The following is a 115,343-nucleotide window of genomic DNA, read 5'->3' on the forward strand; positions in this document are numbered from 1 at the left end:
TATTACGGTCATTTGTTTAATGCCAATGATTCTACAAAGTTCTTTTGGAATCCCATTCTCTTTGGGTGGTACATCATTACTAATCGTAGTTGTCGTTGTTATGGACTTTATGGCTCAGCTACAAGCGCACTTAACATCTCATCAATATGATAATCAAACATTAATGAGAAAAACGACTGCTCATCCTAAGGGATAAGCGCACTTAGAGGTTTCATCATGAAAGTACAAGCTTCTGTAAAGAAAATTTGTGGTAGCTGTAAAGTTATCCGTCGTAATGGGGTTATTCGCGTAATTTGTAGCGCAGAACCTCGTCATAAGCAGCGTCAAGGTTAATCTAATCAAGACCTGTTGATTTCAGTAGGCGAATTGGGTTAATATCCGCCCCTCAAGATTTTGTGGGGCGGTTGATTATCTCTACTGCCTTTTTGGAGAAAGTGAATGGCTCGTATTGCCGGTGTAAACATTCCGGATAACAAGCATGCTGTTATCTCCCTCACTTACATCTTTGGTGTCGGTCGCCATACTGCTAAGAATATCTTAGCTACAGTTGGTATTACTGAAACTACTAAGATCCGTGAGTTGGACGATGCTCAGCTTGATGCGATTCGTGCAGAAGTTGCTAAGGTTCCTACCGAAGGTGACTTGCGTCGCGAAATTTCCATGAACATTAAACGTTTAATGGATTTGGGTTGCTATCGCGGCCTTCGCCATCGTCGCAGCTTGCCTGTCCGTGGTCAACGCACCAAAACTAACGCACGTACCCGTAAAGGTCCGCGCAAACCGATTAAAAAGTAAGATTTCTGGAAGCTAAAAGATGGCTAAAGATACTCGCACACGCAAGAAGGTCACTCGTACCGTCTCTGAAGGTGTTGCACACATTCACGCGTCTTTTAATAACACCATTGTTACGATTACTGATCGTCAAGGTAATGCATTGGCTTGGGCCACCTCTGGTGGACAAGGCTTCCGTGGTTCACGTAAATCAACTCCGTTTGCTGCTCAGGTAGCTGCTGAAGTTGCTGGTAAAGCAGCTTTAGATTACGGTTTGAAAAATCTGGATGTCCTTGTAAAAGGTCCTGGTCCAGGTCGTGAGTCTGCGGTTCGTGCATTAGGCGCAGTGGGTTATAAAATTAACAGCATTACCGATGTGACGCCAATTCCTCACAACGGTTGCCGTCCACCTAAAAAACGTCGCGTGTAAGGAGAAACATTCATGGCTCGTTATATTGGTCCAAAATGCAAACTCTCTCGCCGCGAAGGGACAGACCTGCAACTTAAATCTGGCGTTAAACCTTTTGACGTCAAAACTAAAAAAGCTAACAAAGCACCTGGTCAACATGGTCAGGCACGCGGTGGTAAGCAATCTGAGTATTCACTACAATTACGTGAAAAACAAAAAGTCCGTCGTATTTACGGTGTGTTAGAACGTCAATTTAGTAACTACTATAAAGAAGCAGCTCGTGTTAAAGGCGCAACAGGTGAGAACTTGTTGAAATTGCTTGAAAGCCGTCTTGATAACGTTGTTTATCGCATGGGTTTTGGTTCTACACGTGCAGAAGCTCGTCAGTTAGTAAGTCACCGTAGCATTACTTTGAATGGTCGTCGTGTAAACATCGCATCTATTCAAGTTAAAGCTGGTGATGTAATTGCGGTTCACGAAGGTGCTAAACAACAATTGCGTATTAAAAACGCGATTGAGTTAGCTGCACAACGTGGTATTCCAGCTTGGATCGATGTTGATCATTCTAAGCTTGAAGGTACGTTTAAAGCTGCACCAGATCGTGCTGATTTACCTGCTGAAATCAATGAAAGCTTGATTGTAGAATTGTATTCTAAATAATCCTTGAGGTAGCAATAATGACGCGTACTGCAAACGAGTTTCTAACTCCGCAAGCGATCAAGGTCGAAGCGGTTAGCGGGACCTCGGCAAAAGTGATTCTAGAACCTTTAGAGCGTGGTTTTGGCCATACTCTAGGTAATGCTTTACGTCGCATTCTATTGTCTTCTTTACCTGGCGCTGCTGTGGTTGAAGTAGAGATAGAAGGTGTCGAGCACGAGTACAGTACTTTAGAAGGCTTGCAGCAGGACATCGTCGAGCTCTTGCTGAACCTAAAAGGATTGTCTATTAAGCTGTTCGATCAAAATGAAGCATATTTAACATTAGAGAAACAAGGTCCTGGCGAAATTACTGCTGCTGACCTTCGTTTACCTCATAATGTTGAAGTGGTTAACCCAGAACATTTGATCGGTACTTTGAGTGCTTCAGGCTCATTAAAAATGCGCTTGAAGGTTGCTCAAGGTCGTGGTTATGAAACATCTGATTCTCGTTTCCCTGAAGGTGAAACACGTCCTGTTGGTCGTTTGCAATTAGATGCTTCTTATAGCCCGATTAAGCGTGTTTCTTACACCGTTGAAAATGCGCGTGTAGAACAACGTACCGATTTAGATAAACTGGTAATCGACCTCGAGACAAATGGTACGGTTGATCCTGAAGAAGCAATCCGCAAAGCGGCAACAATCTTGCAACAACAAATTGCAATTTTTGTTGATCTTCAGAAAGACCAAACTCCAGTTGCTCAAGAGCCTCGTGAAGAAGTTGACCCAATCTTGCTTCGCCCAGTAGATGATCTAGAGCTTACTGTTCGTTCTGCTAACTGTTTGAAAGCAGAAAATATTTACTACATTGGTGATCTTGTTCAACGTACTGAAGTTGAGTTGTTAAAAACTCCTAACCTTGGTAAAAAATCGTTAACAGAGATCAAAGATGTTTTGGCATCGAAAGGCTTACAACTCGGTATGCGTCTTGAAAACTGGCCACCAGCTAGTCTTCGTATGGACGACCGTTTTGCCTATCGTAGCCGTTAATTAAGTAGGACTATCACCATGCGTCATCGTAATAGTGGTGTGAAATTAGGCCGTACAAGCAGCCATCGTAAAGCGATGTTCCAAAACTTGGCTAATTCTTTATTTGAACATGAGTTGATCAAAACAACTGTTCCTAAAGCTAAAGAATTACGTCGTGTTGCTGAGCCTTTAATCACTCTAGCAAAAAACGATACTGTAGCAAATCGTCGTTTAGCATTTGCTCGTACTCGTAATGCTGCAACTGTAGGTAAATTATTTACCGTACTCGGCCCTCGTTACAAAGAACGTAACGGCGGTTATCTACGTGTTCTTAAAGCGGGCTTCCGTGCTGGTGATGCAGCACCGATGGCTTACGTTGAGCTAGTAGATCGTGAAGTGAATACTTCAGCTGAATAATTGATTTTATTCAAAAAAGACCGGTTTTATACCGGTCTTTTTTATTTTTGATAATTACTAAAATTATAAAAATGTCCTCAAGTGACATAAAAAAACGGATAAACGGTCAAACTTGACATTGTGTATTGTCAAAATTGTGCTTTAATAAACTTATATTCTCAACAATGGGTATAAAAATAAAATGGAAAAGCAAGTTGATATTTTAATCATTGGCGCAGGTATCTCAGGAATTGGAGTTGCTGCCCATTTATCAAAAAATTCTCCACAACGCCAATTTGAAATTTTAGAGCGTCGTGAATCTTTTGGTGGAACATGGGATCTTTTCCGTTATCCAGGTATTCGCTCAGACTCGGATATGTCTACATTTGGTTTCAATTTTAAGCCGTGGTGCAAAGCGAATGTATTAGCTGATGGTGCTTCTATTAAAGGATATCTAGGTGAAGTTATTGATGAATATAAATTAAAAGAAAAAATTCACTTTGGTCATCGTGTACTTTCTGCTAATTATGATTCTGAATCAAAGAAATGGCAGGTTGTAATTGAAGATAGCAAGAAAAAACAACAGACTTGGATTGCTAATTTTGTTGTAGGGTGTACTGGTTACTATAATTATGATCAAGGATATGCGCCCTCTTTCCCAAATCAAGAAGCATTTAAAGGGCAACTCATTCACCCGCAGCATTGGCCTGAAAATTTAGATTACACAGGTAAAAAGGTCGTTATTATTGGTAGTGGCGCAACAGCGATTACTTTAGTACCGGCAATGGCGAAAGGTGGGGCTGGTCATGTAACGATGTTGCAGCGTTCACCAACGTATATTGCTAGTGTACCGTCTATCGACTTTATTTATGAAAAAACGCGTAAATTTATGTCTGAAGAAGCGGCGTATAAATTTACCCGTGCGCGTAATATTGGTATGCAGCGCGCTATTTATGCATTGTCTCAAAAACATCCAAAGACTGTACGTCGTTTACTCTTAAAAGCAATTGAAGTGCAGTTAAAGGGTAAAGTTGATATGAAGCATTTTACACCTTCATACAATCCTTGGGATCAACGTCTATGTGTGGTACCTGATGGTGACTTATTTAAGATTTTGCGTGAAGGTAAAGCGAGTGTAGAAACAGATCAAGTTGAGAAATTTACTGAAAAAGGTATTTTACTTAAATCTGGTAAACATCTTGATGCGGATATTGTGATTTCTGCAACTGGCTTGCAAGTTCAAATTATGGGTGGGGTTAAGGCTACTATTGATGGTAAAGCTCTTAATTCATCTGAACATATGCTTTATAATGGCGTGATGTTGAGTGATGTGCCAAATATGGCCATGATTATTGGCTATGTAAATGCATCATGGACGCTTAAGGTCGATATCGCTGCGGAATATATTTGTCGCTTGTTAAACTATATGGACAAAAATAGTTATGATGAAGTAGTTCCGTCTGGTGATAAGACTGAAATGGAAGAAGATACTGTAATGGGTAAATTATCTTCAGGTTATATCAGTCGTGCGGCACATGAACTTCCAAAACAAGGTAAGCATGCTCCATGGCAAGTCACTAATAACTATTTAGAAGATAGAAAGTCGCTAAAAAATTCAAAATTTGAAGATGGTGTTCTACATTTTCATAAACGTTCAGAAACAAATGAGCGTAAGCCAAAACTAGTATCTTAATAGATATTAGATAAATAAAAGGGGCGTAATGCCCCTTTTATATTGAATTTATTAAAGTGTTCTAGAGATTAATTCTTTCATAATTTCATTGGTACCTGCATAAATTCGATTTGCTCGGTGATCTATGTAGGCACGCGCAATTGGATATTCAAGCATGTAACCATAACCACCATGTAATTGAAGACAATCATCTACAACTTTTGAAAACATGTCTGAAATTTGATATTTAGCAGCTGCAGCAGCTTCCACACTCAATTTTTCTTCAAGTTGTAATTCCATACAACGATCTAAATAAGTACGGCAGAAATCTATTTCTGTTCTCAATTCAGCAAGTTTAAAACGCGTATTTTGAAATGCACTAACAGGTTTGCCAAATGCTTTACGGTCTTTTGTATATTGGACAGTATGTGCAAATGCAGCTTCAGCGCCTGCCTGACAAATAATAGCGACTAGCATTCGTTCCCAAGCCAATTCTTTCATGAGCATGATAAAGCCCATGCCTTCCATACCTAAAAGATTTTCTTTAGGAACACGAACGTTATCAAAAAATAATTCGCACGTATCTTGGCCTTTCATTCCAATTTTATTAAGAGGCTTACCTTTGCTAAAACCAGCTCTGTCTGCTTCAACAATAATAAGTGATAAGTTTGCTGAACCTTTGTCGTTATTACCCGTTTTACAAACGACTATGACCATGTCACATAAGTAGCCATTGGTAATGAAAATTTTAGAACCATTAATGACGTAATCATCACCATCAAGTACAGCTGTGGTTCTCACTGCTTGTAAATCAGAACCAGTACCAGGCTCAGTCATGGCAATAGCCGTGACCACTTCTCCGGTTGCCATTTTTGGTAACCACTTTTGTTTTTGTTCTTCATTACCAAAGTTATTTACGTAATTGGCAACAATATCTGAATGCAAAGAAAAGCCCGTACTAGAGTCCATAGCATAAGCTTGCTCTTCAATTAAGATCATACTGTACAAACGGTCTACTCCAGACCCACCATATTGCTCTGGCATTGTGGTGCAAAGAAGACCTAATTCTCCAGCCTTATTCCAAAGATCTCGATCAACATGTTGCTGTTTTTCATATTTTTCAATATTGGGAACGACTTCCTTTTCATAGAATTTACGTACTGTCTCGCGGAAAGCTTCATGCTCTTCGTTAAATAGTTTTCTCGGTAACATATTTGGAATAGGACGGATGGCACCAGATTGCATTTGTATTTCTTCCTTGGTTCAGGTGTGATGTTATTTCCTTAAACATACGGAAGCATTTCATGGCGAACAATGTGATGAATGCTCAATTATGAGTACAAGATGATAAATTTGGTCAATTTGATATTTTTAGCGATCTTTGCAATGTGATCAGGTAAACTAGGCGCACTATCAACGCAGATGGGGAAATAAATGTCTGATGAAATGACCTTGGAAGAACGTAAAGTAATTTATCGAGCACGCCGCGGCTTAAAAGAAATTGACGTCTATTTTGACCCTTATGTAAAAAACTATTATCTAACTGCGGATCCGGCAGAGAAGGCCTTATTTGCAGAATTAGTCGAACAAGAAGATCCAGATTTGCTAGATTGGTTCATGGAAGTTTCTGAACCTCCACGCACAGAGTTACGTGAATTTATTTATAAATTAAAACAGTACGTACATGGCTAAACTGTTTTGATAAAAGAATTGAATTTTGAGCTGAAATATAGTCGTTTCTCGATAATATTTCAGCTTTTTATTGGCTTGTGTTTAGCAATCCTATTTTATCAATTGTTACCACCTATGTGGTGGCTATTTAGTCTGATCCTTTTATCTATTAGCTTTCTATTGTTTTTAAAACAATCACGAATTTCTCAAATTGCATATTTAGATCAAAAATCTTGGTCAGTTGTTTATCTTCCTAAAAAAGTGATTCACCGTGTAGAAATTAATAAAATAATTGATTATCAGCTATTTATGGTTGTTTATTTTGAGAGAGTACCTGTGAAAGTAGTCATAATCTGGTTTGATCAACTTCCTTTGCGGTATTGGAAAAAGTTAAAAGTCCTACAGAAACTTCATTAATTGTTAGACAATTCTACATTTGTATATTTATTTAAAATTATAAAAAACAATGATTTAATCTTTATTTTTTTGCTTGTGCTCAGGATTGTCTAATTAAAATATAGAAAAAAGCTAAGGAAATACAATTGTCTGACAATTTCACCTATGGGTATCTATTTGATCGGTTAAAGTACAAACACCAACGTAAAGTGTGTCGGAGGTCTCAAAATGGAGATGCCAACATGGTCGTTCTTGGTCATTGCCATCATTCTGGCAGTGGTGATAGGAAGAGCAGGAACTTTACTCAGGGAACATCTTAACAAAGTTAATTTTAACAAAGTTAAGAGACAGAGGATGCAAGGTCGTCGATCAGTCAATTATTAAATTGGTTAGTCGATTAATTTCATCAAGTGTCCAGTTTATAACTGGGTGCGATTGTAGTAAGGAGGTCTCTCATGGAGATTTCAATGTGGATGTTTCTGTTAATTGCAGTAGTTATGGCTGTGGTAGTAGGAAGAGCAGGAACTTTACTTAAGGATTATATAGAACAAAAATAATATAAGCCGTTAAAAGCTTATCTCAGTTAATAAGTAGCATGTGCTGAACCGTCGCAATGCTACTTTTTTTTGCCTAAAATTTCTGTTTCCCAGAAAAACTGTCAATTTTATCTGCTATGAAGTGTGTCAAAGTATAAGCGCTACAATTAGAGTAATTACTCTTTTATTCAAGATATGCATCTGCTAATGTACATCTGAAAAGGAAAAAACAAATTACATAGAGGACAGGAAGATGTCTAAAGTCCAAAAAATAAGCCAAGGTTTGGCGATGAGTTTTCTTGCAGCTTCAGTTTTATCAGGTTGTTCATACGTCGTGAAAACCGGAGCAAATGTTGCTTTAGGTTTTACGGAAAAGCACGTCGTTCCGCCTATTCTGGCAATGCAAGATGCTGAAATGGTTTGTAATACTGGTAGTGCCTTAACACCAGCAATCATGTCTACTAAAGGTATGGGTGCAGATCCAACGCGTGTTGCGGTATTAATGTATGCAGCTTCAGGTGTATGTGCTGAAAATCAAGCATTAGAACAGGAATTACGTTATTTGCGTGCATCAAAAGCAGGGCAAGTAACTGAAGCTCAAGATGCACGTATTGCACAAAAGCGTTGGGCAGCAATTGCTGCTGAGCGTCAATATACAGGCTATAAGTTGTTCGCTGATCGTTGGGAATCTAAATATAAATACCATTTAGGTGATTCTTGTCCAACGATGCGTAGTGACACTGATCAAACAGTTTATTTACTTGGAATGATTAGTGGCCTTCAGGCTGTGACCAATGATATTAACTCTGGTGGTGCAGTCAATGTTCCAAAAGATATCGCTGCTATTGTAGAGCGTGGCATGGTCTGTCTCGATAATGAAAAATTCTGGGGAGCACCTAACGCAACGCGTGCTGTTATCTGGACTTTATTACCTGGGGCAGATGAAGGTAAACCTGATCCATACCAAACATTAAAGCAATCAGTGCAAATTGGTGAGCAAAAAGGTGTTCGCTTATCTCATGCGTTATATGCGGTAGCTGCTCAAGCAAGTGGTGATGATGCAAAAATTCGTGATGCATTAAGATCCTATGCTGCCTCTCAAGCTGATGATAAGCCTGTTAATCCGAACTTTAAGTTAATCGATAGTATGGCAGGTCTGATTGTACGCGGTATTTCTGACCGTTACTGGACTGAGCATACTGGTGTGCGTACTGGAGATGATGGTATGTCACATTTCTGGGATGATAAGAACGAAGGTGCAGCAGAGCTAGATGAGTTATTTGATGGCGGAGCCGCATCAGAAGCTCCTGCAGATTCATCTGCTCCACCAGCAGCACAGTAAACATATTTGAAAGACTAACTTCTTGCGAGTCTATTGTTAAGTTCTACAATAATTGTAAGAAGTTTAATTTCAAGGAGTGTGCCATGAAAGATCATGTACTGAATAATAAAGTGCTTTTGGTCGCAGTGTGCATTTCCATATCTGCATGTCTACAAGTATTTCCTGATACTTTTATTTATTGGCGGGAAAGTTTACTTGGTGAATTCTGGCGTTTATGGACTGCACATTGGGTACACGTAGGGTGGATTCATTTCCTTTTAAACATGATGGCTTTCGCCTGTTTACCGTTTATCTTTCCGCACACCAAAGCGTGGCATCTTTTAAGTCTACTTTTACTGTTGCCACCGTTCATTAGCTTGGTCTTCTATTTTTATTTACCTTATATCGAGGCATATGCTGGTTTGTCAGGTGTTTTACATGGGCTATATACAGCAGTTGCTTTAGTTTACTTGCAATATCGTAAAGAGCGGAATTTTGCTTTTCTGGTCTTAGGATTAATTATTGCAAAACTGATATGGGAAAATACTTTTGGACAAACAGGAACTGCCCAGTTAATAGGGAGCCCAGTCTTAACTGAAGCTCACTTATATGGAGCAATTGGTGGAGCAATCTTTGGGGGCTGCTATTGGCTTGCTCAAAGATTAAAAAAGAAATATTGACAATACAAACTGTTAAAAAAGTGATTTTAGTCATTCTTTATTAACAAAGTTTGATGCAAATTTGATCGTTGAATAAAGGGATTGGTAGAAGGGGGAAGGAATTAACCCCTGACCAAGAAAATTGCATGACTCAAGCTCCTGTTTTTCAGGTTTTTGAGAGAACAAAATTGGAATATTTATGCAAGAACATCAAGAAAAAAGATCTGGATTAGGTCTGTTGGGTTATATCTGGAACGAATGGATCTCAACATTCGTCATCCTCATTCTACTATTAATGACACTAATCATTGGTACCGGGGAGATGATCCACGGGCAATTATTACGTATCGGGGAACGTCTTTATGGTGATCCTGCGATAGGCATGCAATATTCATTTTTGCGTGCTGAACCTGAAAAGCCAACTTGTGATCGACATCCAAATATCGATGCACAAGTAAAAGAACAAATGAAAGCGAATGCATCTGATGATTTTTCGAGTTTCTTTGGTGCCGCATCTGAAAGTGATGTCCGTGCATCGCTTCTCGCAGCGCAGCAACAATGTGACGAGAAATATCAGGCATATGACAAGACAATTAAATATATCGAAGCTAACCCTGGTGTGCGTACTTACCGTGCCATCGAGACTGGTTTCTTTGGTATTTTTAAATTTGGTACAGAAAACCGCGCAATTTTACTGATCTTTATGGTTCTAATTTCTGCGATTACTGCATCGTTAAAATTTCACCATATTGGCTTACGTAATCCAGCAACAAAAATCGATTACAAAGTCTATTCAATCTTTATGGTGATTGGTAATGCGTTACTCAGTTTCTCTGTAATTAGTCAGTATCGTTCAGTCATTAACTCTGGTGTGACACCTACTTATGAAACAGTAACTATTTACTGGATTTGGATGATTCTATTCGTTGTTCTGACTTTAATTAGTCTTTATCAACTATTTTTTTCACCACCAGCAAAACGTGAAGGCGGTAATATTGGTTTAGCCTTATTAAGTGTACCTTTATATGCTTACATGGCTTTGATTACGGGCATAGTATTCACATTCTTTATGGATTATCCAATGGGGCAAGGGATTTACCTTGGCTTATTGGTTGAGTTCTCAGGTATTTTCTTAAACCTTGCCTTGTTTATTTGGGCAGGTATGCTTTTAACTCAAACACGCGTTATGGACTTGTTCCTTAATGTGCTTCGCCCATGGAATTTGGCACCAGAAACCTTAACATGGTTAATTCTAATTGCAGCTGCGGTACCGACGGCTTATACAGGCGCGTCAGGTATTTTCGTTATTGCAGCAGGTGCAATTATTTATAAAGAAGTCTGGAATGCGGGTGCTCGCCGTCAATATGCATTGGCTGTATCTGCAATGTCTGGTTCTTTAGGTGTGGTAGTACGCCCATGTCTACTGGTTGTTTTAATTGCAATGCTTGACAGTCGTCATGTAACGTCCGATGAGTTGTTTGGCCATGGTGTCTATGTATTTTGGTTAACAGCATTTATTTTCTTGGGTGTTTCATTACTCTTGGCTGAAGAGAAGTTCCGTGTAAATTCACCAAAAGTTGCGATTCCGGGCATGATGCGTGCCTTTGTACCTGTAATTCCATACATTCTGATCACTGCTGTTGTTCTTGCTATTTATAAATATGCGCTAGACACAGGAATGAATGAATTTACTGCCCCAGTAATTTTGCCATTAGTTCTGATCGCAATGATTTTGTATGACAAATTGGTCGCTACAAAAGAAACTCCTGCGATCAATATTCATGAGGCGATTGTTCGTGAACACGAACAGAAATCACCATTCCTTCGAGCGCATGATCCGCATAGTTCTCAATTCCGTCTTGGTTTTGGTGGAGCGCTTCGTTTTGCAACTTCAGAAACTGTAGGCCATATTGGTGCACTAATTATTCTGATGGCATTGTCTGCAAGTGTTGGTGGTTTAATTGAACGTTCTGAAGTGGTTGAATTATTGCCGACTCATTTAGGCAGTATCTATATATCACTAGCATGTATTGCACTGTTACTTGCTATTATTGGTATGTGTACAGATCCATTTGGTGCTGTAATTTTAGTTGCTGCAACCATTGCGCCTGTAGCATACGAAAATGGCATCCATCCAATTCACTTCTGGATGATTGTGTTGGTTGCATTCGAATTTGGTTATGTAACTCCACCAGTTGCCTTGAACCATCTACTCACGCGGTTGTCCGTCGGAGATGATGAAGTGAACGCTGCTGATGCTGAAGCGAAAGAGAAATATACAAGCTTCTACTTCCGCTATGAGCGCTGGTTGCTACCAATTATTGTCTTGTTCTCATCACTGGTATTGGTTACTTATGTGCCATATGTATTTAAGTTATTCGGTTGGTATCATTAACTTAAATTAAAGTATCAGTTATATAAAAAGCCTTCCTAAATGGAGGGCTTTTTTATTAAGAGCATTCAATAAATTTAGGAAAAAGAATGGCTGGAGTTATTAATTAAAATAAAAAAGCTAAAGTTATCTATCTTTAGCTTTTTTATTTCCCATTGAAAAACTATTGCTGTTTGAGCTGAGCTTCAAGCAACTTAACTTGTTCTTCTTTGAGTTTGGTTAATTGATCAGCATCAGCATGCTGAGCTTTTAAAGTTGCTTCCTGATCTTTTAGCTGGCGATGGATGTCATCGAGTTTAGACACTTCTTCTTTTGCTAAAGACTCTTGAGCTGGTACAGGCTGTTTGAGTACATCTTCATTCACAAGCTGTTGTGAACTTGCAGCTTCTGCTACGGGCTCTGAACTTGGTAACGGATCAGTAGTTTTAGCAGGAGCGGGAGTCGAAACAGGTTGAGGATCAACCATTGGTACGGATGACTCGGTTTTTTTGAAAAACCATTGTGCAGCTAAAAAAAGCACTACAAGAATGCTTAAGCCCCCAATTAAAATCCACAATAGTTTTGAGTTTTGTTTTCTTTGTAGTGGCATCTCTAAGACCTTTAGTCAGGACGACGAGGCTTGAACTGTATTACTCCAACTTCATCAGGTACAGCGGGTGCTTCAGGCTCATCAATATGAGTCGGACGATTTTCACTATAACCGCATTCGATACATTCAATCCATTCGTCTTCAGCGGTGGTTAGCATGACAATCCGATCTGTTGCTTCACATTTTGGACATTTAGCCCCAGCAATGAAACGTTTTTTCATCTTTATCACCCTAACCACACGATCAATTTAGGCCCATAGTTTAAGCGGTTTTACTGTCATTCGTCCAACCTTGATGACGTAACAGTGCATCAATTTTAGGTTCACGGCCACGGAAACTCACAAATGCTTCAAGTGCAGTATCTTTACCACCCACTGCTAAAATTGCCTGACGGAATTCTTTACCAGTTTGAGTGTTGAAAATACCTTCGTGTTCAAAACGATCAAATGCATCACTCGCTAAAACTTCTGCCCATTTGTAAGAGTAATAACCTGCCGCATAACCACCAGCAAAAATATGACTGAAGCTATGCTGGAAGCGGTTGTAGTCCACAGCTGGAACAACTGCGTACTGCTTACGAATATCATCTAAGGTCTGCTGAATTTGCTCACTATTTAAAGCAGGTGTTTTAGTGTGAATAGTCAAATCAAACAATGCAAATTCAAGCTGACGTAAAGTTTGCATACCAGACTGGAAGAATCGCGCATTTAATAAAGCATCGAGTAATTCTTGTGGCAAAGTTTGTTTGCTATCGATGTGTTCACTTAATACATCTAGGCTTTCTTTATCCCATGACCAGAATTCCATGAACTGGCTTGGTAGCTCTACTGCATCCCAAGCAACACCATGAGTTCCTGCAACTGAAATATTATCTACTTCGGTTAGCATGTGATGTAAACCATGTCCAAACTCATGGAATAAGGTGATTACTTCATCATGGGTGAGTAAAGCAGGTTGATCACCTACTGGAGGCGTGAAGTTACACACCATGTAGCAAATTGGTTTTTGTAAACCATGAACAGTTTGCATGCGTGAGCGGAAACCATTCATCCACGCACCGCCACGTTTACCCGTACGTGCATAGATGTCAAAGAAGAAGCCACCAATCACTTGACCTTGGTCTTCTAATTCAAAATAACGTGCATCTGGATGCCAGACTGGTGCTTGTCTTTCGATGATGCTAATACCATATAAGCGCTGCACGATCTGGAATAGACCCTGAATGACTTTAGGTGCAGGGAAGTACGGTTTTAATGCTTCTTGCGATAAGTTGAATTGTTGCTGTTTGAGCTTTTCAGAATAGTAAGTACTATCCCAAGGTTTAAGTTCGTCAACACCATCTTGTTTGGCAATCTCTTGAAGTTCAGCAACTTCTTGAAGAGCAGGGGCACGAGCATGCTCAGCGAGATCAACTAAAAAGTCATGTACCGTTTTTACATCTGGTGCCATTTTGCTTGCAAGAGAATATTCAGCGTAGTTATTGAAACCAAGTAACTTCGCCATTTCCTGACGAAGACTTAAAATTTCTTCCATAATTTTGCTGTTATCAAACTCAGTTTGTTCAGACTGATCAGATGCACGAGTGACATAAGCTCTGTAAAGCTCTTCACGCAAAGCACGGTCATCTGCATACGTCATGATTGCAAAATAAGCTGGGAAATCTAGAGTTGCTACAGCTTGATCGAGTTCACGTTGTTTACCGTATTGTTTTAATAACTCAACATTACTTTCAGGAAGACCTTTTAGCTCAGTTTCTGTAAGCGGTTTAAAGTATGCTTGTGTTGCATCAAGTACATGGTTAGAAAAATCAGAAGAAAGCTGTGAAAGGCGAGCAGAAATATCTGCATAGCGTTTTTTCTCTTCACCCTCTAAAGCCACACCAGAAAGTTTAAAATCACGTAAAGCAAGTCGAATAGCACTTTGTTGGGCTGGACTAAGAGACGTATAACCCTGACCATCATGGATATGCTGATAAGTTTGATAGAGCGCCGTGTGTTGACCAAGTTGAGTGTAATATTCACTCAAAGCTGGTAATAACGATTGATAGACTTCTCTGGTTTCAGCATTGTTCATCACCGCATTTAAATGTGATAAAACACCCCATGATTCACTGAGGTTATTTTCAAGTGTATCGACTTGTTCAAGTACGGCAAGTTGTTGAGCGGTATCGGTAGGTACAGCGGTAAGTGTATTTAAAAATTCTTGGCCTGCTTGAATCGCTTGTTGGATGTCTTGTTTTAAATTTTCTAATTTAATTTCATCAAAACGCGGGGTTGGTAAGGTCGCTTGCTGTAAAGTCATTGCTGTTAGCCACATTATTTTTTAAACATGTTATTAGATGTAGGTCCTCTCAAGCCAGAAATCAAGTTTAATGTGCAAAATAAGCTTTTTAAAAAGAAATAAGTCCCAAATCGGGACTTATTTCTAGGCTGGTAACATCTAGTGTTTAATTATTCAGCCTTTGATTTTGCATTGGCCTTTTTCTTTTTAGGCTTGGACTTTTTCTTTACTTTTTCTGGTTTACTTTCGGCTTTTGCAGAAGGTTTTTTACCAGACTTTTTAGTATAAGAACTCGCCTTGGCTTTTTCTTTCTTTTTGTGAACAGGTCTTTCGCCATCGCTACTTGTTGGTTTACTGAAAACTTCTTCAGTTGCCTGTGAAGATGTTTTAGTTGTGCGTGGAGCTCGGCTACGAACGACTCTTCCAGCATGTGTGACTTGTTGAAGAAGCTGGAAGTCAATTTTACGTTCTTCAAGATTTACGCCAGCCACCTGAATTTTAACTTCATCGCCTAAACCAAAGACTTGACCACGATTTTGACCTACCAGATTTTGGCTCGCTTGGTCATAAATAAAGAAGTCATCGCCCAGTTGGCTAATATGGATCATGCCATCGACATATAGATCTTTAAGTGTAATGAATAAACCAAATTCGGTTACTGCACTTACGATACCAATAAACTCGTCACCCAAATGCTGTTGCATGTAGTGACACTTCAACCAAGTTGTTACGCTACGAGAAGCTTCATCTGCACGGCGTTCAGTTTGAGAAAAATGTTCACCAGCATCATCAAGCGCAGCACCAGAGAGAGGATAAGGCTTTTGTTTCAAGTGTGCCTTAATAGCACGGTGTAACAATAAATCTGGGTAACGGCGGATTGGCGAAGTGAAATGGGTATAGGCTTCATAAGCCAAACCATAGTGTCCCGCATTTTTTGCGCCATAATAAGCTTGCATCATTGAGCGTAATAAAACGGCATGAATACTTGGTGCATCAATACGGTCTTTGGTCGCTTCAATAACTTTTTGATAGTCTGCTTGAGTTGGTTGATCAGGGAAGGGTAGACCAAGCAATTTCACAAAGTCTTTTACTTTCTGAATACGTGAAAACTCTGGAGCTTCATGCACACGATATAACATTGGAACATCATGTTCTAATGCATATTCAGCTGCAGCAACGTTAGCAAGTAACATACATTCTTCAATGAGCTTATGTGCTTCATTACGTGTACGTGGCAAAATTTCTTTAATCCCGCCCAGCTCATCAAAAGTCATGTACGTTTCAATGGTTTCAAATTCCATTGCATGGCGATCAGCACGCAAGTTTTTCAAAATTTGATAAAGCTGGAAAAGTGTATTTAAAGATTTATGAACATCACGATCTTTTGGAATCGCATCTGTTGCGCCTTCAAAGTATTGCGCTACCTGGGTATAGGTCAAACGTGCTTTTGAGTGCATAACCGACGGATAAAAATCGTAACCAGTTACACGGCCTGAACGAGAGAGCTTAAGGTCACAGACCATACATAAGCGGTCTACATGAGGGTTCAGAGAACACAAGCCGTTTGACAAAGCCTCTGGTAGCATTGGTAATACGAAGTGTGGGAAATATACCGAAGTGCCTCGTTCTTCTGCTTCTTCGTTGAGGGCTGAGTCTAAGCGTACATAATGGCTAACATCGGCAATTGCGACGACAACGCGGTAACCACCACCCGGACGTTTTTCTGCATAAACTGCATCGTCAAAATCTCGAGCGTCTTCACCATCAATTGTAACTAATGCCAAATCTCTTAAATCAATACGACCTTCACGGTCTTGAGCAGATGGTTCTTTAAAACTTTCTGCTTCTTTTAATACCTGATCTGGAAATTCATATGGCAAACCAAACTCAAGAATGGTTTGTGGAATGATAATTTCTGTATCAGCTTTGTCTGCCATAGACTGAATAATATGTGCTGTTGAAAACTCTTCACGGGTTGGATAGCTATCAATTGCAACACGTAGCATATCGCCAACATTCGCCCCAGCATGTTTTACGAGTTCTTTTTCTAAAGGAATAGGCTGATGCTGATTAGGATTGTTGGGTTGAATAAAATATTCACCCTCATGAACTGACAATTTACCAATTAATTGTTTAACACGATGCTGTAAAACTTCTGTGATAAAACCCCAAGGTTTACCTTTACGGTCTACTGAAGTCTGGCGCACTCTAACTCGGTCACCATTAAATACTAAACGTAGTTCACGTTCAGGAAGTAAAAGATCAGTTTGACCATCAATATGTGCTGTACCTAAACCTTTACTATTAATATAAACAGTTGCTTCATATGTTGGTTGATCTGCCACCAACTGAAATTTAAAACCGTCTTTCATGATTTGACCATCACGAACCATAGCACTTAAACGATGACTTAATGCTTCGATACTTTTTTGGTCATGAATATTAAAATGATCGACAAGCTCTGCATGAGATTGTGGTGTTTGCAACTGTTCCAACGTATCTAAAATCAGAGTACGGCTTGGAATAGGATTGTCATAACGTTCAGCTTCAGCTTTCGCTTCAGGGTCAGCCCAGTTTTTTGTCATGTCGTTTTGTTTCACGCTTGGCAGATAAGTTTAGCATAAGCCATGCAGACCCGAACTGCACGTTCAGGTTTGCAATAATGTGTTATGCACTACAGTATTTTGATGAAGAAATAATATCTATCTTAACAAGCGTTTGATCGAAAAAGACGAAAATAATGAGGAAATTGCTTAAAAAATAATTCATTGAACTAAAAAACAAGAAAATTTCAGTATGATGACTTGAACAATGTGGTTTTAGTTTGTATTATGGCGGCTCGTTCCGGTGAGGTGGATGAGTGGCTGAAATCACTTCCCTGCTAAGGAAGCATACCTATTACTGGTATCGAGGGTTCGAATCCCTCTCTCACCGCCATTTACTTAATGCGCTCATAGCTCAGCTGGATAGAGCACTTGGCTACGAACTAAGGGGTCGGGAGTTCGAATCTCTCTGAGCGCACCAAGTAAAACAGAACGAATCGCTGAAAGGCACACAAGTTACGCGCTCATAGCTCAGCTGGATAGAGCACTTGGCTACGAACTAAGGGGTCGGGAGTTCGAATCTCTCTGAGCGCACCAAGTAAAACAGAACGAATCGCTGAAAGGCACACAAGTTACGCGCTCATAGCTCAGCTGGATAGAGCACTTGGCTACGAACTAAGGGGTCGGGAGTTCGAATCTCTCTGAGCGCACCAACTTGAAGAATTAACCGCTTTTATAGCGGTTTTTTTGTGCTTATTTTTTAGTAATTTTAATAAATCTAAATTTATAACTTTTTAATTATATTAGAGATAATCATAAATGAACCTAGCTTTATTTGATTTTGATGGCACCATCACTCATAACGACACATTCAGCTTGTTTCTTAAATTTTCTTTAGATAGAAAAACACAACTCGTCGGTGGTATTCGGCTTGCACCCTATATAGCTGGCTATAAACTTGGTTGGGTAACGGATAAAACCATTCGAACTAAGCTCTGCCAAGTAGGATATGTGGGTTATGACGCGAATTCTCTAAAAGATATGGGACAAGAGTTTGCTAAAAAGATACTTCCTACATGTGTTCGTGAAAATGCTTTGGAGCGTATTCTCTGGCATAAACAACAAGGTGATCAAATTGTTGTTGTATCTGCATCATTAGGTGTTTATTTAGAAAGTTGGTGTCATTCTTTAGGTTTAGATGTTATATGCAACCAACTTGAAACACATAATGGTATTTTAACAGGCCATTTTATTGATGGTGATTGTGGTTATTTAGAAAAAGTAAATAGAATAAAAAATAAATATGATTTAAGCCAATACCCGACCATATATGCTTATGGTGATACTCCTAATGATTATGCAATGTTGGAATTAGCACATAAAAAGTATTATAGATGGCAAGAGATTGATTAGTATTAAATTAATATTTGAAACTATATTAAATCAGAAAGCCACTTATAAAAGTGGCTTTCTTTTAATGATATTAAACAGTATGGAGCGAATTATCTAAGAAGTTATCAGTAAGTAATGACTGAGGTACGATAGTATGCGTTGTATTTGTTACGGTAGATACTGTAGAAGTTACTCCACCGGGTAAGCTGCCAGTTGTTAATCCACCAAGTAAATTAGAAATGACATCTAAGCCACCTTGACCAGTCACTCCACCAGTTAAGCTACCCACGATATCCGTTACGATACCAATAGGATTTTCTGTGCCACCAGTAACGCCACCAGTTAAACCGCCTAGAAGGTCAGTCACTCCACCGAGTGGACTATCACCGCTAACACTACCAGTTAAACCTCCAAGAAGATCAGTTACTACGCCAAGAGGGCTATCACCACCAGTAACTCCACCAATAGTGCCTGTTACACCGCCAAGGATTTCTGTTAATAAACCAGTTGCAGTAGAGCCATTAGTAATAAGTGTACCGATAATACCAGTCGCTGATTCAGTTGCACCTTGAATATCACCACCGACTAAGTCAGATACAACTTCAAGAGCACCATTTACTGTGTCGCGAGAAGTTTCGAAAGTTAGTGTGCCGAGGTCAGCAATTTCAGAAACAGGATGTTCTACTTGTGGAAGAATACCGATAATCGTATCCGCTACGGTATCAATACCAGTGTTGATAATTTCAGTTTTTAGGCTTTCAACACCTTGAAGAATATCGATACCACCTTGAACTACGTCGATCACCGGAGAGATTGGAGATGTTCCACCACCGATACCGCCCGTTACGCCGCCGATGATGTCAGTTACGACTTCAAGAGGGTTACCACCAACGCCGCCCGTTACGCTGCCGATGATGTCGGTTACAACTTCAAGTGGGTTGCCACCGACACCGCCTGTTACACCGCCGATGATGTCAGTCACAACTTCAAGCGGGTTACCGCCAACTCCACCCGTTACGCCACCCACTACATCGGTAACACTTCCTACAACACCAGTGATAATACCAGCAGCAGTTGTACCATTATTGATAAGTGTACCCAGAATACCAGTTGCTGATTCAGTTGCACCTTGGATATCTCCGCCAACTAAATCAGAAACAACTTCAAGAGCGCCGTTTACCGTGTCGCGAGAAGTTTCGAAAGTTAATGTGCCGAGGTCAGCAATTTCAGAAACAGGATGTTCAGTTTGTGGAAGAATGCCAATGATTGTGTCGGCAACAGTGTCGATACCTGTATTAATAATTTCAGTTTTTAGGCTTTCAACGCCTTGAAGAATATCGATACCGCCTTGAACTACGTCGATTACTGGAGAGATTGGAGATGTGCCGCCACCGATACCGCCCGTTACGCCACCGATAATGTCGGTTACAACTTCAAGTGGGTTACCACCAACGCCGCCTGTTACACCACCGATGATGTCCGTCACCACTTCAAGCGGATTACCACCAACGCCACCAGTTACACCGCCCACTACATCGGTAACACTTCCAACTACACCAGTGACAATACCTGTAGCAGTTGTACCATTGTTGATAAGTGTTTCAACAATTCCAGTTGCTGACGCAGTTGCGCCTGAGATATCTCCACCTACTAAATCAGAAACAACTTCAAGAGCACCGTTTACGGTGTCGCGAGAAGTTTCAAAAGTTAAGGTACCAAGGTCAGCAATTTCAGAAACAGGATGTTCAGTTTGTGGGAGTACTCCAATGATTGTTCCAGCAACAGTTTCAATGCCAGTGTTGATAATTTCAGTTTTTAGACTTTCGACACCCTGAAGAATATCGATACCGCCTTGAACGACATCAATGACAGGGGAAATTGGTGATGTTCCGCCAGTCACACCACCTGTTATGCCACCAATAACACCAGTGACTACTTCAAGGGGATTGCCGCCAGATACGCCTCCAATCAAACCACCAGTTACACCACCCACAACATTGGTTACTGTTTCTAATGGATTTGTAGAACCGACAGTACCAGTTACAGTGCCAACCACATCAGAAACTAAGCCTGTTGCAGTATGCGTAACCGTATTAGTTACTGTAGAAATAACATTTGAAAGTAAGCCTGATGTTGAAACATGTGCATCAACAGAAGAACCCGTGTTTACAGTGGTATTTACCGATACAACATTACCCAAGTCTTGAGTAACTTTTGAGATCGAAGATACGAGATTTTTTAGTAAAAACATGTTGGTCTATTTCCTATATAATTATGTATTTTTAAGTAAGTATTATTTATTGCGCTACATAATTAATGAGATGTATATCTCAATAATTGGAATTTAGTATTGGTTAGATATCAAAAGCTGTCAATGTGTATTTTTAGTCACATTTTTTAATATTAAATAATATTTAAAGAAATAATAATTCATTTAATTTAGACGTAAAAATAATAATGGTTTTTATATAATATTTTTTTAATTAATTATATTTTTTCTTATATTTCCACTTATTTGAAGCAGTATATTAGATAAATTTTACTTAGGTCTATAATGTTAGGGCTTAGCTAGAAATATATTATTTCTATAATGTTGAGTGAAATGGTCGACTTTAGCTTTTAGGTATGTGGCGAAATACGTCAAAAAGCCTATAAAACTTATTTGAAAAAAAATATTTCAAATACATCTTAGGTAAGAAAGTCTTCAATAATTTTAGCTACTATTTTATGTAAAAGAGGGGTGTGGCTAAGAACTAGACGGTTGATGACAGAAAGATGAAAAAAGGCTTCCTAAGCCTTAAAAAATGCGTATAATGCGCAACATCAAGTACGCGCTCATAGCTCAGCTGGATAGAGCACTTGGCTACGAACTAAGGGGTCGGGAGTTCGAATCTCTCTGAGCGCACCACTTGAAGAATTAACCGCTATATATAGCGGTTTTTTTGTGCCTATTTTTTGTCATTTCTATTAAAAGCCGGTGCTCGTGGCAACCAGCTTTGAAAGAGTTAAAAAGTAGAAAATTAGCCAAATGTTTTAAAACGATTTTCATCTTCAATAAAAGCTTTTTCTCCGGCTTCGGCTTCGATTGAACCAAATACCAATTGAGCTCTTAATTTCCAATGAGCAGGAACATTAAAAGCAGCATTAATTTTCTCATCAATGATTGGATTGTAGTGTTGCAAAGAAGCTCCAATACCTTGTTCAGCCAGTACGTTCCATACTGCAAATTGTGCAATTGCTGTTGAGTGCTCAGACCATATTGGAAAATTATCTGCATATGCTTCAAATTGCTCTTGTAGACCTTTAATCACATGTTGGTCTTCAAAAAATAAAACTGTACCTGTACCTGCCGCAAAACTTTGAATTTTCTGCTCAGTTCCAGTTAGGGCTTCTGCTGGAATAATCGTTTTTAATACATCTAAAACAATATTCCAGAAATTTTGGTGGGACTGATCAAATAAAATCACAACGCGAGAAGACTGGGAGTTAAATGCAGATGGGCTATGTTTTACAGCCTCTTGAATTAATTTTTCAATTTCAGTTGGGGACTGTTTTAAGTTCTTTCCTATTGAATAAATTGAACGACGTTTTTTAATTAATTCTAAAAAGCTTGGTTCATTTGAAAGGTTCGTCTCTTGAGTGGTTTGCGTAACCACATCTTTTGAGACAGTTGCTTTTTGATTTAAGCCAAATAATTTTGCAAAAAAAGACATGAGACATTCCACTAAGAAGGTGATGCTCTTATTGTAGAAATTTTAAAAAGTGAAATAAGCTCAAAAAATATGAATCTACGTTCCATATATGCAACGAAAAATATTTTGCAACTGAACTATAACTGCTTCTTTTAAACAAAACAAAAAATAGCCTTTGATTCATTTTAAAGCTGAAATGAATATGCTCTAATAGTTTCGATTTATTGAGTATTGATGCATTGCAATGACTGAGCAAAAAACAGCTTTATCTTTACGTTACTATTTGAATTTAGAAGAATCACAAGATGGATTTTCGTTAGTAACATTTGGGAAAAAACAATTTACCCGTTTTCTAACACCTGCGATTAGCATTGCAATTATTATTTGGGGACTTTATTTAGGTTTCTCTGGGGTTGGCCGATATTATGTCGGATTAGGTTTGTTTTTTCTGGTGATGCAAGGGCTGATGCGTTATTGGCTTTTACCGATGTTATTTAAACGTCAATTTGTTCGTTACCAGTTCGGAAAGAGTGAGCAGGGAATCGACCTTTATCAAGATTATTTTGAGCTTTATTCCAGTGAGCGTAAGCAAGTAGTGCAATATGCGGATGTGCAAACCTTTGCTAAAGGTAAGCTGACGTACATGCTTGAGTTAAAAAACAAAACTGTAATTATTGTGCCAAAGCGCGCATTTGCACAGGTTTCAGATCAAACGATATTTGAAAATACATTTAAGAAATAAATTATTGGAATTATTAGCCGCAACAACAAAGGAAGCCTCATGAATACACGTCCTTCAAAAATCGTTTGCGTAGGCAGAAGCTATGCTGATCATGTCAAAGAATTAAATAATGCTATGCCTGACAAGCCTATATTATTTATTAAACCACCTAGTAGTTTAATTGGTTTAAATGACGGTATTTCCTGGAATCCAGCTTGGGGCAGTTGTCATTTTGAGTGTGAATTAGTTTTACGTATTGACCAGCCTTTAAAAGGTGAAACAGATCCTGTAAAAGCATTAAAAGCGATTGGTGCGGTGACATTAGGTCTCGATTTAACAATGCGTGATTTACAGAATGATCTGAAAAGTAAAGGTCATCCATGGGAACGTGCAAAAGCTTTTGATGGTGCTTGTGTATTGGCTGATTGGGTAGATTTGAGCGAAATTACAGATTGGCAAGAGACCAAATTCACTTTCCATATTAATGATGAGTTACGTCAAGATGGTAATACGGCATTATTAATGTTTACCATAGGTGATCTATTAGCTGATATTAATCAGGTCTTTTCACTAGAACCGGGTGATGTAATTATGACAGGTTCACCTGCTGGTGTTGGGCCATTACACTCGGGTGATCAGTTAAAAATGACATTAAAAGGTGCAACGCAAGATTTTGTATGGAAAACTTTTGTGAAAGCATAAGCTATTCCTAAATTTCCCAATAAAAAAACCTATTATTTTTCAATAATAGGTTTTTTTATTGTCTAGAAGTGGAAGATATTTATATTAATAAATCGTTATTTTTCTATTTCTCTTCAAAAACTGTTGAAAGAGGAATAGAAAGTTTTGCAGCCAAATAATCATTAGATTCAATGAGCGCTGGTCCAATTTTTTCCATCCATTCATCGTCATCATGCACATTTTGGACATCTTGACGTAAAGGCAATGGGTACGGAAGGGCTGTGAAAAAACTCCAGAAATCAACTTGGGATAAATTACGCGCTAGAACATATTCATCTTTATCGGTGCGTTTAACTAAATTTTGTTCTTCTAGTAAAAGCACATAAGCAGGCCAGCGACCAATTTCTCCACGGCCTAAAATTTCTAAAGCTTCTTTATCACTTACACTTTCACCCAGCTTTTGCTTTTTATAAAACAGCTCAAGAATATCTAATAACATTAGAACAGGATGTCGTTTTTGTTCTTTACCTGAGTGAAAAGCAGTTAAAGCAAAACTAACTTCTACACCCAGTAAAATAATATTCCATGAAAGAAAGATCCATAACAGGAAGATAGGTACCGCTGCAAATGCGCCGTAGATCAGTTCATAGCTGGTGAAATTTGACATTACGAAGCTGAATAGGTTTTTGAGAATTTCAAAAAGTACAGCACTTAAGCAGGCTGCTATACCGGCTGCATAAACTGGCACTGTTCGATTCGGAATAGTCCAATACAAAATAAAAAAGCCAACAATGGTCAATAAGAAAGAAATTAACCAGAGTATGAATGATCCATCAAGTTGATATCCTGCAAAATTATTGCTGAGAATATTCATAGAAGCGACAGTCGAGGAAATGACGAATGCACTTCCTAAGATAATGGGACCTAAAGAGATGATGGTCCAGTAACGCATAAAACCCATAATGCCACTACGAGTTTCTTTTACGCGCCAAATGCGATTAAAGACGGTTTCAATTGAGGTCAGCATTAAAACGGTAGTGACGAATAAAAACAGCACACCAATAACGGTCAGGTTGCTCGATTTCTCTGTGAAAGCGTTTAGAGCTTTATCAAATGCAATAGTGCTCTTAGGTAAAAAATTACTATAGATTAAATGTTGGAGCTGTTGTCTTGCAGGTTCTAGCGCTTTAATTGAAGAGATAATAACTAAAAAAACCGTTAACATCGGCACAACTGCGAATAGTGTTGTATAGGTGAGGGAACCAGCTTGTTCACGGCACCGATCAGCTTCAAAACGTTTAAATACATATAAAACGAACTGAAACCAGGTTTTATTATAAAAAGGAAGCTTACTTAAAAAACGTTGTAACATGCGTTGTCTATCCCGATTTTTTTAATCATCATGTTGGGCGATTAATAGCTTATCAAAGTATGAGCTGAAGAACTCAAATCGTAGATTAAAGCAAAATAATAACTTATAGAATTAAAGTCGTTCTGTAAGTTTACTATGCGCTATAGAAAAAATTGTAGCCATAATCTTTTCAGAAAAGTTGACTTTCTGTTGTGTGATCATAAGATTCATCAAAAGTTGATGAACCTTTTACTCAACGAATTTGAGAAATTTGCTCGTGTTGCCTTTAACGCTAAACAATCAATCAACTCTAGAATTTCATAAAATTGGTTTCGCCAAAAAAATAAAAAATACCGTATAGTGTTCTTTTTAACAAAATTTATGAAACCGATGCAACCTTACATTCTTGTACTCTATTACAGTAAATATGGTTCTACTAAAGAAATGGCGCATTTAATTGCCAATGGTGTTGAGTCTGCGGGTATGTCAGTGAAAATTCGGACAGTGCCAAATATTGCTCCGGTCGTCACGGTAGCTGAACCAAGTATTCCAGCAGAAGGCGATATCTACTGTACGTTAGATGATCTAGCGAATTGTGCAGGTCTGGCGTTAGGTTCCCCAACTCGCTTCGGCAATATGGCAAGTGAAATGAAATATTTTTGGGACCAAACGACGAGTCTTTGGCTCAATGGAGCATTACATAATAAACCTGCTTGTGTTTTTACTTCTTCTGGATCAATGCATGGTGGGCAGGAGAGTACTTTACTCACGATGTTGCCGCCGTTATTTCATCACGGGATGATGATTCTGGGATTACCAAATGCAATTCCAGCTTTATCTAACACTAAAACAGGTGGAACACCGTATGGGGCAAGTCATGTAAGCGGACCCCGCCATGACCAGAGCTTAAGTCAGGATGAAAAGATTTTGTGTGAAGCTCAAGGTAAGCGTTTGGGTGAAGTTGTTAAAAAGCTGGTGGTTTCTCTTTAAACAGCCAAAAAAAAGAGCGGATATCCGCTCTTTTTTATTTGCACAATTTATTCTTTTACAAAAGTAACTTTACCATCTGTAAGAGAAAGAACACGTGCTAATGACTCAACTCGGTAGCCTTTTTCAAGCAATAAATCACGGCCCGGTTGGAATGATTTTTCAATCACAATACCAACCCCCACAACTTCTGCATTTGCTTGGTGAATTAAATCAATTAGTCCTAATGCTGCTTGGCCATTCGCCAAGAAGTCATCAATAACTAATGCTTTATCAGTTGAATGAAGGTGTTTGTTTGAAATCGCAATCGTGCTTTCCGTTTGTTTAGTAAAACTAAATACTTTAGAGCGATATAAGTCATCTTTTAACGTCAATGACTGATATTTACGAGCGAAAATTACAGGTACACCAAGTTCCAAACCTGCCATGATTGCAGGTGCAATACCTGATGCTTCAATGGTAATAATCTTGGTAATCCCTGCATCTTTAAAGCGAGCGGCAAATTCTTTACCAATCTGCTGCATTAATACAGGATCAATTTGGTGGTTTAAGAAAGCGTCGACTTTCAAGACTTGATCAGATAGAACGATACCTTCTGTTAAGATTTTCTGTTCTAGTGCGTGCACGGGAGAATCCTCTAGACGGATGCTTTTAAAGCAAATGCGTATTTTAAAAAGCATCCGAAAAAATGCAAGCTTTAATTCGTTTTACCTGTATAACTTGTTAATAACAGGCCATAAGAAGTTTTACCATCAACATGGCTGACTTTAACTGGTAAGTAGTCCAATTTAGGTGCTAACCAGAAAATAGTATTACGGTCTGGTTTGCCATGTTCTAAAACAACTTTTACGGTATCGAATGTGCCATAAGAAGTTTTAATTTTCTCATTACCTTGTTTTACAAAACGGCGATTTTCAACTTCTTTTGCATCGGCAAGAGGGTATGAAGTTTTAAGAGAACCATTTTTTAAATCTTCACGCACTTGTAATTCTGCATTTAACTCATCAAGTACACCAGCCTGCCAAGCAAATGAACGAGCTTTATCATCTTTCTTGGTAGAAATAGTTTTGCTGTTTGGATTAAAGTTAATATTCATAGTGTTGTTATGAATCAAAATTTTGCTGGTACGGCTAAAACTTTGAGATCCAATTTTACCATTAGCAAAACTAAATTTACTTGTTTCACTTGCTGAAGCAATTCCACCTGCTTTTGCCGTGAAATTATAAGTCCAATTATTACCTTGCTGGCTTAAGGTACGTGTAGCCGAACCCATACCTTTATTATTATAAGTGAACTGATAATTTGCCTGAAATGGGCTCATGGCAAGTGCATGGCTTGAGAAACCTGCAAAAAGCAAAGTTGTTGAAATACCTGTTGCGATGCCAAACGATTTCAGAAATTTTGTTGCCATAAGTAAATATCCTTGTACAGACTGAAAGTCAGTGCTGATGCATCTATAACTTAAACATATTATGCCTGTTGATCATGGAGAAAAAATCAGGATTTATGCTAAATGTGTAATCTATTTGTGTTTTTTGGCAGTTAATTCATTTTTATTCATAACATCGCTATACATCTTTTTGCTGGATTGGTGTGATTTCAGAATCTTCTAATTCATCTTCAAAATCATCGTCCTGATCACGGTAAAGTAACGCAGCTAAATTCACATTTCCAAATACGACTAACTCAGCCTCACGAACTCGTGCGTAATTTACATGCACCTTACTTAATGTCTCGATAATACTGGCTTTTTTACCAAACCAGCGATTGAGATCAAGGAATATGAGTTCATCACGTTCTTCTGCTACATTAAAACGTTCCAGAATCATTCCTAAAGGATCTTTTTTCAAAATTTTATGGTAGTAAAAAACCGCGGCTTTTACGGCAATCATCTGCCAAAAGTTTTTATATTTCGCTTCAATAATTTGTGTATTACTAATTTGTTCAAAAACTAAAAGCTGTTGTTCTTGATTAAATTCCATCTGAATCAGCTTTAAATCAACAGATAGTGTCGTCTCTAGGCCTTTTACATGCATGGTTGCATATAACCTTAACCAGTCATGATAAAGATCCGCGTGGAGGTCATCTAGAAATTCAACATTATTGGTGACATAACGTTGTAAAGTGGCATTCAGAAAGGTTTGTGATAACGTAAAATCTCTTTCTTCTTCAATGAATGCTTCTGCTTTTTGGTAGACCTTTTTAAGGCGTCTGACTAATGAGGAAAATAGCGTTTGCATAAAAGAACTTCCAGAAGATAATTTACTTAAGAACCAACACAATCTTTATTATGATAAAAAACGAGTTTTGATATTGCAGTGTAACAAATTTAATTGATACATTTTGACAAAATGAAAATGGATAAAACTCTATATTTGAAGTGAATCACACTTTTATCCAGATTTGAATATCAGTTTATATTTTATTCGGTATTAAACCGTGGGGATAAGGCATTTATATGCTTTTAAGATTATGTTGAACAAAAGAAGTCTATCCATAGAGCCTTTTTACCATTGGTGGCAAGACCGAGTCTTTATTGCTGCAACAATATTAGCAATCTTACTGCATGTTTTTGTGTTGCTCATCCACTTTGCCATGCCTAGCCCATCAGAGCAATCTACTAAAGAAATTGCAATTTCAATTCGATCAAGCAATGAGCCAGTTCAGCAGGCAGATTTTTTAGCACAAGCGGACCAGCAGGGTTCGGGCACATTTCGTGAAGCCCATCGGACCTCTAGTGATACTCCAAATCTGATGCCTAATGATGCTTCAACTGGAAATGCAGAGTTAGAAAGTTTGCAAAAGGTTCAGCAACAAAGAGAGCTTAAATTTGAAGAAAAAGTCTTAATGACTGTTTTGAGTTGGCAAAAACAAGCTGATGCGAGTCAAAGGAAAAAAGAACTAGAACAATTACAAAGTCAATTTCAGGCAAAAGCTGCGATGGTGGCGAGTCTTGAAGCACAATATTTACAACGTAGACAAGATTTCAGTCGGCAACAAAAAATCAAAACAGTAGATGGAATTCAAGCGAAGAAAGATGCTTCGGCTGCTTATTTAGATAAGTTCCGTGAAAAAGTAGAGTTGTATGGTAATCGCTATTATCCAGAAGAAGCCAAACAACAACAACTAAGAGGTGAAGTCCGTTTAATGGTGATTTTGAATGCTCAAGGCGGAATTCGTGCAATTCGATTACTTGAAAGCTCAGGGCATTCAATACTAGATGAAGCAGCTAAGTCTTCAGTACGTCGCGGCGCACCATTTGGGCATTTCGATGCCAATATGAAAGATATTTCTGAATTACGTATTGTACGTACGTGGCGTTTCGATCCGGCTCAAGCAGAATTTGAAGTACATTAATAAAAAATGTGGATAAGTCTTAGCTTATCCACATTGATTATAATTAATTAGACAAAAGGCCATTTGAATATAGACTAGGTTTTTTATCTAATTAAGAATGATTAGATCTGTTCTTGGTAAGGATTTTCGATATTCAGCTTTGCTAGAATTTCGACTTCAATCCCTTCCATTTCCTCTGCATCTTCATCACTGGTTTCATGGTCATAACCAAGCAAATGTAAAACACCATGTACTAATAGATGTGCAAAATGATTTTGGGCAGTTTTTTTCTGTTCTAATGCTTCTTGTAATACCACTGGAATACAAATAACTAAATCACCTAAAGGTAAGGCATCAAGCATTGGTAAAACTTCTTCAGGAATATCACTCGGAAAAGATAAAACATTAGTTGGTTTATCTTTCTCTCTATATTGCAGATTAAGTTGTTGGCTTTCTGCTAAATCGACACAAGCAACGCCAATTTCGCAATCTTCTTTATAGCCAACGTGGCGTAAAGTTGTCTCAATAATTTTTTTGAGTTGAGCTCGTTTGAGCTCTAACTCAGGTGATTGAAAGTCTTGTTGTAAACTTAAACTGATTTTCAAAATAAATCCTTAAGCATCTTGATGTTGCAAGTCTGCTGCTGTATCGTTTTCAGCAACTAATGCCTCTTGACGTGCTTTGCGTTCAGCACGTGCTTCAGCATTAAGACGCTGTTGTTCACCATCCCATCCTTCATACGCTTCAACGATTTTTTGAACCAGTTGGTGACGTACAACGTCACGGGAATGGAAACGGGTAATATGAATTTCTGTAATATTTTCGAGTACGCGAAGTGCGTGTGCCAAACCAGATTGTTGGCCTCGAGGTAAATCTACTTGGGTAATGTCACCTGTAATCACTGCACGAGAGCCAAAACCTAAACGAGTCAAGAACATTTTCATTTGTTCTGGTGTTGTGTTTTGAGCTTCATCCAAAATGACAAATGAATGGTTAAGTGTGCGCCCACGCATATATGCAAGAGGCGCAACCTCAATGACTTGACGCTCGATTAACTTAGCAACTTTTTCAAAGCCAAGCATTTCGTAAAGTGCGTCGTAAAGAGGACGTAAATAGGGGTCAATTTTCTGAGTTAAATCACCAGGTAAGAAACCCAGCTTTTCTCCAGCTTCTACAGCAGGACGTACAAGTAAAATCCGCTGGATTTCGTTACGTTCTAGCATGTCTACGGCGGCAGCAACTGCTAAATAGGTTTTACCTGTACCAGCAGGGCCTACACCAAAAGAAATATCGCTTTGTAAAATACGTTGTACATAACGTTTTTGATTGGCACCACGTGGATTAATGCGGCCTTTTCGGGTCTGGAAATAGACATCAAGCGGCGCATCGTGTTCATCCATTTCGTCACCAACCAACTCGAAATTGCGCTCAGTTTGTGACGATTGAATGAGGAGGTGTAATAGATCAGCACTGATTTGCTGGGATACCTCAGACTCTTCGTAGAGTCGTTGCAATAATGCTTCGGCTCTCCCAACAGCATCTATTTCACCATCTATGTGAAAAACATCTCCACGATGAGTAATTTTGACATCTAAACGCTGTTCAATTTGCTTCAGGTGCCCATTATAGGCACCTAGAATGCTCTTTAAACGTTCCATTGAAATTTCAGGAAATGTTACGGTACGTCGAATCGCTGCAGTCAAGAGAAAACCTTTCAGTAGACTTTAGAATACCTCTACATTACGCCACGTCAGGTTCAAGATTCAAGAGCTCACCGTAAACAAAATTTAAAGTTTTAATTTCAGTAATCTCGATCTCTGCAAAACGGCCAACCCAAGTTGCATCACCAACGAAAGTGACTAGACGTGTATTGTCAGCAGTACCAATTAAAATATTAGGGTCTTGATCAGATACTTTTTCAATAAGTACACGTTCAATTTTACCTAACATGGCATCTGTTTTTTCAATACTAGACTGCTTAATGACTTTCTGAACTTGAGCTAAACGCTCTTTTTTAACTTGCTCAGGTGTGGTGTCTGGCAAGTCCGATGCAGGTGTACCTGGGCGTTTCGAATAAACAAAACTATACGAGTGATCGAAATCTAAATCTTTGATAAATTGCAATGTTTCTGCAAAATTTTCATCAGTTTCACCAGGGAAGCCAATAATAAAATCACTTGATAAATGCATGTCTGGACGAATTTTACGTAGCTTTGCAATTTTATCGATATAAACATCAATCGTGTGATTTCGCTTCATTGCCTGTAAAACGTCATTCGAACCACTTTGAACAGGTAAGTGTAAATGTGACACCATTTGAGGTAAATCTTCATAACACTGAATTAGCTCATCAGAGAACTCAAGTGGGTGCGATGTTGTATAACGTAAGCGTCCAATACCCGGAATTTCTGCAACGAGTCGTAACAATTCAGGGAAAGTACAGATGCCACCTTCGAAGGTTTCACCACGATAACCATTTACATTTTGACCAAGAAGCGAAATTTCACGGACACCTTTTTCAGCAAGGCCTGCAATTTCTGCAAGTACATCGTCTAAAGGTCGAGAAACTTCTTCACCGCGTGTATATGGAACTACACAGAAAGAACAGTATTTAGAACAGCCTTCCATAATAGAAACAAATGCTTTAAAGCCTTCTACGCGTGGTTCTGGTAAAAAGTCGAACTTTTCAATATCTGGGAAAGAAATATCAACGAGTTTGATTTTGTCTTTTTTAGGTTTTTCTACTTGAGCATTATGTTGATCAAGCATTTGTGGTAAACGGTGTAATGTTTGAGGGCCAAAAATCATGTCTACATAAGGCGCACGTTTTTGAATATTGTCGCCTTCTTGAGAGGCAACACATCCACCGACACCAATCACAAGATCTGGATTTTTGTCTTTTAGTTTGCGCCAGCGCCCTAATTCACTAAATACTTTTTCCTGTGCTTTTTCACGGATAGAACACGTATTCATGAGCAGGATGTCTGCTTCATTAGGGTTACTCGTTAAAATGTAACCGTGAGAGTCCCCTAAAAGGTCTGCCATACGGTGACTGTCATACTCATTCATCTGACACCCTTGAGTTTCAATATAAAGTTTTTTTATTGAAACATCAGTGGTGTGCGTTGGCTGGGTAACAGTGTTTTCTGAGGCAGCTTTGGCACCATTGGGAATGAAGGTTTGAACCGTCATGCAGGCTCCTAACAGATCGATCTAAAAAAGAATAAATTTGCCCAAAATGGGTCAAACCATTCATTATAGCAGTATTTGGACCGAACCGATAACAGTAAACCTTTAGAACGTGACACCGTTTTTTTTAAGTAAATTATGTGAATTTTAATGATGTTGAATCATAGAGTTACATAACACAACAAAAGAAAGCACGAAGACTAATTAAACTATGCTTTGAAGGTGAATAGTCAGGGTTTAACACATTTATGAGACCAAGTAGAAAGAGCTCATCAATCCATAGTCGTGTAATGAAAAATAAATATATGCATCGTAGCTGGTTAGGAGCTATGTGTTTACTTGGTTGTTCATTTACCTATGCTGCCGAAGAGCAGTTCAATGATGCGTTAAATGCTGCAAATAGTGGCAATACCGCTTTATTAGACCAATATCAGCTTGCTATGCAAAATGATGTATTGGGGTACTATCCAGAATATTGGAAACTCAATACCAATCTTGGCTTTCAACCTTCAGCTTCGATTGTAAGTTTTGCTCAACGTTATCCTCAATCAGCAATGGCTGAGAAATTAGCAGCCGATTATGTTGAAGAAAAAGTTAAACAAGCTGACTTCGCATCTGCACAACCTTTACTATCTTATGTCACCAATCCAGATCAAGCCGAAAACTGTGCATTGGCACAGGTGAGAGCCAAAACCGGTGATGCATTAGTTTTTGCTGAATATAAAGATGTATGGTTAGCCACCGAATCGCAACCTGAATCTTGTGTGGGTCTAGGACGCTTGATGTTATCTAGCCCATTAATGAGTCAGCAAGATAAGCAACAGCGCCTTTGGGTGCAGTTACGTTCTGGTTTAACAGGGCAGGCCCTTGCTACGGCGCAGACTTTAGGTATGAATCTGTCTTTGGCTCAGCTTAATCAAATTCAGGCTAACCCACTCAATTATTTGTGGAGTGCGCCTAAAACAAATGATACGGACTATGCTTATTTGATTTTTGCATTAGGTCGTTTGGCTAATAATGACTTACCTAATGCTTTTTCGAACGTACAACGTGTCGCTCAAGGTACACCAGAGAATATACAAAAGTATTTATATAGAACGGTCGCTTATATTGGTGGCACCACGGTCATGAAAAATAATTTCAATCGTGAAGTTCTTCAATATTTTGATGCAAGTTACGGTTACCCTCTAAGCCCTGAAGAGGCTGAAATTTATGCGCGTCAGGCAATTCGATTTGGTGCGTGGGAAAGTTTAATTCGTGCTATTGATGCTATGAGCGTGACACAAAAACAAGAAGATCGCTGGCAATATTGGCTTGCTCGTGCAACAGAACAGCGCAATGACAGTAATTCAAAAAATACTGCGCAACGTATTTATAAGAAATTAGCTGAAAGTGGCGATGACTATCACAACCTGTTAGCTAAAGATCGTTTGGGTGAACGTTATAATCACCAACCTTATGATGACCAGCCAACAGCAAGTGATTTAAGACGTTTAGATCAGAATGTTCACTTTAATCGTGCTTTTACTTTAAGACGTATTAATGCAAATCCAACTTATACCAATCGAGAATGGAACTGGGCCGTTCGACAAGCTTATCTTCAACATGATGATGGTGTGTTGTTAGCTGCTGCAAAGCGTGCTCATGATATGGGATGGTATGACCGTGCGATTTACGCAGCAGATCGTACAACAAATAAACATAATGATACGTATCGCTATGTGACCCCCCATAAGACTAATGTCGTAAGTCATAGTTACAATGCAGGAATTGATCCAGCGTGGGCTTATGGTTTAATGCGACAAGAAAGCCGATTTGTTACCTCTGCACGCTCTCACGTTGGAGCGGGTGGACTTATGCAAATTATGCCCGATACGGCAAAGTTGATTGCACGTCAAATGGGCGAAACCTATAATCCAGCGGCATTAAATGAAATGAATACCAATATTCGATATGGTACATTTTATTTGTCGATGATTCAGGGACAATTAAGCAATAATCCAGTTTTGGCAACGGCAGGTTATAATGCTGGACCTAATCGGGCAAGACGTTGGCAACCGGACTTTCAATCAATTTCGGCTGATCAATATACAGAGACAATTCCATTGTTAGAAACCAGAGACTATGTCAAGCATGTTATGACGAATGCAACACATTATGGTGTGATATTAGGGCAAGGGGCTCAATCATTATCACAACGTATGAAAGTCATTCCAATGCGTACATCGCCTTAAGTTTAGGTGGTTGATGATGGATCTTCTTTTAATTGGCATATTCAAGTTTTAATTAAATGAAATATAGATATTTGGAACTTCGTTCAATTTTGCAACTTGCATGGTGGCTTATCTGTGCAGGGGTAGGATTGATGAGTTCCGTTTTGCATGCCGAACCTGTTAATTTACAGGGATATGTTATGCACGTACAAATGACACCTGCCGCATGTGCGTTAGATCCCTCTAAACAAAAACAACGTAAATGTCTTGAAGGATATTCACTGACAATTACGGGCCTTATGCCAGAAACAAATCAGACTGATTGTTCAACAGAAAGTTCGGCAGCTCTTTCCCCATTGCAAGCCAAAGTGGTAGCTCGGGTCATGCCTGACAACAATGCGCGTGTACAGCTTTGGAAAAGTGTAGGGGGATGCGTTCCTATGAATGCAAGTCAATATTTCCGGACAGTCATTAACTTTGCTGAACGTTTAAAAATTCCAGCTAGCCTTACCAGCTCGACAAATGTTGAAATTCAACAGTCGGCCTTGAAACAGCAATTTACTCGTCTTAATCCGAGCTTGCCTCAAAATGGTATTCGTTTGACTTGTCAGTTATCACGTTCAGATGTTGTTTTAACGGAAGTGAAGGTGTGCTACACGGTAAAAGGCCAATATAAACAATGTGCAAATCATGTTGTATCGAATTGCCCTGGTGAAATCACGATTAAAGGTAGTTACTAAAGGTAACTATCATTTCTTAAAAAAATGCTGACCATACATTGAATCTATTTGTAAAGATTAATTTGTATTTTCTATCAGACTTTTGGTGAAAATGAGTCGCTTTTACATGCATCTGCCACATCTTTAGAGTACAATCTTTGCCGTTTATGATGATTTGGTTAGATGGAATTCCTATTTAGCCCGATTAAGGACACTCATTGGAGACAATTACATGAAGCAACCCGTTCGTGTTGCCGTGACTGGCGCTGCAGGTCAAATTGGTTACAGCTTATTATTCCGTATCGCAAGCGGTGAAATGTTAGGTAAAGATCAACCTGTTATTTTACAATTGCTTGAAGTTCCAGTTGAAAAAGCTCAACAAGCGCTTAAAGGCGTAATGATGGAACTTGATGACTGTGCTTTCCCTTTATTGGCTGGTATGATCGGGACTGATGATCCGAAAGTTGCATTTAAAGATGCTGACTACGCTTTATTGGTAGGTTCTCGTCCACGTGGTCCTGGTATGGAACGTGCTGACTTGTTAAAAGTTAACGGTGAAATTTTCATCGGTCAAGGTCAAGCATTAAACGAAGTTGCTAGTCGTGACGTTAAAGTATTAGTTGTAGGTAACCCTGCAAACACTAACGCTTACATCGCTATGAACTCTGCTCCAGATCTTCCAGCGAAAAACTTTACTGCTATGTTGCGTCTTGACCACAACCGTGCGTTGACTCAAGTTGCTCAAAAAGCTGGTGTTGCAGTTGCTGATATCGAACACTTAACAGTTTGGGGTAACCACTCTCCAACAATGTATGCTGACTACCGTTTTGCAACTGCAAATGGCGAAAGCTTAAAAGACAAAATCAACGATGCGGCATGGAACAAAGATGTGTTCCTTCCAACTGTTGGTAAACGTGGTGCTGCGATTATCGAAGCACGTGGTTTGTCTTCTGCTGCTTCTGCTGCTAACGCTGCAATTGACCATATGCGCGATTGGGCACTTGGCACAAACGGCAAATGGGTAACTATGGGTATTCCATCTGACGGTTCTTATGGTATTCCAGAAGGCGTTATGTTTGGTTTCCCTGTAACAACTGAGAATGGTGAATACAAAATCGTTCAAGGTTTAGAAATTGATGAATTCAGCCGTGAACGTATCAACTTCACTCTAAATGAGCTTGAAGAAGAACGTGCAGCAATTGCTGACATGTTGAAATAATTTATCTTTTTGATAAGTTAAAAAAAGCACTCTTTTTAGAGTGCTTTTTTATATTTAATCATTTGAAACAAAACACAAAAAACAACAAGAAAATATAAACATTATCATGCATATAAAAAGGTTTTATTGTTAGATTAGTTAATAGATGATTTAAAACAAGTTATAGGAGAATAACAATGTTTGAACAGCAACCTACTTTAGAGCTTTTATTTGATCAGCTGGGTTTAGATTCAGATGAAGCAAGCATCGAAAACTTTATCAAAACACATCAATTGCCTGCTGAACAGAAATTACATGAAGCCTCTTTTTGGTCAAAAGGTCAAAGTGATTTTTTAAAGAGCCATTGGGAAAAAGATGATGAATGGATTGTGGTAATTGACGAACTTAATGAACAACTACATGAAGATAGTGTGAAAAAATAAACGAATAAAACAAAGGCCTGTTTTATATTCAATATATAAAACAGGCCTAATTACATTATCTGTTTAATGTGTCTTTACTTTTAATTTATCCTTATACCATGGCTCATGACGTACAAGGTCAAATACAGGTTGGCCATGAAGCAATTCAAGATCACATGTAGACGTTGATAAATATTTAGTTAACCAATGGCGTGTCAATGCCGACTCTTGTCGAGCGGCTGACGCATAAGCCAAGAAGAAATAAATATCAGCATGTTCATGATGTGCTAATGGCTTCAAAATTTGTTGAGTAATCAACGCAAAACGTTTTTCTTTATTAAGTTCAAAATAAAGCATATACGCTTTGGCCAAGTGTAGAGACAAATTAAGATATAAGCTCAAAGGCATTTCTTCATATTCCATACGAGCTTGTTCAAGCAAAACAATCGCTTCTTGTAGAAAATGAAGTTGTTCTTGGCGAACACGACTTAATACGACAAGTTGCATGCGTAACTCGGCACGCTCCAAAGCAAGTTCAGGCGTATTTTCAGTCAAATAAAGTTGGTCTGTTTCACCAATTCGGTTCACAATTGTTTTGCTTTCAATAGACATACGCCATTACCTTCTTTAATCAATAGCTTTTATATCGGGTTCATTTACCAAATTTAAAGAGTAACCATTAAACCCAAATCGAATTTCCGCTACGAAGCCAGGCTGTGATAGAGAGTCTTTGTTGTTTTGAAGTTAATACTTCATGTAATAAATTGCTTTGAAATATTACAAGTCGATTTGGCTCTGGATTAACGATATGCCACTTCTCATTTTTATCTTGCAGTCGTAATTGACCACCCCAATCTTCTTGCCATTCTGGATGTAAATAATAAACGGTTGAGATAATGCGATCATTTTTTTGCTGAGGATTGTCTCGGTGTAAAGCATAAAACTCACCCAAACCATAACGGGCGAAATGAGCTTCCACTTCTTTAATTCCTAAATAGAATGCTTGATTTAGATTTTGTGAAAAAGAAGTTAAGGTTTCAATATGTTGCTGAGCAATAGGAAGTTGATCATTAATCCAGAGAATATGATCGCTACGGATATTACTCATCACGCCGTTTTGAATACCAGCTTCTCTAAATTCATCAATATGATGGCTACACTCGTTAGCGACTTGAGCGCGATATTGATCCGAATAGGCTTGATTAATAATCGCAAAGCCATGCGTATTTAAATCATCTAGAATTTGATCCAGATCCCATGAGTCCGGAAGCGGGTGAGAGAGCATATAACCTCGAGTAGATCGTAAAAATATCAAGCCGCTCTATTTTAGATGATCACAACCTTACGAAAGAATATTTTTTTCATGTTAAACTATTTGTTGAATTGAGGAATTAAAGTCAACATGAATTACCGTCACCATTTCCATGCGGGCAACTTTGCAGATGTTATGAAGCATGTGCTTTTGCTACAGCTTCTCAACCGTTTAAATGCTAAAGATAAACCTTATCGTTATATCGATACGCATGGAGGTGCAGGAAAATATGATTTATCTCTGGCGCCTGCACAAAAGTCTGGAGAGTTTCTTACAGGCATTCACCGTCTAGTTCAAATATCTGAAATGGAAAAGCGTCAGGCACCTGAAGCAATCCAACAATATTTGAAGTTGGTAGAACAGCTACGTTCTGAAGAAGGCAAAGGTAGTTATCCAGGTTCACCATGGTTTGCTTTACAAGGCATGCGTGAAATTGATAAAGCAACAATTTTTGAAATGCAACGTGATGTCTTTCAACAATTGCGACACAACATTTATGATAAACGTGCAGGTTTACATGAGCGTGATGCCTATGAAGGGTTGCTCGGCGTAATTCCGCCAAAAGAAAAACGTGGTTTGGTCATGATTGACCCACCTTACGAATTAGAACGTAAAGATTTTCCGCAATTAGTTGAACTGTTACAACAAGCTTATAAGAAATGGCCAACAGGCGTTTTTGCAGTTTGGTATCCAATTAAAGACCGAGCGATGATTGAACGTTTTGAAAAGAAAATGTTTAAAACAGGAATTCGCCGTCAGTTGGTCTGCGAAATTTGTGTATGGCCAGATGACACACCTGTAGGTTTAAATGGTTGTGGTCTATTAGTGATTAACCCACCTTGGCAGTTCTCTGAACAAGCTGACCAGGCTCTACAGTGGTTATTCCCGCATCTACGCATGCAAGAAACTGGTGGTCACGCTGCTGTTCGCTGGTTAGTAGGTGAGTAACAGTTAACTTAAATCAATGCACATGTTTGGAATAGAAAATAATGACAAATGCGCCTAAACCAGAGCAAGATTTAACTCATAATGAACATTCATTTGATGGGATTACATTCGAAGTGGTTGAAGAAGAGGATAATCCGGAAGGACAAAAAGTGAAGCGCCGAGGTATTTATCTTTGGCCTAACTTAATTACGACAGCCGCTTTGTTGTCTGGTTTCTATTCCATCATTGCAAGTATGAATGGGGATTTTACCCAAGCTATTTATGCCATTTTTATAGCAGCGCTTCTAGATGGTCTAGATGGCCGAGTTGCTCGCGCGATTGGTGCACAAAGTGCTTTTGGCGAGCAATATGATTCTCTTTCTGATTTATTAGCTTTTGGTGTGGCTCCGGCAATGCTGATGTATAGCTGGAGTTTGCATGATTTAGGCCGTATCGGGTTAGCATGTTGTTTTGTTTATACAGCATGTGCAGCTTTCCGTTTAGCACGTTTCAATGTACAAATTGGTGTTGTTGATAAGCGCTATTTTATTGGGATTGCAAGTCCACTCGCTGCCATTATCATTATTTCCCTTGTGTGGGTTGCTCGCGATTATCCTTTTATTTTTGATTTACGTGATATAGCGATTAAATCCATTAATGCTGTAATTATGGTTGTTGTGGGGTTGCTCATGATTTCCAATATTAAGTATTACTCTTTCAAACAAATGGACCGTAAACGCGTTCCCTTTGTAGTTATGTTGCCAGTAGTACTGATTTTTGCAGCAATCACTTATAATATTCCAATGGGCATTTTGACTGTTTCAATTCTCTATGCTCTTTCTGGTTTTGTTACGACACTATTTGCACGTAAGAGTAACGAAACAATAAAAACATAAAATAGAAGAGGTTCAGTATGCCTAAGTTGATAAGTCAAATTAATCAATTACAGCAGCTGGGCCTGAATGCTAAAGAGGGGGTTGTATATCAGCCTTCTCGCGGCTTTTTTAAAATAGTTTATCAAGGCTTAATTCTTCCAAATCTTCCTGCTCCACTGCGTTACTTTAATTACATTAGTCTAGTTGGGCAGCCACGAATTCCTCTTTGCTATAACGCTCACACCATTACGACTTCGGCAATTGATACTGCAACTGTGCTTGTAAGTAATAGCCAACATAGTGTGGGACATTTAAAAACTTATTCTATTCGGCGGCAGTGCCAGTTTGACTCAGAACAATACAAGTTTGATAAAACAGACTTGATTGAGTGGAAAATCCCAAAGATCCATCTTCAGAGATTAGACCTAGAAATGGGTTGTAATCTTATTATTCATATTTCAGAAAATATCTCCAATAATTCTGCATTGCAGTGGGGTGTTTCTGACTATTGGTCAACACTATGTTTATGTGAAGGTGAAGTTTTTTATAAAGGGCAAAAGTATCAAGTTGAAGGGTTGGGACGATTTAAACACGCAAGAGCCCTACATTTACCATTCTTATCTTTATGTTTCTACACATGCCAAATTATCAATTTAAATGAAACGACTCAGCTTGCATTTTCACAAATAAGAAATCAGTGGAATATCATCTTATGTTCAAGATTAGATATTCAAGAATTTGGGAAGCCTGTTGAGAGCTTTACTGAAGATGTAAATTTACATATCCATCGCGTTTATCCAAAAGTTAGAACACCGAACGGTAAAGAGATGTATTTACCCAGAGAATTTTCTTGGCAGTGTAAAAAAAATGGAAAAATTATTTTTGAACTCTATGCACAAAGCCGTGGTGACTACAAGTTTGGATTAGCTGCTGGATATGTAGGAAGCTTTCAATACCAATTAAGTTGGAATGAACAATGTCTGCAAGGTGAGGGTGGATATTGTGAATATATTGATTGTCGCCCACTTAGGTGGCAGGAAAAGAATCAAGACGAGAAAATTTTAGATAAATTGATGCTTTTACAGCCATGTTTATATAAAAAATGATTATTTTTAGCATTTTTGGTTAAAAAGAGAACTGTCATTTCACAAATATCAAAAAAGGTATTGCAAAGGGATGTTAATGGTCTATAATGCACATCCATCGGCGGTGATGCAGATAAGAACTTGTTGAAAAACAGTTACTTGGAATTAGATTGGTTACTTTAAGTGATGAATTTGATGAGAAGTTGGTTTTGAGATTAAGTTTTAAAAATATCGAAATTACCTGTTGACTTTTAAGAGATTAAGAGTAATATAGCCGACCTAGCTTGCTGGTGACGAACCAGGAAGAAGATCATTAAGAGAATTGAAGAACAACTTGTGTGGATTTTTACTGATTGATTGATCGAAATATTATCATTGATTGATTGGTTTAAATTACTCGAAGTTTATTTGAGCGAAATTTAAGTCAGAAAATTGATGAGCCAGAATTGGCACCTTGTCTTTAATAAGGTGCAAAATGATTTTTAACTGAAGAGTTTGATCATGGCTCAGATTGAACGCTGGCGGCAGGCTTAACACATGCAAGTCGAGCGGGGTGATGGTGCTTGCACTATCACTTAGCGGCGGACGGGTGAGTAATGCTTAGGAATCTGCCTATTAGTGGGGGACAACATTTCGAAAGGAATGCTAATACCGCATACGTCCTACGGGAGAAAGCAGGGGATCTTCGGACCTTGCGCTAATAGATGAGCCTAAGTCGGATTAGCTAGTTGGTGGGGTAAAGGCCTACCAAGGCGACGATCTGTAGCGGGTCTGAGAGGATGATCCGCCACACTGGGACTGAGACACGGCCCAGACTCCTACGGGAGGCAGCAGTGGGGAATATTGGACAATGGGCGGAAGCCTGATCCAGCCATGCCGCGTGTGTGAAGAAGGCCTTATGGTTGTAAAGCACTTTAAGCGAGGAGGAGGCTACTCTAGTTAATACCTAGGGATAGTGGACGTTACTCGCAGAATAAGCACCGGCTAACTCTGTGCCAGCAGCCGCGGTAATACAGAGGGTGCAAGCGTTAATCGGATTTACTGGGCGTAAAGCGCGCGTAGGCGGCTAATTAAGTCAAATGTGAAATCCCCGAGCTTAACTTGGGAATTGCATTCGATACTGGTTAGCTAGAGTGTGGGAGAGGATGGTAGAATTCCAGGTGTAGCGGTGAAATGCGTAGAGATCTGGAGGAATACCGATGGCGAAGGCAGCCATCTGGCCTAACACTGACGCTGAGGTGCGAAAGCATGGGGAGCAAACAGGATTAGATACCCTGGTAGTCCATGCCGTAAACGATGTCTACTAGCCGTTGGGGCCTTTGAGGCTTTAGTGGCGCAGCTAACGCGATAAGTAGACCGCCTGGGGAGTACGGTCGCAAGACTAAAACTCAAATGAATTGACGGGGGCCCGCACAAGCGGTGGAGCATGTGGTTTAATTCGATGCAACGCGAAGAACCTTACCTGGCCTTGACATAGTAAGAACTTTCCAGAGATGGATTGGTGCCTTCGGGAACTTACATACAGGTGCTGCATGGCTGTCGTCAGCTCGTGTCGTGAGATGTTGGGTTAAGTCCCGCAACGAGCGCAACCCTTTTCCTTATTTGCCAGCGAGTAATGTCGGGAACTTTAAGGATACTGCCAGTGACAAACTGGAGGAAGGCGGGGACGACGTCAAGTCATCATGGCCCTTACGGCCAGGGCTACACACGTGCTACAATGGTCGGTACAAAGGGTTGCTACCTAGCGATAGGATGCTAATCTCAAAAAGCCGATCGTAGTCCGGATTGGAGTCTGCAACTCGACTCCATGAAGTCGGAATCGCTAGTAATCGCGGATCAGAATGCCGCGGTGAATACGTTCCCGGGCCTTGTACACACCGCCCGTCACACCATGGGAGTTTGTTGCACCAGAAGTAGCTAGCCTAACTGCAAAGAGGGCGGTTACCACGGTGTGGCCGATGACTGGGGTGAAGTCGTAACAAGGTAGCCGTAGGGGAACCTGCGGCTGGATCACCTCCTTAACGAAAGATTGACGATTGGTAAGAATCCACAACAAGTTGTTCTTCATAGATGTATCTGAGGGTCTGTAGCTCAGTTGGTTAGAGCACACGCTTGATAAGCGTGGGGTCACAAGTTCAAGTCTTGTCAGACCCACCATGACTTTGACTGGTTGAAGTTATAGATAAAAGATACATGACTGATGATGTAAGCTGGGGACTTAGCTTAGTTGGTAGAGCGCCTGCTTTGCACGCAGGAGGTCAGGAGTTCGACTCTCCTAGTCTCCACCAGAACTTAAGAGAAGTTCGGATTACAGAAATTAGTAAATAGAGATTTAGATCTTGGTTTATTAACTTCTGTGATTTAAGTATCACGGTATTAAGCATGACCTGACGAAGGCGTGTTTATTCATTAACAGATTGGCAAAATTGAGTCTGAAATAAATTGTTCACTCAAGAGTTTAGATTAAGCAATTAATCTAGATGAATTGAGAACTAGCAAATTAACTGAATCAAGCGTTTTGGTATATGAATTTAGATTGAAGCTGTACAGTGTTTAAGTACACGGACAACAGATAGTAGCGATGAAGAATCGCACGGACAACACTCACTTGTAAGTGTTGACGACTGTTTGGGGTTGTATAGTCAAGTAATTAAGTGCATGTGGTGGATGCCTTGGCAGTCAGAGGCGATGAAAGACGTAATAGCCTGCGATAAGCTCCGGGGAGGCGGCAAATATCCTTTGATCCGGAGATTTCTGAATGGGGGAACCCACCTACTTTAAGGTAGGTATTGCAACATGAATACATAGTGTTGCAAGGCGAACGAGGGGAAGTGAAACATCTCAGTACCCTTAGGAAAAGAAATCAATTGAGATTCCCTTAGTAGCGGCGAGCGAACGGGGATCAGCCCATTAAGTTATGTGTGTTTTAGTGGAACGCTCTGGGAAGTGCGAACGTAGAGGGTGATATTCCCGTACACGAAAGGGCACACATAATGATGACGAGTAGGGCGAGGCACGTGAAACCTTGTCTGAATATGGGGGGACCATCCTCCAAGGCTAAATACTCCTGACTGACCGATAGTGAACCAGTACCGTGAGGGAAAGGCGAAAAGAACCCCTGTGAGGGGAGTGAAATAGATCCTGAAACCGCATGCATACAAGCAGTGGGAGCCGACTTGTTCGGTGACTGCGTACCTTTTGTATAATGGGTCAGCGACTTATATTCAGTAGCGAGGTTAACCGTATAGGGGAGCCGTAGAGAAATCGAGTCTTAATAGGGCGTTTAGTTGCTGGGTATAGACCCGAAACCAGGCGATCTATCCATGAGCAGGTTGAAGGTTGGGTAACACTAACTGGAGGACCGAACCCACTGTCGTTGAAAAGCCAGGGGATGACTTGTGGATAGGGGTGAAAGGCTAATCAAGCCTGGTGATAGCTGGTTCTCCCCGAAAGCTATTTAGGTAGCGCCTCGGACGAATACCATAGGGGGTAGAGCACTGTTTCGGCTAGGGGGTCATCCCGACTTACCAAACCGATGCAAACTCCGAATACCTATGAGTACTATCCGGGAGACAGACTGCGGGTGCTAACGTCCGTAGTCAAGAGGAAAACAATCCAGACCGCCAGCTAAGGCCCCAAAATCATAGTTAAGTGGGAAACGATGTGGGAAGGCATAGACAGCTAGGAGGTTGGCTTAGAAGCAGCCACCCTTTAAAGAAAGCGTAATAGCTCACTAGTCGAGTCGGCCTGCGCGGAAGATGTAACGGGGCTAAAACTATGTGCCGAAGCTGCGGATTTGACTTTTAGTCAAGTGGTAGGGGAGCGTTCTGTAAGCCGATGAAGGTGTATTGAGAAGTATGCTGGAGGTATCAGAAGTGCGAATGCTGACGTGAGTAACGACAAAACGGGTGAAAAACCCGTTCGCCGAAAGACCAAGGGTTCCAGTCCAACGTTAATCGGGGCTGGGTGAGTCGACCCCTAAGGCGAGGCCGAAAGGCGTAGTCGATGGGAAATTGGTTAATATTCCAATACTTCTGTGTAATGCGATGAGAGGACGGAGAAGGTTAAGTCAGCCTGGCGTTGGTTGTCCAGGTGGAAGGAAGTAGGCATGCATCTTAGGCAAATCCGGGGTGCTCTATGCTGAGATCTGATAGCAAGCTGTACTTGTACAGCGAAGTGGCTGATACCATGCTTCCAGGAAAAGTCTCTAAGCTTCAGTTACACAGGAATCGTACCCGAAACCGACACAGGTGGTCAGGTCGAGTAGACCAAGGCGCTTGAGAGAACTCTGCTGAAGGAACTAGGCAAAATGGTACCGTAACTTCGGGAGAAGGTACGCTGCTGACGGTGATGACCCTTGCGGTCTGAGCTATTGGCAGCCACAGAAACCAGGCCGCTGCAACTGTTTATTAAAAACATAGCACTCTGCAAACACGAAAGTGGACGTATAGGGTGTGATGCCTGCCCGGTGCTGGAAGGTTAATTGATGGGGTTAGCGTAAGCGAAGCTCTTGATCGAAGCCCCAGTAAACGGCGGCCGTAACTATAACGGTCCTAAGGTAGCGAAATTCCTTGTCGGGTAAGTTCCGACCTGCACGAATGGCATAATGATGGCGGCGCTGTCTCCAGCAGAGGCTCAGTGAAATCGAAATCGCTGTGAAGATGCAGTGTACCCGCGGCTAGACGGAAAGACCCCGTGAACCTTTACTGCAGCTTGACATTGAACTTTGACCTTACTTGTGTAGGATAGGTGGGAGGCTTTGAAGTTGGAACGCTAGTTCCAATGGAGCCGTCCTTGAAATACCACCCTGGTAATGTTGAGGTTCTAACTCTGCCCCGTAATCCGGGGCGAGGACCATGTCTGGTGGGTAGTTTGACTGGGGCGGTCTCCTCCTAAAGAGTAACGGAGGAGTACGAAGGTGCGCTCAGCGTGGTCGGAAATCACGCGTAGAGTATAAAGGCAAAAGCGCGCTTAACTGCGAGACCCACAAGTCGAGCAGGTACGAAAGTAGGTCTTAGTGATCCGGTGGTTCTGTATGGAAGGGCCATCGCTCAACGGATAAAAGGTACTCTGGGGATAACAGGCTGATACCGCCCAAGAGTTCATATCGACGGCGGTGTTTGGCACCTCGATGTCGGCTCATCTCATCCTGGGGCTGAAGCAGGTCCCAAGGGTATGGCTGTTCGCCATTTAAAGAGGTACGCGAGCTGGGTTTAGAACGTCGTGAGACAGTTCGGTCCCTATCTACCGTGGGCGCTGGAAATTTGAGAGGATCTGCTCCTAGTACGAGAGGACCAGAGTGGACGAACCTCTGGTGTACCGGTTGTGACGCCAGTCGCATCGCCGGGTAGCTATGTTCGGAAGGGATAACCGCTGAAAGCATCTAAGCGGGAAGCCTACCTCAAGATAAGATTTCCCTAGGACTTTATGTCCTCTAAAGAGCCGTTCGAGACTAGGACGTTGATAGGTTGGATGTGGAAGCATAGTGATATGTGAAGCTGACCAATACTAATTGCTCGTGAGGCTTGACTATACAACACCCAAGCAGTTGTATATAAAGCATCAATCGATTCATTAATATGCAAAGCAACTTGATTTAGTTATACGCTTAGCTAAAATGAACAAATAAAGTAAGATTCAATCAGCCCATCTGTAAAGATTTGGAAAACGCATCGGCACATTAAGACCAATGCAAGTATCCATACCAGTTGTGCTGGCGACCATAGCAAGAGTGAACCACCTGATCCCTTCCCGAACTCAGAAGTGAAACCTCTTAGCGCTGATGGTAGTGTGGGGTTTCCCATGTGAGAGTAAGTCATCGCCAGCTCATTATTCTAACACCCCGGTCTCGAAAGAAACCGGGGTGTTTCTTTATGCATGAATTGAATCAGATTGTTTAATTTAGATGCAATAAGACCCATAAAAAAGGACTCTATATGAGTCCTTTTTATATAAAGAAATTTCGAGCCCGTTCTAAGTTAGAAATGGCTGCAAGACCGACATCTTCTAAATCAATATTAAGTAGCTCGATTACATTTTTATATGGAAACTTATTCTTTAAACTGGAAAAGTAAATAGGATGAAAATTATAAAGAGTAAGAACAATGAAATATCAAGGAAGTTGTCATTGTGGTCAGGTAAAGTTTGTCGCAGAAGGTGAGCTAACAGAAGCCTTATCTTGTAATTGCTCGATCTGCCAAAAGAAAGGGTCTTTACTTTGGTTCCTACCCACTAATCAAGTTACAGTTACTTTAAATTCTCCTGATATTTTAGCGAATTACACTTTTAACAAGCATGTGATTAATCATCATTTCTGTAAAAATTGCGGTATTCATCCCTATGCTCAAGGTATAGATCCCCAAGGTAATTCTATATTGGCGATTAATGTTCGATGTATAGATGACATTGACTTAGATAAAATAAAAATAAATTATTTTGATGGACGTTCAGTTTAATAATTATAAGGATTTATTCAATGACAACTAAAAAACAATTAACTCCAACACAATTAGATTCACTGCTTGAACTATTAAAGAAGAGATTTGAAAAGAACACACATCGCCATAAAGAAATTGATTGGACAAATGTCCGAGCTAAATTATTAGAATCGCCTGAAAAATTATGGTCATTGCAAGAAATGGAAAATACTGGAGGAGAGCCTGACGTTGTCTCTTCTGATCAACAGAAGGATGAATATTTATTTGTCGATTGCTCTCCTGAGAGTCCAAAAGGCCGTAGAAGTCTTTGTTATGATCGAGAGGCTTTGGAGGCTAGAAAAGATCATCCTCCAAAAAATAGTGCAATCGATGTGGCTAAAGAAATGGGAGCTGAGCTTCTCACAGAAGAGCAGTACCATGAATTGCAAAAGTTAGGGGAATTTGATCTTAAAACATCAAGTTGGCTCAAAACCCCAGATGCGATTCGGCGGTTAGATGGAGCTATTTTTGCTGACCGACGTTATGGTCGGGTATTCATTTATCATAATGGAGCACAGTCTTATTATGCTGTTCGTGGTTTTCGTTGCTGCTTAAGAGTATAGGCGTTGTACATAAATAAAAATAATTCTGTTTGATGTTTTATGCCAAGAAAATGGAGATTCTTGCAACTTTTGATTGACTGTAAACATGACAAGATATGTTTAGGAATTAAATAAAAACATAAGGACATTTTTAAACATGCAACTCAACCCAATTTACTATAATGAACAACACATTGCTTTTGCTGATAATGTTCGCCGATTTGTACAAAAAGAAATGGCACCTTTTGTGAATGAATGGGATGAGGCTGAGACATTTCCTAGAGAGCTTTATAGAAAGGCTGCTGAAATTGGCCTATTAGGGCTAGGTTTTTCTGAAGAATATGGTGGTATTCCTGATGCAGATCCGTTCTATTCATTACTGGCTGGTATTGAAATGGCAAAGGCGGGTTCTGGGGGGGTACATACCTCACTTATGGTGCACACAATTGGCGCCCCTCCCATTCAGCACTTTGGAAGTGAGGAGTTAAAGGCTAGAGTCCTGCCAGGTATTATTTCCGGTGAAAAAATTTCTGCTTTAGCTATTACAGAACCTAGTGGTGGCTCGGATGTCGCTGCATTACAGGCTAAAGCTGTTCGTGATGGTGATTACTATATTGTCTCGGGTGAGAAAACGTTTATCACATCGGGAATTCGTGCAGATTACTATACAGTTGCAGTGCGTACAGACCCAACTAAAACAGGTGCAGAAGGTATTTCAATGTTGCTCGTTGATGCGCACAATGAAGGAATTACTAAAACACCTTTAAAGAAAATGGGATGGTGGGCTTCTGATACAGCTCATTTGCATTTTGATCAAGTACGAGTACCTACATCAAATTTACTTGGCAAAGAAAATGCCGGTTTTAAAGTTATTATGAATAACTTTAATATGGAGCGGTTCTTCTTGGGAGTAGTGGCTTATGGGTATGCATTAGTCTGTTACGAAGAAGCTTTAGAGTGGGCGCAACAACGGAAAACTTTTGGTAAGCGATTAATTGATCATCAAGTGGTTCGTCATAAATTGGTAGATATGGCAACACAATTGACCTCAACACGGGCATTGCTTGAAGAAACTGCATGGAAAATGACTCAGCCGAAGTTACAAGGACCTGAGTTAGTAGCTCAAATTTCGATGCTGAAAAATGTTGCGACTCGCGCTATGCAATTTTGTGCTGATGCAGCTGTGCAAACATTAGGTGGCATGGGCTTTATGCGAGGTACCAAGTCGGAACGTATTTACCGTGAGGTGAAGGTCAATATGATTGGTGGCGGTGCTGAAGAAATTATGAAAGATTTGATTAGTAAGCAGTTAGGTTATTAATTTTAGAGTAGGTTTTGCTTGTATAAACCATCTCATTCAGAGTTTACTGAGATGGTTCTATCCATTTCTCATTTAAAATTGCCCAACGTTCATGATCTTTCCATGTTTTTCCTCCAATTCGAAGATATTGCCGAGAAAAACCTTCTTTAATGAAACCAGCGTGGGCCACTAATTGAATAGAGGCAATATTGTCAGGTTGTATATTCGCTTCTAACCTATGTAAATTTAAATTTTTGAATGCTTCATTGAGTAATAATTTGAGGCCTTGCGTCATATAGCCATGACCTTGATAGGGATGAAATGCTTCATAACCTAAATAGGCTGAATGAAAGTGACCGCGTATAATATTTGAAATATTAAATGTTCCAGCAATTGAATGGCTATGGATTAAGCAGACAAAATAGCGATGCTCTTGTTCTAAATATGTTTGAAAGTCAGCTGGTGGATATGTCCACGGTTGATGTAATTGAACACTACGTGCATAAGCTTCTTTAATTTCTGCAAGGTCATTTTTCTTGGGTTTACGTAAATAGACTAGACTCATTTTAATGTCATCTCCCAGACCATTTCGGTTAACTCATCAATTTTGACTTTACCCTCAGCTTTATACCAAGTTACGGTCCACGAAATTGCACCCCCAACTAATCTTCGCCAAATAAAGGCATCATGCTTTATCTTGTCTTGAATACGTAATTTTTCAATCACATCTAACCAGATTTGCTCATATTCATTACGCATTTTTAAAAGATAATCTTGTTTTTCTTTTGATAGGGCAAACCACTCATAAACCAAAACAGCCATTGCTGCACCTGTATCTCCAGTAATTGAAATGAGTTCAGATTTAATAAGAGCACGGAGTTGTTGTTCTGGATCGGTAGATTGAGCTGCCGCATCTTGTAAACGAGCAAGATTGTAAATAATGGTTTCCTCCATCACGTGAGCGAGGATGTCATCTTTACTTTTAAAGTGGTGGAATAAGCTTCCCGACTGGATTCCAATAAATTGAGCAAGTTCGCGTACGGTGGTTTTATCATAGCCTTGCTTGTGAAATAAATAGGCCGCCCCTCGTAATAAACGACCACGTGGGCTATCGTCAAAGCAAGAGATATTTGGAATCTGTTCAATTGAAGTAGCAATCATGCGAAAGCCGAATCCTTTATATAAAAAATACTTAACAGAAAAGTTTGCCAAATCTCATCATGTTTTAGCTGAGCTGTCGAGTTTGGCAGTTTTGGTCAATTTCACAATAACATTTTGCTCTTTACAAACCAAGCGCTTGCTTGGTAATGTTGAGTGTAATTTTTAAACAAAATAATGAGAAATAAGATGGCAAGTAATCAACAGGATGATGAGCGTGTCGTGAAAATAGGTTGTGCTTCAGGATTTTGGGGAGACACCAATACTGCCGCTTTCCAATTAATACATCTAACCGATATTAATTATTTGGTTTTTGATTATTTGTCAGAGATCACCATGTCGATTATGGCAAAAGCGAAGATGGTGGAACCAAAACATGGTTACGCTTTAGATTTTGTCAGCCGAGTGATGGCACCTCTACTTAAAAAAATTGCAGAGAAAAAGATTAAGGTGATTAGTAATGCTGGTGGTGTTAATCCATTGGCGTGTCGAGATGCCTTGCAAAAAATAATTAAAGAATATGGTCTAGATCTGAAAGTTGCCGTGGTTTTAGGCGATGATCTTTTAGCGCAGCATGAACAACTCAAACAGCAAAATATTCAGGAAATGTTTAGCGGTGAAGCTTTGCCAGAACAGGTGGCAAGCAGTAATGCTTATTTAGGTGCGGTGGCTATTCGCGATGCTTTAAATTTAGGCGCAGATATTGTGATTACTGGTCGAGTAGTTGATTCGGCAGTGGTGCTTGCCCCTTTACTTCATGAATATCAATGGTCTTTAGATGACTACGATAAGTTGGCACAAGGTTCCTTGGCAGGTCATGTCATTGAATGTGGTGCGCAATGTACAGGCGGTAATTTTACCGATTGGCAATTGGTACAAGGCTTCGACAACATGGGGTTTCCAGTGGTTGAAGTGAGTGAAGATGGTTCATTCGTTGTGACCAAACCACAAGGGACAGGTGGTCTGGTTTCTACCGCCACGGTTGCTGAGCAAATTGTGTATGAAATTGGCAATCCTCAAGCATATTTACTACCCGATGTAATTGCTGATTTTAGTCAGGTGCATTTAGAACAAGTCGGGGAGCATCGAGTTCGTGTGACGGGTGCAAAAGGACAAGCACCGACTACACAATATAAAGTCAGTGCGACTTATCCAGATGGTTATCGGGTTTTAGTCAGTTTCCTCATAGCAGGCCGTGAAGCACCACAAAAAGCACAAGTCATTACCGATGCGATTTTGACTAAGTGCGAACGTGTTTTAGCAATGCGTTCGGTGCCGCCATTTAGTGAAAAGTCGGTTGAAATCTTAGGTATTGAAAGTACTTATGGAGCACATGCTCAGGCTTTAAATAGTCGTGAAGTTGTGGTCAAAATAGCTGTAAAACACATGTTTAAAGAGGCATGTATGTTCTTTGCATCTGAAATTGCTCAGGCCTCTACAGGCATGGCTCCAGCCTTAGCAGGAATTGTTGGAGGTCGACCAAAAGCATCTCCAGTGATTAAATTATTTTCATTTTTAATTGATAAAAATCAGATCAATGTCGAAATCGATTTTGATGGGAGCCGCTATCTGGTTGAGATTCCTCGGGACACTTCTACAGAGCAATTCAATACTTTAGCAGCGGGTGAAAGTGCTGTTTATCAAGGGAATGAAATTGAAGTTCCTTTGATTGAAATTGCGCATGCCCGCAGTGGTGATAAAGGCAATCATAGCAATATCGGTGTGATTGCGCGTAAAGCAGAATATTTACCATGGATTCGTGCAGCACTGACTGAACAGACGGTTGCAAGTTATATGCAGCATGTCTTGGATGCAGAGAAAGGGCGAGTAATTCGTTATGAGTTACCGGGTTTAAATGCACTGAATTTTATGTTGGAGAATGCCTTGGGCGGCGGCGGTGTTGCAAGCTTACGTATCGACCCACAAGGTAAAGCATTTGCACAACAATTATTGGATATGCCTGTAAAAGTTCCGGCACATCTTTTAGAAAAATAAAATGAATGGATGAAACAAAGATGAGTTATCAATCAATTTTTAGACCAGATGCTTTTGCTAATAAAGTCATTATTGTGACAGGTGGAGGCTCAGGAATTGGTCGTTGTACTGCACATGAGCTTGCTGCTCTTGGTGCTCAAGTGGTGATTACAGGACGCAAAATTGAGAAATTAGAGAAAGTAAGCCAAGAAATTATAGAAGATGGTGGTCAGATTCATTTCATTGTTTGTGATAACCGTGAAGAAGAACAAGTGAAAAATATGATTGCCGAAGTGATAGAGAAATTTGGCAAGCTCGATGGTCTTGTAAATAATGCGGGTGGTCAGTTTCCATCAGCTTTAGAGAATATCTCAGCAAATGGTTTCGATGCAGTCGTGCGTAATAATTTACACGCAACTTTCTATTTAATGCGTGAAGCTTATAACCAATGGATGGCAAAACATGGTGGCAGTATTGTCAATATGACTGCTGATATGTGGGGCGGCATGCCGGGGATGGGACATTCAGGGGCGGCGCGTTCAGGGGTTGATAACTTAACTAAAACAGCATCGGTTGAGTGGGGCAAATCTGGCGTTCGTGTAAATGCGGTTGCACCAGGATGGATTGTGTCATCCGGTATGGATAATTATAGCGGGGATTTTGCCAAAGTAATTATTCCAAGTCTTGCTGGCAATGTACCGCTAAAACGTATGGGAACAGAGTCGGAAGTCTCATCGGCGATTTGTTATTTACTATCTGATGCTGCAGCTTTTGTTTCTGGTGTGACGTTACGTATTGATGGTGCTGCATCACAAGGGACACGCATGTATCCACTAGCTGAGGCGACAAATAGTCAGTCTTATAATGGTTTCCATCGCGCGTTTATTCCTGAAATTTTTCAGAAAAAAACTGAGGCTGAGGAGGAATAACAGTGACTATTCTCCAATCCGAAATTGCTGTTGGTAGTGAACAGTATCAAAAGAATAAAGAGGCATTGCTTACTCAACTGAGTGAAGTCCGTGCAATTCAGCAAAAAAGCATTGATAAATCATATGTTGCCAAACCGAAATTCGATAAAAAGGGCAAGATTCTGCCGCATGAGCGGGTGCGGTTATTGCTCGATGCTGATTCGCCTTTTATCGAACTATGCGGTTTGGTTGGCTACAACATGCATGATGATAAGGATGGCTCCGAAGCTGGTGGTAGTGTAATTGCTGGGATTGGTTTTGTCAGTGGTGTGCGTTGTTTAGTCTCTGCAAGTAATAGTGCAATTAAAGGTGGGACTATGTCACCCATGGGTGTGCAGAAAACCTTACGTCTACAAAAAATTGCCTTAGAACAAAAACTCCCGCTGATTACGCTGACCGAAAGTGGTGGCGCTAATCTTAATTATGCTGCTGAAGTATTTACCTATGGCGGTATGACTTTTGCCAATCAGGCACGTCTTTCAGCGGCAGGTATTCCACAGCTTGCAGTTGTTCATGGTAATGCAACAGCAGGAGGAGCTTATCAACCCGGTCTTTCCGATTATGTCATTGCTGTACGCAAACAAACCGAAATGCTTCTTGCAGGTCCACCTTTACTTTTAGCTGCGACTGGTGAAGTAGCAACAGCTGAAGAGTTGGGCGGAGCAGAAATGCATTCGCAGGTTGCCGGAACAGCAGAATATTTAGCAGAAAATGACGCTGATGGTATTCGACTTGCACGTGAAATTTTTGAACATCTGAACTGGAAAGAGCAAATCAAACCAGTTGAAACGATTTATAAAGAACCTCGTTACGATGCCGATGAACTGTTGGGTGTGATTCCAAATGACCCTAAACAACCATTTAACATGAAAGAAGTGGTTGCGCGCATTATTGACGATTCAGATTTTCTAGAATTTAAACAGGAATATGATGATTTAACGGTATGTGGCTGGGCAAAAATTGGAGGCTTGCATATTGGCATTATCACCAATAATGGTCCGATTACCCCTCAAGGAGCAGCGAAAGCAGCTCAGTTTATACACCTGTGTGAACAGACCAAACGTCCATTATTGTTCTTGCATAACACCACAGGTTTTATGGTAGGAACCGATGCCGAGCAAAATGGCATTATCAAGCATGGCTCGAAACTGATTCAAGCTGTTGCGAATTGTTCTGTACCTAAAATTTCGATTGTTGTGGCAGGCTCATATGGTGCAGGTAACTACGCAATGTGTGGTCGGAGTTTATCGCCAGACTTTATTTTTGCATGGCCAAATTCGCATGTTGCTGTAATGGGCGCTGCACAAGCTGGAAAGGTATTACGCATTGTGGCTGAAGGAAAGCAAAAAGCTTCTGGTCAGGAGCCTAATCCGCAAATGCTCGATTTTCTTGAGCAAAGTACGGCCATGAAGTTAGAGCAGCAATCTACCGCGCTTTTCAATACAGCTATGCTACATGACGACGGCATTATTGACCCGCGAGATACTCGAAAATTATTAATTTTCCTTTTACAAACCATTTATGAAGCACAGCAACGAGAGCTAAATCCAACTCGTTTTGGTGTGTCCCGTTTTTAATCAACCTTTACCGCAATTAAAAAAATTAATAGGAATAACATCATGAAATTTACTGCCGAACATGAAGCATTGCGCCGCACAGCTCGTCAATTTGTTCAAAATGAGCTGAATCCATATATTCCAGAATGGGAAGCTGCGGGGCAGTTCCCAATCCACGATGTATTTAAAAAAATGGGTGATCTTGGTTTATTAGGAATTTGTAAGCCTGAGGAAAATGGTGGTTTGGCATTAGATTATTCGTATAACCTTGTAGTTGCAGAAGAAATTGGATATGCCGCTTGTGGCGGGGTACCTTTGGCGATTGGTGTGCAAACCGATATGGCAACACCTGCTTTGGCGCGGTTTGGTAGCAAAGAATTACGTGATGAATTTTTAACACCAGCGATTGCTGGGGAATATGTGGCATCGATTGCAGTATCAGAAGTACATGCTGGTTCGGATGTTGCTGCTATTAAAACGACTGCTAAAAAAGATGGCGATGACTATGTCATTAACGGCAGCAAAATGTGGATTACAAACTCATTGCAGGCCGACTTCTTTTGTCTTTTAGCCAATACGTCTGATGATAAACCACACATTAATAAGTCGATGATTATCGTACCTGCAAAAACCAAAGGGATTAGTTTTTCAGAGCCACTTAATAAATTAGGGATGCGTTCAACGACCACAGCGCAGGTTTATTTAGACAATGTACGTGTACCACAGCGTAACTTAGTGGGTGTCGAAGGCATGGGCTTCATGATGCAAATGATGCAATTTCAGGAAGAGCGCCTATGGGCTTGTGCCAATGCGATTGGTGGGTTGGAAAATTTAATCCAAAAGACCATCGACTATACAAAAGAGCGGACCACTTTTGGTCAACCCCTCATTAATAACCAATATATCCATTTTCGTTTTGCCGAACTCATGACCGAAGTGGAAGCGCTTAAAGCCTTAACCTATCAAGCGTGTGAACAGCATATTGCTGGTGAAGATGTGACCAAGCTGGCATCTATGGCAAAACTTAAAGCTGGACGTTTAACTCGTGAAGTTGCCGATAGTTGTCTGCAATACTGGGGTGGCAACGGCTTTATGTGGGATAACCCTGCATCACAGCTGTATCGTGATGGCCGTTTAGGCTCTATTGGCGGTGGGGCAGATGAGATTATGTTGGGGATTATCTGCAAACTTATGGATATCTTGCCAAAAAAACAAAAATAAGGAATCAGCCATGACACTTTCAGCATCTCTACAAGTTTTAGATATTGATGACAGCATTCAATTAGAACAAGACGGCAATATTTTATATCTCTGGTTAAATCGACCGGAGAGCCGTAATGCCATGAACTTGAAGATGGTCAATGCCATTCAACAAGTCTTTAATGCCATTCGCGATGACCTTTCAATTCGTGCGGTAATTATCCGTGGGGAAGGCGGAACCTTTTGTGCAGGTGGTGATATTAAAGATATGACTGCTTTACGCGTTGAAGCAACTAACGTTGGTAGCCTGCAACCTTATACTGATTTTAACCGCCGTTTTGGTGCCATGCTTGAGCAAGTTGAAGCTGCTCCGCAAACGGTTGTAGTGATTTTAGAAGGTGCTGTTTTAGGTGGTGGTTTTGGTTTGGCCTGTGTTTCCGATGTTGCGATTAGTCGTGACAATGCCCAGTTTGGTTTACCTGAAACAGGGCTTGGTGTGATTCCTGCACAAATTGCTCCTTTTGTGGTGAAACGTATTGGTCTGACTCAGGCGCGCCGACTTGCTTTACTCGGCATGCGTTTTGAGGGCCATACAGCACTTAGTACCGGAGTGGTTCATCAAATTGCACATAATGAAATCGAATTAGAGCAAGCTCTAGAGGAAACCATTCAACACATTAAACGAGCAGCTCCTCAAGCTTCGCGTGTGACTAAAGCACTGTTACATCGAACACTCAATGAGCCTTTGAGTGATTTACTAGATGATGCTGCACAGCAGTTTGCCCAAGCGGTTGGTGGGGCTGAAGGACAAGAGGGAACGATGGCTTTTATCCAGAAACGGTTGCCAAACTGGGCTGATGAGCCATAAGAGATAAGGATAAAAATAATGAAATTTTCAAAAGTACTGGTTGCCAATCGTGGTGAAATTGCAGTTCGAGTCATGCAAACTGCTAAGGCAATGGGTTATCAAACTGTCTCAGTTTATTCTGATGTTGACCGTAACGCTCGCCATGTGCAAGAGGCGGATGAAGCTGTTTATATTGGTGCTTCAAAAGTATCTGACTCTTATCTTTCAATTGCCAAAATAATAGATGCATGTAAAAAAACTGGGGCGGACGCTGTGCATCCGGGTTATGGTTTTTTGTCTGAAAATACTGATTTTGCTCAGGCATGTATCGATAACCAGATTACCTTTATTGGGCCTACTGCTTCTGCAATTGAGTTAATGGGCAGTAAACGCCTTTCAAAAATTGCCATGATTGAAGCAGGTGTTCCTTGTGTGCCGGGTTACGAAGGTGATCGTCAAGACCTTGAATATTTAGCAGCACAAGCAGAACAGATTGGCTTTCCAATGATGGTCAAAGCTTCTGCTGGTGGCGGCGGCCGCGGAATGCGTTTGGTACAGCAAGCATCCGAATTGGTTGAGGCATTGCAAACTGCACGTTCCGAAGCTGAAAATGCATTTGGTTCTGGCGAGCTCATTTTAGAAAAAGCAGTTATTGCTCCGCGTCATGTCGAAATTCAGGTTTTTGGTGATACTCACGGTAATTATGTTTATTTGTTTGAGCGTGATTGTTCGATTCAACGCCGTCACCAAAAGGTTGTTGAAGAAGCACCATGTCCTGTCATGACGCCTGAATTGCGTCAGAAAATGGGTGAGGCTGCTGTAGCAGCGGCTAAAGCATGTGCTTATGTCGGGGCTGGTACAGTTGAGTTTTTGCTAGATGCATCGGGTGCATTTTATTTTTTAGAAATGAATACCCGTTTACAGGTAGAGCATCCTGTCACTGAACTCATTACTGGATTAGACTTGGTTGAATGGCAGTTACGTGTCGCGAATGGTGAGCAGTTACCGTTAAAGCAACAAGAATTGATCTTACATGGACATGCGATCGAAGTGCGTTTGTATGCAGAAGACCCACGTCAAGATTTCTTACCACAAACAGGCCAAGTCTTACGTTGGCAGCCAGCAACATTGCCAAATGTACGAATAGATCATGGTATGTTGGCAACTGATGAAGTTAGCCCTTTTTATGACCCTATGGTGGCGAAAGTGATCGCATACGGTAAAACCCGTGAGGATGCAATTCGCTTACTTGCTCGTGCCGTAGATGATTGTATTTTGCTAGGTGTAAACAGTAATAAACAATTTTTGGTCAATTTATTACGCCATCCAGTCGTTGTTGCTGGTGATACTAATACTGCATTCATTCAACAGCATTTTCAAAACGACAGCAGTCTACATAAGCAGGTTCTATCTTTAGAAACCTTAGCTATTGCTGCGGCATTATTTAGCCAAAGCAAAGGAACTGTGGCATGGCAAACGGGTCTTGGCGTGTCGTTACCTTTGACGTTGAAATATGATGAACAGCAAATTCAATTGCAGCTTTCATCTGTAAATAACACGTTTACGGCACAGCTTTGTGATCAAACAGTTTGTATTGAAGTTCTTGAGAGAACGCCAGAGCAATTAGTTTATTTAATTGATGGTGTACGTCGCCGTGTGCAATATGTATTAGATGGTGATCAGCTTTACTTAGATCGAGAGAATGGCAATGTTCCGATACGAAATGTGACTTATGCTGCCCCTGAAATAGCTGATGTCGCTGGTGATGGCAATATTCGTGCGCCGATGGATGGCGCTGTGGTAAATATTTTGGTTAATAAAGGCGATCAAGTCGTGAAAGGTCAAACTTTATTAGTGCTTGAGGCTATGAAAATCCAGCAACAGATTAAATCTGATGTGGATGGTATAGTTGAAGATGTGTTAGGGCAGCAAGGACAGCAAGTCAAAAAACGGCAGATGTTATTTAGTATTCAAATTTAATTAAAAAACCGCTCTATTTGAGCGGTTTTTATTTTCGATCAGAAATCTTGATTTATTCTCCATCTGCCTCTGCAATCAACTGACTTGCTTTTTTTAGGCTATACAAGAGTTGTCCTAAAAGTACCTCCTTATTGCTGAGCGTGACCATGACCATTGGGTGATGAGTTGCTGGAATAGCCGTCAGAATAGCCTTACCATTATCTGCATCTAAAGTAATATTGTTACAGCCAGTGAGCTGAATCTCTTTTAAAAATGCAGTGACCATTGCCAAAATTGAGCTACTCACTGCTGCTAACTTGGTGGTGTTATGGTAGTTTTTATGACTTACTGTTGCTAATTCAAAACCATCAGAAGAGCAAATCATGACAAAATCTACACCACGCGTATTCATCAAAATATTATGAGCTTCAGTTTTTGCTAGCTGTAGCAATTGTGTCGGTGCGGTGCGTTTCTGAGTTGGAATACTAAGCATGATCATTCCCTTGAGATGTTAAGCCTACTTTGACTTCAAGTGATGCAATTAATGATTCGACCATCATTAAAATTTGTTCTTGCTCGCGTGCATCAATAAAAAACAACGGATATGACAGTCCATTTGCTTTTATCCAATGACGATATTGTTGAAGTGACGATTCTTTATTTTCGTCAACATGAGTAATACCAATCGCAATATTATCGTTATAATTTTTAAAAGTTTCTAAGTAGCTTTCTAGCTCATCAATCGGATTAGGACTATTGTGATCTAATAATAAAATAACACCGATTGCACCTTCACAAATGACCGACCATATAAAATCAAAACGGCTTTGTCCTGGGGTGCCATAGAGTCCGATTTTGATTCCATCATCTAAAGTAATTTCACCATAATCAATGCCTACAGTGGTCTGGGTTTTCTGGTGGCTTTGTACATCAGTGTTGAATGCTTCTGTTTCCAGAATTGGAATTTCAGATAGCGACTTAATCGCTTCTGTTTTACCTGCCCCCATACTACCTGCAAAAACAATTTTATATTGCTGTATAATCATAACTTCCCTTAAAGGCCAAAACGCCGTCTAATCTTCCCTATAAAATTTTTAAAAAAATGATTGTCTGTATTTGAATTTTCTAAATAAGAATTTGGGGCGTAAGCACATTTATTCGCAGAAATAAACTTTCCATTATTTGCCATTAAACAAGCAGTAACGAAGCGTAAAACATCATCAATTGATACGTTAAGCTGGTTAGCCACATCAGTAATTTTTGCTCCCTGTATAAAACAAGCAGAGAGTTGTAGGCTCACTTTTCTATATTCTTTTTGGTAGGGTTGTGGCCAATGATCAATTTTAAAATATCTATCTTCTGTAGCTAGATTTCCAAAGTTTTGTGAATGCCAAATCAAATTCCATAGCCAGTCCTGCAAATAGTAGTTTTTTTTACGAGACACTTTGGTGAAGTCGGAGGTTTTAGCAAAAGTGAAATTAAAGCTTTGATTGGTTTGAGTTTGTTGGCGTGATGGTTCCAACCAAGCCATCTGAGTCCTGTTATCAATAATGGCGAGTGTGCCTTTATCATCAAAAAGGTATAGTTTGGCATGTTCTGGGCTGTGCAAATTCCTAATAAATTTATCATCAATGAGTATGAGCTCATTTGATAAATCTGAAACTACAACAGTCTTCTTTTGGTTTAAATAAGATATTAGGTTTATTTGTAGCCAGTCTAATAGAGATTCTACTTTTTCTAGTGGCAGATGCAGGGTATGTTCATCTAGTTGATATCTATTTTGTGAAGGAGTTTTAGTAATTTTTAAATAAGGACATCTTTTCTTTTTAAGAATATTTTGAATATTATCTGAATCAAAAAAGTTTTCATTAATTAATAATAGATCAATATGACTGTTAGAAATATTAACCCAATTAATACTATACTCATTAGATATTAACTTTCTGATTAAAGTTTTTAATTCATCTAAAACTTTTAAGCTTAAACCAGTAGTAGCAATATTTATGTAATTCCCATCCATAGTATCACATTAAGTTTTATTGATTAATATAATAGTTTTAATATGCTTTTTATAATAAATATAAAAAGCATATCTTAGATGAATTAGCTAAAGTCTAGCTCTTTTTCAAATGACTTTAACTCATGACGAGCCATAGCCAAGTTCGATTTAGCACGATCAAGTACTAAGTAAAGGAATAAATTATTATTACTTTCTAGAGGTCGAATTAAGTGGTAAGCCTTACCCAATGTAATTAAAATGTCTTCAATATTGTCATTTAATTTTAACGCATTGGCGATATTTCGCTTTGCGCGAACTACTTCTGTATTTCCAGCAGCCGCCAATTCTAAATCAATTTCCCCACCACCTTGTGTTGCAAGTGATAATCCACTTTCTGAATCAACAAGTGCAGAAGCAATAAAACCATCAATTTCAGTTAAGCTATCTAAAGAAAGTTTAGCCATGTTTTTATCTCTCAGGATTCTAAAGTTATATTTACTACTTTTTCCTAAAAGTAGTTAAAATTCATTATATTTCTGAACAATTTGAAGTCAATTAATCAAGTAAATTGAGAGGTTTCAGTTTTGGGAAAGAAGTGACGTAAAATGTCAGATTAGAAAAAATATTATAAGATTATTTATACATTATACTTTTAAGACTGAGATGAGGTTTACATTATATATTTTTAAATTTAGCTAAAGTAATTGTAATAGAATATTAATACAATATTGATTAATAAATTATTTTAATTTTAATCGAAAAAGGGGAATAAAAAAAATTCCCCTTTTTATAACAATGATTAAACTAAACGAGTTGTGTGTAAATACAATAGAGATAGCCCAAAATTGCTAAAGCAACGACAGGGGCAATAATCTTTGACCATGTAGGTACTGAACTCTCAGTAGCTTGTTCGTCAATATGCAAATCGTCATGATGAGGTTGGGCTTGGTGAACCATTTGGTTGAACTCCTTCATTGTTGTATCCAATGATAGCTCTTCTTGTTCCACAGGTTTAGAACCAATTAACTCATTTAGGTGGTTTGTTGACCAAACCCAATCTTCTGCCTGACCAGATAAATGTTCTACTTGGCCTAAAATTAATTCTTTTAAGCCATTATGCCCAAAACCACCTGTTTCATCGAGTTGGTTAAGTTCTGCTAACTGCAAAGTTAAAATTTCAGAAATACTCTGTTCTAGCTCCGAATTTTTTAAGGCCGACTGATTATGCTTAGACGTTGTTAAATGACGAGCAACTTCTTGAATATAAAGTGGATCTGAAGTTTTGATTTCTTGATAAATCTTATTGTCATCTTGGCGCCATAAACTAATCAGTTTTCCAAGCGTAAGAATATTCACCTCATCAATCAGTTTATTTTTTTCATTAACTGGATATTGATTTAAAAGCTGAGGCTTTTGAATTTTTATCTGCTCAGCAAAGTATTGGACTAAATCAAATGCCATGCTTTCTTCCTCTAAATTTAATCTAAAATTCTTAACGTTGGTTTTTTCTTAGTTGATGTTGTTTCAATTGTTTCTTGTACTTCAGACTCTACTGTATTTTCTACAGGCGCTACATTGGCATATTCTTCAGGATCAAAAAATAAACCTTGTCCATTCTCACGTGCATAAATACCTAGAACAGCTTGAATAGGTACATAAATGTCTTTTGATGCTCCCCCGAAACGAGCAGAAAAAGTAATGGCTTCATTTCCAATAATAAGTTGATGAACAGCATGAGGCACGATATTTAAAACGATTTGGCCATCTTTAACAAATTGCTGTGGAACATCAGTATGTGGCTGTGTCGCATCTACTAATAGATAAGGAGTAAGTTGGTTATCACAAATCCATTCATAGATTGCACGAGCAAGATAAGGACGTGTAGGGGTTAAATCAATAGTTTGCTCAGACATATCACACTATTCCATATTTAATAGTTCATTGTAACGGTTTTTCTCTTGAGCCGTCATTGATTTAGCAAAAGAAGGTCTCTCAAAGATACGTTTACAATACAAAAGTATCGGTCGGCAATGCTGTTTGGGTAAATCGATTCCCATGCTATTTAATCTTAAAAAGATAGGTGCAAGCATACAGTCCAAAATTGTGAAATTTTCAGACATGAAATAGGGAAAGTGCTGAAATAGGGGAGTAAGTGAAATTAAAGTTTCACGTAATTCTTTTTGAGCTTTTTGCTTTTGTTCGATATTTAAAGAATCAGCATGTTTTAACATGTGATCTGCTAACTTAAACCAGTCGTTTTCAAGTCTCCAGATATATTGACGCTGCTCTGCACGCATCATTGGAGCATCTGCGTAAAGCTTACTTTGGCGATAACGATCATCTAAATATTCAGCAATAATTGGTGCTGAAAATAATTTAAGATTTTGCTCGACCAGCATTGGCAATTGGTTATAAGGATTCAAACTTGCCAAATCTTCGTCTTCATGGTCAGTTATGATCAATTGATATTTGATTTGCTTTTCTGCTAATAGAAAACGAATCCAGTGAGAACGGAAATCATCAGCATGACTGTAAAGGGTAATCCCCTGAATAGAGGTGTTTTCGACCGACATATCACAAGACGACGTGGTTGAGTGAATCGATTAGGATACTAAAAATGCTCTAGGAAATCACGGTTCTAAAGAGATAGTTTGTTTATATTTATAAGTTTGCATTTTATTGTTCGATTTTCATAATAAAAAAGCCTTGGAAAAATCCAAGGCTTTTTGTCCAACTCGATAAACGAATTAACGTTTAGAGAATTGAGGACGCTTACGAGCTTTACGTAAACCAAGTTTCTTACGTTCAACTTCACGAGCATCACGAGTAACGAAACCAGCTTGACGAAGAACAGGTTTTAAAGTTTCGTCAGCAGCGATAAGCGCACGAGTAATACCGTGACGGATCGCGCCAGCTTGACCACCGATACCACCACCTTTAACAGTGATGTAAAGGTCAAACTTTTCAGTAACTTCTAAAAGTTCTAAAGGTTGACGAACAACCATACGAGCAGTTTCACGACCGAAATATTGCTCTAAAGTACGGTTGTTAATAACGAGTTTGCCTGTACCAGCAGACAAGAAAACACGTGCAGTTGCGGTCTTACGGCGACCTGTACCATAATTAGTAGCCATGTGCTGTATCCCTTAGATGTCCAAAACTTGTGGCTGTTGAGCAGCATGCGGATGCTCAGTACCAGCGTACACTTTCATTTTTTTGATCATTGCATAACCAAGAGGACCTTTTGGTAACATGCCTTTAACTGCTTTTTCAAGAACAGCTTCAGGCTTGTGAGCAATTAACTTCTCGAAGTTAGTCTCACGGATACCACCAGGGAAACCAGTATGGCGATAATATTTCTTATCAAGCGCTTTTTTACCAGTCACTTGAACTTGTTCAGCATTAATCACAACGATGTAATCGCCAGTGTCAACGTGAGGAGTATAAGAAGTTTTGTGCTTACCGCGTAAACGACGAGCGATTTCAGTCGCAAGGCGACCTAAAGTTTTGCCAGAAGCATCAACAACATACCAGTCATGTTGAACTTCAGCTGGCTTAGCGCTGAGAGTTTTCATTAAACCACTACCTATTATAGTTGGTTTGGACTATGGAATCTGTCCAAACAAAAGGAGCGAGCATTCTAAACGAGTTTGTTCAAAGTCACAAGAAAAATCCAGTTTAAGCCAGATAATTTAATCCATAAACCGATGAATGCGGGATATGTTAAAATCAAACAAATTTTAGTTATGTGTCTGGGGTGATTGTGCTGCCTTTATATGTCACTTCCGGTGAGCCGGCTGGTATTGGTCCAGATATTTGCTTGAGCTTGGCTCAGCGAGTTGATGTGCGCCCTGTAGTTGTTTTGGGTGACCAAAATTTATTAGAACAACGTGCCCAGAAACTAGGGGTAGATATTCAATTTATACAATATACGGGACAAGCTGAATCAACATCTATAGGTGAGCTTTATATAGAGCATGTACCTTTAGAAACGGTGGTTGTTGATGGCCAATTAAATTCAGCTAATGCTGCTTATGTATTAGAACAATTACGCCGCTCAGCTGATTATGCAATGTCTGGTAAAAGTGTTGGGGTAGCGACGGCACCAGTGCAAAAATCGGTCATTAATGATGCAGGCATTTTGTTTAGTGGTCACACTGAATACTATCAAGAATTTGCAGGGGTAGAGCGCGTTGTCATGATGCTTGCAACCAAGACTCTGCGCGTTGCTTTAGCGACTACGCATTTGCCTTTAAGAGATGTTGCCGATGCAATTACCAAGGAACGGTTACATCAAGTCATTGATATTTTAATACATGATTTAAAAACTAAATTTAAGATCGTTGATCCGCGCATATTGGTGTGTGGCTTAAATCCTCATGCGGGGGAAGATGGCTATTTGGGCCGTGAAGAGATTGATACCATTAATCCGGTACTCGAAACTTATCGAGCGCAAGGAATTAAAATGAGCCTAAGCTTGCCTGCGGATACCTTATTTACCCCTGAGCATCTTAAAAATGCTGATGCTGTACTCGCTATGTACCATGATCAAGGTTTACCTGTGTTAAAATCACAAGGGTTTGGTGAGGCCATCAATATTACATTGGGTTTGCCATTCATCCGAACCTCGGTCGATCATGGCACGGCATTGTCGTTGGCTGGGACTGGTTTGGCAAAAAGCTCAAGTTTAAATGTCGCTGTCGATTTAGCGTTATCTTTGGCAGCGAGCTAAATTTTTCATGTTGGAAATGTTATATGTATCAAATTAATGCCCTAAACCCGAAAGATGAAGGGCATAAAGCTCGTAAACGTTTTGGTCAAAACTTCTTACATGATCAGCGAGTCATTGCCAAAATCGTGCGCTCGGTGAATCCGCGTGCGGGTGAAAATGTTGTTGAAATTGGACCTGGTTTGGCTGCTTTAACTTCTCCTTTAATTGGAGAGTGTGATGCATTAACAGTGGTTGAGCTAGATCGTGATTTAGCAGCAGGCTTGCCAGAACGCGTTCCACATCCTGAACGTTTAACTATTATCGAAGCTGATGCATTAAAATATGATTTTAATGAACTGGTAAAAGATGGTCGACCATTACGTGTGGTTGGTAATTTACCTTATAACATTTCAACTCCATTACTTTTCCATCTCTTGGAATTTGGCAGTAAAGTTAAAGACATGCACTTTATGCTGCAAAAAGAGGTGGTTGAACGTATTACCGCTGAACCAAACACAAAAGAATATGGACGCTTGTCGGTAATGATTCAGTATTATTGCCAACCTACATTTTTATTTGAAGTACCAGCTGGTGCATTTAACCCACCGCCTAAAGTAACGAGTGCTGTTTTCCGCCTTGTTCCATATGAACAAAAACCAATTATTGCAAAAGATGAAAAAGCTTTAGCTCGTTTGGTTGCTCATGTATTTACCCAACGCCGTAAAACCTTAAGAAATAGTCTTAAAGGTATGATCGCTGAAGATGGCTTTGAAAAAGCAGGCGTTGATCCAATGGCTCGTCCGGAAACATTAACACTTGCTCAATTTGTTGCTTTAGCCGATCAAATGGTGGCATAAATGACTAAACGTTTTAATTATGTGATTGGCGATGTACAAGGGTGTTTTGAAGGTCTGAAGGCCTTACTTAAAGAAATACGTTTTGATCCAGACCAAGATTTTTTGTGGTTTGCAGGTGATTTGGTCGCTCGTGGCGAAAACTCAGTGGGTGCCTTACGGTTTGTTAAAAAACTTGCTGATCGCGGCGCTGCTGCAACTGTACTTGGTAATCATGATCTGACTTTAGTGGCTGGTGCGCGTGGTTTAAAAGAGATTAAAGAAAAAGATCGTACGCAAGACGTTATTGATGCAATTGATGGCGATGAGTTAATCGACTGGTTGCGGAAACAACCTTTATGTTTATTCCCGAACGAGCACACAATTCTTACTCATGCAGGTATACCTTGTATTTGGGATGCACAAAAGACTGCAACGCTTGCAAAAGAGGTTGAGGCAGTACTCTCTCATCAAGACTTATCTGTATTGGACGCTTTTTTGGCAGAAATGTATGGTTCAAAACCAGATTTGTGGGAAGATGACTTAACGGGTTCAGCTCGTTTACGTTGTATTACTAATTATTTGACCCGTATGCGTTTAACCAACGCAGAAGGGGCTTTAGAGTTTAGTTTTAAAGATGCTCTGGATGCGCCAATGCCAGAAGGTTATTTACCTTGGTTTGAATTTCCGAGCAAAGCGGCAAAAACTCATCAAATTATTTTTGGTCATTGGGCTGCGCTCGAGGGCAGAACCATTAATGATCAGATTCAAAATATTGATGGCGGCTGTGTTTGGGGCAGAAAATTAATGGCTTATCGCCTTGAAGATAAAGAAATCTTTGCTGTGGAAAATCCAGTGATGTAATAAAAAAGCCGCTTATGCGGCTTTTTTATTTTTAACTTTTATTCTACACGTAACCAAATTTGGTTACGGCCTAATGCTGAAACGCCAAGATATCCACGCATATGAAGACGTTTACCAGTTGCACTAAGTTTTGCTTTAAGCCCGTAAACTTTACCAGTATTAGGATCTAAAATTTTCCCACCTGTATAATTAAGATCATCTGTTTGTTTTAAGCCAGTTGCAATATCCAATCCTATAATTGGTTTATTGGTATACGGCGAAGGGCAGTTATCACAAATCTCTTTAGGGGTATAACCTGGGCGTGGTGTAACCTTGATAATCTTTCCAGCATATGTCCCATTTGCTTCTTTTCGTATTTCTACCTGTGCTTTGGGAGCACCAGTTTTATCATCAATTGTTTGCCAAAGACCTGTAATGTCTGCTGCAAACGTAGCAGTGTTGATCCCCAGTAAGAGCAGAGCTCCAATAAAATTTTTCCCCATGATTAAAAATCCTTTTAACATTGAAAGGTCATCTTATTTCGAATTGATATACCGTTCAATGTTTATTTAATAGGCTTCTTAATTATGGTGTGCCAAGTGACAACATTAATGTAGGTAACCAAATTGCAGTAAATACGCCGTTTAAAGCCATACCAAATGCAGCGTAGCGACCTGCAACAGGTCCGCGTTGCCAAGCTTGAGCTGTTCCTATGGCATGTGCAGCTAAACCTAGGGCTAATCCAGATGCTCTTTCATCATGAATATGCTTAAGTAAAAATGGTGAAAAAGCTGCTCCAATAACGCCAGATAAAATAACAATAAGCGTTACCAGCGTTTCAGGAGCATGCAATAAGGTTGCGATATTTAAGGCGATGGGGGTGGTCACCGCGCGGGTTGCAAATGCAAGAATGGTAGGTTCCGACATATGTAACAAGTAAGCGAGGCCCATAGGCAAAGCAACGGCGCTAATACTTGCAAAAAGTAAAATCCCAATGACTGATTTAATTGGAAGATCATCGTAACGCATTGCAGCTAAAGGAATGGCTAAGGCTACTGTGACATAACCTAATAGATGACCAAATAAGTCATTCACATAAAGACGATATTGTTCATAAGGAACTTGTAAAACTGAAAGTAATGCAATGACAATGAACATGCCGAAAACTAAAAGTGGAATTTGTGGAAAGCGTCGGTTTAAAGGTTTTGCACATAGATAACCAATAAGTGTGATCAAAAAACCGTAGAAAATCGTAAACATTTTATTCTCCTTATAACCAACGCTTTGCCATTTTTGCATAGACCCACAAAGGTATAAGGGTGCTGACCACTAAAACAAAAAGGAATAGTGGAATTTCTTTACCCATATGCACCAACATAATTAAGGAGCCAGCACAAACAGGTAGAAAAGCAAAACCACTTTCTTTCATGATTTTATTATTCGTATCGACTATCCGAAGAGGGATTTTTTTGAACTTTCTCCAAATAATCAAAACAGTGAGTAAGCTGATTAACCCGACCAGATTACCTAATTCTGGATGACCAAAAGCAGGCATGACGATGACAGAGCCTTCACGAAAACCAATAATGAGTAGTAACGTTGCTACCCATGCTGTCCAGTCTATACTTTTGATCTTATCCATATTTTTTATCTCTAAAAGTTTACTTATCGAGTTTTAACTGATCTCGCCCTTGATTTCAAACTCTTCCAATGGTCGCTTAAATTGATTAGCGCGTTCTCCCAAGATTTCTTCTAAGGGCAGTTTTGCTTGGCGAATAAGCTTTTCCAGCTTATGTGGTGCAATACGTACATCAATATGTAATAAGCCTGCCTCATCGTAGTGTTCAGACTCAATTACATTTAAGGCATAAAGCTGTGTGCGAAATTTGCCATAAGCAGGTTTAAGAATCAGAGAAAACTTTTGAATTTGTCCCATTAAACATTCTTGTACTGCTTTTTGAAGTAACTCTAGACCAAGGCCAGCGTGAGCAGAAACATAAACTCGATCTGGTACATGTGGTTCGGCATAAACAATTTTGGCTTCTTCACCACTCAGGTCAATTTTGTTGTATACCCGAAGTACTGGAGCATCTGCACCAATCTCTTTTAAAACGCTTTCAACTGCTTCAATTTGATCAAGCATGTCATGACTATTACTATCAATGACATGTAGTAAAAGCGTGGCTTCAAGCGTTTCTTCAAGTGTTGCTTTGAATGATTCAATTAAATCATGCTGTAAGTTTCGTACAAAACCTACCGTATCTGCGAGCACGACAGTACCAATACCATCCCATTCCAAACGACGTAATGTTGGGTCGAGTGTTGCAAACAGTTGATCGGCTGCGTAGACATCACTTTTCGCTAAAATATTAAATAAAGTTGATTTCCCAGCATTGGTATAGCCTACTAACGACACAGTTGGAATGGCTGCCTTTTGTCTTGCAGCACGTCCTTGTATACGGGTTTGATGTACCTTTTCTAATTTATCTTTTAATTGGGCAATACGTACACGAATGAGACGACGATCTGTTTCTAGTTGCGTTTCACCAGGACCACGTAAGCCAATACCACCTTTTTGTTGTTCAAAGTCGGCTGACCAACCACGAATAAGACGGGTAGATAAATGTTTAAGCTGTGCAAGTTCGACCTGTAATTTACCTTCATGCGTACGGGCACGTAGGGCAAAAATATCTAAAATTAATCCTGTACGATCAATGACTCGGCATTTTAATATTCTTTCTAAATTTCGTTCTTGAGCGGGTGACAAAGCATGGTCAAAAATCACCAGACTTGCTTCTAGTTCCTGAACTCGCTCTGCAATTTCTTCGACTTTTCCTGAACCAATAAAAAATTTAGGATTGGGTTTATTTCGCTGAACCTTAATATGTTCAAGGATATCTGCACCAGCAGACTGTGCAAGTAGAGCAAACTCTTCGGCATCCAGATCATCTAATAATTGTACTGAAACACTCACTAAAATTGTGCGTTCACCGCCTTGATGCCGATCAACATATTCCACGTGGTTGTAAATCCTGAAAATGGGAAAACTTTATTCTAGATGAAACTTATGCAAAAGGGGAAAGCGTTTGTTCTTATCCTTTAGATTAGTTAAATGCTGTTAGAGGTGTCTGAATTTATTTTTTCCCATTCTCTATCATCAATGCAAGTTTATTCTGAAACGTATAGAATGCTTGAGATGGGTATAACAATGATTGATCGTTAGTGAAATTTTATGGCTCAAACGCAAAGTATAGTTAATTCAACGTTAAAGAAATTATCAAAAATAGGTTTGTACGGAAAAAAAGTCACTTCGGCTACCGCTGCAATTACTGAAGGTTTTTATTTAGTTTATCGACACGGCCTTTATAAAGATCCTAATAATCCGGTCAATACACGCTATGTTCAATATTTTTGCCGCCGTTTATGTCAGGTTTTCAACTTAGATGTAGAAGTACACGGAACAATTCCTCGAGAACCTGCCTTATGGGTAAGTAATCATATTTCTTGGCTAGATGTTGCTGTTTTAGGTTCAGGAGCCCGTGTTTTCTTTCTTGCTAAAGCTGAAATTGAAAATTGGCCCATTTTAGGCAATCTAGCTAAAGGTGGTGGAACTTTATTTATTAAGCGTGGATCTGGTGATTCCGTTAAAATTCGTGAACAAATTACCGAATTCTTAAAACAAAATATTCCTGTATTGTTTTTCCCAGAAGCGACCACTACAGATGGACATTCTGTTAAGAAAGTACATGGTCGTTTGCTCGGTGCTGCTATTGAGGCTCAACGCCCAGTACAGGTATGTTTAATTTGTTATGTAAACCGTCATGGACAATTAGATACAGTTGCGCCATTCATTGGCGACATGTCATTTGCTGAACATATTCAACGCGTACTTGAAATGCCGAAAGTAACTGCTCATCTATTAACTTTGCCTCCAATTTCAGTGGAAGGGCATGATGTGAAGAGTTTAACGCGTGAAGTTCAAGAAAAAATGGTAGAAGGTTTGGCTCAACTACATCAGAAAGTACTTAAGCCAAAAAATTAATTACATAAAGCCTTCAAGTGGCAGCCATGAAAGAAATTTCATGCCTGCTTTTTGCCACCATTTCATCTCGGGTTCTTGTTTATAAATTAAAGGACCATTAGGCGTTTCTTGCTGCCAATAAATATGATTGTTAGCGTCGAGCTTTAACTTATAAGCATATTTATTTAAATTTTCGTCCATCGTATGGTGAATTGTCTTAGCCAGCGATGGACTATCTAAAATTACGCCAATTTCAGTATTTAAATAAGCTGAGCGTGGATCAAAATTAAATGAGCCAATAAAAACCTGTTCATCTAATGCCATCAGTTTAGTATGTAAGCTTGAGCGGCTTAATCCTTTCATGTTTACTTTTGCTTTAGTGGCAAGCTCATCTGTATTTTTATTTAAATCTCTTTTATCTGGTGTAGGTAAAAATTCATAAAGTTGTACGCCGTTTTTAAGCAGTTCTTTACGGTACTTTCCATAAAATGCATGTACAACGGCAACATCATTTGCTTTAAACGAGTTAGTTAGAACGCGTACTTCCACACCTTCTTTAGCAAGCGTGCTTAAAATTTTAGCGCCTTGTTTTTCAGGAATAAAATAAGCTGAAATTAAATCTACATTACTTTCTGGTTTTTCCAGATGGTTAATTAACTGGAAATTTAAGTGCTCTTCTTTTTTTGCCTTTGATTTAATTTTATCAGGCGAGTCTTTAACAACTTCTGCTTTAACCCAGTCGAATTGAATATTGTGATTTAACCATTTATCAAATGCATGTGATTTTGCAGTTAAATTTAGAAAGTTTTGAACAGTTGCTTGTTGGTAGTGAGCTTCGAGTTGCTCTTTTAATCCTTCATAGCGTAGACGATGTTGCTCTGGACTTACGATACTTTGAACTGAATATGCATACTCATGATTCCAGTAGTCATCAAAAGAATTCACAATGTCATCAACAGCAGCACCGACCAACATCACGTCAACATCAGAAAATTGATAGCTATCGCTTACATTATAATATTGATTGGTCATGTTACGTCCGCCAATAAGAGCAACCTCATTATCGGCAATAAAACTTTTATTGTGCATGCGACGATTGATACGTTTTAAATCAAGCACCATATCCATCGCACGATATTTGCGGAAACGGTAGGGATTAAAAAGCTTAACTTCAATATTTTTATGCTGAGAAAGGGCGAGTAAGATCCCTTCCATTTTTTTTGCATTATTGTCATCAATAAGAAGTCGGACTTTTACCCCGCGATCAGCTGCTCGAATAATGGCATGTAAAGCTAAAGCTCCAACTTTGTCATTATCCCAAATGTAATATTGTAAATCTAAAGTCTTTTCAGCTTTATCAATTAATCTTAGGCGGGCTGCTAGAGCCTCCAATGGATCATTTAAGACGTGGTAACCCGTTAGTTTTGGGTTTTGCTGACGTAAGGGAGTAATAATTTGAGCAAGTGAAGTCTCTGATGTGTCGATATCATTTGCATATTCTAATGGCTCAACACCATGTTTTGGCAGAGTACTACATCCTGTCAAACCCACAGCAAAACTAGAACATAGGACTATAGAGGCTTTTATCAAAAAGCTTCTAGCTTGTTGATTCGTTTGAAGCTGTTTGGAATGAGAGGATTGTGCCATAATCAGTACATACGATAACGTGAGCTAGAGTATAATTCGTGCATATTGAAAGATAAATATTGAATTTGATTACTAGCAATCAATAGAAGATAAGTCGAGAGTCGTAATGTGGAATCCAAATTCAATTATTTTTTGTTTTTACTTTATATTTTCAATACTTGCTCTATGGGGAATTTCTGAGGCTTGGATTCATCAATCTCGGACCGAGACGATTCATCCATTTAAAGCTTTTGTGCATTTACTCGCATTTTATCTCTCTTATCTACTTATTCCTCTCTGGTTTTTTAATTTATATGCTGCTTGGATTGGTTACTACTCAATTCACCAAGGTATTTTTATCTTTTTCTTAAGTGGTGTTTTAATTTATGCCCGATTTATTGAACCTCATCTAGTCCGTGTCGATACTCATCAATATCGCTTAAATCCAGATCGTAGTTTTAATAAGCCAGTCAAAGTAGCCCTAATTGCAGATTTACATATTGGTTTATTTTCAGGGCATGAACGTCAACTCAAAACCATAGTTAGAAAATTAAATGAACAGCAACCGGATTTAGTGGTTGTGGCTGGTGACTGGACATATGAACCAGAAGAACGACTAATTGAAGAGTTAAGTGTTTTAAAAGAAATTCAGGCGCCTGTTTACTCTGTTCCTGGAAATCATGATGAGCAATATCCTGGCCCACCGATTCAACAATTATTAAAAGATGCTTTATTTTATAATGAAGTTGTTGATATTGAAGGGAAAGTAGTTGATTTTGAAGAATTCCGTCTGATTGGTATTGGTGATCTCTGGGCTGGAAAAACCGATATGCGTTCCATGCCAGATTTACCTCAAGACAAACCCTGGTTAATTTTGTCTCATAATCCAGATACAGTCGATATGGTACCTAAATTACCGAATCGTCCATTAATGTTATCAGGACACACACATGGAGGGCAGGTGGAGCTCCCATGGCTGACTAACTATATTATGAAAAAAGTATCAATTTTAGGTCACAAACGTGGATTTTACTCTCACGAACATGCGGATGTTTTTGTTACCGTTGGCACAGGAATGGTCGGAATTCCTTTACGTTTTAGAGTGCCGCCAACCATTGATATTATTGAGTTAGTTTAAAATAAAAAAGCCAATCACAGAGGATTGGCTTTTTTATGAATTAAAGTTACTTATGGAATAACGACAATTGCAACACGTCTGTTAATCGCACGATTTTCATTGGTTGTATTTGGAACATAAGGTTGTGTTGAACCACGACCAATCACGTAGATATTTTCTTTTTTAAATCCACGAGCTAAAAAAAGGTTTGCTACACTTTGTGCACGCTCTTCAGACAGCTTTTGATTATAAGCAGCATCGCCAACATCATCAGTATGACCTACAATTTTCAATTTATTTAGATCATATTTATTCAATTGATTTGCTAGACGTACTAACTCAGCTTCATGACTTTGTTTTAACTCTGCATTATTAAAGTCAAATAACAAACGTTCTGGTAAACCTAAAGTCCATCCTTCATCGGTAAGAACGAAACCTTCTTTTTTGAGCAATTTTACCTGACGATATTTTAATGGACCAAAACTCAGGCACCCTGCAAGAGTAATGCATAGCAATGCAATAAAGGAGAGTTTTAGAGATCTTGTATTCATAGATTAGCCTAAATTTAATTTTCAGGTTTATAGATAAACCAGTGTTCATCCGAAGTTTTAGCCTTATACATTGCTTGGTCTGCTTGCATAATGAAATCTTCGGGGCTAGATGCAAATTGTGATAAAGCAATACCTACACTAAAACTGAAGTAAATCGTTTGACCATTCAGATGCAAAGGTTCTTTACAGCTTTCGAGTAAATTTTCAGCAATAGATATTAAATGATCAGCATGACTAATGGAATGCAAAATGACAGCAAATTCGTCGCCGCCTAATCGTGCAATAAAATCTTGATGACGTAGACGGGTTTGCAGACGATTCGCCATTTCTTTTAAAACTTCATCTCCAGCTAAATGGCCGAATTGGTCATTAATTGCTTTGAAGTTGTTGTTATCTATAAATAATAACGCAGACTTGTTATCAAAACCCTTATCTTCAAACATGTCTAAGAGAATCTGATAAAAATAATGTCTATTAGGCAATAAAGTGAGTTGGTCATGGTGAGCCTGAAAGGATAATTTACGATTCTCCTTTTGTAGCTGGTTATCCCATATCTGAATTTCTTCAAGTAACTCGTTAAAAACGGTATTTAAATCTTGAAATTCTTTAATTCGATTATAAGGAAAACGAAGATTATAAGCTTTTTGTTCACTTACAATTTGAGCAATATTCGTAAGTGGATAAATAGCTTGCATAATTTGACGATAAGTTAAGTTTACTGACCACCACAAAGCGCAAACAATAAACAACATCGCAATTGCCAGCCCTACCATAATCATTTTGAGGAACTGCAATATTTTTTCAGAACTACCAAAAAGCGTGAGTTCACCTACATTCTGCTCGTGATGATAAATTGTAAGATGAACGGGTTCATTCAGAAACCAATGATCAAACCAACCCTCTAAAATTGAAGTCTGACTTGATAATTTAAAACTTTGTGCAATTAAATGATGTTCTGAATCATAAATATGAATAGTACGAATTGAATGGTCATTCGTATATTCATTCAAAATTTGCTCAATCGTAATTTTGTCATTAAATACAACTGCAGGCTGAATACGCTCTAGTAGCGTATGGCTAAGCAATTGCAAATTTTGTTTGGCGTAAGTTTCCATTGTAAAAACAGAAATCGACACAAACGTAAAAGAGCAGATAAAGAAAGTAATTGCAAAGATAGTAAATTGAGATTTTCTAAATAATGCATGCAATGAAGTGGATTGATACAACTTTGATATCATAATCCTTACTCCGCATTCTTAGCCAAGAGCAATACTCTCGGATCAATATGAACTTTGGAGTGACTTAAAGCATCTAAATTAACTTTAAAGGTAGTGTAATTATTTTGATTATATAAACAAAAGATACTTCCAATTTCGCACTCTGGATTATTAATGCTTAAAGAAAGTAAAGAACGGTAAGGATAGTTCTGAATAAGGCTTTGTTGTTGTTGGGGCGAAGTCGTAGAAAAATAAACGGCCTGACAATGTGACCGAGCAAAATCTTTCGCGTTTACAGTTTGAACACGATAATTATAAGACATTTGCTGGATATAAGATTGAAACGTAGATGTAATAGAGGGATTATCAATAATACAAAGAGTAGGAGTATTTACATTCTCCCACTTACTGTAGCTTAGAATAGATAAAGTAAGCACATAGAAGTTATGTTTTGAATTGGCATAACAAGGCCCACTCGTAGCAAACACTACAAGTATGCAAACAAATACTTTTTTAGCGAACTGCCACATGGTGAGTTAATGCCAAACTATTGCACGAATAATCTATTCTACATGAAGTTGATAAAGTAAAAAAAGTTTAATATCTCATCTAAAGTTGACCAAAAAGGCTAAAAAACGAACATGTAGTAATATTAAATTAAAAAAAGGGTTGTCAAAGGTTATTAATGGTCTATAATGCACATCCATCGGCGGTGATGCAGATAAGAACTTGTTGAAAAACAGTTACTTGGAATTAGATTGGTTACTTTAAGTGATGAATTTGATGAGAAGTTGGTTTTGAGATTAAGTTTTAAAAATATCGAAATTACCTGTTGACTTTTAAGAGATTAAGAGTAATATAGCCGACCTAGCTTGCTGGTGACGAACCAGGAAGAAGATCATTAAGAGAATTGAAGAACAACTTGTGTGGATTTTTACTGATTGATTGATCGAAATATTATCATTGATTGATTGGTTTAAATTACTCGAAGTTTATTTGAGCGAAATTTAAGTCAGAAAATTGATGAGCCAGAATTGGCACCTTGTCTTTAATAAGGTGCAAAATGATTTTTAACTGAAGAGTTTGATCATGGCTCAGATTGAACGCTGGCGGCAGGCTTAACACATGCAAGTCGAGCGGGGTGATGGTGCTTGCACTATCACTTAGCGGCGGACGGGTGAGTAATGCTTAGGAATCTGCCTATTAGTGGGGGACAACATTTCGAAAGGAATGCTAATACCGCATACGTCCTACGGGAGAAAGCAGGGGATCTTCGGACCTTGCGCTAATAGATGAGCCTAAGTCGGATTAGCTAGTTGGTGGGGTAAAGGCCTACCAAGGCGACGATCTGTAGCGGGTCTGAGAGGATGATCCGCCACACTGGGACTGAGACACGGCCCAGACTCCTACGGGAGGCAGCAGTGGGGAATATTGGACAATGGGCGGAAGCCTGATCCAGCCATGCCGCGTGTGTGAAGAAGGCCTTATGGTTGTAAAGCACTTTAAGCGAGGAGGAGGCTACTCTAGTTAATACCTAGGGATAGTGGACGTTACTCGCAGAATAAGCACCGGCTAACTCTGTGCCAGCAGCCGCGGTAATACAGAGGGTGCAAGCGTTAATCGGATTTACTGGGCGTAAAGCGCGCGTAGGCGGCTAATTAAGTCAAATGTGAAATCCCCGAGCTTAACTTGGGAATTGCATTCGATACTGGTTAGCTAGAGTGTGGGAGAGGATGGTAGAATTCCAGGTGTAGCGGTGAAATGCGTAGAGATCTGGAGGAATACCGATGGCGAAGGCAGCCATCTGGCCTAACACTGACGCTGAGGTGCGAAAGCATGGGGAGCAAACAGGATTAGATACCCTGGTAGTCCATGCCGTAAACGATGTCTACTAGCCGTTGGGGCCTTTGAGGCTTTAGTGGCGCAGCTAACGCGATAAGTAGACCGCCTGGGGAGTACGGTCGCAAGACTAAAACTCAAATGAATTGACGGGGGCCCGCACAAGCGGTGGAGCATGTGGTTTAATTCGATGCAACGCGAAGAACCTTACCTGGCCTTGACATAGTAAGAACTTTCCAGAGATGGATTGGTGCCTTCGGGAACTTACATACAGGTGCTGCATGGCTGTCGTCAGCTCGTGTCGTGAGATGTTGGGTTAAGTCCCGCAACGAGCGCAACCCTTTTCCTTATTTGCCAGCGAGTAATGTCGGGAACTTTAAGGATACTGCCAGTGACAAACTGGAGGAAGGCGGGGACGACGTCAAGTCATCATGGCCCTTACGGCCAGGGCTACACACGTGCTACAATGGTCGGTACAAAGGGTTGCTACCTAGCGATAGGATGCTAATCTCAAAAAGCCGATCGTAGTCCGGATTGGAGTCTGCAACTCGACTCCATGAAGTCGGAATCGCTAGTAATCGCGGATCAGAATGCCGCGGTGAATACGTTCCCGGGCCTTGTACACACCGCCCGTCACACCATGGGAGTTTGTTGCACCAGAAGTAGCTAGCCTAACTGCAAAGAGGGCGGTTACCACGGTGTGGCCGATGACTGGGGTGAAGTCGTAACAAGGTAGCCGTAGGGGAACCTGCGGCTGGATCACCTCCTTAACGAAAGATTGACGATTGGTAAGAATCCACAACAAGTTGTTCTTCATAGATGTATCTGAGGGTCTGTAGCTCAGTTGGTTAGAGCACACGCTTGATAAGCGTGGGGTCACAAGTTCAAGTCTTGTCAGACCCACCATGACTTTGACTGGTTGAAGTTATAGATAAAAGATACATGACTGATGATGTAAGCTGGGGACTTAGCTTAGTTGGTAGAGCGCCTGCTTTGCACGCAGGAGGTCAGGAGTTCGACTCTCCTAGTCTCCACCAGAACTTAAGAGAAGTTCGGATTACAGAAATTAGTAAATAGAGATTTAGATCTTGGTTTATTAACTTCTGTGATTTAAGTATCACGGTATTAAGCATGACCTGACGAAGGCGTGTTTATTCATTAACAGATTGGCAAAATTGAGTCTGAAATAAATTGTTCACTCAAGAGTTTAGATTAAGCAATTAATCTAGATGAATTGAGAACTAGCAAATTAACTGAATCAAGCGTTTTGGTATATGAATTTAGATTGAAGCTGTACAGTGTTTAAGTACACGGACAACAGATAGTAGCGATGAAGAATCGCACGGACAACACTCACTTGTAAGTGTTGACGACTGTTTGGGGTTGTATAGTCAAGTAATTAAGTGCATGTGGTGGATGCCTTGGCAGTCAGAGGCGATGAAAGACGTAATAGCCTGCGATAAGCTCCGGGGAGGCGGCAAATATCCTTTGATCCGGAGATTTCTGAATGGGGGAACCCACCTACTTTAAGGTAGGTATTGCAACATGAATACATAGTGTTGCAAGGCGAACGAGGGGAAGTGAAACATCTCAGTACCCTTAGGAAAAGAAATCAATTGAGATTCCCTTAGTAGCGGCGAGCGAACGGGGATCAGCCCATTAAGTTATGTGTGTTTTAGTGGAACGCTCTGGGAAGTGCGAACGTAGAGGGTGATATTCCCGTACACGAAAGGGCACACATAATGATGACGAGTAGGGCGAGGCACGTGAAACCTTGTCTGAATATGGGGGGACCATCCTCCAAGGCTAAATACTCCTGACTGACCGATAGTGAACCAGTACCGTGAGGGAAAGGCGAAAAGAACCCCTGTGAGGGGAGTGAAATAGATCCTGAAACCGCATGCATACAAGCAGTGGGAGCCGACTTGTTCGGTGACTGCGTACCTTTTGTATAATGGGTCAGCGACTTATATTCAGTAGCGAGGTTAACCGTATAGGGGAGCCGTAGAGAAATCGAGTCTTAATAGGGCGTTTAGTTGCTGGGTATAGACCCGAAACCAGGCGATCTATCCATGAGCAGGTTGAAGGTTGGGTAACACTAACTGGAGGACCGAACCCACTGTCGTTGAAAAGCCAGGGGATGACTTGTGGATAGGGGTGAAAGGCTAATCAAGCCTGGTGATAGCTGGTTCTCCCCGAAAGCTATTTAGGTAGCGCCTCGGACGAATACCATAGGGGGTAGAGCACTGTTTCGGCTAGGGGGTCATCCCGACTTACCAAACCGATGCAAACTCCGAATACCTATGAGTACTATCCGGGAGACAGACTGCGGGTGCTAACGTCCGTAGTCAAGAGGAAAACAATCCAGACCGCCAGCTAAGGCCCCAAAATCATAGTTAAGTGGGAAACGATGTGGGAAGGCATAGACAGCTAGGAGGTTGGCTTAGAAGCAGCCACCCTTTAAAGAAAGCGTAATAGCTCACTAGTCGAGTCGGCCTGCGCGGAAGATGTAACGGGGCTAAAACTATGTGCCGAAGCTGCGGATTTGACTTTTAGTCAAGTGGTAGGGGAGCGTTCTGTAAGCCGATGAAGGTGTATTGAGAAGTATGCTGGAGGTATCAGAAGTGCGAATGCTGACGTGAGTAACGACAAAACGGGTGAAAAACCCGTTCGCCGAAAGACCAAGGGTTCCAGTCCAACGTTAATCGGGGCTGGGTGAGTCGACCCCTAAGGCGAGGCCGAAAGGCGTAGTCGATGGGAAATTGGTTAATATTCCAATACTTCTGTGTAATGCGATGAGAGGACGGAGAAGGTTAAGTCAGCCTGGCGTTGGTTGTCCAGGTGGAAGGAAGTAGGCATGCATCTTAGGCAAATCCGGGGTGCTCTATGCTGAGATCTGATAGCAAGCTGTACTTGTACAGCGAAGTGGCTGATACCATGCTTCCAGGAAAAGTCTCTAAGCTTCAGTTACACAGGAATCGTACCCGAAACCGACACAGGTGGTCAGGTCGAGTAGACCAAGGCGCTTGAGAGAACTCTGCTGAAGGAACTAGGCAAAATGGTACCGTAACTTCGGGAGAAGGTACGCTGCTGACGGTGATGACCCTTGCGGTCTGAGCTATTGGCAGCCACAGAAACCAGGCCGCTGCAACTGTTTATTAAAAACATAGCACTCTGCAAACACGAAAGTGGACGTATAGGGTGTGATGCCTGCCCGGTGCTGGAAGGTTAATTGATGGGGTTAGCGTAAGCGAAGCTCTTGATCGAAGCCCCAGTAAACGGCGGCCGTAACTATAACGGTCCTAAGGTAGCGAAATTCCTTGTCGGGTAAGTTCCGACCTGCACGAATGGCATAATGATGGCGGCGCTGTCTCCAGCAGAGGCTCAGTGAAATCGAAATCGCTGTGAAGATGCAGTGTACCCGCGGCTAGACGGAAAGACCCCGTGAACCTTTACTGCAGCTTGACATTGAACTTTGACCTTACTTGTGTAGGATAGGTGGGAGGCTTTGAAGTTGGAACGCTAGTTCCAATGGAGCCGTCCTTGAAATACCACCCTGGTAATGTTGAGGTTCTAACTCTGCCCCGTAATCCGGGGCGAGGACCATGTCTGGTGGGTAGTTTGACTGGGGCGGTCTCCTCCTAAAGAGTAACGGAGGAGTACGAAGGTGCGCTCAGCGTGGTCGGAAATCACGCGTAGAGTATAAAGGCAAAAGCGCGCTTAACTGCGAGACCCACAAGTCGAGCAGGTACGAAAGTAGGTCTTAGTGATCCGGTGGTTCTGTATGGAAGGGCCATCGCTCAACGGATAAAAGGTACTCTGGGGATAACAGGCTGATACCGCCCAAGAGTTCATATCGACGGCGGTGTTTGGCACCTCGATGTCGGCTCATCTCATCCTGGGGCTGAAGCAGGTCCCAAGGGTATGGCTGTTCGCCATTTAAAGAGGTACGCGAGCTGGGTTTAGAACGTCGTGAGACAGTTCGGTCCCTATCTACCGTGGGCGCTGGAAATTTGAGAGGATCTGCTCCTAGTACGAGAGGACCAGAGTGGACGAACCTCTGGTGTACCGGTTGTGACGCCAGTCGCATCGCCGGGTAGCTATGTTCGGAAGGGATAACCGCTGAAAGCATCTAAGCGGGAAGCCTACCTCAAGATAAGATTTCCCTAGGACTTTATGTCCTCTAAAGAGCCGTTCGAGACTAGGACGTTGATAGGTTGGATGTGGAAGCATAGTGATATGTGAAGCTGACCAATACTAATTGCTCGTGAGGCTTGACTATACAACACCCAAGCAGTTGTATATAAAGCATCAATCGATTCATTAATATGCAAAGCAACTTGATTTAGTTATACGCTTAGCTAAAATGAACAAATAAAGTAAGATTCAATCAGCCCATCTGTAAAGATTTGGAAAACGCATCGGCACATTAAGACCAATGCAAGTATCCATACCAGTTGTGCTGGCGACCATAGCAAGAGTGAACCACCTGATCCCTTCCCGAACTCAGAAGTGAAACCTCTTAGCGCTGATGGTAGTGTGGGGTTTCCCATGTGAGAGTAAGTCATCGCCAGCTCATTATTCTAACACCCCGGTCTCGAAAGAAACCGGGGTGTTTTTTTTTGCATGTATGAATTGAATTAATGAAAACAATTTAATGTATAGAAGAGCCAGATTTTTATTAAGGGAACTCTTCTAAATTGATTATTTCAACTGTCTACGAGCATGTTTTAAAGCAGTGCGAAGACCTTCTTCTAGAGTAGGGTGATAGAAAGGCTTCTCCAGAATATCATTTAAAGTCAATTCTTCACCTATTATCCAGCTTAATAAATGAGCCATATGTTCTGTTGCTTCTGTAAATAATTCAGCACCAAGAAGTTTTTGACTTCCTTTTTCTATATAAACCTCAATCGCACCTCTGTTTTTCCCAAGAACTATAGCTCTTCCTTGCCGTTCATAAGAGGCTTCGCCTGTAATAAAGTCTATACTATTGTCTTTTAGTTGTTTATAACTTTGCCCCACGATCGCCATTTCAGGATGACTGAATACAATTCCTAATGGAGTAAGCATCTTAACTGAATTAACCTGTGGATAATTCAAACAGTTATAAACAACTTTTTTCCCTTCATGTGCCGCCTCATGTTGCAGTGGTGTTGAGGTATAAGCATCACCAACAACAAAAATTGGATATGTGTCTAACTGCTTGGTTTTTGCATTTATAGGTAATAACTTAATATCTTTAAAAGAGTTATCAATATTTTCTAGTTTTAAAGTATCAATTAAACTTGTACGGCCTGTTGCTGCTAAAACATATTCAACTTTGAGAGTTTTCTCTATTTCATTAAGTTGGTAAGTTAATACAACGTTTTCTTCACTGCATTTAACTTCATTTGGTAGAGTTTCGAATAGAATTTTTAACTCTTTGCCTAGCTCTTTTTGTGCAAGTTGTTGAAGCCTAGAACTAGTAAGTACTCCAATTCGTTTACTACGAGCAAAGATTGTAGTTTCTACACCTAAACGATGCATTGCTTGAGCAATCTCAAGAGCAATCACACCACTTCCAATGACAGCGATAGATTTAGGTAGCGTTTTTAACTCAAATATTTGATCTGTTGTTATAAGCCGATTACCAAGTTCTTTCTTCCAGGTTTGATCATAATTAGGAGTTGAACCGACAGCGAGAATAAAACTTTTTGATTGATACTGTTGCCCATTAACTTCTACAGTTTGTGAATCAATAAAATGTGCTTTACCAGAAATTTTATGTTCTGCAGGCCATTGCTCTACATCTTTTAATGTTGCTTGTGTAAAACGATCACGTAAAGTTTGTACGTGCTGCATCACTTGATTTGTATTAATTTTTGCAGATACATCCAAAGCAACCTCTTGAGCATTTTGAATGTCAAACATACGGTTTGCTGTAGAGATAAGGACTTTACTTGGCATGCAGCCTACACGAGCACAAGTGGTATCCCATGGTCCATCATTTATAATTAAAATATTGTTGGTATGTTTAATGGCTTCTTTATATGCGCTAATACCAGCAGTACCTGCGCCAATGATAATAATATCGAACATTGTCATTAAGCTATTTTAATAGATATCTAGAATATATAGAAAAACCCTCTTGAACAGAGGGTTTGGCTCTAATTATTTAGCTTTAAAATGTAAATTTTTGCATAAAAGGTGTTTTTAAAGTGGTTGAAACAGTCCCATTTTGATTAATAGATTGACCTTCAATGCTGATACCATTAATGACATGCTTAAAGTTTAATGTAGTTCCATTCGGAGATTGTTTAAAAGTGAAAATATTTGGTCCTTCTAAATAAATACTGCCATTAAATTTTTGTGCATTCGTTGTTGGAGATTGATTCTCAACGCGACTTCCTTCAATACCAGTAATACTTGGTAGACTCAATACTTGATTACCACTGAGTTTCACTTGATATGTCGCATTGTTCGTATTGCCTGGAGTAGAGTTCACAATAAATGAAATTGGTTCTGCAAAAGGAACATTTGGGTTATCATTAATAAGTACGTTGAAACCAGAACCACTCTGAACTACGTAGAGATCACCATCAGTTGATGTATTATCTTTATATACACTCATTGCACCAGTAGTAACTTCTTTTTCAGTCGGTTGAGCTGTATCTGGATCTTGAACAATAGTCGATGTAGTGATTTTATAATCACTTGTTGTTGAATTAATTAATACGAATCTTTTTTGCTTAGTTTGTTCAAGTCCCCATGACTGTTGGAATGGATACGCAAAGGCTCCGGTAATTGTTACATCTTGGAAGTTTTTATCATTATTTTCATTTTGAAAAATATAAATTCTAGTATTTGATTGATAGTCCTCTAAATTTGGAGACGTATTGTCATTCGCCAGTTTAATATTTTTTAAATCGTCTGCTGTAATATCAAAGTCCCAGTCACTATATCCAGTGAGTAAACTTTTAATTTCTTCACCTTTGAATACATAGCAGGCGCGGTAGTCTGTAGTACTTTTAATAAAGCATTTATCACGATAGTGGTCGGGGTACTTGGTAAGATCTACTTTGCGAATATCCAAGGTTAACTTGAGTGGACCTTGAGCGAAGGTATCTAGTGCGTGATCAATGTAACCTTTTGATAGTTTTTCATCGTTAAGATCATAGGCGCCAAACAAATATTTTCCTTCTTGCTTTACGCTATTTAAAACAGAAGTGGCCAACTCTTGATCTGTTGATGGTGTGGTTGGTGTTGTTGTAGAGCCAGAACCTGAATTTTGGTTATAGTAGCCATCACCGCCACCTCCACCACAAGCTGTCAAAAAAGCAGCCAAAGTAATCCCACATACCCCATGAGTAAGTTTCATCATTATCCCCAATTAAAATGATAAGTTATTTAAAATAATTTTTTAGATTTATAAAATAACATATATTTCATGAGGTTGCTCATTATATTTATGAGCAATTAGCTAATTAAATTCTTGTACCCATAGTTACTCCAACCGTAGGTTTTACTTGCATTGAGGAGCATGCTGTAAGAATTAAACAGCTTAAAAGAGCGAATATAAATTTATTCATAAAAATTAATAAATGATTCAAAAAAGATTTAAATACTTTAGATCAATATTATTTTTAGTTCTGTTGAATTCGTGCAGAGATATGCAAAATAAGTTATCAAAAACCCTACTTTAAGGAAGAAATAGGGTTTTATGGAATATTAATTTCTTAAAATTAGTCGTCTAATAAATCCATTTGTTTTGCTAATTGATATAGATTATTTGAACGGTTTCCTGTACGGCAAAACATAAGTACAGGTTTTGGCAACTCATTGTAATGATTTGCAAAAGTACGTACATCGAGTTCCGTAATTTGTCCAGCTACAACAGGTTGATAAACATAGTCTAGACCTACTTGGCGTGCTGCTTCTTCAATTTGAGCACTTGTAGGCTGTTCTGGGCCGCCTTCCATATCTGGTCGATTATTGATAATCGATTTAAATCCTTTTTCTACAACTTGGCCAACATGCTCTGGGCCAATTTGACCTGCGAAACCAACATTATCTGACATTTCGTCACTCCAAAATTTAACAAAACCTCTTATGCTGTATCATAGCATTAAGCTTAACCTGAGATACAAGACACTCTTGTGTTGTTCTGATTGAGAAAGTTATGTCTTATAGCTAAGTTATAAATTTTAAAAACGATCATCGCGCTATTTTAAAATTGGTTATTCATATTCTATTTCAACGGAGCACATATGCACGCTTATACGGTTGAGCCTTTATATGTTCCATGTGGTCAGGAAACGATCGCAGCTGATTTTTATATTCCTAAAACAAATAAGAAATCTGCCGTAATTATTATGGCCCATGGTTTTGCTGCGTTGCGTCAATTTAAACTCATCCAATATGCTCAGCGGTTCGCTCAAGCAGGTTATGCTGTTATTTTGTTTGATTATCGATATTGGGGTGGGAGCACTGGCAAGCCTAGAGAAATGGTCTCAATCAATTCACAATTAGAAGATTGGAAGACCGTTATTCAATATGCTTCGACCTGTAAGCTTGTAGATAACCGAAGGATTGTGCTTTGGGGAACCTCTCTAAGTGGAGGATATACGCTAAGCCTAGCTTCTGAATTAAAGAATATTCAGGCAATCTTAGTACAAATTCCTTATGTAGATGGCGCTGAAACTGCAAAGCTCTATCCTTTGCAACGTTATCCTCAAGCATTGAAGTTATCGAGTCAGGATTATATGGGATCAAAAATGGGGCTTAATCCAAAGAGGTTACCTGTGGTTGATCAACATAATTTATGCTTTATGCCTACAGCTGATAGTTATTATGGCTATCTATCGATTGTGAACCCTGACTATTATTGGAGTGGGGAAGTCCCAGCTCGTGTCTTTTTTAATTTGATGCGATACCGTCCAATTCAGGTTGTCCGTCAGATTAATATTCCGGTTTTATTTATTGCGGCCCAAAAAGATTCACTTATTCCTATTGAGTCCAGTCGCGAAGCCGCGACAAATATTGCACCTTTTGTGAGTTATCATGAGTGGGATATGAAACATTTTGATATCTATCACGGTTCATGGTTTGAAAAAGCAGTGATAACCCAATTAGAATTTTTACATCAGCATATAGGAGTGATGTAAATGATTATTGTATGTGCATCGTGTGGTGCTAAAAACCGAGTTCCGGAAGAAAAACTTCCTGAGCAACCAAGCTGTGGGCAATGTCATCAGCCATTACTACCGCTTGCACCTATTGAACTAAATGAGCAAAATTTTAGTAACTACATCACGAATAGTGATTTACCTATTCTCATAGACTTATGGGCAGAATGGTGCGGACCCTGTAAAATGATGGCTCCACATTTTGCGCAGGTCGCAAAACAGAATCCAGGCGTTATTTTTGCCAAGATTGATACCGAAGAATCTCCTCGCTTGAGCCAAGCTTTTCATGTGAGAAGTATTCCGACACTTGTCTTAATGAATAAAACGACAGAGGTCGCGCGTATTAGCGGTGCATTACGTGCGCCTGAATTGCAGCAGTGGCTCGATCAACAACTTCAAACGAATTTCGGGAGCTAAGGTGTCAGAAGCTTATACCAAACCAGAAGGAATTTTATCCTTACAAACGATTGCCATGCCAGCAGATACAAACTGGAGTGGTGATGTGTTTGGTGGATGGATTGTGTCACAAATGGACTTGGCTGGAGCAATTCACGCAGAACGTTTCAGTCGTGGCCGTTGTGCTACGATTTCCATTAATCAAATGACCTTTTTGGTTCCGGTAAAGGTTGGCTTTGTCATTAGCTGCTATACCAAAATCTTAAAAGTTGGAAATACTTCTATTCAGATGCAAATTGAAGTTTGGGATAGTCATGATGACTCTCGTGAGCCAATACGTATTACTGAAGGAGTCTTTACCTTTGTAGCAGTGGATGTAAAAGGTAATAAGCGTCAAATACCTGAAGAAGCAAGACAAAAGTTTTTAGATGCTCAATAAAACGTAGAAAGCCTGAATATCAGTATTCAGGCTTTAATTTTTAATTTAGATAAAGAAATCATTTTTAGAATTAAAACATCGTATTGGTATTTTTGCTTTGCTCAGGAATATTTTGTATTACATCCCAATGCTCTACGATTTTTCCATTTTCGACACGAAATATATCAATAATCGCTCTACCTCGATCTTTTTCATTTTCAGTCGAATGGACATGTAAAACGACAAGATTACCTTCAGCAATCGCACGTTTAATCTCATTTTTAGCTTGAGGATTCTTTTGGAATTTTTCAGTGAAGAAATTAACGAAAGGTGCTTTACCATCTGGCACATTAGGATTGTGCTGAATGTATTGTTGACCAATATAACGGTCTGCATATTCTTTGACTTTATGTTTTAAAAAGACGCCTTCATAAAAGTCGATGACTATTTTTTTGTTTTGAGTGCTTACTTTATCTATCGCTTCGGATTTGGTCGAAGTTAATTTACTGGTTTTAACGTGAGATTCAGTCGCATGAGTCGTTATTGTTGTACATATTAAACTGGTAAATAAAGAGGAAAGAATCAGTGTTTTTTTCATTTTTAACCTCAAGATACAAAAATAATTTTTATATCTTGAGGCAAATAAAAATCTAAAAGTACTTTAGATTAGTTATTATTTCTTACGTTTCGGTAACCATGCCCACAGCATTTGGCACTGGATTGGTTCATTGCCTGCATCATCAATGACTGTAACCGGAATCACAAGTTCACCTTTCTCATTAGCTGCAATAAACTTTTGCTGTTCAGCAGACAATGTTGCTGTAGCAGTCAAACCGCCTTCAACCACTTTTAAATAATCTACATGCAATGATTTGATTAATAAAATGCGGTTATCAGGAATATGTAAACCCGTTAGAAAACCTGTTGCAGTTTCTGCTAAAAGAGCCATCGCCGCAGCATGGACTCCTTTAATATGATTTTGCATGTTTTTCTGGTTTTCTAAACGGACAGTAACGTGGTTTGAGTCTACTTCCAGATAGCGGATATTTGCTGTACCCACCATTGGCACGATACGACCAAACGCCTTGCTCCAAAGCGTGCTCCGAATACCTTTAGGGAATTTTGAAGTCGCTTTTACCAGTTTTGATAGACGATTGGATTGAGACATGGAATTACCTTAGCTTTGAATGTCACGAAAAGAGATTAATCTTTAAAGTTATTAAACTGTAATGGCACACCAAATTGCTGTTCACGTAAAAAATTCATGACTTGTTGTAAAGTGTCACGCTTTTTATCTGTTACACGAATTTTGTCGCCTTGGATAGAAGATTGCACTTTAACGCCACTTTCTTTAATGGCTTTATTAATTTTTTTTGCAGTATCTGAGTCAAGACCATCTTTAAGTTTAATGACTTGTACAAAATTTTTGCCTGAAGCAGCGGCTTTTTGCGGATCAAGTGCTTGTACATCAATTTTACGTTTATAAAAGTGATTTTCTAACATGTTGTAAACTTGTTCACACTGAAAATCGCTTTCTGTACTTATTTTAATTTCTTTATTTTTTTCGTTTATTTCGACTGAAACATCATGACCACGGAAGTCAAAGCGTGTTGCAATCTCTTTTTGTGTGTTTTGTACAGCATGATTAACCTCAAATAACTCTAATTCAGAGACAATATCGAAAGAAGGCATAGTTTAGACCTTTACAAAGTGAAAGAATATTTGAGATGCTAAGAGGGTTTTCTTCATTTGCCAAGTGTTGTTTACATCAAAGGAGTGCACAATGATCCGTAAACAAGAAATTACAACATTTGAATTCCCAGAAAATGCTGTTATCTGGGATGTCCGTGATACTAATGCTTATGCAGAAGGGCATGTTAAAGGTGCGGTGAATCGCCCGATTAATGATTTGAATGCTGATATTTTGAACCAGGTCTCTGCGGGTCAGCCGATTTATATTTTATGTGGTGGTGGTAGCAAAGCTCCTCGTGCAGCTGAGAAACTAGAAGGATTGGATGCCTCGCGTGAATATGTCGTGCTGATGGGGGGGACACGTGCAGCTCGTGATGCTGGCTTGCCTCTAGAGCAGGGCGCATAAAAAAAAGCACCTTAGGGTGCTTTTTTATTGAAGAGAACTATTGTGGTTTGAAATACGGCTTTTTAGGTTTTACTTTTTTTTGAAATCGTTGCGGATTCAGTTTTTGTAACAAGCTGTCCGGTACTGGGCAAGCCTCTCCTAATATCTGGGCAACTAAGATCTCGCTGCATAACGGAGCAAATAGAAAGCCCTTAGAACCAAGACCCGCAAAAGTAGCAATTCGACTATTCTCAAGCATTTTTCCAACCAGAGGAAAATAATCTAAGCTTTGTGCTCGGATAGATGCACGGCCTTGCCACGTCGAAGTTGATGGTAACTTTTCTGCATATGCAGGGAATACGCTGTGGATTAATTCAAAGTTATGCACATGGTCTTCGGGAAGCACATCTTGATCTTCACGATTTGGGTAAAAAGACGCACCTAAAATTATCTGTGAAGCATCAAGTTGCATGCAATACCCACCATAGCTATAAGCTTCATTTAAAGGTAGGGGAGCAAAAGAATTATTAACCCAGCTCACTTGTCCGCGTATTGGTTTTAACTGTGGATAGCTTTCAAATAAAGCAGCACTTTCCCGAGCACAGCACACAACAACATGGTCTGCTTCAGCAATAACCTCATTACCAGCCTGCAATTGAACTTTATTTTCAAAAGGAACCAGTGCTTTGACATGGGCAATTTTTAGAGCAATTAAAGGGTGTTTCAAAATTTCATCACGTAGTTGATGTGGTGAAACAGAACCCGCTTCGGTCAGTGAAACACTTGAGTATGTAGTTTCAAGTGAGTTTGTTGAATGGGTAACAACATCAGCTGGATATTGATTTACAAGATCGAGAAGTTCATCTGCATTTTTCAATGCGATTTGTTGTATTTGAAGTGGACGGAATGCTTGAAAATTTTTATAAAAATTTAAGGCATGTTGCCAACTTAAAGTCATGAGATGTTCATGGCTTTGTTCAATTGGGCATAGTTTAGGATTAAGCAATGCCAAAGGGTTTCCAGAAGCACCAGATAATGCTTCTGTTTGCTCGTATAAGGTCACTTGGTGCCCGCGTGCTGCAAATGCCCACGCCGTAGTTAAACCTGCTACACCGGCCCCAATTATCGCAATATGCTGCTGTTCTTTACCCAATGACTGAACTTGGTCTAATTGTGAGGATTCATCATCAGATTGAGGTGGATTCCAGATTGCTTTGAGCATTTCCCGTTTATGCCGAAAACCACGTGGACGAGAAATACTAATACCGTGCGCCTTTAGCCCACGTTTTAAAACACCCGCGACACTAAAAGAGGAAAAAGTGCTGCCATAGTCAGAAAGACGAACAATATGGTTTAAAACATTTTGTTCCCATAGCTCTGGATTGCAAGAGGGCGCAAAGCCATCTAAAAACCAAGCATTTACTGCTTTAGTTTTCGCTATGCTTGGGAAAATGTCTTGTGCATCTCCTAGCCATAAGTCGATGCTAAAACGCTCGTTTGGAAAAGTTAAGCGATGACATCCAGCAATAGGGAGCGGATATTGTTCAATTAACTGCTCTGCAAGTGGTTTAAGCTCATCCCAGACATTTAAAGCACGAATAAGGTCAGCTTTACTTAAGGGAAATTTTTCAACACTAATTGCATGTAAATGACTTTGATTGTCTGGACGAACTTGTTGCCAAAGTTGCCAGAGTGCAAGAATGTTTAAACCTGTACCAAAACCGGTTTCTCCTACACTGAAATATTCAAAATCTTTTAAATTGGCTAAGCGTTCTGATAAGTCATTACCATTTAGAAAAACATGTCGTGTTTCAAGTAAGCCATTATCTTTAGAGAAATAGACATCACCAAATTGTTTGGAAATGGGAACCTCGATACCATCGATTAATTCCCAGTCCAGTTCTGCTGTTTGGATACGGTTTGATACGTTCATTGGGTTTAATAGATTGCTTCGATTTACCACTGGCGTCGACGTTTTGTATGGATATAACTAGCGATAAAGAATCCTAGCAATACGCCACCCGCTAAGGTAACAGCACCATATAAAAACATTTGCGCACTACGTTCGCTTTGTAAGACTTGAACCTGAACAGAGAGGCTGTCGTTTTTTAACTGTAGCTCTTGGTTCTGAGCGAGTGCTTCAAGATTGGCATGTTCTAACTGTTTTAAGCGAGATGCCTGATCTTGAACTAAAGCTTTGATTTTCGCATCTTGCTGTTGTTTATTCTTTACGAGTTGTTCAGCTGTAAGTGGCTGAGCAGTAGTAGGTGTTTTTACAACTGTTGGGGCTGTAGGAGCGGGTTTAGCTGCCTGAGTTGAAGGCGCGCTTGGAGGAGATGTTGCTGGTGTTGCAGCAGGTTCAACTGCTCCAGCAGTTGAACATATCAAACACAAGCCAAGAAAGCTTTTGATTGCAGGCTGCATGCGATTACCCTTTTGGAAATGCTTTATTGAACGGTTTTACATCAATATGGGCATAAATGCCTTCTTTGAGAAATGGTTCTTCTTTTAACCATTCATCTAATGCTTCGCGACTGTCGAATTCAACAATCATGGTGCTACCATAGAAGCCTGCTTGTGGATCATTAGGATCTTTTGGCATAGCACCCGCTGTAACAAGGCGGCCTTCGTCATCGAGTTTTTGTAGACGTTCGATATGCTGAGGGCGTACTGCTAAGCGTTTCTCTAAAGTTCCTTCGTTATCGGTACAGCTTAGAACAAAAAAAGGCATGTAATCGTATCTCTATAATCAATCAGGAACCACTTTAAGCGTCTGGTGACTTAAAATGCTTACGTAAAATAATGAACTGAATAATGATAAATGAAAACATCACAATCATGTCACCAAATGCAGTAAATTCGCCCCAATATTTTCCGCCGTGAAATAAAAATGCGAAGAACACATGCAAACAAGACATCACTACAAACATGACTGCCCAGGCGAAGTTTAGATTTTTCCAACCTTTTTCACTTAACTCTAAAATAGGATCAAATAAACGTCGTATGAGTGGCTTACGGTCTTTACCAAACCAAGGTGAAACCAAGAATGCGCCTGCAAAAACCAAATTTAAAATTGCAGCTTTCAGACGAATATAGAAATCATCACTTAGCATGAGCGTGATGCCACCAAAAATCACAGTCATAAACAATACAAACCATTGTTGTTTATCTAGACGGAATTTTTGGAAAACAAATAAGGCACCATATACCACGAGCATTGAAATAATTAGACCAGTAGTTGCTACAAGAATATTATTATTATCTGTACCGCCAGCAGACCCGATCAGTTTAAGTAAAGGATGCTGTGCGTTAGCTGGATCAACTGTTTTATATAAATAGAAGAAAATAATTAATGGAACAAAGTCCAGAAGTGCTTTCATGTTAGAGTATCTGATCAGGTTTGGTGAATGGCATAGTATAAAAGATGCAAGGCATAGATTTACATACACATAGCAATATTTCTGATGGAACTTTGTCTCCGGAATTACTGGTGCAAGCTGCTATTGATGTGAATTTGCATACTTTGGCTTTAACTGATCACGATACAATGGATGGGTTGCAGCGAGCTAGAATTGCTGCGCAAGGACATGATTTAAAAATCATTTCTGGTACGGAAATTTCGAGTCAGTGGTCACGCCCAACAACCAAAAAGAGTTATGGTGTACATATTGTTGCTTTAAACATGCAAGATGAAGCACCAATTTTAGAAGCATTAGAACAACAAAAAAGAGTACGAGCGCAAAGAGCTAAAGTCATTTGTGATTTATTAGAAAAATGTATTGGTTTTCAGATCTATGAAGATGTTCTTGCCAAAGTGGAAAATCAGGCCGATCGAGTGACAAGAACCCATATTGCTAAAACACTGGTCGAGAAGAATGTAGTAACCCGTCCTCAACAAGCATTTGATCGTTTCTTAAAAGAGGGAAGACGTGCCTTTGTTAAGTTCGAAGGGTTAGGATTAAAAGAAACAATTGATGTGATTCATGAAAGTAAAGGGCTGGCGGTTTTAGCACATCCAACTCGTTATGATTTATCTGCAACTAACATTCGATATTTAATTGAGTTGTTTGCAACTTCAGGTGGAGATGCAGTTGAGCTACCTCCACCTATGGAAACGTTATCTACTCGCCAGATGGTTGATCGGATGATTGAGCAATATCAATTAGCTGTATCGATTGGCAGTGACTTTCATGGTGAAAATATGCCATGGATTAAATTGGGAAATACACCTAAACCAACGGCTAATCAGCAAGGTGTTTGGGAGCGTTTTCTCTAATAGCGCTTAGAGCAAGTTATTATCTTGAGCTTGAATTGGAGGTGGTGTCGGTTTGCCTAGCGTTCCTAAAAGTTCAATTTCGATACTACGCACCATGGCATCTAAAGGTAAATCATTGCTTTGAGTACCAAAAGGCTCTTCAATTTCCGAGCTTAGTGCATCAAGTCCTAAGAATGTATATGCCAAAATTCCAACCAGTAAAGGTGTGGCTAAACCAAGCAATGAACCAAGGCTAAACGGCAACATAAAACAGAAAAAATAGACAGTGCGATTGAGCAAAACTGAATAAGCAAATGGAATAGGTGTGTTGGCGATTCGGTCACAGCCAGTTTGCACAACACTTAAATCTGAAACATTTTTATTCATCTGCGCATAGATGATGTCAGAGATTTCACCTTCTTTAAGTGCTTGTAATAATTCCCAGTGAATAAGGCTTAGCGTGTACTGAGGGGCATTATTTTGCTGATAGAGTTGGGTGAGTGCTTGCTGGCTCATACCACTGGTTTGTATTAACTCAGTTGGATTCGCAGTCTGACGACGCAAACGATCACGTAGCACATTAGCAAAAACAATCACATGTTGAATGACACGTTCACGGCGAGCCTGAGTCAAAATTCGGCAGTCACGGTCAAAATGGCGAGAAGTTGCAATTAAAACACCCCATAATTTTCGTGCTTCCCACCAACGGTCATAACATGCAGTATTTTTAAATCCTAAGAAAATAGAAAGCACAACACCAATCAGCGTAAAGCCAACCAAAGGAATTTCTGGAAAACGATAAAGGTTGATATATTCCACGCCACCAATGATTGCTGAGATCAACATAACAAACCCTAAGGAGGGGAGAATTTTGGGTAAAATCGTCCCTCGCCAAGAGAATAAAACTTTGAAAATACTAGGTTGATCACGAACAATCATTTTATTTTAAGCATCACTATTTTTGTTTTGATCTTCTAGGCTTAGTTAAGCTTTGTCAATATTATTGAACTGATATTGTTGCGGGGTTGAGCAGTTGTTGTTCAGCAAATGAAAAGCTTCCTTCTGGAGAAATAATAAAATGATCCAAGAGGTGTATTTCGACAAGCTTGCATGCATTTTCCAGTTGTTGAGTTAATGCAATATCTTCAGCGGAAGGCTGTGCTGAACCAAATGGATGATTGTGTGCAATCACGAGCTGGCAAGCATGTTGTTGTAAGGCGTAGCGTAAAGTTTGATTAACCGAGACCGCACAATGTTGCATTGAACCAAAAAATAGCTTTTTAAAATGGAGCTTTCTTAATTCTGGGTCTAGACACAGCACAGCAAAGACTTCTTGTTTTTCACCTTTTAATTCATAGCGTAAATAATCCAAAACTAAATCAGAAGAGTGAAGACTAAGATTATTCTTCTGAAAGTGATGATCGAGATAACGCCGTCCGAGTTCTTTGACTGCCAGTAATTGAGAATATTTCGTTGCTCCTATTCCATTAAATTGAGTTAATTCGCTTAACGATGAATCAAATACTGCATTTAGACTACCAAAATGTTGAATGAGTAACCGTGACAATTCGACTGCTGAATGTTGCTTTGAACCTGAGCGAAGAAAAATTGCCAATAGCTCTGCATCAGAGAGACTTTGAGGGCCTTGTTGTAATAACCGTTCTCTTGGCCGCTCTTGTTCGGGCCAATTTTTAATAGAAGTATTCATATTCCCCAGCATAATTCGCTTAAAATTTTATTTTGTTTGCCCAATCAATCTTGGGTCTGCGCGTATTTAATGCTATTGTGAGCGCCACTGCAACAGTAAGGTATCCTGTTCGTGAGCTTTGATCTAAGTGTTATTCCTCATAAAAACATCGTTTTAGCTGTTACTGGCGGAATTGCTGCCTATAAAAGTGCCATCTTAGTCCGCCGCCTCAAAGATTATGGCTTTGATGTGCGTGTGGTCATGACACATGGTGCTCAGGCATTTATTACCCCACTAACTTTTCAGGCTCTTTCTGGAAATCCTGTCCATACTGAACTTTTAGACCCTGCGGCTGAAGCTGGAATGGGACATATTGAATTAGCACGTTGGGCTGATTTATTACTGGTTGCGCCTGCAAGTTGCGATACTTTGGCAAAATTTGCGCATGGTTTAGCAGATGACTTGCTCAGTACAGTTTTTTTGGCAACAAAATCTCCTGTCTGGGTTGCGCCTGCCATGAATCAGCAAATGTGGGCGGCCAAAGCGACACAACGAAATTTACAAACCTTGGTCGAAGATGGCGTGCATGTGATCATGCCAGATGCGGGTGAGCAGGCGTGTGGTGATGTTGGTTTAGGCCGAATGCCAGAGCCAGAAGAAATTGCTAAGCAAGTGGCTGGCTATTTCCATCAGGCTCAACGTGCAATTGCTGAAAAATTTGGGTTGTTGGCAGGTAAGCGAGTTGTGATTACTGCTGGGCCAACACGTGAAGCAATTGACCCTGTTCGTTATATTTCGAACCACAGTACTGGTAAAATGGGCTTTGCTTTAGCGGCTGCTTGTTACGCTGCTGGTGCACAAGTGACTCTGATTGCTGGACCTGTAAGTTTAGATACACCGAATGGTGTAAAAAGAGTAAATGTTGCCTCTGCAAGACAGATGTTAGATATCAGTATGGATTCATTAGAAACAGGCTGTGATATCTTCATTGCAACCGCCGCAGTCGCTGACTATCGTGTAGCAGAAGTTGCCGAGCATAAAATTAAGAAGGCAGGGGATGAGTTGAATGTTTCCCTTGTAAAAAATCCGGATATTGTGGCAACCATTGCGGGTCAGGAAAAACGTCCATTTATGGTGGGCTTTGCCGCTGAAACACAAAATGTTGAAGAATATGCGGCAGGAAAGCTGGTTGCTAAAAAGCTCGATATGATTGCATGTAATGATGTGTCACGTGCAGATATTGGTTTTGCTTCTGATGAAAATGCGATGACAGTTTTCTTTGCTGAAAACTATCACATGAAAAAGCGTGAGTTAGAAAAAGCATCTAAACAAGAAATTTCTCAACAGTTGGTTGAAGCAATTTCGGATGCATTACGCCGTAAATAATATGTTCTAAATAAAAAAACCGCGAATTAATCGCGGTTTTTTTTATATGTCTTACTTTATCCAACTTAAGGAATGTCATCTTCAAATTCAGGTTTAACCTGAACGATGAAGTCCTGACGGTTAAGACCACGCCATAAGGCAAATGCTGTACCGATATAAATTGAAGAGTAAGTACCTACAAAGACACCAACAAACATTGCAACAGCGAACCAGTGTAGACCATCACCACCTAAGAACATCATTGCTAGAACGACTAGCAATAAGGTCATTGATGTATGAATGGTACGACGTAAAGTTTCGGTTAAAGCAATATCGACGATTTCACGAGGAGTCGCACCGCGAATTTTACGGAAATTTTCACGGATACGGTCTGACACTACAATATTATCGTTAAGCGAGAAGCCAATAACAGCAAGTACCGCAGCTAAAACTGTAAGGTCAAACGGCCATTGGAATAATGCAAAAGCACCAATAATAATGATGATGTCGTGGAATAAAGACATCACGGCACCCATCGCGAGTTTAAACTCGAAACGGATCGTCACGTAGATCAACATTAAAATAAGTGCAAGGGCAACCGCACCAGCAGAGCGAACATATAGCTCGTTACCAACTTGACCACCTACAGAGTCAACTTTATGAACTTCTGCGGCATTGTTTGGCAGCTGTACAGCCTTAGTAATCGCGTTATTAAGGTCTTCAACCTTAACTTCTTGTACTGGCATACGCACAAGTAAGTCTTTATTACTACCAAGTGTCTGTACTACAGCATCTTTAAAGCCAGCTTTGTCGAGTGCCTGAATAACGTCAGACTGGTTTGCTGGTTGAGCATAGTTAAGCTCAGCTGAAACACCACCTGTAAAGTCCAAACCGAGGTTAAGACCTTTAGTTACAATAAAGAAAATACTCGCCAATGTAATCAGGATCGAGAAGATTGCCGCAGGTTTGGCAATCTTCATGAACGGGATGATTTTTGCATCATCCGGACGTCCATATTGTTTTGAATCTTGTTGAGTCACTTTAGTCATCATCGATCTCCTTAAATGCTCAACTTTTTCAAGTTACGGCGTTTGCCATAAATGATTTGTACAATTGCGCGAGTCACTGTAATTGCAGTAAACATCGAACACACAATACCAATCATTAATGTTACGGCGAAACCTTTGATCGGACCTGTACCAATTGCAAACAAAATGAAAGCAACGAGGAACGTGGTTAAGTTCGAGTCAAAAATGGTGTTATAAGCTCGATCATAACCGGCCACAATGGCCTGTTTGGGTGAGGCTCCCCAGAGCATTTCTTCTCGAATACGCTCACATATTAATACGTTCGCATCGACCGCCATACCAATGGTAATAACGATACCGGCAATACCTGGTAAGGTGAGGGAAGCTCCAATCCATGACATAACCGTTAAAATCATTGCCAAGTTAACAACAAGTGCAAAGTTAGCGATTAAACCGAATAGACGGAAGAAAACCACCATCCAGATTGCAACAAGCAAGAAGCCGATTTGAGTTGATAATACGCCTTTATCAATGTTTTCTTGACCAAGACTTGGACCAACCACACGTTCTTCAACAAAATACATTGGCGCAGCTAAAGCACCTGCACGTAGCATTAATGCAAGCTCTGATGCTTCTTGAGGAGAACTTAAACCGGTAATACGGAAAGTTGAACCTAAAACGGCTTGAACAGTTGCAGCATTAATGACTACAGATTCAGTGTATGGAGTACGAACTTCTGTTTGTGCACCAGTTTTAGGATCTGTGACATAAGTAATTTTTTGCTTATTTTCGATGAACAATACCGCCATGCGTTTACCAACAGCATTACGAGTTGCATCGGACATAAGCTTACCACCAGCACTGTCGAGGGTAATATTTACCTCGGCACCACCAGAGTCTTGGCTGAAGCCAGAACTTGCATTTTGAACACGCTCACCAGTCAAGATACGGTTACGTTGCAACAAAAGTTGACGACCGCTATCTAAAGACTCATAAGCAAAAACTTCTGTGCCCGGAGGTAACGGTTGACCATTATATTTACCTGTATATGGGTCAATATATTGATCATTTGAGTCAGAAACTAAACGGAATTCGAGGTTTGCAGTACGACCTAAAACACGTTTAGCTTCAGCTGTATCTTGTACACCCGGTAATTCAACAACAATACGGTTGCTACCCTGACTTTGTACCAATGCTTCTGCAACACCAAGTTCGTTAATACGATTACGTAATGTTGTTAAGTTTTGGTTTACCGCATATGACTGGATTTCTTGGCGACGTACATCGGTATAAGTAAGCTTTAAAGTAGAACCTGTAGAGCTTGCTAATGCCTGTTGGGTATATTCATTCCCATTACGACGTAGAAAATCCATTGCTGCATCACGGTCAGCATTGTCAGCAAATTGAACAGTGATTACATTGTTTGTTAATGCAAGATTATTAAATTTGATCTTGTTTTCACGGAACTGACGACGCAAATCAGTGGCAGAAGTTTCCATACGTTGGGCAACGGCTTTGTCCATATCTACTTCAAGCAAGAAGTGGACACCACCACGTAAGTCCAAACCAAGTTTCATTGGTTTTGCCCCAATTTTTTGCAACCATTCCGGTGTAGTTGGTGCAAGGTTTAGGGCAACAACATATTGATCACCTAAGTCACGGCGTAATACTTCTTTTGCTTTCAACTGCGCTTCAGAAGAGCTGACACGCAAGAGGGCAGCATTATTTGTAAAAGTATTATCGTGACTTGCAATATTTGCTGTTTTTAAAATTTGCTCTGCTTTTTGCACCACACTTTGATCAATTTGGGTACCAGCTTTGGCACCGGAAATTTGAACGGCGGGCTCATCCGGATATAGACTAGGCAGTGCGTATAATGTACTGACTACCAGAACAACCAGAATCAGTAAATATTTCCATGCAGGGTAACGCATTCGCTTTCTTCTTAAATGAAAAAGTCGTGCTAAAGCACGACTGTTTTATGATTAAAGGTTATTTAGAGTGCCTTCAGGTAATACTGAAATTACGCTGGCACGCTGAATTTTTACTTCTACACCACGGCTAAGTTCAACAACTGCATAGTCACCTTCAATTTTGGTCACTTTGCCCATTAAACCACCAGCGAACACAACTTCACTACCTACACCTAAGCTTTCGATTAAAGAGCGGTGTTCTTTAGCACGCTTTGCTTGAGGACGCCAAATTAAGAAATAAAAGATTGCAACGAATACAACAATCATCAAGATGTTTGGCAAAATACCTGTAGTTGGGCCAGCTGCCGGTGCTGCATGTGCAGCAGAAATTAAAAAGCTCATTTTGATTTCCTAAAGTTAAAAATATGAGTCAGATACCTGACATAATCCTAATTCGTTTTGCAATTTACCTTGTCTTGAGGTTGAGCGCAAATCGGGCTTATTCATCAACCGGACATGGTGGAACTTCTAAACCACGGCGGGCATAAAAGTCCTGAACAAATTCATCAAATGTGCCATTCTCTAATGCATCACGCATACCTTCAGTTAAACGTTGGTAATAACGTAAGTTATGAATGGTACCGAGCATAGACGCTAACATCTCTCCACATTTTTCAAGATGGAATAGATAAGCACGGGTAAAGTTCTTACAAGTATAGCAATCGCAATGTGGATCGAGCGGACTTTGGTCATGGCGATATTTACTATTACGAATACGTACCAGACCATCAGTGACAAAATAATGACCGTTTCGCGCATTACGGGTTGGCATTACACAGTCGAACATATCGACACCACGGCGCACCGCTTCAACGATATCTTCCGGTTTACCAACGCCCATCAAGTAACGCGGTTTGTCTTGTGGCATTTTGCTTGGGAGATAATCTAAAACTTTGATCATCTCTTCTTTAGGTTCACCTACAGATAAGCCGCCAATCGCATAACCGTCAAAGCCAATTTCAAGAAGGCCATTTAAAGACTCATCACGTAAGTCTTCATACATACCGCCTTGAATAATGCCAAATAATGCATTCTTATTTTTGAGTTCATCATGATGATGAGTTTTACAACGTTTTGCCCAGCGTAAAGAAAGCTGCAATGATTTTTGTGCTTCTTCATGCGTTGCAGGATAAGGTGTACATTCATCAAAAATCATGACGATGTCAGAGTTCAATACCTGCTGAATTTCCATAGAAATTTCAGGCGATAAAAACACTTTTGAACCATCAATTGGCGAGCGGAAAGTAACACCTTCCTCTTTGATTTTGCGCATTGCGCCAAGACTAAAAACCTGGAAACCGCCAGAGTCAGTCAAAATTGGCTTATCCCATTTAATAAAGTTATGCAAACCGCCGTGTTCTTTAATCACTTCAAGACCCGGGCGCAAATATAAATGGAAGGTATTTCCTAAAATAATTTGTGCCTGAATGTCTTCGATATCACGCGGTAGCATACCTTTAACTGTGCCGTAAGTCCCCACTGGCATAAAAACAGGTGTTTCAACAACACCATGTTCTAAAGTTAAACGACCACGACGGGCGCGCCCCGACTGACCTAATTTTTCAAACTTCATCTAAAAATCCTGAACACGAGCAGAGGCGAAGAAACAGTTCGCTGCTAAAAAGAGAGCTATTTTCCTTGATTCTGCGATGTAGTTCTACTACTAAATGTAGCTGGTTATAAAATAGATAAAACTTCCGACAGGTTAGGGGCTGTTTTTTTCTTATTGGAAATTAGGTTTATAGTCAAAATTTTCATTAACAAGATTATCCTTAAAAGGGCGAATCGCTTTCTTGGATAAAGTTAATGTATTGATGAGATTGTTAGGGAATACTTCAATCTGGTTGTTGAACAGCTCGACATTACGGTTAAAGATACTAATCGCAGCACCCACATTTTCGTTTTGTTCCTGAATGTCGTCCATCATCTTGCTATAGAGTGAATCGGCTTTAAGCTCAGGGTAGTTTTCAACAACAATATTTAAGCTGCGAATTAGTTCTTTGCTCATTGTCTCGATTTGTTGGAGCTGAGAAATATCAGTGTTATTCACATTTAAATTAAGAATTTGCTGTCGTAATTCAGTGACTTTTTCAAATGTCGATTTTTCAAAGTGAGTATATTGATTAAGTGTTGTCTCAAGCGCCTCTAAAGTCTTTACCTTTTGACGTTCGAAATTGGCAACCTCAGACCAAGCGCGTTTGGTCGCATTAAAATAACGTACGATGGTATTACGGATGTGAACGCCCCAGACGATCAGTACAACAAAAATCCCCAGGAAAATAAATAAACCAGTCATGGTCAGTTCCTTGTTGTTATTCCCTCAATGTACTTTTGACTTCGCATTTTTTAATGAGACGACAATCAAGTCATACGAGAGATTTATTTAATTAAGTTCAACATTAATTGCTGAAATTTTTCATATTGCGGCATGGTCATGGTACGCAAGTGCCCACGCAATGCTGAAACATTATGAATTTCACTTTGCTTACTTGTGGTCTGAAAAAGATTTTGCTCGCCCAGATAACACAAAATTTGTTCTTCGTGATGATAAATTAAATCACCTTTAAAGTGCTGAAAAAAATCATTTAATTTTAAAGTTGAGCTTGGACTAACCTCTTTGGCCAACTGGTGTTGATTAACTCCAAAAATATTAAGTTCTTGGTTAATTAAAATATCGCTACTTTGCCATTTACTGCTGTAGGGAGTAAAAAAACGAGAACGTTGATTGCTAACAGCAATACCCAAAGCTGGCATTTGAAATATAAAAGCGCCCCATAAATCTTTATGAATTTCTTTTATAATTTTTTTATCGCTATTTTGGTCTTGAATAATAGGGATTTCATTAATGTAATGATATTGAAACAGCAAGACTTGATGATCGGTTACTCCATCGTTCCATGTCGTCGAAGCAAACTGAGTAATTTCGTTAGACTCAGTCCCTCGATTAAACAGAGGGAAATACTGTTTTAATTTACTCAGAACTAAAACTGGTTGAGCATGAATGGGAAGATAAGCTGGTAACTGCTGAAACTGTAAGCCGTAACGCAAAATCACCATGCGTTGTTCTAGATAACGAATAACTTGCGTTAATGGTTCTTGAGATTGATAGAGTAAATAAGCCAGAAACCCTGTTAAAAAGGCACCTAAAAAGCTCCAAATATATTGAATATATGGATGAAGAAAATAACCAAAACCTAATACTGTGATGCTGCAAATGGCGAGTAAATAGGGGAGCACATTAAAAAACCGAAGGTTGTGATCTTCACGCCATGGATGTAAAGCATCTAAAAGATCTTGGGCTGAATGAGATTTTTGCCCAGCATCCCAAAGTCGAGCAATATTGCGAAAAACCTGTGTATTTTTTTTACGCCTTATATGAAGAGCTTCTTGTACAGTATCGATTGGCATGGAAGTAATAAGTTCATTATCATAAAGAGCTATTTCTAGATTATCTTTTAAATTGAAAGAGATAAATACTAAATTTTTCTAAATTGAGAATTTTTCTTTAAAAAATTAATGCCTGATTTCATCGCTAAATTTCTGCAACTCACACAGCTAAATTCATTATTTTTTATTGTAAGTACTTGGGTTGGGTTAAACCTCGAATCAACTTATAAGGTTTAACCCAGCCTTGGTTTTTAAACTTCTAATTTATCAATCAGCATTGCATCGCCATAGCTAAAGAAACGATAGCGGCTTTTAACAGCATGTTCATAAGCAGCCAAAATGTTATCTCGATTTGAAAGCGCTGATACCAACATGAGCAGAGTAGACTCTGGCAAATGGAAGTTAGTGATTAAACGATCTACGATGCAGAACTCATAGCCTGGATAGATAAAGATTTGTGTGTCGCCAGTCCAAGCCGCGATTTTACCGCCATGAGCTTGTGCTGCACTTTCTAAAGCACGTGTTGCTGTTGTACCAACGGCAATCACTTTATTGCCGCGTGCTTTAGTCGCCAAAATTAGATCGATGGTTTCTTGAGGCACATCACACCATTCACTGTGCATAATATGGTTGGTAATGTCATCAGTACGAACAGGCATAAACGTGCCAGCACCGACGTGTAAAGTCACAAAAGTTTTTTGAACATTTTTTTGTTCTAATTTTTCTAAAAGTGTTTCATCAAAATGCAAGCTTGCAGTAGGTGCTGCAACACTGGCAATTTTTTCTGGGTTATGGAAAACCGTTTGATAGCGTTCAGTGTCAATTTCTTCTGCTTCACGGTTAAAGTAAGGCGGAATAGGTAACTGACCATATTGTTCAAGTACAGGCAAAATTGGCTGTGAAAACTCAACCACAAATAAATTTTCGTGACGGCCACGTACAATCACAGGAATATTATCTGCACCGACATAAAGCTCAGCACCTGCTTTAGGCGAGTTGCTCGATTTAATATGACAATACGCTGTGGTGTGGTTCAGCATGCGCTCAACCAAAATCTCAATAGCACCGCCTGTAGAACGTTTTCCTTTAAGTCGTGCTTTCATGACTTTAGTGTCATTGAGCACTAACAGATCACCTTCTTCGAACAGATCGATAATGTCTGTGAACATGTGATCGTGATATTGACCCTTTGAGTCTAGGTGCAACAACCGTGAAGCACTACGTGATTCAAGAGGGTAACGGGCAATAAGTTCATCAGGTAATTCAAAGGAAAAGTCGGACAGTTGCATATTTAGAAAAAACACCGCAAAAATTGGGCCTAGTATAAACTTTTTCGCTTTTTTATGGCTGTGCTTATGGCCTAAATCATGAAAAATGTTTAAGTGATCTAAAAGTGAACGATAATATTCACTTAGGGTTTGACAAGTTTTACAAACGCGCTAATATACGCAACACAAACATACTTCCTCTCCCGAGGTGGTGAAATTGGTAGACGCGGCGGACTCAAAATCCGCTGTCAGAGATGACGTGTCGGTTCGAGTCCGACCCTCGGGACCATATTCAGAATCGTAAGATTCTACGAAAACCCCTAAACTAACGGTTTAGGGGTTTTTTGTTTTAGAAAACAAATATTTATGCTCTATTAACTAATTGATTTATAAAGTTGCTCAAAGTTTTTCCTGAGAAATTAGCCCTCTTGATAGAAATAATAAACATCCAGAACTTCTTTTAAATGTTAATGAAATTAGAATTGTTTTGGTTTTTTAAGTATCTTTATGTAGGTATTTCAGATAATTACACTATTTAAATAAGACCTAAATAAAATAGAGAGATAAATTTGATCTATTGTATGGGGAAGAGTATTTGACAAAAGAATTTATTGATCAATAATTTAACAAGTTTTATCTTTTGATCAAATTGTATGATGGATTTAAATAGAAGAATCTTTGGTATTTGTCTTTTTATCCTTTTTTTATCTTTAAGTGGCTGTGTTTTAGTAAAGACGAAGCCAGTTAATCTTCATACTGAAAAAGCTCAAGAGAAAAATGAAAAATCTTCAAAAATAGAAAATGATTCTGATTCTATTGGGGAACTCATTCATGAAATCCCAGATTCACCTGCTCCATTAGAGGTGAAAATAGTGGGTTATGTAAATGTGGACCTTTTAGAAGTATTTCCTTCTACAAAAAATCTAACTGCAATAAATCATGTGACACGAGGTACAAAGTTATTAATTTTTGATACTAAAGGTGAGTGGGCTAATATTTCAGCAGATATCGAGTATCCGTATTGGGTTAATTTAGCAAGCATTTGTTTTACAGAAAGATGTTGGGTTAAAACAAAAAGTTATTCACCTCAACATAGCTTAATGAAAAATGCTAAAAATAGTCTTCAAACAATTGAAGAAAAAACACAAACTCATACATCATCGAATAACTACAGTAAGACAAAAAATATAGTTAATGGTAGAGGCTATAGAAATGTAGATGGAAACTATATATCAAGTCCAAAGAAATCTAAGACGCAACCGACAGGTGCAACTGCAAAATGTAGAGATGGTACTTGGTCTTTTAGCCAAAATAGGAGGGGAACTTGTTCTGGTCATGGTGGTGTAGCTGCTTGGCTTTAGCATATTTAATTATTCTTGTTATGATCATATAGTTTGATATCTAACTAGATAAATAGTTCACAAAATAAGAGCTTGTGTTCAATCATAAAACATGTTGGGTTAATAGTAATATAAACATATGTGTTTAGAGGTTTTTTGTTGGGTATAAAAAAGTGAATAGAGCTTAAGAAATTATGAATTAATTATTTGATTCCGAGGGTCGGGCTCGAATCTTTATCTATAAACTTAATTTTCTAACAAATTTTCAATTTTACGCTTTATAAGCCCTTATTCAAATTCAACAAAACTTCGTTAAAGTCAAATCAAGATAGATTCTCAGCCTTCTACAAATAATACTTTTTGACCATCTTTTTACTATTTATAAACTCGCATTTCTAGCATCTTACAACTCTTTACCTTCAAACATTTGTTGTATTTTCCTCAAACATACCCACTTTATGTATCTAAAAACCTTTAATTGAAACTTCACATTTCTATTTTGAAAAGAAAGTTGCTCTTTTAATGTACTGTGTTAAAGTTTGTAGTAGATCATAATGATTATAAGTACATTTCTTTTAAGAGTGGTTCCGACCAAAAACGACAAAATCTGTGAGGCGGGCAATGACATTCCAACATTTAGAACTAAACCAGATTGAGCAGTTAAGTGCTTGTAGAATATCGCTTTTGCTTGGATTAAATGCCGAGCAGAACTATATCGAGCAATTTTTCCGGTTTAGTCTTCGTCTTTTGAAGTGTAAAAAAGCCTTATTGACTTTTAATCAAGAACCTTACTTTTGGCATCGTTGCCCAGATGGTATGACCGCCATTTCGTTTAAACCTTCAAAACATTTAAAACAGTGCTTTGCTAAACAACAGATCATTAATCACTCACATCCTTCATATCAAAATTTAATCAACTATTTAAAAGAACTAAGCATCGAGTGCAGCAGAGCATTGGCGGTGCATCTTTTACACCCCGATAAAACGTCTATGGGCTTTGCTGTCTTTTTTGATGATGATGCTGCAACATTTGAAGATGACGATATTCAATTGCTGCTCGATTACTGTTCGACTTTCATGCAGCAAGTCGAATTGAAGTTTAACTATGAAGAGTTAAACGAACTCTATGAACAACAAGTTGCGATTAACTCAAGTAAAACTAAATTTTTCTCGATTATTTCGCATGACTTGCGAGCGCCGTTTCATGGGCTGCTCGGGTTTTCTGAAGTACTCGCCAAAGAGCGTGAAACCTTAGATGAATCTAGCATTCAAAACATTGCAGATTATTTATATGACACCTCACAATCGACTTATAACTTACTTGAAAGCTTACTGACATGGGCGATGGCAGAGGGTGGGCGTTTTGTTTATCACCCAATTAACTTTAAGCTTAGACAAGTCAGCAATATTGTTTGCGATGTACTGCACACATTAGCTTTGAAGAAAAATATTGAACTGGTCAATGATGTTCCAGATGATTTAAATATCTATGCCGATATCAATATGATGACCTCCGTAATTCAAAACTTGGTGTCAAACGCGCTGAAATTTACCGATGTTGATGGATCTGGAAAAGTTTTTATTGAAGCAAGGCAAGCTGATAAAAATATAGAAATAACAGTTCGAGACACTGGTTTAGGCATGACCGAAAAACAAATGACAAATTTGTTCCATCCACGTATTACAGCCAGCTTTAAAGGAACCGCTGGTGAAAAAGGTGCGGGTTTAGGTTTAAGTCTTTGTAAGCGTTTTGTCGAAATTAATCAGGGTAAAATTGATGTCAGTTCAAAAGAAGGCGTAGGAACGACATTTACAGTTTTATTACCTTCTGCTCAAGAAAGTCATGAGGCTCATGCAGAGCATTACTCTTCAGCGGAAGCAAAATTAGTCTAATCCCTTTTCCTACCACTACTCGAACTGCTATAACTAAAAACAGAGTACGAGGAAAAGAGCTTTTTATATGAATGCGGAGCAGTTACAAAAAACATTGCGTGCGAGTCAGTACGCAGAACAAGTTTTAGGCTTGCATCAAGCTGTTTTAGAACAAGATTACCAACTAGATCAATTTACTGCACCGCTCTCGACTGAACAGATTTATCAATTTGTACAAACCACATTAGATGGAATTGGTGACGAAACATCTTGGATGCGTGGATTACGCATTTTACGAAGTCGTTTAATGTTCCGTTGGATTTGGCAAGATGCCAATCAGCTTACCGATGTTGTCACACTCACACGCGAACTTTCTGATTTTGCCGATGCAAGTATTTGTGCAGCAAAGGACTTTGCACGTGTAGCACTTGTGGCAAAACACGGTGAACCTGTGAGTTACTCTGGCAAAGTTCAAGACTTGATTGTCGTTGCCATGGGTAAACTTGGTGCTCAAGAGCTTAATCTGTCGAGTGATATTGACTTGATTTTCGCTTTTGATGAACAAGGTGAAACCAATGGTCGCAAATGCATTGATGTACAGCAGTTCTGTATTTTGTGGGGACAAAAACTCATTTATTTGCTTGAGCACATTACCGCAGATGGTTTTGTATTTCGAGTTGATATGCGCTTGCGTCCTTGGGGAGATGGCTCGGCACTAGCGATTAGTCATGCAGCTTTAGAAAAATATTTAAGTCAGCATGGCCGTGAGTGGGAACGTTATGCATGGATTAAAGCGCGTGTTGTGACGGGAGGTAAAGAAGGACAAGACTTGTTAGAAATGACACGTCCTTTTGTATTCCGCCGTTATGTTGATTACACCGCTTTTGCCGCGATGCGTGATATGAAAGCGATGATTGAGCGCGAAGTTCTGCGTCGTCATATTGAGGATGATATTAAACTCGGAGCAGGCGGTATTCGCGAAATTGAGTTTATTGTTCAGGTCTTCCAGCTTATTTATGGTGGTTCTAAACGTGAGCTACAAGACCGCCAATGTTTAGTTAGCCTTGAGCACATTGGCGAAGCTGGTTTGTTAGAAAGACAAGCTGTTTTAGAACTTGAGGATGCTTACCTGTTTTTACGCCGTGTTGAACACGCAATTCAAGCCCTCAATGACCAACAAACTCAGCTATTGCCACAAGAAGTAGACTTAAGACAACGCATTATAGATACCTTAGGTTTTACGAGTTGGGATGAATTTATTGATGTTCTTAACGAGAAACGTCAAAAAGTTAAAGTTCAATTTAAGCAGCTCATTGAAGATACAAGTTCCAATGCCGCAACTGAAAACTTTGGACAGTTAGAACAGCAGTTAGATGAAGTATTGGATGACAATGCGAAAAATCTGATTCATGAATTCTGGCATGGTCACGCACTCAAAAAATTACCTTCAAATGCTGTCCAGCGTTTAAAAACATTCTGGCCTCATTTAATTGAAGTGATCTTACAGTCAGAACAACCTCAAACTGCACTTTTGCGCTTAATGCCGCTGATTGAATCAGTCATGCGCCGAACCGTGTACTTGGTGATGTTGATTGAAAGTAAAGGTGCATTGCAACGTTTAGTTAAAATGGCGACCGTAAGTCCGTGGATTTGTGAAGAGCTAACGCAATATCCGGTACTGCTTGATGAGTTTTTATCGATGGGCTTTGAGTTACCAAAGCGTAAGGACTTAGAAGACTCATTACGTCAGCAATTGCTTCGTATTGAAATTGATCAAGTTGAAGACCAAATGCGAGCACTTCGACTGTTTAAAAAGAGCAATGTGCTCACTGTTGCGGCAAGTGATGTATTAGCGGAAAGCCCACTAATGAAAGTGTCTGATGCATTAACCGATATTGCTGAAGTTAGTGTTAATGCAACACTTCATTTAGCTTATCAGACCGTAGCAAAGCGTCACGGTTATCCATGTGATGTCGATGGAAAACGCTGCTCACTCGACTACAAAGCCTTTGCTGTTATTGGTTATGGCAAAGTGGGGGGGATTGAGCTTGGCTATGGTTCTGACTTGGATCTTGTCTTTATTCATTATCTAGATGAGCAAGCAGATACGGATGGAACGAAGTCAATTAGTGGCTTTGAGTTTGCTATGCGTGTTGCTCAAAAGTTTATGTCACTCATGACCACTCAAACCCTTGATGGCCGTGTCTATGAAATTGATACGCGGTTAAGACCTTCAGGCGAGGCCGGTTTATTGGTGACAAGTCTTAAGGCCTACGAACACTATCAATTGAAAAGTGCATGGCTTTGGGAGCATCAGGCACTCGTTCGAGCACGCTCTATTGCTGGTGATGAGGTGCTTTGCCAGAAATTTGAAATATTTCGACGCGAGATATTGACTCAATCTAGAGATGAGGCTTATGTTCGTGAGGAAGTGTTGAAAATGCGTCAGAAAATGAAAGACCACTTAGGTTCGTCTTCTGAACAAAAAAAACATGGTATTTTTCATTTAAAACAGGACGCAGGTGGTATCGTCGATATCGAATTTATGGCACAGTATGCTGTACTTGCATGGAGCGGGACGAAACCCGATCTCGCCCATTATTCTGATAATGTAAGAATATTAGAAGATGCTGCTAAAGCAGACTGCTTATCCAGTGAAGATGCCACAGCATTAATTCGAGCCTATCTTAGTGAACGTGCCGAAAGCCACCGCTTAGCCCTTGCAAATCAATCCATGCAAGTCAGCGCAGCGGACTGGCGTAGTACCCGTGCGGTCGTTTGCAATTTATGGCAAAGATTAATAGACCCAACCGCTTCGGTTGAGTTGGATAGTGAATGATTTTATAACAATTTGGAGTGTTCCATGAATTTGGCTGATCGTGATGGTTTTATTTGGCAAGATGGAAAATTAATTGATTGGCGTGATGCAAAGATTCACGTTTTAACCCATACATTACACTACAGTATGGGCGTATTTGAGGGTGTTCGTGCTTATGAAACGCCTAAAGGTACTGCTATTTTCCGTCTTCAAGACCACACAAAACGTTTGTTAAATTCAGCAAAAATTTATCAAATGAAAGTGCCGTATGATCAAGCCACGCTTGAACAAGCACAAATCGATGTTGTTCGTGAAAATAAATTAGCTTCTTGCTATTTACGTCCATTAATCTGGATCGGTTCAGAAAAACTTGGTATTGCAGCAACAAATAACACGATTCATGCCGCAGTTGCAGCATGGGCGTGGGGCGCATACCTTGGTGATGAAGCAATGGCGAATGGTATTCGTGTTAAAACTTCATCATTTACTCACCATCATCCAAACGTGACAATGTGTAAAGCAAAAGCATCTGGTAACTACACGTTGTCAATTCTTGCTCACCAAGAAGTTGCACATTCTGGTTACGATGAAGCTATGTTAATGGACCCACAAGGTTATGTGTGCCAAGGTTCTGGTGAAAACGTATTCTTAATTAAAGATGGCGTTTTACACACTCCAGATATCGCTGGTGGTGCGCTTGATGGTATTACACGTCAAACAGTAATGACGATTGCTAAAGATCTTGGTTATCAAGTTGTTGAGCGTCGTATTACACGTGATGAATTCTACATTGCAGATGAAGCATTCTTCACAGGTACTGCTGCGGAAGTAACACCAATTCGTGAATACGATGACCGTCCAATTGGTACAGGTGGCCGTGGCCCAATTACTACTGAAATTCAAAAGACTTACTTTGATGCAGTTCAAGGTAGAAATCCGAAATATGAACACTGGTTAACTTACGTAAAATAAGTTAATCCGTTAACATAAAAAGGCGAACATAAGTTTCGCCTTTTTATTTTTGGCTTCGGGAGCTTTTATGCATATTGTCTATGTCTCTGATGGTAAGGCAGGACACCGTTCGCAAGCATTAGGCTTGTTTCAGGCAATGCAAAGACAACAGCCAGAAACAACTTTTGAAGAGATCCTTATTTCTGATTTACCAATTATTTCTTTAATTCAGGCGCTTTTCTCTACAAAAAAATCGTTATTAAAAAAAGTACCCGATTTTATATTTGGAGTGGGAAGCCACACACATTTTCGTGTCTGGTTATTCGGCAAAATTTTTAGAAAAGCCAAAACTATTATATTGATGAAGCCTAACTTACCTGTGGTTTGCTTTGATTATGCTGTTATTCCAGAACATGACGGTATTCATGCTGATAGCCATGTGATTGTTACACGTGGCGCATTAAATCCAATTCGTAATGAAAACCGCCATCAAAAAGACCGAATTTTAATTGCTTTAGGTGGTTCATCTAAACGACATCAATGGAACCAAAACAAAGTATTAAGCAGTGTTCAAAAAATTGTTGAGAATAATCCAAACGCTGAAATTATTTTAACAACTTCACGTCGCACGCCAGCAGAATTTATCGATACTTTAAGACAGCAAAGTTTTGCTGGGCATTTACAAATATTTCCAGTTGATCAAACACCTCAAGGCTGGATTTTTGAAGAAATGCAAAAAGCAGAAGCTGTTTGGGTAACAGAAGACAGCGTATCTATGATTTTTGAGGCGCTTACCGCGGGTTGTCGAGTCGGTGTAATGGCAATGGATCGGTTGAAAGACGACCGGATTACCCACTCAGTTGATCAAATGTTAGAATCAAAATTAATTTCACAGCAGACTTGTGTTGTACAGTTACCACAACCTTATGCTTTTAAAGAAGCAGACCGTGTGGCAACATATCTTTTAGCGAAAAATTAAATTTTTTATTTTGAGTAAATAAATGAAAATATTGCATATTGCGAATTTTGGCTTTAATAAACAAGGCGCCCATTTTTACTGCACAGACCGTAAAATTTCTGCCGGATTAATTGAAAATGGCCATTTCGTTTATGACTTTAGTTTTCGTGACATGGCTCGAATGGGTACCATTTTTAAAACAAAAAAACTGGGCGCCAGTTGGGCTAATAAAGAAGTACTAAAGGTCGTTAATAATATTGAGCCTGATCTGGTACTTATTGGACATAGTGACTTAATGAGTCCAGATGTTCTTAGACAGATTAAAGAAGCTTATCCAAATACTAAAATTGCATTTTGGTATGTTGACCCGCTTTATCTTGAAAGCAAACTCGACTTTGTTAAAGCGTTCTCGCCGTATTTAGATGCTATTTTCTGTACAACAGGTGGCGAATATCTACAAAAATTAAAACAGCCGCATTTAAGCGTAGCCTATCTGCCAAATGTGGGTCACCGTAATGTAGAAACACTACAGCAATTTTCAAATGTGAATACGGATAAGACCTTTATTTTTTGTGGCGTAGTCTATAAAGAACCTGAGCGTGAGAAGTTCTTAAAGGACTTAGCAGATGCGTTGCAACAAGGCCATGTGAATTACCAATATTATGGTTGTTTTGAACAGCCTGGTGTCTACGGTAAAGCGTATTATAAAGTTCTATCTGAAACAAAAATGGGACTTAATTACTCACGCCGTAATGATGTAACTCTGTATAGTTCTGACCGTATTGTACAGCTGACTGGTAATGGTTTATTGACTTTTAGCCCAAGAATTCCGGGCTTTGAGAAGCTCTACACCGAACAGGAAGTGGTTTACTTTGATGATCAGTTTGACTTGGCCAAGAAGATCCAATTCTTTGATCAAAACCCAGATCAGGCTGAAAAAATAGCGAAAGAGGGCTGGGAGAAAACACGTAGGTCTTTCAATGCTAAACGCATCACCCAATTTATGGTTGAAGTGACATTTAAGCAGCCCTTTTCAGAAGATTATGAATGGTCACATGAGGTTTATGCATGATGTGGTTTTTGTACGTTGCGGTAGGCCTATTAGTACTTGCTGCACTGTTATATGTGCTGGGTAATTATACTTTCTGGCTTCCGTTCCGTTCGAACAAACTACCACGCATTGTGATGTTGCATCAGGTTACCCCTAAAGATGCAGCCTCTGGTATGAACATGCCTCCTGAAAAGTTTGAACAACTCTTAAAGTTGTTGACACGTAAGGGGACTACTTTTTGTTTTGTCTCTGAGCTTGAACAATATCGTAATCAAAAGAATGTCGTTGCTTTAAGTTTTGATGATGGCTTTATGGATAATTATCTTTATGCCTATCCATTACTTAAAAAATATAATGCAAAAGCAACCATTTATTTGGCGACGCAAATTGAAGGCATCGAAAAGCTCACTCATGATCAAATCCAGGAAATGGCGAATTCTGGTTTGATTGAATTTGGTGCGCACACGCAACACCATGTGAACTTACTTAAGCTTGACGATCAAACCGCTTTTGACGAAATGCTTCAGTCTAAACGCGACGTTGAAGCATTAGTTGGGAAGTGCCTAAGCTTTGCCTATCCATTTGGTCGATTTAACGAAAAGCACCAGAAAATGGCCGAAGAGATTGGCTTTAAAAATGCTGTATCGACGCGTAAAAAAATCGAAGCTTATGAAGCAGTTAATCAATTTAATATTCCACGTGTCAGCACGCATGGTGCCATGAATGCTTTACAGATGCGTATCGCCCTTGCTAAAGGACGTTATAAGTTATGAATAAAATTCCATGTAGTGTCTATATTGTCACTTTAAATTGTGGTGCTTGGTTAGAGCGAACTTTGCAAAGTGTCAGTGAATTTGATGAAGTCATTATTTTAGACTCTGGCAGTACTGACAATACCTATGAAATTGCACAGCGCTTTGAAAATACGCAAATTTCTCATCAAGACTGGCAAGGCTATGCTGGGCAAAAAAGTTTGGCTCTAGCAAAATGCCGTAATGATTGGGTACTCAATTTAGATGGTGATGAAGTCTTATCTAAGGAGTTAAAACAAGAAATTGTTGAGACCATTCAGCAGAATAAGCTTGATGCTTTAATCACACCGATTAATGATGTTTTTTTAGGTGTTCCCAACAGTAAATATACTAAAAAGCATGCAAAGGTACGCTTTTTTCGCAAGTCTAAAGGACATTATGACCTTG

General features: G+C 39.6%; 107 protein-coding genes, 10 tRNA genes, 6 rRNA genes and 1 pseudogene (2 of these 124 cut by a window edge). 69 read left to right on the forward strand and 55 right to left on the reverse strand.

Going from position 1 to position 115,343, the window contains the following annotated elements; genetic code table 11:
* The 8 genes from secY to K6I41_RS02270 all read left to right on the forward strand — a co-directional run.
* Window positions 1-196 carry the 3' portion of a preprotein translocase subunit SecY gene (gene secY, locus K6I41_RS02235; RefSeq protein WP_250375743.1) on the forward strand. Its footprint begins 1,124 nt before the window's first position, so the window shows 196 of its 1,320 coding nt (coding positions 1,125-1,320); the start codon falls outside the window, past its left edge; the stop codon is at window positions 194-196.
* 20 nt (window positions 197-216) lie between these two features.
* The gene (gene rpmJ, locus K6I41_RS02240; protein ID WP_000867907.1) at window positions 217-333 is read left to right on the forward strand and encodes a 50S ribosomal protein L36; all 117 of its coding nucleotides are present in this window, start codon (window positions 217-219) and stop codon (window positions 331-333) included.
* A gap of 105 nt (window positions 334-438) precedes the next feature.
* The gene (gene rpsM / locus K6I41_RS02245; protein WP_004789609.1) at window positions 439-795 is read left to right on the forward strand and encodes a 30S ribosomal protein S13; all 357 of its coding nucleotides are present in this window, start codon (window positions 439-441) and stop codon (window positions 793-795) included.
* A gap of 19 nt (window positions 796-814) precedes the next feature.
* A complete protein-coding gene (gene rpsK / locus K6I41_RS02250) occupies window positions 815-1,201 on the forward strand; it encodes a 30S ribosomal protein S11 (protein WP_001040166.1) in 387 nt (128 codons plus the stop codon).
* Between the two features lie 12 nt (window positions 1,202-1,213).
* On the forward strand, window positions 1,214-1,840 hold the full coding sequence (gene rpsD, locus K6I41_RS02255) for a 30S ribosomal protein S4 (protein ID WP_005301294.1): 627 nt from the start codon (window positions 1,214-1,216) through the stop codon (window positions 1,838-1,840).
* A 17-nt stretch (window positions 1,841-1,857) separates the two neighbouring features.
* Window positions 1,858-2,865, forward strand: coding sequence for a DNA-directed RNA polymerase subunit alpha (locus K6I41_RS02260; RefSeq protein ID WP_003653641.1), 1,008 nt, complete (start codon window positions 1,858-1,860; stop codon window positions 2,863-2,865).
* 18 nt (window positions 2,866-2,883) lie between these two features.
* Complete coding sequence (rplQ, locus tag K6I41_RS02265) at window positions 2,884-3,261, forward strand: 50S ribosomal protein L17 (protein ID WP_002049717.1); 378 nt, start codon at window positions 2,884-2,886, stop codon at window positions 3,259-3,261.
* Window positions 3,262-3,442: 181 nt separating this feature from the next.
* Entirely contained in the window at window positions 3,443-4,933 is a 1,491-nt protein-coding gene (locus K6I41_RS02270) for a flavin-containing monooxygenase (protein WP_250375127.1), read from the forward strand.
* A 51-nt stretch (window positions 4,934-4,984) separates the two neighbouring features.
* Here the strand turns inward: K6I41_RS02270 and K6I41_RS02275 are convergent, their stop codons facing one another.
* Window positions 4,985-6,157 (reverse strand): acyl-CoA dehydrogenase family protein, encoded by a 1,173-nt coding sequence (locus K6I41_RS02275; RefSeq protein WP_250375128.1) that lies wholly within the window; start codon window positions 6,155-6,157, stop codon window positions 4,985-4,987.
* A 189-nt stretch (window positions 6,158-6,346) separates the two neighbouring features.
* On the opposite strand from K6I41_RS02275, the gene K6I41_RS02280 reads away from it, so the two are divergent.
* The 5 genes from K6I41_RS02280 to K6I41_RS02300 all read left to right on the forward strand — a co-directional run bounded on the left by K6I41_RS02280 (window position 6,347) and on the right by K6I41_RS02300 (window position 11,890).
* The gene (locus K6I41_RS02280) at window positions 6,347-6,604 is read left to right on the forward strand and encodes an FAD assembly factor SdhE (RefSeq protein WP_005301304.1); all 258 of its coding nucleotides are present in this window, start codon (window positions 6,347-6,349) and stop codon (window positions 6,602-6,604) included.
* 6 nt (window positions 6,605-6,610) lie between these two features.
* Window positions 6,611-7,000 carry a hypothetical protein gene (locus tag K6I41_RS02285; protein WP_250375129.1) on the forward strand — a complete coding sequence of 130 codons (390 nt, stop codon included), beginning with the start codon at window positions 6,611-6,613 and terminating at the stop codon, window positions 6,998-7,000.
* 768 nt (window positions 7,001-7,768) lie between these two features.
* Complete coding sequence (locus K6I41_RS02290; protein ID WP_013196784.1) at window positions 7,769-8,857, forward strand: hypothetical protein; 1,089 nt, start codon at window positions 7,769-7,771, stop codon at window positions 8,855-8,857.
* Between the two features lie 83 nt (window positions 8,858-8,940).
* Complete coding sequence (rrtA, locus tag K6I41_RS02295) at window positions 8,941-9,516, forward strand: rhombosortase (RefSeq protein WP_004789598.1); 576 nt, start codon at window positions 8,941-8,943, stop codon at window positions 9,514-9,516.
* 178 nt (window positions 9,517-9,694) lie between these two features.
* Window positions 9,695-11,890 carry a TRAP transporter large permease subunit gene (locus tag K6I41_RS02300; protein WP_005301316.1) on the forward strand — a complete coding sequence of 732 codons (2,196 nt, stop codon included), beginning with the start codon at window positions 9,695-9,697 and terminating at the stop codon, window positions 11,888-11,890.
* A 160-nt stretch (window positions 11,891-12,050) separates the two neighbouring features.
* Here K6I41_RS02300 and K6I41_RS02305 read toward each other — a convergent pair whose 3' ends face one another.
* The 4 genes from K6I41_RS02305 to rnr all read right to left on the reverse strand — a co-directional run bounded on the left by K6I41_RS02305 (window position 12,051) and on the right by rnr (window position 17,341).
* Window positions 12,051-12,476: a hypothetical protein gene (locus K6I41_RS02305; RefSeq protein ID WP_250375130.1), complete on the reverse strand. Its 426-nt coding sequence runs from the start codon at window positions 12,474-12,476 to the stop codon at window positions 12,051-12,053.
* 11 nt (window positions 12,477-12,487) lie between these two features.
* On the reverse strand, window positions 12,488-12,697 hold the full coding sequence (locus K6I41_RS02310; RefSeq protein ID WP_004639498.1) for a YheV family putative zinc ribbon protein: 210 nt from the start codon (window positions 12,695-12,697) through the stop codon (window positions 12,488-12,490).
* Between the two features lie 40 nt (window positions 12,698-12,737).
* A complete protein-coding gene (locus tag K6I41_RS02315) occupies window positions 12,738-14,792 on the reverse strand; it encodes a M3 family metallopeptidase (protein WP_199945161.1) in 2,055 nt (684 codons plus the stop codon).
* A 134-nt stretch (window positions 14,793-14,926) separates the two neighbouring features.
* The gene (rnr, locus tag K6I41_RS02320; RefSeq protein WP_013196788.1) at window positions 14,927-17,341 is read right to left on the reverse strand and encodes a ribonuclease R; all 2,415 of its coding nucleotides are present in this window, start codon (window positions 17,339-17,341) and stop codon (window positions 14,927-14,929) included.
* Window positions 17,342-17,602: 261 nt separating this feature from the next.
* Here rnr and K6I41_RS02325 point away from each other — a divergent pair.
* The 5 genes from K6I41_RS02325 (at window position 17,603) to K6I41_RS02345 (ending at window position 18,712) form a co-directional block, all read left to right on the forward strand.
* Window positions 17,603-17,693 (forward strand) — tRNA-Ser (locus K6I41_RS02325).
* A gap of 10 nt (window positions 17,694-17,703) precedes the next feature.
* Window positions 17,704-17,780: transfer RNA gene (locus K6I41_RS02330), tRNA-Arg, on the forward strand.
* Window positions 17,781-17,819: 39 nt separating this feature from the next.
* Window positions 17,820-17,896 (forward strand) — tRNA-Arg (locus K6I41_RS02335).
* Window positions 17,897-17,935: 39 nt separating this feature from the next.
* Window positions 17,936-18,012 (forward strand) — tRNA-Arg (locus K6I41_RS02340).
* Between the two features lie 106 nt (window positions 18,013-18,118).
* Window positions 18,119-18,712 carry an HAD-IB family hydrolase gene (locus K6I41_RS02345; protein ID WP_049837374.1) on the forward strand — a complete coding sequence of 198 codons (594 nt, stop codon included), beginning with the start codon at window positions 18,119-18,121 and terminating at the stop codon, window positions 18,710-18,712.
* 70 nt (window positions 18,713-18,782) lie between these two features.
* On the opposite strand, the gene K6I41_RS02350 is transcribed toward K6I41_RS02345, so the two are convergent.
* The gene (locus K6I41_RS02350) at window positions 18,783-20,942 is read right to left on the reverse strand and encodes a hypothetical protein (protein ID WP_250375131.1); all 2,160 of its coding nucleotides are present in this window, start codon (window positions 20,940-20,942) and stop codon (window positions 18,783-18,785) included.
* A gap of 580 nt (window positions 20,943-21,522) precedes the next feature.
* Here K6I41_RS02350 and K6I41_RS02355 point away from each other — a divergent pair.
* Window positions 21,523-21,599 (forward strand) — tRNA-Arg (locus tag K6I41_RS02355).
* Between the two features lie 112 nt (window positions 21,600-21,711).
* Here K6I41_RS02355 and K6I41_RS02360 read toward each other — a convergent pair.
* On the reverse strand, window positions 21,712-22,404 hold the full coding sequence (locus tag K6I41_RS02360) for a nitroreductase family protein (protein ID WP_250375132.1): 693 nt from the start codon (window positions 22,402-22,404) through the stop codon (window positions 21,712-21,714).
* A gap of 223 nt (window positions 22,405-22,627) precedes the next feature.
* Between K6I41_RS02360 and K6I41_RS02365 the strand changes: the two genes are divergently transcribed.
* Together K6I41_RS02365 and K6I41_RS02370 are read left to right on the forward strand one after the other, a co-directional pair.
* The gene (locus tag K6I41_RS02365) at window positions 22,628-23,125 is read left to right on the forward strand and encodes a YcxB family protein (protein WP_005301331.1); all 498 of its coding nucleotides are present in this window, start codon (window positions 22,628-22,630) and stop codon (window positions 23,123-23,125) included.
* Between the two features lie 39 nt (window positions 23,126-23,164).
* Window positions 23,165-23,806 carry a fumarylacetoacetate hydrolase family protein gene (locus tag K6I41_RS02370; protein WP_250375133.1) on the forward strand — a complete coding sequence of 214 codons (642 nt, stop codon included), beginning with the start codon at window positions 23,165-23,167 and terminating at the stop codon, window positions 23,804-23,806.
* A gap of 103 nt (window positions 23,807-23,909) precedes the next feature.
* Here the strand turns inward: K6I41_RS02370 and K6I41_RS02375 are convergent, their stop codons facing one another.
* Window positions 23,910-25,157, reverse strand: coding sequence for a YihY family inner membrane protein (locus K6I41_RS02375; protein ID WP_016140126.1), 1,248 nt, complete (start codon window positions 25,155-25,157; stop codon window positions 23,910-23,912).
* Window positions 25,158-25,517: 360 nt separating this feature from the next.
* Between K6I41_RS02375 and wrbA the strand changes: the two genes are divergently transcribed.
* Entirely contained in the window at window positions 25,518-26,126 is a 609-nt protein-coding gene (wrbA, locus tag K6I41_RS02380; protein ID WP_023274375.1) for an NAD(P)H:quinone oxidoreductase, read from the forward strand.
* A 47-nt stretch (window positions 26,127-26,173) separates the two neighbouring features.
* Here wrbA and K6I41_RS02385 read toward each other — a convergent pair whose 3' ends face one another.
* From K6I41_RS02385 to K6I41_RS02395, 3 genes are all read right to left on the reverse strand, one after another.
* Window positions 26,174-26,749: a xanthine phosphoribosyltransferase gene (locus K6I41_RS02385; protein WP_004789579.1), complete on the reverse strand. Its 576-nt coding sequence runs from the start codon at window positions 26,747-26,749 to the stop codon at window positions 26,174-26,176.
* 71 nt (window positions 26,750-26,820) lie between these two features.
* On the reverse strand, window positions 26,821-27,534 hold the full coding sequence (locus K6I41_RS02390) for a DUF3108 domain-containing protein (protein WP_004789577.1): 714 nt from the start codon (window positions 27,532-27,534) through the stop codon (window positions 26,821-26,823).
* Window positions 27,535-27,691: 157 nt separating this feature from the next.
* Window positions 27,692-28,363 (reverse strand): hypothetical protein, encoded by a 672-nt coding sequence (locus K6I41_RS02395; protein ID WP_250375134.1) that lies wholly within the window; start codon window positions 28,361-28,363, stop codon window positions 27,692-27,694.
* Window positions 28,364-28,595: 232 nt separating this feature from the next.
* Here K6I41_RS02395 and K6I41_RS02400 point away from each other — a divergent pair, with 232 nt between their 5' ends.
* Window positions 28,596-29,480 carry an energy transducer TonB gene (locus K6I41_RS02400; protein WP_250375135.1) on the forward strand — a complete coding sequence of 295 codons (885 nt, stop codon included), beginning with the start codon at window positions 28,596-28,598 and terminating at the stop codon, window positions 29,478-29,480.
* Window positions 29,481-29,581: 101 nt separating this feature from the next.
* Here the strand turns inward: K6I41_RS02400 and ybeY are convergent, their stop codons facing one another.
* Genes ybeY through miaB form a run of 3 tightly spaced genes read right to left on the reverse strand, consistent with a single transcriptional unit; the run spans window position 29,582 to window position 32,651 of the window.
* Window positions 29,582-30,064, reverse strand: a complete 483-nt coding sequence (gene ybeY / locus K6I41_RS02405) for an rRNA maturation RNase YbeY (protein ID WP_004789571.1) — start codon at window positions 30,062-30,064, stop codon at window positions 29,582-29,584.
* Between the two features lie 9 nt (window positions 30,065-30,073).
* A complete protein-coding gene (locus tag K6I41_RS02410) occupies window positions 30,074-31,162 on the reverse strand; it encodes a PhoH family protein (RefSeq protein WP_004789570.1) in 1,089 nt (362 codons plus the stop codon).
* 37 nt (window positions 31,163-31,199) lie between these two features.
* A complete protein-coding gene (gene miaB, locus K6I41_RS02415) occupies window positions 31,200-32,651 on the reverse strand; it encodes a tRNA (N6-isopentenyl adenosine(37)-C2)-methylthiotransferase MiaB (RefSeq protein WP_005301343.1) in 1,452 nt (483 codons plus the stop codon).
* Between the two features lie 287 nt (window positions 32,652-32,938).
* Between miaB and K6I41_RS02420 the strand changes: the two genes are divergently transcribed.
* The 4 genes from K6I41_RS02420 (at window position 32,939) to K6I41_RS02435 (ending at window position 37,221) form a co-directional block, all read left to right on the forward strand.
* The gene (locus K6I41_RS02420; RefSeq protein WP_107882056.1) at window positions 32,939-34,882 is read left to right on the forward strand and encodes a lytic transglycosylase domain-containing protein; all 1,944 of its coding nucleotides are present in this window, start codon (window positions 32,939-32,941) and stop codon (window positions 34,880-34,882) included.
* A 56-nt stretch (window positions 34,883-34,938) separates the two neighbouring features.
* The gene (locus tag K6I41_RS02425; RefSeq protein ID WP_004789563.1) at window positions 34,939-35,601 is read left to right on the forward strand and encodes a ribonuclease T2 family protein; all 663 of its coding nucleotides are present in this window, start codon (window positions 34,939-34,941) and stop codon (window positions 35,599-35,601) included.
* 211 nt (window positions 35,602-35,812) lie between these two features.
* On the forward strand, window positions 35,813-36,799 hold the full coding sequence (locus K6I41_RS02430; protein WP_003653591.1) for a malate dehydrogenase: 987 nt from the start codon (window positions 35,813-35,815) through the stop codon (window positions 36,797-36,799).
* A gap of 176 nt (window positions 36,800-36,975) precedes the next feature.
* Window positions 36,976-37,221: a DUF2789 family protein gene (locus K6I41_RS02435; protein WP_002119522.1), complete on the forward strand. Its 246-nt coding sequence runs from the start codon at window positions 36,976-36,978 to the stop codon at window positions 37,219-37,221.
* A gap of 63 nt (window positions 37,222-37,284) precedes the next feature.
* Here K6I41_RS02435 and K6I41_RS02440 read toward each other — a convergent pair whose 3' ends face one another.
* Together K6I41_RS02440 and K6I41_RS02445 are read right to left on the reverse strand one after the other, a co-directional pair.
* Window positions 37,285-37,812 carry a hypothetical protein gene (locus tag K6I41_RS02440; RefSeq protein ID WP_002119538.1) on the reverse strand — a complete coding sequence of 176 codons (528 nt, stop codon included), beginning with the start codon at window positions 37,810-37,812 and terminating at the stop codon, window positions 37,285-37,287.
* Between the two features lie 67 nt (window positions 37,813-37,879).
* Window positions 37,880-38,485 carry a 2OG-Fe(II) oxygenase gene (locus tag K6I41_RS02445; protein WP_004789561.1) on the reverse strand — a complete coding sequence of 202 codons (606 nt, stop codon included), beginning with the start codon at window positions 38,483-38,485 and terminating at the stop codon, window positions 37,880-37,882.
* A 117-nt stretch (window positions 38,486-38,602) separates the two neighbouring features.
* Here K6I41_RS02445 and K6I41_RS02450 point away from each other — a divergent pair, with 117 nt between their 5' ends.
* The 11 genes and pseudogenes from K6I41_RS02450 to K6I41_RS02500 all read left to right on the forward strand — a co-directional run bounded on the left by K6I41_RS02450 (window position 38,603) and on the right by K6I41_RS02500 (window position 49,738).
* Window positions 38,603-39,460, forward strand: a complete 858-nt coding sequence (locus K6I41_RS02450; protein WP_151827248.1) for a 23S rRNA (adenine(2030)-N(6))-methyltransferase RlmJ — start codon at window positions 38,603-38,605, stop codon at window positions 39,458-39,460.
* A gap of 41 nt (window positions 39,461-39,501) precedes the next feature.
* Window positions 39,502-40,335 (forward strand): CDP-diacylglycerol--serine O-phosphatidyltransferase, encoded by an 834-nt coding sequence (gene pssA / locus K6I41_RS02455; RefSeq protein WP_004789558.1) that lies wholly within the window; start codon window positions 39,502-39,504, stop codon window positions 40,333-40,335.
* Window positions 40,336-40,352: 17 nt separating this feature from the next.
* Window positions 40,353-41,430 (forward strand): annotated as a pseudogene (locus K6I41_RS02460) (DUF6670 family protein).
* 452 nt (window positions 41,431-41,882) lie between these two features.
* Window positions 41,883-43,420 (forward strand): 16S ribosomal RNA (locus K6I41_RS02465).
* Between the two features lie 59 nt (window positions 43,421-43,479).
* Window positions 43,480-43,556, forward strand: a tRNA-Ile gene (locus K6I41_RS02470).
* Between the two features lie 55 nt (window positions 43,557-43,611).
* A tRNA-Ala gene (locus tag K6I41_RS02475) sits at window positions 43,612-43,687 on the forward strand.
* A gap of 352 nt (window positions 43,688-44,039) precedes the next feature.
* Window positions 44,040-46,932: ribosomal RNA gene (locus K6I41_RS02480) — 23S ribosomal RNA — on the forward strand.
* Window positions 46,933-47,111: 179 nt separating this feature from the next.
* Window positions 47,112-47,226: ribosomal RNA gene (rrf, locus tag K6I41_RS02485) — 5S ribosomal RNA — on the forward strand.
* Together the 16S, 23S and 5S rRNA genes with 2 tRNA genes alongside form the textbook arrangement of a ribosomal RNA operon.
* Before the next feature lie 277 nt (window positions 47,227-47,503).
* Complete coding sequence (locus tag K6I41_RS02490; RefSeq protein WP_151989499.1) at window positions 47,504-47,854, forward strand: GFA family protein; 351 nt, start codon at window positions 47,504-47,506, stop codon at window positions 47,852-47,854.
* 20 nt (window positions 47,855-47,874) lie between these two features.
* Complete coding sequence (locus K6I41_RS02495) at window positions 47,875-48,438, forward strand: DUF4256 domain-containing protein (RefSeq protein WP_250375136.1); 564 nt, start codon at window positions 47,875-47,877, stop codon at window positions 48,436-48,438.
* Between the two features lie 136 nt (window positions 48,439-48,574).
* Window positions 48,575-49,738: an acyl-CoA dehydrogenase family protein gene (locus K6I41_RS02500; protein WP_250375137.1), complete on the forward strand. Its 1,164-nt coding sequence runs from the start codon at window positions 48,575-48,577 to the stop codon at window positions 49,736-49,738.
* A gap of 43 nt (window positions 49,739-49,781) precedes the next feature.
* On the opposite strand, the gene K6I41_RS02505 is transcribed toward K6I41_RS02500, so the two are convergent.
* A complete protein-coding gene (locus K6I41_RS02505; protein WP_250375138.1) occupies window positions 49,782-50,282 on the reverse strand; it encodes a GNAT family N-acetyltransferase in 501 nt (166 codons plus the stop codon).
* Entirely contained in the window at window positions 50,279-50,878 is a 600-nt protein-coding gene (locus tag K6I41_RS02510) for a TetR/AcrR family transcriptional regulator (protein ID WP_250375139.1), read from the reverse strand. The genes K6I41_RS02505 and K6I41_RS02510 overlap by 4 nt, the downstream gene beginning before the upstream one ends.
* A 186-nt stretch (window positions 50,879-51,064) precedes the next feature.
* On the opposite strand from K6I41_RS02510, the gene K6I41_RS02515 reads away from it, so the two are divergent.
* The 6 genes from K6I41_RS02515 to K6I41_RS02540 are packed head-to-tail and all read left to right on the forward strand — an operon-like array spanning window position 51,065 to window position 59,400.
* Window positions 51,065-52,870 carry an acyclic terpene utilization AtuA family protein gene (locus K6I41_RS02515; RefSeq protein ID WP_250375140.1) on the forward strand — a complete coding sequence of 602 codons (1,806 nt, stop codon included), beginning with the start codon at window positions 51,065-51,067 and terminating at the stop codon, window positions 52,868-52,870.
* Window positions 52,871-52,890: 20 nt separating this feature from the next.
* A complete protein-coding gene (locus K6I41_RS02520) occupies window positions 52,891-53,778 on the forward strand; it encodes an SDR family oxidoreductase (RefSeq protein ID WP_200029531.1) in 888 nt (295 codons plus the stop codon).
* A 2-nt stretch (window positions 53,779-53,780) separates the two neighbouring features.
* Complete coding sequence (locus K6I41_RS02525) at window positions 53,781-55,394, forward strand: acyl-CoA carboxylase subunit beta (RefSeq protein ID WP_250375141.1); 1,614 nt, start codon at window positions 53,781-53,783, stop codon at window positions 55,392-55,394.
* A gap of 42 nt (window positions 55,395-55,436) precedes the next feature.
* Complete coding sequence (locus tag K6I41_RS02530) at window positions 55,437-56,594, forward strand: acyl-CoA dehydrogenase family protein (protein ID WP_250375142.1); 1,158 nt, start codon at window positions 55,437-55,439, stop codon at window positions 56,592-56,594.
* A 10-nt stretch (window positions 56,595-56,604) separates the two neighbouring features.
* Window positions 56,605-57,441: an enoyl-CoA hydratase/isomerase family protein gene (locus K6I41_RS02535; protein ID WP_250375143.1), complete on the forward strand. Its 837-nt coding sequence runs from the start codon at window positions 56,605-56,607 to the stop codon at window positions 57,439-57,441.
* Window positions 57,442-57,459: 18 nt separating this feature from the next.
* Entirely contained in the window at window positions 57,460-59,400 is a 1,941-nt protein-coding gene (locus tag K6I41_RS02540) for an acetyl/propionyl/methylcrotonyl-CoA carboxylase subunit alpha (RefSeq protein ID WP_250375144.1), read from the forward strand.
* Between the two features lie 52 nt (window positions 59,401-59,452).
* Here K6I41_RS02540 and K6I41_RS02545 read toward each other — a convergent pair whose 3' ends face one another.
* The 9 genes from K6I41_RS02545 to rplM form a co-directional block, all read right to left on the reverse strand.
* A complete protein-coding gene (locus K6I41_RS02545) occupies window positions 59,453-59,872 on the reverse strand; it encodes a roadblock/LC7 domain-containing protein (RefSeq protein ID WP_004796294.1) in 420 nt (139 codons plus the stop codon).
* Window positions 59,865-60,425 (reverse strand): GTP-binding protein, encoded by a 561-nt coding sequence (locus K6I41_RS02550; RefSeq protein WP_049838415.1) that lies wholly within the window; start codon window positions 60,423-60,425, stop codon window positions 59,865-59,867. The genes K6I41_RS02545 and K6I41_RS02550 overlap by 8 nt, the downstream gene beginning before the upstream one ends.
* An 8-nt stretch (window positions 60,426-60,433) precedes the next feature.
* Complete coding sequence (locus tag K6I41_RS02555; RefSeq protein ID WP_005299889.1) at window positions 60,434-61,399, reverse strand: hypothetical protein; 966 nt, start codon at window positions 61,397-61,399, stop codon at window positions 60,434-60,436.
* A gap of 83 nt (window positions 61,400-61,482) precedes the next feature.
* A complete protein-coding gene (locus K6I41_RS02560) occupies window positions 61,483-61,842 on the reverse strand; it encodes a roadblock/LC7 domain-containing protein (RefSeq protein WP_005299893.1) in 360 nt (119 codons plus the stop codon).
* Window positions 61,843-62,182: 340 nt separating this feature from the next.
* Entirely contained in the window at window positions 62,183-62,839 is a 657-nt protein-coding gene (locus K6I41_RS02565) for a hypothetical protein (RefSeq protein WP_151822953.1), read from the reverse strand.
* 17 nt (window positions 62,840-62,856) lie between these two features.
* Window positions 62,857-63,291 carry a ClpXP protease specificity-enhancing factor gene (locus tag K6I41_RS02570; protein WP_005299900.1) on the reverse strand — a complete coding sequence of 145 codons (435 nt, stop codon included), beginning with the start codon at window positions 63,289-63,291 and terminating at the stop codon, window positions 62,857-62,859.
* A gap of 6 nt (window positions 63,292-63,297) precedes the next feature.
* Window positions 63,298-63,951, reverse strand: a complete 654-nt coding sequence (locus K6I41_RS02575; RefSeq protein ID WP_005299902.1) for a glutathione S-transferase N-terminal domain-containing protein — start codon at window positions 63,949-63,951, stop codon at window positions 63,298-63,300.
* 174 nt (window positions 63,952-64,125) lie between these two features.
* Window positions 64,126-64,512 carry a 30S ribosomal protein S9 gene (gene rpsI, locus K6I41_RS02580; protein WP_002048725.1) on the reverse strand — a complete coding sequence of 129 codons (387 nt, stop codon included), beginning with the start codon at window positions 64,510-64,512 and terminating at the stop codon, window positions 64,126-64,128.
* A gap of 12 nt (window positions 64,513-64,524) precedes the next feature.
* A complete protein-coding gene (rplM, locus tag K6I41_RS02585) occupies window positions 64,525-64,953 on the reverse strand; it encodes a 50S ribosomal protein L13 (protein WP_003656097.1) in 429 nt (142 codons plus the stop codon).
* 173 nt (window positions 64,954-65,126) lie between these two features.
* Here rplM and pdxA point away from each other — a divergent pair, with 173 nt between their 5' ends.
* Genes pdxA through K6I41_RS02600 form a run of 3 tightly spaced genes read left to right on the forward strand, consistent with a single transcriptional unit; the run spans window position 65,127 to window position 67,786 of the window.
* On the forward strand, window positions 65,127-66,110 hold the full coding sequence (gene pdxA, locus K6I41_RS02590) for a 4-hydroxythreonine-4-phosphate dehydrogenase PdxA (RefSeq protein WP_250375145.1): 984 nt from the start codon (window positions 65,127-65,129) through the stop codon (window positions 66,108-66,110).
* 23 nt (window positions 66,111-66,133) lie between these two features.
* Window positions 66,134-66,946 (forward strand): 16S rRNA (adenine(1518)-N(6)/adenine(1519)-N(6))-dimethyltransferase RsmA, encoded by an 813-nt coding sequence (gene rsmA, locus K6I41_RS02595; protein ID WP_005299908.1) that lies wholly within the window; start codon window positions 66,134-66,136, stop codon window positions 66,944-66,946.
* Window positions 66,947-67,786, forward strand: a complete 840-nt coding sequence (locus tag K6I41_RS02600) for a symmetrical bis(5'-nucleosyl)-tetraphosphatase (protein WP_250375146.1) — start codon at window positions 66,947-66,949, stop codon at window positions 67,784-67,786.
* Window positions 67,787-67,824: 38 nt separating this feature from the next.
* Here the strand turns inward: K6I41_RS02600 and K6I41_RS02605 are convergent, their stop codons facing one another.
* The 4 genes from K6I41_RS02605 to hflX all read right to left on the reverse strand — a co-directional run bounded on the left by K6I41_RS02605 (window position 67,825) and on the right by hflX (window position 70,784).
* Window positions 67,825-68,268: a DUF2147 domain-containing protein gene (locus K6I41_RS02605; RefSeq protein ID WP_250375744.1), complete on the reverse strand. Its 444-nt coding sequence runs from the start codon at window positions 68,266-68,268 to the stop codon at window positions 67,825-67,827.
* A gap of 82 nt (window positions 68,269-68,350) precedes the next feature.
* The gene (locus K6I41_RS02610) at window positions 68,351-69,025 is read right to left on the reverse strand and encodes an LrgB family protein (RefSeq protein ID WP_250375147.1); all 675 of its coding nucleotides are present in this window, start codon (window positions 69,023-69,025) and stop codon (window positions 68,351-68,353) included.
* Window positions 69,026-69,035: 10 nt separating this feature from the next.
* Entirely contained in the window at window positions 69,036-69,407 is a 372-nt protein-coding gene (locus K6I41_RS02615) for a hypothetical protein (protein ID WP_250375148.1), read from the reverse strand.
* Between the two features lie 33 nt (window positions 69,408-69,440).
* Window positions 69,441-70,784, reverse strand: coding sequence for a ribosome rescue GTPase HflX (hflX, locus tag K6I41_RS02620; RefSeq protein ID WP_250375149.1), 1,344 nt, complete (start codon window positions 70,782-70,784; stop codon window positions 69,441-69,443).
* Between the two features lie 213 nt (window positions 70,785-70,997).
* On the opposite strand from hflX, the gene K6I41_RS02625 reads away from it, so the two are divergent.
* Complete coding sequence (locus K6I41_RS02625; RefSeq protein ID WP_250375150.1) at window positions 70,998-71,807, forward strand: lysophospholipid acyltransferase family protein; 810 nt, start codon at window positions 70,998-71,000, stop codon at window positions 71,805-71,807.
* Here the strand turns inward: K6I41_RS02625 and K6I41_RS02630 are convergent, their stop codons facing one another.
* Window positions 71,808-73,433, reverse strand: a complete 1,626-nt coding sequence (locus K6I41_RS02630; protein WP_004796322.1) for a phospholipase D family protein — start codon at window positions 73,431-73,433, stop codon at window positions 71,808-71,810. It lies immediately after the preceding gene.
* 106 nt (window positions 73,434-73,539) lie between these two features.
* On the opposite strand from K6I41_RS02630, the gene K6I41_RS02635 reads away from it, so the two are divergent.
* Window positions 73,540-74,550, forward strand: a complete 1,011-nt coding sequence (locus K6I41_RS02635; protein ID WP_250375151.1) for a metallophosphoesterase — start codon at window positions 73,540-73,542, stop codon at window positions 74,548-74,550.
* A 50-nt stretch (window positions 74,551-74,600) separates the two neighbouring features.
* Here K6I41_RS02635 and yfiB read toward each other — a convergent pair whose 3' ends face one another.
* Genes yfiB through yfiR form a run of 3 tightly spaced genes read right to left on the reverse strand, consistent with a single transcriptional unit; the run spans window position 74,601 to window position 76,827 of the window.
* Complete coding sequence (gene yfiB, locus K6I41_RS02640; RefSeq protein WP_004796325.1) at window positions 74,601-75,080, reverse strand: outer membrane lipoprotein YfiB; 480 nt, start codon at window positions 75,078-75,080, stop codon at window positions 74,601-74,603.
* A gap of 14 nt (window positions 75,081-75,094) precedes the next feature.
* Complete coding sequence (gene dgcN, locus K6I41_RS02645; RefSeq protein WP_004796327.1) at window positions 75,095-76,318, reverse strand: diguanylate cyclase DgcN/YfiN; 1,224 nt, start codon at window positions 76,316-76,318, stop codon at window positions 75,095-75,097.
* 5 nt (window positions 76,319-76,323) lie between these two features.
* Window positions 76,324-76,827, reverse strand: a complete 504-nt coding sequence (yfiR, locus tag K6I41_RS02650) for a regulatory sequestration protein YfiR (protein WP_004796328.1) — start codon at window positions 76,825-76,827, stop codon at window positions 76,324-76,326.
* Between the two features lie 541 nt (window positions 76,828-77,368).
* On the opposite strand from yfiR, the gene K6I41_RS02655 reads away from it, so the two are divergent.
* The 5 genes from K6I41_RS02655 (at window position 77,369) to rrf (K6I41_RS02675) (ending at window position 82,712) form a co-directional block, all read left to right on the forward strand.
* A 16S ribosomal RNA gene (locus K6I41_RS02655) occupies window positions 77,369-78,906 on the forward strand.
* A gap of 59 nt (window positions 78,907-78,965) precedes the next feature.
* A tRNA-Ile gene (locus K6I41_RS02660) sits at window positions 78,966-79,042 on the forward strand.
* 55 nt (window positions 79,043-79,097) lie between these two features.
* Window positions 79,098-79,173, forward strand: a tRNA-Ala gene (locus tag K6I41_RS02665).
* Between the two features lie 352 nt (window positions 79,174-79,525).
* Window positions 79,526-82,418, forward strand: a 23S ribosomal RNA gene (locus K6I41_RS02670).
* A 179-nt stretch (window positions 82,419-82,597) separates the two neighbouring features.
* Window positions 82,598-82,712 (forward strand): 5S ribosomal RNA (rrf, locus tag K6I41_RS02675).
* 128 nt (window positions 82,713-82,840) lie between these two features.
* On the opposite strand, the gene K6I41_RS02680 is transcribed toward rrf (K6I41_RS02675), so the two are convergent.
* The 4 genes from K6I41_RS02680 to K6I41_RS02690 form a co-directional block, all read right to left on the reverse strand.
* On the reverse strand, window positions 82,841-84,214 hold the full coding sequence (locus K6I41_RS02680; RefSeq protein WP_250375152.1) for a dihydrolipoyl dehydrogenase: 1,374 nt from the start codon (window positions 84,212-84,214) through the stop codon (window positions 82,841-82,843).
* Window positions 84,215-84,296: 82 nt separating this feature from the next.
* Window positions 84,297-85,493, reverse strand: coding sequence for a hypothetical protein (locus K6I41_RS02685; protein WP_013196824.1), 1,197 nt, complete (start codon window positions 85,491-85,493; stop codon window positions 84,297-84,299).
* 106 nt (window positions 85,494-85,599) lie between these two features.
* Complete coding sequence (locus tag K6I41_RS19215; protein ID WP_371864353.1) at window positions 85,600-85,704, reverse strand: lipoprotein; 105 nt, start codon at window positions 85,702-85,704, stop codon at window positions 85,600-85,602.
* 153 nt (window positions 85,705-85,857) lie between these two features.
* Window positions 85,858-86,193, reverse strand: a complete 336-nt coding sequence (locus K6I41_RS02690) for a protein tyrosine phosphatase family protein (RefSeq protein WP_002116083.1) — start codon at window positions 86,191-86,193, stop codon at window positions 85,858-85,860.
* Between the two features lie 189 nt (window positions 86,194-86,382).
* Between K6I41_RS02690 and K6I41_RS02695 the strand changes: the two genes are divergently transcribed.
* The 3 genes from K6I41_RS02695 to K6I41_RS02705 are packed head-to-tail and all read left to right on the forward strand — an operon-like array spanning window position 86,383 to window position 88,135.
* Complete coding sequence (locus K6I41_RS02695) at window positions 86,383-87,279, forward strand: alpha/beta hydrolase (RefSeq protein ID WP_250375153.1); 897 nt, start codon at window positions 86,383-86,385, stop codon at window positions 87,277-87,279.
* Complete coding sequence (gene trxC, locus K6I41_RS02700; RefSeq protein WP_003655112.1) at window positions 87,280-87,717, forward strand: thioredoxin TrxC; 438 nt, start codon at window positions 87,280-87,282, stop codon at window positions 87,715-87,717.
* Between the two features lies 1 nt (window position 87,718).
* Window positions 87,719-88,135 (forward strand): acyl-CoA thioesterase, encoded by a 417-nt coding sequence (locus K6I41_RS02705; protein WP_151822489.1) that lies wholly within the window; start codon window positions 87,719-87,721, stop codon window positions 88,133-88,135.
* A 70-nt stretch (window positions 88,136-88,205) separates the two neighbouring features.
* Here K6I41_RS02705 and K6I41_RS02710 read toward each other — a convergent pair whose 3' ends face one another.
* The 3 genes from K6I41_RS02710 to K6I41_RS02720 all read right to left on the reverse strand — a co-directional run bounded on the left by K6I41_RS02710 (window position 88,206) and on the right by K6I41_RS02720 (window position 89,806).
* Window positions 88,206-88,712 carry a nuclear transport factor 2 family protein gene (locus K6I41_RS02710; protein WP_250375154.1) on the reverse strand — a complete coding sequence of 169 codons (507 nt, stop codon included), beginning with the start codon at window positions 88,710-88,712 and terminating at the stop codon, window positions 88,206-88,208.
* Between the two features lie 75 nt (window positions 88,713-88,787).
* Window positions 88,788-89,282, reverse strand: a complete 495-nt coding sequence (locus K6I41_RS02715) for a DUF4442 domain-containing protein (protein ID WP_004789063.1) — start codon at window positions 89,280-89,282, stop codon at window positions 88,788-88,790.
* Between the two features lie 35 nt (window positions 89,283-89,317).
* Complete coding sequence (locus tag K6I41_RS02720; protein WP_004789065.1) at window positions 89,318-89,806, reverse strand: YajQ family cyclic di-GMP-binding protein; 489 nt, start codon at window positions 89,804-89,806, stop codon at window positions 89,318-89,320.
* Between the two features lie 91 nt (window positions 89,807-89,897).
* On the opposite strand from K6I41_RS02720, the gene K6I41_RS02725 reads away from it, so the two are divergent.
* Window positions 89,898-90,212, forward strand: a complete 315-nt coding sequence (locus tag K6I41_RS02725; protein ID WP_002116171.1) for a rhodanese-like domain-containing protein — start codon at window positions 89,898-89,900, stop codon at window positions 90,210-90,212.
* Between the two features lie 37 nt (window positions 90,213-90,249).
* Here the strand turns inward: K6I41_RS02725 and mnmC are convergent, their stop codons facing one another.
* The 4 genes from mnmC to K6I41_RS02745 are packed head-to-tail and all read right to left on the reverse strand — an operon-like array spanning window position 90,250 to window position 93,571.
* Window positions 90,250-92,124 carry a bifunctional tRNA (5-methylaminomethyl-2-thiouridine)(34)-methyltransferase MnmC2/FAD-dependent 5-carboxymethylaminomethyl-2-thiouridine(34) oxidoreductase MnmC1 gene (mnmC, locus tag K6I41_RS02730; protein ID WP_192836100.1) on the reverse strand — a complete coding sequence of 625 codons (1,875 nt, stop codon included), beginning with the start codon at window positions 92,122-92,124 and terminating at the stop codon, window positions 90,250-90,252.
* A 23-nt stretch (window positions 92,125-92,147) separates the two neighbouring features.
* Entirely contained in the window at window positions 92,148-92,615 is a 468-nt protein-coding gene (locus K6I41_RS02735; protein ID WP_250375155.1) for an SH3 domain-containing protein, read from the reverse strand.
* A gap of 4 nt (window positions 92,616-92,619) precedes the next feature.
* Complete coding sequence (locus K6I41_RS02740) at window positions 92,620-92,922, reverse strand: YciI family protein (protein ID WP_005309522.1); 303 nt, start codon at window positions 92,920-92,922, stop codon at window positions 92,620-92,622.
* A 34-nt stretch (window positions 92,923-92,956) separates the two neighbouring features.
* Window positions 92,957-93,571 (reverse strand): septation protein IspZ, encoded by a 615-nt coding sequence (locus K6I41_RS02745; protein WP_250375156.1) that lies wholly within the window; start codon window positions 93,569-93,571, stop codon window positions 92,957-92,959.
* Window positions 93,572-93,615: 44 nt separating this feature from the next.
* On the opposite strand from K6I41_RS02745, the gene K6I41_RS02750 reads away from it, so the two are divergent.
* Complete coding sequence (locus K6I41_RS02750) at window positions 93,616-94,467, forward strand: PHP domain-containing protein (protein WP_111856147.1); 852 nt, start codon at window positions 93,616-93,618, stop codon at window positions 94,465-94,467.
* A 6-nt stretch (window positions 94,468-94,473) separates the two neighbouring features.
* On the opposite strand, the gene K6I41_RS02755 is transcribed toward K6I41_RS02750, so the two are convergent.
* Window positions 94,474-95,385, reverse strand: coding sequence for a bestrophin family protein (locus K6I41_RS02755; protein WP_005309531.1), 912 nt, complete (start codon window positions 95,383-95,385; stop codon window positions 94,474-94,476).
* Between the two features lie 61 nt (window positions 95,386-95,446).
* Window positions 95,447-96,166 carry a RadC family protein gene (gene radC / locus K6I41_RS02760; protein ID WP_250375157.1) on the reverse strand — a complete coding sequence of 240 codons (720 nt, stop codon included), beginning with the start codon at window positions 96,164-96,166 and terminating at the stop codon, window positions 95,447-95,449.
* Window positions 96,167-96,265: 99 nt separating this feature from the next.
* On the opposite strand from radC, the gene coaBC reads away from it, so the two are divergent.
* Window positions 96,266-97,519, forward strand: coding sequence for a bifunctional phosphopantothenoylcysteine decarboxylase/phosphopantothenate--cysteine ligase CoaBC (gene coaBC, locus K6I41_RS02765; RefSeq protein WP_009389455.1), 1,254 nt, complete (start codon window positions 96,266-96,268; stop codon window positions 97,517-97,519).
* Between the two features lie 65 nt (window positions 97,520-97,584).
* Here the strand turns inward: coaBC and secF are convergent, their stop codons facing one another.
* The 7 genes from secF to queA all read right to left on the reverse strand — a co-directional run bounded on the left by secF (window position 97,585) and on the right by queA (window position 105,175).
* Entirely contained in the window at window positions 97,585-98,550 is a 966-nt protein-coding gene (secF, locus tag K6I41_RS02770; protein ID WP_013196833.1) for a protein translocase subunit SecF, read from the reverse strand.
* Window positions 98,551-98,558: 8 nt separating this feature from the next.
* Window positions 98,559-100,460, reverse strand: coding sequence for a protein translocase subunit SecD (secD, locus tag K6I41_RS02775; RefSeq protein ID WP_013196834.1), 1,902 nt, complete (start codon window positions 100,458-100,460; stop codon window positions 98,559-98,561).
* A 51-nt stretch (window positions 100,461-100,511) separates the two neighbouring features.
* Entirely contained in the window at window positions 100,512-100,841 is a 330-nt protein-coding gene (gene yajC / locus K6I41_RS02780; protein ID WP_003655131.1) for a preprotein translocase subunit YajC, read from the reverse strand.
* Window positions 100,842-100,938: 97 nt separating this feature from the next.
* Window positions 100,939-102,072 (reverse strand): tRNA guanosine(34) transglycosylase Tgt, encoded by a 1,134-nt coding sequence (tgt, locus tag K6I41_RS02785; RefSeq protein WP_049838131.1) that lies wholly within the window; start codon window positions 102,070-102,072, stop codon window positions 100,939-100,941.
* A gap of 150 nt (window positions 102,073-102,222) precedes the next feature.
* Window positions 102,223-102,795: a LemA family protein gene (locus K6I41_RS02790; RefSeq protein ID WP_250375158.1), complete on the reverse strand. Its 573-nt coding sequence runs from the start codon at window positions 102,793-102,795 to the stop codon at window positions 102,223-102,225.
* An 83-nt stretch (window positions 102,796-102,878) separates the two neighbouring features.
* Window positions 102,879-103,907, reverse strand: a complete 1,029-nt coding sequence (locus tag K6I41_RS02795) for a hypothetical protein (protein ID WP_192455225.1) — start codon at window positions 103,905-103,907, stop codon at window positions 102,879-102,881.
* A 230-nt stretch (window positions 103,908-104,137) separates the two neighbouring features.
* A complete protein-coding gene (gene queA / locus K6I41_RS02800) occupies window positions 104,138-105,175 on the reverse strand; it encodes a tRNA preQ1(34) S-adenosylmethionine ribosyltransferase-isomerase QueA (RefSeq protein WP_192834322.1) in 1,038 nt (345 codons plus the stop codon).
* Between the two features lie 181 nt (window positions 105,176-105,356).
* Between queA and K6I41_RS02805 the strand changes: the two genes are divergently transcribed.
* From K6I41_RS02805 to K6I41_RS02845, 9 genes are all read left to right on the forward strand, one after another.
* Window positions 105,357-105,443: transfer RNA gene (locus K6I41_RS02805), tRNA-Leu, on the forward strand.
* A 364-nt stretch (window positions 105,444-105,807) separates the two neighbouring features.
* A complete protein-coding gene (locus K6I41_RS02810; RefSeq protein WP_250375159.1) occupies window positions 105,808-106,515 on the forward strand; it encodes a DUF3761 domain-containing protein in 708 nt (235 codons plus the stop codon).
* Between the two features lie 600 nt (window positions 106,516-107,115).
* Window positions 107,116-108,387, forward strand: a complete 1,272-nt coding sequence (locus tag K6I41_RS02815) for a sensor histidine kinase (protein ID WP_250375160.1) — start codon at window positions 107,116-107,118, stop codon at window positions 108,385-108,387.
* A gap of 67 nt (window positions 108,388-108,454) precedes the next feature.
* Window positions 108,455-111,205 (forward strand): bifunctional [glutamate--ammonia ligase]-adenylyl-L-tyrosine phosphorylase/[glutamate--ammonia-ligase] adenylyltransferase, encoded by a 2,751-nt coding sequence (gene glnE / locus K6I41_RS02820; protein WP_151767870.1) that lies wholly within the window; start codon window positions 108,455-108,457, stop codon window positions 111,203-111,205.
* A gap of 24 nt (window positions 111,206-111,229) precedes the next feature.
* Window positions 111,230-112,156, forward strand: a complete 927-nt coding sequence (locus tag K6I41_RS02825) for a branched-chain amino acid transaminase (protein WP_004789093.1) — start codon at window positions 111,230-111,232, stop codon at window positions 112,154-112,156.
* A 67-nt stretch (window positions 112,157-112,223) separates the two neighbouring features.
* Window positions 112,224-113,114 (forward strand): mitochondrial fission ELM1 family protein, encoded by an 891-nt coding sequence (locus K6I41_RS02830; protein WP_250375161.1) that lies wholly within the window; start codon window positions 112,224-112,226, stop codon window positions 113,112-113,114.
* Between the two features lie 22 nt (window positions 113,115-113,136).
* On the forward strand, window positions 113,137-114,165 hold the full coding sequence (locus tag K6I41_RS02835) for a glycosyltransferase family protein (RefSeq protein WP_107881283.1): 1,029 nt from the start codon (window positions 113,137-113,139) through the stop codon (window positions 114,163-114,165).
* Window positions 114,162-114,917 carry a polysaccharide deacetylase family protein gene (locus K6I41_RS02840; protein ID WP_151767872.1) on the forward strand — a complete coding sequence of 252 codons (756 nt, stop codon included), beginning with the start codon at window positions 114,162-114,164 and terminating at the stop codon, window positions 114,915-114,917. The genes K6I41_RS02835 and K6I41_RS02840 overlap by 4 nt, the downstream gene beginning before the upstream one ends.
* On the forward strand, window positions 114,914-115,343 hold the 5' portion of the coding sequence (locus K6I41_RS02845) for a glycosyltransferase family 2 protein (RefSeq protein WP_013196844.1). The gene runs 338 nt beyond the window's last position; the window shows 430 of its 768 coding nt (coding positions 1-430); its start codon is at window positions 114,914-114,916; the stop codon falls past the right edge of the window. Before K6I41_RS02840 ends, K6I41_RS02845 begins: the two co-directional genes overlap by 4 nt.

Origin of the sequence: Acinetobacter sp. AS23 (assembly GCF_023612055.1) — a bacterium.
In the GTDB taxonomy this organism is placed as follows: Bacteria; Pseudomonadota; Gammaproteobacteria; order Pseudomonadales; family Moraxellaceae; genus Acinetobacter; species Acinetobacter oleivorans.

Coding starts and splice junctions, on each gene's coding strand:
- rpsM (WP_004789609.1), top strand. CDS start 439: ATGGCTCGTATTGCCGGTGTAAACATTCCGGATAACAAGCATGCTGTT.
- K6I41_RS02425 (WP_004789563.1), top strand. CDS start 34,939: ATGAAATATAGATATTTGGAACTTCGTTCAATTTTGCAACTTGCATGG.
- K6I41_RS02300 (WP_005301316.1), top strand. CDS start 9,695: ATGCAAGAACATCAAGAAAAAAGATCTGGATTAGGTCTGTTGGGTTAT.
- K6I41_RS02310 (WP_004639498.1), bottom strand. CDS start 12,697: ATGAAAAAACGTTTCATTGCTGGGGCTAAATGTCCAAAATGTGAAGCA.
- K6I41_RS02430 (WP_003653591.1), top strand. CDS start 35,813: ATGAAGCAACCCGTTCGTGTTGCCGTGACTGGCGCTGCAGGTCAAATT.
- K6I41_RS02390 (WP_004789577.1), bottom strand. CDS start 27,534: ATGGCAACAAAATTTCTGAAATCGTTTGGCATCGCAACAGGTATTTCA.
- rnr (WP_013196788.1), bottom strand. CDS start 17,341: ATGACAAAAAACTGGGCTGACCCTGAAGCGAAAGCTGAAGCTGAACGT.
- K6I41_RS02275 (WP_250375128.1), bottom strand. CDS start 6,157: ATGCAATCTGGTGCCATCCGTCCTATTCCAAATATGTTACCGAGAAAA.
- K6I41_RS02505 (WP_250375138.1), bottom strand. CDS start 50,282: ATGAGTCTAGTCTATTTACGTAAACCCAAGAAAAATGACCTTGCAGAA.
- rplQ (WP_002049717.1), top strand. CDS start 2,884: ATGCGTCATCGTAATAGTGGTGTGAAATTAGGCCGTACAAGCAGCCAT.
- K6I41_RS02750 (WP_111856147.1), top strand. CDS start 93,616: ATGCAAGGCATAGATTTACATACACATAGCAATATTTCTGATGGAACT.
- K6I41_RS02575 (WP_005299902.1), bottom strand. CDS start 63,951: ATGTCGGTCGAAAACACCTCTATTCAGGGGATTACCCTTTACAGTCAT.
- K6I41_RS02260 (WP_003653641.1), top strand. CDS start 1,858: ATGACGCGTACTGCAAACGAGTTTCTAACTCCGCAAGCGATCAAGGTC.
- K6I41_RS02840 (WP_151767872.1), top strand. CDS start 114,162: ATGATGTGGTTTTTGTACGTTGCGGTAGGCCTATTAGTACTTGCTGCA.
- mnmC (WP_192836100.1), bottom strand. CDS start 92,124: ATGAACGTATCAAACCGTATCCAAACAGCAGAACTGGACTGGGAATTA.
- K6I41_RS02725 (WP_002116171.1), top strand. CDS start 89,898: ATGATCCGTAAACAAGAAATTACAACATTTGAATTCCCAGAAAATGCT.
- secD (WP_013196834.1), bottom strand. CDS start 100,460: ATGCGTTACCCTGCATGGAAATATTTACTGATTCTGGTTGTTCTGGTA.
- K6I41_RS02570 (WP_005299900.1), bottom strand. CDS start 63,291: ATGTCTGAGCAAACTATTGATTTAACCCCTACACGTCCTTATCTTGCT.
- pssA (WP_004789558.1), top strand. CDS start 39,502: ATGACAAATGCGCCTAAACCAGAGCAAGATTTAACTCATAATGAACAT.
- K6I41_RS02565 (WP_151822953.1), bottom strand. CDS start 62,839: ATGGCATTTGATTTAGTCCAATACTTTGCTGAGCAGATAAAAATTCAA.
- K6I41_RS02440 (WP_002119538.1), bottom strand. CDS start 37,812: ATGTCTATTGAAAGCAAAACAATTGTGAACCGAATTGGTGAAACAGAC.
- K6I41_RS02345 (WP_049837374.1), top strand. CDS start 18,119: ATGAACCTAGCTTTATTTGATTTTGATGGCACCATCACTCATAACGAC.
- K6I41_RS02305 (WP_250375130.1), bottom strand. CDS start 12,476: ATGCCACTACAAAGAAAACAAAACTCAAAACTATTGTGGATTTTAATT.
- K6I41_RS02740 (WP_005309522.1), bottom strand. CDS start 92,922: ATGCCTTTTTTTGTTCTAAGCTGTACCGATAACGAAGGAACTTTAGAG.
- K6I41_RS02715 (WP_004789063.1), bottom strand. CDS start 89,282: ATGTCTCAATCCAATCGTCTATCAAAACTGGTAAAAGCGACTTCAAAA.
- K6I41_RS02810 (WP_250375159.1), top strand. CDS start 105,808: ATGATGGATTTAAATAGAAGAATCTTTGGTATTTGTCTTTTTATCCTT.
- K6I41_RS02625 (WP_250375150.1), top strand. CDS start 70,998: ATGGCTCAAACGCAAAGTATAGTTAATTCAACGTTAAAGAAATTATCA.
- K6I41_RS02795 (WP_192455225.1), bottom strand. CDS start 103,907: ATGCCAATCGATACTGTACAAGAAGCTCTTCATATAAGGCGTAAAAAA.
- K6I41_RS02830 (WP_250375161.1), top strand. CDS start 112,224: ATGCATATTGTCTATGTCTCTGATGGTAAGGCAGGACACCGTTCGCAA.
- K6I41_RS02270 (WP_250375127.1), top strand. CDS start 3,443: ATGGAAAAGCAAGTTGATATTTTAATCATTGGCGCAGGTATCTCAGGA.
- K6I41_RS02280 (WP_005301304.1), top strand. CDS start 6,347: ATGTCTGATGAAATGACCTTGGAAGAACGTAAAGTAATTTATCGAGCA.
- K6I41_RS02555 (WP_005299889.1), bottom strand. CDS start 61,399: ATGGATGGGAATTACATAAATATTGCTACTACTGGTTTAAGCTTAAAA.
- K6I41_RS02290 (WP_013196784.1), top strand. CDS start 7,769: ATGTCTAAAGTCCAAAAAATAAGCCAAGGTTTGGCGATGAGTTTTCTT.
- K6I41_RS02635 (WP_250375151.1), top strand. CDS start 73,540: ATGTGGAATCCAAATTCAATTATTTTTTGTTTTTACTTTATATTTTCA.
- yajC (WP_003655131.1), bottom strand. CDS start 100,841: ATGAGCTTTTTAATTTCTGCTGCACATGCAGCACCGGCAGCTGGCCCA.
- K6I41_RS02815 (WP_250375160.1), top strand. CDS start 107,116: ATGACATTCCAACATTTAGAACTAAACCAGATTGAGCAGTTAAGTGCT.
- K6I41_RS02835 (WP_107881283.1), top strand. CDS start 113,137: ATGAAAATATTGCATATTGCGAATTTTGGCTTTAATAAACAAGGCGCC.
- rpmJ (WP_000867907.1), top strand. CDS start 217: ATGAAAGTACAAGCTTCTGTAAAGAAAATTTGTGGTAGCTGTAAAGTT.
- K6I41_RS02550 (WP_049838415.1), bottom strand. CDS start 60,425: ATGATTATACAGCAATATAAAATTGTTTTTGCAGGTAGTATGGGGGCA.
- K6I41_RS02680 (WP_250375152.1), bottom strand. CDS start 84,214: ATGTTCGATATTATTATCATTGGCGCAGGTACTGCTGGTATTAGCGCA.
- K6I41_RS02600 (WP_250375146.1), top strand. CDS start 66,947: ATGACTAAACGTTTTAATTATGTGATTGGCGATGTACAAGGGTGTTTT.
- K6I41_RS02515 (WP_250375140.1), top strand. CDS start 51,065: ATGGCAAGTAATCAACAGGATGATGAGCGTGTCGTGAAAATAGGTTGT.
- rpsI (WP_002048725.1), bottom strand. CDS start 64,512: ATGGCTACTAATTATGGTACAGGTCGCCGTAAGACCGCAACTGCACGT.
- K6I41_RS02615 (WP_250375148.1), bottom strand. CDS start 69,407: ATGGATAAGATCAAAAGTATAGACTGGACAGCATGGGTAGCAACGTTA.
- K6I41_RS02790 (WP_250375158.1), bottom strand. CDS start 102,795: ATGACTGGTTTATTTATTTTCCTGGGGATTTTTGTTGTACTGATCGTC.
- K6I41_RS02395 (WP_250375134.1), bottom strand. CDS start 28,363: ATGCAAACGCTATTTTCCTCATTAGTCAGACGCCTTAAAAAGGTCTAC.
- K6I41_RS02350 (WP_250375131.1), bottom strand. CDS start 20,942: ATGTTTTTACTAAAAAATCTCGTATCTTCGATCTCAAAAGTTACTCAA.
- rrtA (WP_004789598.1), top strand. CDS start 8,941: ATGAAAGATCATGTACTGAATAATAAAGTGCTTTTGGTCGCAGTGTGC.
- K6I41_RS02445 (WP_004789561.1), bottom strand. CDS start 38,485: ATGCTCTCTCACCCGCTTCCGGACTCATGGGATCTGGATCAAATTCTA.
- dgcN (WP_004796327.1), bottom strand. CDS start 76,318: ATGATATCAAAGTTGTATCAATCCACTTCATTGCATGCATTATTTAGA.
- trxC (WP_003655112.1), top strand. CDS start 87,280: ATGATTATTGTATGTGCATCGTGTGGTGCTAAAAACCGAGTTCCGGAA.
- K6I41_RS02530 (WP_250375142.1), top strand. CDS start 55,437: ATGAAATTTACTGCCGAACATGAAGCATTGCGCCGCACAGCTCGTCAA.
- K6I41_RS02825 (WP_004789093.1), top strand. CDS start 111,230: ATGAATTTGGCTGATCGTGATGGTTTTATTTGGCAAGATGGAAAATTA.
- miaB (WP_005301343.1), bottom strand. CDS start 32,651: ATGACGGTTCAAACCTTCATTCCCAATGGTGCCAAAGCTGCCTCAGAA.
- queA (WP_192834322.1), bottom strand. CDS start 105,175: ATGCAACTGTCCGACTTTTCCTTTGAATTACCTGATGAACTTATTGCC.
- K6I41_RS02720 (WP_004789065.1), bottom strand. CDS start 89,806: ATGCCTTCTTTCGATATTGTCTCTGAATTAGAGTTATTTGAGGTTAAT.
- secF (WP_013196833.1), bottom strand. CDS start 98,550: ATGATGACTAAAGTGACTCAACAAGATTCAAAACAATATGGACGTCCG.
- rplM (WP_003656097.1), bottom strand. CDS start 64,953: ATGAAAACTCTCAGCGCTAAGCCAGCTGAAGTTCAACATGACTGGTAT.
- yfiR (WP_004796328.1), bottom strand. CDS start 76,827: ATGTGGCAGTTCGCTAAAAAAGTATTTGTTTGCATACTTGTAGTGTTT.
- rpsD (WP_005301294.1), top strand. CDS start 1,214: ATGGCTCGTTATATTGGTCCAAAATGCAAACTCTCTCGCCGCGAAGGG.
- wrbA (WP_023274375.1), top strand. CDS start 25,518: ATGAAACCGATGCAACCTTACATTCTTGTACTCTATTACAGTAAATAT.
- K6I41_RS02685 (WP_013196824.1), bottom strand. CDS start 85,493: ATGAAACTTACTCATGGGGTATGTGGGATTACTTTGGCTGCTTTTTTG.
- K6I41_RS02755 (WP_005309531.1), bottom strand. CDS start 95,385: ATGATTGTTCGTGATCAACCTAGTATTTTCAAAGTTTTATTCTCTTGG.
- K6I41_RS02365 (WP_005301331.1), top strand. CDS start 22,628: ATGACTGAGCAAAAAACAGCTTTATCTTTACGTTACTATTTGAATTTA.
- K6I41_RS02690 (WP_002116083.1), bottom strand. CDS start 86,193: ATGTCAGATAATGTTGGTTTCGCAGGTCAAATTGGCCCAGAGCATGTT.
- K6I41_RS02360 (WP_250375132.1), bottom strand. CDS start 22,404: ATGTCTTTTTTTGCAAAATTATTTGGCTTAAATCAAAAAGCAACTGTC.
- K6I41_RS02435 (WP_002119522.1), top strand. CDS start 36,976: ATGTTTGAACAGCAACCTACTTTAGAGCTTTTATTTGATCAGCTGGGT.
- K6I41_RS02735 (WP_250375155.1), bottom strand. CDS start 92,615: ATGCAGCCTGCAATCAAAAGCTTTCTTGGCTTGTGTTTGATATGTTCA.
- K6I41_RS02450 (WP_151827248.1), top strand. CDS start 38,603: ATGAATTACCGTCACCATTTCCATGCGGGCAACTTTGCAGATGTTATG.
- K6I41_RS02560 (WP_005299893.1), bottom strand. CDS start 61,842: ATGGCTAAACTTTCTTTAGATAGCTTAACTGAAATTGATGGTTTTATT.
- K6I41_RS02370 (WP_250375133.1), top strand. CDS start 23,165: ATGAATACACGTCCTTCAAAAATCGTTTGCGTAGGCAGAAGCTATGCT.
- K6I41_RS02400 (WP_250375135.1), top strand. CDS start 28,596: ATGTTGAACAAAAGAAGTCTATCCATAGAGCCTTTTTACCATTGGTGG.
- K6I41_RS02545 (WP_004796294.1), bottom strand. CDS start 59,872: ATGCTTAGTATTCCAACTCAGAAACGCACCGCACCGACACAATTGCTA.
- K6I41_RS02610 (WP_250375147.1), bottom strand. CDS start 69,025: ATGTTTACGATTTTCTACGGTTTTTTGATCACACTTATTGGTTATCTA.
- K6I41_RS02495 (WP_250375136.1), top strand. CDS start 47,875: ATGACAACTAAAAAACAATTAACTCCAACACAATTAGATTCACTGCTT.
- K6I41_RS02500 (WP_250375137.1), top strand. CDS start 48,575: ATGCAACTCAACCCAATTTACTATAATGAACAACACATTGCTTTTGCT.
- K6I41_RS02710 (WP_250375154.1), bottom strand. CDS start 88,712: ATGAAAAAAACACTGATTCTTTCCTCTTTATTTACCAGTTTAATATGT.
- K6I41_RS02540 (WP_250375144.1), top strand. CDS start 57,460: ATGAAATTTTCAAAAGTACTGGTTGCCAATCGTGGTGAAATTGCAGTT.
- K6I41_RS02535 (WP_250375143.1), top strand. CDS start 56,605: ATGACACTTTCAGCATCTCTACAAGTTTTAGATATTGATGACAGCATT.
- K6I41_RS02375 (WP_016140126.1), bottom strand. CDS start 25,157: ATGTTACAACGTTTTTTAAGTAAGCTTCCTTTTTATAATAAAACCTGG.
- K6I41_RS02315 (WP_199945161.1), bottom strand. CDS start 14,792: ATGTGGCTAACAGCAATGACTTTACAGCAAGCGACCTTACCAACCCCG.
- K6I41_RS02605 (WP_250375744.1), bottom strand. CDS start 68,268: ATGGGGAAAAATTTTATTGGAGCTCTGCTCTTACTGGGGATCAACACT.
- K6I41_RS19215 (WP_371864353.1), bottom strand. CDS start 85,704: ATGAATAAATTTATATTCGCTCTTTTAAGCTGTTTAATTCTTACAGCA.
- yfiB (WP_004796325.1), bottom strand. CDS start 75,080: ATGAATACAAGATCTCTAAAACTCTCCTTTATTGCATTGCTATGCATT.
- K6I41_RS02630 (WP_004796322.1), bottom strand. CDS start 73,433: ATGGCACAATCCTCTCATTCCAAACAGCTTCAAACGAATCAACAAGCT.
- glnE (WP_151767870.1), top strand. CDS start 108,455: ATGAATGCGGAGCAGTTACAAAAAACATTGCGTGCGAGTCAGTACGCA.
- tgt (WP_049838131.1), bottom strand. CDS start 102,072: ATGAAGTTTGAAAAATTAGGTCAGTCGGGGCGCGCCCGTCGTGGTCGT.
- K6I41_RS02520 (WP_200029531.1), top strand. CDS start 52,891: ATGAGTTATCAATCAATTTTTAGACCAGATGCTTTTGCTAATAAAGTC.
- K6I41_RS02695 (WP_250375153.1), top strand. CDS start 86,383: ATGCACGCTTATACGGTTGAGCCTTTATATGTTCCATGTGGTCAGGAA.
- rsmA (WP_005299908.1), top strand. CDS start 66,134: ATGTATCAAATTAATGCCCTAAACCCGAAAGATGAAGGGCATAAAGCT.
- K6I41_RS02510 (WP_250375139.1), bottom strand. CDS start 50,878: ATGATTGCTACTTCAATTGAACAGATTCCAAATATCTCTTGCTTTGAC.
- K6I41_RS02420 (WP_107882056.1), top strand. CDS start 32,939: ATGAAAAATAAATATATGCATCGTAGCTGGTTAGGAGCTATGTGTTTA.
- K6I41_RS02490 (WP_151989499.1), top strand. CDS start 47,504: ATGAAATATCAAGGAAGTTGTCATTGTGGTCAGGTAAAGTTTGTCGCA.
- rpsK (WP_001040166.1), top strand. CDS start 815: ATGGCTAAAGATACTCGCACACGCAAGAAGGTCACTCGTACCGTCTCT.
- radC (WP_250375157.1), bottom strand. CDS start 96,166: ATGCTGGGGAATATGAATACTTCTATTAAAAATTGGCCCGAACAAGAG.
- K6I41_RS02745 (WP_250375156.1), bottom strand. CDS start 93,571: ATGAAAGCACTTCTGGACTTTGTTCCATTAATTATTTTCTTCTATTTA.